General features: G+C 38.1%; 84 protein-coding genes, 3 pseudogenes and 1 riboswitch (2 of these 88 running past the window's edge). Of the genes and pseudogenes, 39 read left to right on the forward strand and 48 right to left on the reverse strand.

Annotation, left to right across the window (positions count from 1 at the left end; all coding sequences use genetic code 11):
* Both Q360_RS22040 and Q360_RS0102280 read right to left on the reverse strand, forming a co-directional pair.
* A protein-coding gene (locus tag Q360_RS22040) for a PAS domain-containing hybrid sensor histidine kinase/response regulator (RefSeq protein WP_051554525.1) crosses the window boundary here: on the reverse strand, positions 1-34 show its 5' portion. Its footprint begins 1,751 nt before the window's first position; 34 of the gene's 1,785 nt are visible here — the first part of the coding sequence; its start codon is at positions 32-34; its stop codon lies off the left edge, out of view.
* Positions 31-1,158, reverse strand: a complete 1,128-nt coding sequence (locus Q360_RS0102280) for an FIST signal transduction protein (RefSeq protein ID WP_027075646.1) — start codon at positions 1,156-1,158, stop codon at positions 31-33. Before Q360_RS0102280 ends, Q360_RS22040 begins: the two co-directional genes overlap by 4 nt.
* A 570-nt stretch (positions 1,159-1,728) precedes the next feature.
* On the opposite strand from Q360_RS0102280, the gene Q360_RS0102285 reads away from it, so the two are divergent.
* From Q360_RS0102285 to Q360_RS0102295, 3 genes are all read left to right on the forward strand, one after another.
* Positions 1,729-2,928 (forward strand): MFS transporter, encoded by a 1,200-nt coding sequence (locus Q360_RS0102285; RefSeq protein ID WP_027075647.1) that lies wholly within the window; start codon positions 1,729-1,731, stop codon positions 2,926-2,928.
* Positions 2,929-3,122: 194 nt separating this feature from the next.
* Positions 3,123-4,397: a serine hydrolase domain-containing protein gene (locus Q360_RS0102290; RefSeq protein ID WP_027075648.1), complete on the forward strand. Its 1,275-nt coding sequence runs from the start codon at positions 3,123-3,125 to the stop codon at positions 4,395-4,397.
* Positions 4,398-4,606: 209 nt separating this feature from the next.
* Complete coding sequence (locus Q360_RS0102295) at positions 4,607-5,278, forward strand: class I SAM-dependent methyltransferase (RefSeq protein ID WP_245603134.1); 672 nt, start codon at positions 4,607-4,609, stop codon at positions 5,276-5,278.
* Positions 5,279-5,425: 147 nt separating this feature from the next.
* Here Q360_RS0102295 and Q360_RS0102300 read toward each other — a convergent pair whose 3' ends face one another.
* Entirely contained in the window at positions 5,426-8,671 is a 3,246-nt protein-coding gene (locus Q360_RS0102300) for a WD40/YVTN/BNR-like repeat-containing protein (protein ID WP_027075650.1), read from the reverse strand.
* Between the two features lie 399 nt (positions 8,672-9,070).
* On the opposite strand from Q360_RS0102300, the gene Q360_RS0102305 reads away from it, so the two are divergent.
* Entirely contained in the window at positions 9,071-9,631 is a 561-nt protein-coding gene (locus Q360_RS0102305; protein WP_156949983.1) for a hypothetical protein, read from the forward strand.
* Positions 9,632-9,634: 3 nt separating this feature from the next.
* On the opposite strand, the gene Q360_RS0102310 is transcribed toward Q360_RS0102305, so the two are convergent.
* A complete protein-coding gene (locus Q360_RS0102310) occupies positions 9,635-10,234 on the reverse strand; it encodes a methyltransferase domain-containing protein (RefSeq protein WP_027075652.1) in 600 nt (199 codons plus the stop codon).
* A 291-nt stretch (positions 10,235-10,525) separates the two neighbouring features.
* On the opposite strand from Q360_RS0102310, the gene Q360_RS0102315 reads away from it, so the two are divergent.
* From Q360_RS0102315 to Q360_RS0102360, 9 genes and pseudogenes are all read left to right on the forward strand, one after another.
* On the forward strand, positions 10,526-13,765 hold the full coding sequence (locus Q360_RS0102315; protein ID WP_027075653.1) for a S41 family peptidase: 3,240 nt from the start codon (positions 10,526-10,528) through the stop codon (positions 13,763-13,765).
* Between the two features lie 186 nt (positions 13,766-13,951).
* Positions 13,952-14,515 carry a Crp/Fnr family transcriptional regulator gene (locus tag Q360_RS0102320; RefSeq protein ID WP_027075654.1) on the forward strand — a complete coding sequence of 188 codons (564 nt, stop codon included), beginning with the start codon at positions 13,952-13,954 and terminating at the stop codon, positions 14,513-14,515.
* 62 nt (positions 14,516-14,577) lie between these two features.
* The gene (locus tag Q360_RS0102325; protein ID WP_027075655.1) at positions 14,578-15,156 is read left to right on the forward strand and encodes an NAD(P)H-dependent oxidoreductase; all 579 of its coding nucleotides are present in this window, start codon (positions 14,578-14,580) and stop codon (positions 15,154-15,156) included.
* 566 nt (positions 15,157-15,722) lie between these two features.
* Positions 15,723-16,646: pseudogene (locus Q360_RS0102330) on the forward strand (serine hydrolase domain-containing protein); the annotation flags it as partial.
* 359 nt (positions 16,647-17,005) lie between these two features.
* Positions 17,006-17,878: a LytR/AlgR family response regulator transcription factor gene (locus Q360_RS0102340; RefSeq protein WP_027075657.1), complete on the forward strand. Its 873-nt coding sequence runs from the start codon at positions 17,006-17,008 to the stop codon at positions 17,876-17,878.
* 93 nt (positions 17,879-17,971) lie between these two features.
* Positions 17,972-19,126, forward strand: a complete 1,155-nt coding sequence (locus Q360_RS22045) for an acyltransferase family protein (RefSeq protein WP_051554526.1) — start codon at positions 17,972-17,974, stop codon at positions 19,124-19,126.
* 211 nt (positions 19,127-19,337) lie between these two features.
* Positions 19,338-19,976, forward strand: coding sequence for a DUF998 domain-containing protein (locus Q360_RS0102350; protein ID WP_027075658.1), 639 nt, complete (start codon positions 19,338-19,340; stop codon positions 19,974-19,976).
* 484 nt (positions 19,977-20,460) lie between these two features.
* A complete protein-coding gene (locus Q360_RS0102355; RefSeq protein ID WP_027075659.1) occupies positions 20,461-21,894 on the forward strand; it encodes an alpha/beta hydrolase in 1,434 nt (477 codons plus the stop codon).
* An 88-nt stretch (positions 21,895-21,982) separates the two neighbouring features.
* Positions 21,983-23,128 (forward strand): lycopene cyclase family protein, encoded by a 1,146-nt coding sequence (locus Q360_RS0102360; protein WP_027075660.1) that lies wholly within the window; start codon positions 21,983-21,985, stop codon positions 23,126-23,128.
* A gap of 500 nt (positions 23,129-23,628) precedes the next feature.
* Here the strand turns inward: Q360_RS0102360 and Q360_RS26430 are convergent.
* Positions 23,629-24,057: pseudogene (locus Q360_RS26430) on the reverse strand (IS110 family transposase); the annotation flags it as partial.
* Positions 24,058-24,445: 388 nt separating this feature from the next.
* Here Q360_RS26430 and Q360_RS0102370 point away from each other — a divergent pair.
* Entirely contained in the window at positions 24,446-25,300 is an 855-nt protein-coding gene (locus Q360_RS0102370) for a CPBP family intramembrane glutamic endopeptidase (protein ID WP_027075661.1), read from the forward strand.
* Positions 25,301-25,918: 618 nt separating this feature from the next.
* Here Q360_RS0102370 and Q360_RS0102375 read toward each other — a convergent pair.
* The 5 genes from Q360_RS0102375 to Q360_RS0102395 form a co-directional block, all read right to left on the reverse strand.
* Entirely contained in the window at positions 25,919-26,443 is a 525-nt protein-coding gene (locus Q360_RS0102375; RefSeq protein ID WP_027075662.1) for a YceI family protein, read from the reverse strand.
* Between the two features lie 68 nt (positions 26,444-26,511).
* Positions 26,512-27,099 carry an FMN-dependent NADH-azoreductase gene (locus Q360_RS0102380; RefSeq protein ID WP_027075663.1) on the reverse strand — a complete coding sequence of 196 codons (588 nt, stop codon included), beginning with the start codon at positions 27,097-27,099 and terminating at the stop codon, positions 26,512-26,514.
* Between the two features lie 17 nt (positions 27,100-27,116).
* On the reverse strand, positions 27,117-28,916 hold the full coding sequence (locus Q360_RS0102385) for an amidohydrolase (RefSeq protein ID WP_027075664.1): 1,800 nt from the start codon (positions 28,914-28,916) through the stop codon (positions 27,117-27,119).
* 61 nt (positions 28,917-28,977) lie between these two features.
* Positions 28,978-29,715, reverse strand: coding sequence for a hydrolase (locus tag Q360_RS22055; protein WP_051554528.1), 738 nt, complete (start codon positions 29,713-29,715; stop codon positions 28,978-28,980).
* A 69-nt stretch (positions 29,716-29,784) separates the two neighbouring features.
* The gene (locus Q360_RS0102395) at positions 29,785-30,501 is read right to left on the reverse strand and encodes a pirin family protein (RefSeq protein ID WP_027075665.1); all 717 of its coding nucleotides are present in this window, start codon (positions 30,499-30,501) and stop codon (positions 29,785-29,787) included.
* 324 nt (positions 30,502-30,825) lie between these two features.
* Between Q360_RS0102395 and Q360_RS24350 the strand changes: the two genes are divergently transcribed.
* The 7 genes from Q360_RS24350 (at position 30,826) to Q360_RS0102430 (ending at position 36,964) form a co-directional block, all read left to right on the forward strand.
* Positions 30,826-32,955 (forward strand): sigma 54-interacting transcriptional regulator, encoded by a 2,130-nt coding sequence (locus tag Q360_RS24350; RefSeq protein WP_051554529.1) that lies wholly within the window; start codon positions 30,826-30,828, stop codon positions 32,953-32,955.
* A 146-nt stretch (positions 32,956-33,101) separates the two neighbouring features.
* A complete protein-coding gene (locus tag Q360_RS0102405; RefSeq protein WP_027075666.1) occupies positions 33,102-33,686 on the forward strand; it encodes a Crp/Fnr family transcriptional regulator in 585 nt (194 codons plus the stop codon).
* Positions 33,687-33,782: 96 nt separating this feature from the next.
* Entirely contained in the window at positions 33,783-34,136 is a 354-nt protein-coding gene (locus Q360_RS0102410; protein WP_027075667.1) for a nuclear transport factor 2 family protein, read from the forward strand.
* 32 nt (positions 34,137-34,168) lie between these two features.
* On the forward strand, positions 34,169-34,747 hold the full coding sequence (locus Q360_RS0102415) for a YceI family protein (RefSeq protein WP_027075668.1): 579 nt from the start codon (positions 34,169-34,171) through the stop codon (positions 34,745-34,747).
* A gap of 305 nt (positions 34,748-35,052) precedes the next feature.
* Entirely contained in the window at positions 35,053-35,613 is a 561-nt protein-coding gene (locus tag Q360_RS0102420; protein WP_027075669.1) for a hypothetical protein, read from the forward strand.
* A gap of 38 nt (positions 35,614-35,651) precedes the next feature.
* On the forward strand, positions 35,652-36,185 hold the full coding sequence (locus Q360_RS0102425) for a helix-turn-helix domain-containing protein (RefSeq protein ID WP_169734618.1): 534 nt from the start codon (positions 35,652-35,654) through the stop codon (positions 36,183-36,185).
* Between the two features lie 119 nt (positions 36,186-36,304).
* Positions 36,305-36,964, forward strand: a complete 660-nt coding sequence (locus Q360_RS0102430) for a hypothetical protein (RefSeq protein WP_027075671.1) — start codon at positions 36,305-36,307, stop codon at positions 36,962-36,964.
* Positions 36,965-37,315: 351 nt separating this feature from the next.
* Here the strand turns inward: Q360_RS0102430 and Q360_RS0102435 are convergent, their stop codons facing one another.
* Both Q360_RS0102435 and Q360_RS0102440 read right to left on the reverse strand, forming a co-directional pair.
* Positions 37,316-37,897, reverse strand: a complete 582-nt coding sequence (locus Q360_RS0102435; protein ID WP_027075672.1) for a TetR/AcrR family transcriptional regulator — start codon at positions 37,895-37,897, stop codon at positions 37,316-37,318.
* A gap of 80 nt (positions 37,898-37,977) precedes the next feature.
* Positions 37,978-38,733 carry a glucose 1-dehydrogenase gene (locus Q360_RS0102440; RefSeq protein WP_027075673.1) on the reverse strand — a complete coding sequence of 252 codons (756 nt, stop codon included), beginning with the start codon at positions 38,731-38,733 and terminating at the stop codon, positions 37,978-37,980.
* 489 nt (positions 38,734-39,222) lie between these two features.
* Here Q360_RS0102440 and Q360_RS0102445 point away from each other — a divergent pair, with 489 nt between their 5' ends.
* From Q360_RS0102445 to ggt, 3 genes are all read left to right on the forward strand, one after another.
* A complete protein-coding gene (locus Q360_RS0102445; protein WP_027075674.1) occupies positions 39,223-40,242 on the forward strand; it encodes a saccharopine dehydrogenase NADP-binding domain-containing protein in 1,020 nt (339 codons plus the stop codon).
* Positions 40,243-40,585: 343 nt separating this feature from the next.
* Positions 40,586-40,879 (forward strand): hypothetical protein, encoded by a 294-nt coding sequence (locus tag Q360_RS24360; RefSeq protein ID WP_051554531.1) that lies wholly within the window; start codon positions 40,586-40,588, stop codon positions 40,877-40,879.
* A gap of 363 nt (positions 40,880-41,242) precedes the next feature.
* Entirely contained in the window at positions 41,243-42,955 is a 1,713-nt protein-coding gene (gene ggt, locus Q360_RS0102455) for a gamma-glutamyltransferase (protein ID WP_027075675.1), read from the forward strand.
* A gap of 133 nt (positions 42,956-43,088) precedes the next feature.
* On the opposite strand, the gene Q360_RS0102460 is transcribed toward ggt, so the two are convergent.
* The 3 genes from Q360_RS0102460 to Q360_RS0102470 form a co-directional block, all read right to left on the reverse strand.
* Positions 43,089-44,339, reverse strand: coding sequence for a metal-dependent hydrolase family protein (locus tag Q360_RS0102460; RefSeq protein WP_027075676.1), 1,251 nt, complete (start codon positions 44,337-44,339; stop codon positions 43,089-43,091).
* A gap of 8 nt (positions 44,340-44,347) precedes the next feature.
* The gene (locus tag Q360_RS0102465) at positions 44,348-45,748 is read right to left on the reverse strand and encodes an amidohydrolase family protein (RefSeq protein ID WP_245603142.1); all 1,401 of its coding nucleotides are present in this window, start codon (positions 45,746-45,748) and stop codon (positions 44,348-44,350) included.
* A gap of 68 nt (positions 45,749-45,816) precedes the next feature.
* Positions 45,817-46,584: a CDP-alcohol phosphatidyltransferase family protein gene (locus Q360_RS0102470; RefSeq protein WP_027075678.1), complete on the reverse strand. Its 768-nt coding sequence runs from the start codon at positions 46,582-46,584 to the stop codon at positions 45,817-45,819.
* Between the two features lie 264 nt (positions 46,585-46,848).
* On the opposite strand from Q360_RS0102470, the gene Q360_RS22070 reads away from it, so the two are divergent.
* The 6 genes from Q360_RS22070 (at position 46,849) to Q360_RS0102505 (ending at position 58,234) form a co-directional block, all read left to right on the forward strand.
* Positions 46,849-50,244, forward strand: coding sequence for a ThuA domain-containing protein (locus Q360_RS22070; protein ID WP_084273340.1), 3,396 nt, complete (start codon positions 46,849-46,851; stop codon positions 50,242-50,244).
* A 216-nt stretch (positions 50,245-50,460) separates the two neighbouring features.
* Positions 50,461-52,833, forward strand: a complete 2,373-nt coding sequence (locus Q360_RS0102485) for a PSD1 and planctomycete cytochrome C domain-containing protein (protein WP_051554532.1) — start codon at positions 50,461-50,463, stop codon at positions 52,831-52,833.
* Between the two features lie 2 nt (positions 52,834-52,835).
* A complete protein-coding gene (locus tag Q360_RS0102490) occupies positions 52,836-54,329 on the forward strand; it encodes a DUF1501 domain-containing protein (protein ID WP_027075680.1) in 1,494 nt (497 codons plus the stop codon).
* On the forward strand, positions 54,329-55,363 hold the full coding sequence (locus Q360_RS0102495; protein ID WP_027075681.1) for an NHL repeat-containing protein: 1,035 nt from the start codon (positions 54,329-54,331) through the stop codon (positions 55,361-55,363). The genes Q360_RS0102490 and Q360_RS0102495 overlap by 1 nt, the downstream gene beginning before the upstream one ends.
* Positions 55,363-56,172 (forward strand): chitobiase/beta-hexosaminidase C-terminal domain-containing protein, encoded by an 810-nt coding sequence (locus Q360_RS0102500; RefSeq protein ID WP_027075682.1) that lies wholly within the window; start codon positions 55,363-55,365, stop codon positions 56,170-56,172. Before Q360_RS0102495 ends, Q360_RS0102500 begins: the two co-directional genes overlap by 1 nt.
* Position 56,173: 1 nt before the next feature.
* Entirely contained in the window at positions 56,174-58,234 is a 2,061-nt protein-coding gene (locus tag Q360_RS0102505) for a chitobiase/beta-hexosaminidase C-terminal domain-containing protein (protein WP_027075683.1), read from the forward strand.
* 476 nt (positions 58,235-58,710) lie between these two features.
* Here the strand turns inward: Q360_RS0102505 and Q360_RS0102510 are convergent, their stop codons facing one another.
* The 6 genes from Q360_RS0102510 to Q360_RS0102535 all read right to left on the reverse strand — a co-directional run bounded on the left by Q360_RS0102510 (position 58,711) and on the right by Q360_RS0102535 (position 68,579).
* Positions 58,711-60,471 carry an arylsulfatase gene (locus Q360_RS0102510; RefSeq protein ID WP_027075684.1) on the reverse strand — a complete coding sequence of 587 codons (1,761 nt, stop codon included), beginning with the start codon at positions 60,469-60,471 and terminating at the stop codon, positions 58,711-58,713.
* Positions 60,472-60,574: 103 nt separating this feature from the next.
* Positions 60,575-62,212 (reverse strand): M1 family metallopeptidase, encoded by a 1,638-nt coding sequence (locus Q360_RS0102515; RefSeq protein ID WP_027075685.1) that lies wholly within the window; start codon positions 62,210-62,212, stop codon positions 60,575-60,577.
* Between the two features lie 58 nt (positions 62,213-62,270).
* Positions 62,271-63,602: a M28 family metallopeptidase gene (locus tag Q360_RS0102520; RefSeq protein WP_027075686.1), complete on the reverse strand. Its 1,332-nt coding sequence runs from the start codon at positions 63,600-63,602 to the stop codon at positions 62,271-62,273.
* Positions 63,603-63,635: 33 nt separating this feature from the next.
* Complete coding sequence (locus tag Q360_RS0102525) at positions 63,636-64,802, reverse strand: MFS transporter (protein WP_027075687.1); 1,167 nt, start codon at positions 64,800-64,802, stop codon at positions 63,636-63,638.
* A gap of 7 nt (positions 64,803-64,809) precedes the next feature.
* Positions 64,810-66,333 carry a nuclear transport factor 2 family protein gene (locus Q360_RS0102530; protein WP_027075688.1) on the reverse strand — a complete coding sequence of 508 codons (1,524 nt, stop codon included), beginning with the start codon at positions 66,331-66,333 and terminating at the stop codon, positions 64,810-64,812.
* 32 nt (positions 66,334-66,365) lie between these two features.
* Entirely contained in the window at positions 66,366-68,579 is a 2,214-nt protein-coding gene (locus Q360_RS0102535; protein ID WP_027075689.1) for a bifunctional alpha,alpha-trehalose-phosphate synthase (UDP-forming)/trehalose-phosphatase, read from the reverse strand.
* A 203-nt stretch (positions 68,580-68,782) separates the two neighbouring features.
* On the opposite strand from Q360_RS0102535, the gene Q360_RS0102540 reads away from it, so the two are divergent.
* The gene (locus Q360_RS0102540) at positions 68,783-70,579 is read left to right on the forward strand and encodes a glycoside hydrolase family 15 protein (RefSeq protein WP_027075690.1); all 1,797 of its coding nucleotides are present in this window, start codon (positions 68,783-68,785) and stop codon (positions 70,577-70,579) included.
* On the opposite strand, the gene Q360_RS0102545 is transcribed toward Q360_RS0102540, so the two are convergent.
* The 9 genes from Q360_RS0102545 to Q360_RS0102585 form a co-directional block, all read right to left on the reverse strand.
* A complete protein-coding gene (locus Q360_RS0102545) occupies positions 70,576-72,003 on the reverse strand; it encodes a pyridoxal phosphate-dependent decarboxylase family protein (RefSeq protein WP_027075691.1) in 1,428 nt (475 codons plus the stop codon). The genes Q360_RS0102540 and Q360_RS0102545 overlap by 4 nt on opposite strands.
* Before the next feature lie 81 nt (positions 72,004-72,084).
* Entirely contained in the window at positions 72,085-73,101 is a 1,017-nt protein-coding gene (locus Q360_RS0102550) for a DUF3829 domain-containing protein (protein ID WP_027075692.1), read from the reverse strand.
* 145 nt (positions 73,102-73,246) lie between these two features.
* Positions 73,247-75,058 (reverse strand): acyl-CoA dehydrogenase family protein, encoded by a 1,812-nt coding sequence (locus Q360_RS0102555; protein ID WP_027075693.1) that lies wholly within the window; start codon positions 75,056-75,058, stop codon positions 73,247-73,249.
* A 75-nt stretch (positions 75,059-75,133) separates the two neighbouring features.
* A complete protein-coding gene (locus Q360_RS0102560) occupies positions 75,134-76,324 on the reverse strand; it encodes an acetyl-CoA C-acyltransferase (protein ID WP_027075694.1) in 1,191 nt (396 codons plus the stop codon).
* A gap of 77 nt (positions 76,325-76,401) precedes the next feature.
* On the reverse strand, positions 76,402-78,807 hold the full coding sequence (locus Q360_RS0102565; RefSeq protein ID WP_027075695.1) for a 3-hydroxyacyl-CoA dehydrogenase/enoyl-CoA hydratase family protein: 2,406 nt from the start codon (positions 78,805-78,807) through the stop codon (positions 76,402-76,404).
* Positions 78,808-78,823: 16 nt separating this feature from the next.
* Positions 78,824-79,276, reverse strand: coding sequence for a MarR family winged helix-turn-helix transcriptional regulator (locus Q360_RS0102570; RefSeq protein ID WP_027075696.1), 453 nt, complete (start codon positions 79,274-79,276; stop codon positions 78,824-78,826).
* A 95-nt stretch (positions 79,277-79,371) separates the two neighbouring features.
* Positions 79,372-79,626, reverse strand: a complete 255-nt coding sequence (locus Q360_RS0102575; protein ID WP_027075697.1) for a hypothetical protein — start codon at positions 79,624-79,626, stop codon at positions 79,372-79,374.
* 9 nt (positions 79,627-79,635) lie between these two features.
* Positions 79,636-80,463, reverse strand: coding sequence for a metallophosphoesterase (locus Q360_RS0102580; protein ID WP_169734619.1), 828 nt, complete (start codon positions 80,461-80,463; stop codon positions 79,636-79,638).
* A 482-nt stretch (positions 80,464-80,945) separates the two neighbouring features.
* Entirely contained in the window at positions 80,946-82,727 is a 1,782-nt protein-coding gene (locus Q360_RS0102585; RefSeq protein ID WP_027075699.1) for an AMP-dependent synthetase/ligase, read from the reverse strand.
* Positions 82,728-82,997: 270 nt separating this feature from the next.
* Here Q360_RS0102585 and Q360_RS0102590 point away from each other — a divergent pair, with 270 nt between their 5' ends.
* Positions 82,998-84,128, forward strand: a complete 1,131-nt coding sequence (locus Q360_RS0102590; RefSeq protein WP_027075700.1) for a glycoside hydrolase family 10 protein — start codon at positions 82,998-83,000, stop codon at positions 84,126-84,128.
* 91 nt (positions 84,129-84,219) lie between these two features.
* Here the strand turns inward: Q360_RS0102590 and Q360_RS0102595 are convergent, their stop codons facing one another.
* The 8 genes from Q360_RS0102595 to Q360_RS24365 all read right to left on the reverse strand — a co-directional run bounded on the left by Q360_RS0102595 (position 84,220) and on the right by Q360_RS24365 (position 97,219).
* Complete coding sequence (locus Q360_RS0102595; RefSeq protein ID WP_036194778.1) at positions 84,220-86,697, reverse strand: TonB-dependent receptor plug domain-containing protein; 2,478 nt, start codon at positions 86,695-86,697, stop codon at positions 84,220-84,222.
* Between the two features lie 260 nt (positions 86,698-86,957).
* Positions 86,958-90,656: a phosphoribosylformylglycinamidine synthase gene (purL, locus tag Q360_RS0102600; protein WP_027075702.1), complete on the reverse strand. Its 3,699-nt coding sequence runs from the start codon at positions 90,654-90,656 to the stop codon at positions 86,958-86,960.
* Positions 90,657-90,874: 218 nt separating this feature from the next.
* Positions 90,875-91,642, reverse strand: coding sequence for an SOS response-associated peptidase (locus Q360_RS0102605; RefSeq protein ID WP_027075703.1), 768 nt, complete (start codon positions 91,640-91,642; stop codon positions 90,875-90,877).
* An 85-nt stretch (positions 91,643-91,727) separates the two neighbouring features.
* Positions 91,728-91,889 carry a hypothetical protein gene (locus Q360_RS25605; protein WP_156949984.1) on the reverse strand — a complete coding sequence of 54 codons (162 nt, stop codon included), beginning with the start codon at positions 91,887-91,889 and terminating at the stop codon, positions 91,728-91,730.
* Positions 91,890-92,414: 525 nt separating this feature from the next.
* On the reverse strand, positions 92,415-93,509 hold the full coding sequence (locus Q360_RS0102615; protein WP_027075704.1) for a DUF3644 domain-containing protein: 1,095 nt from the start codon (positions 93,507-93,509) through the stop codon (positions 92,415-92,417).
* A 4-nt stretch (positions 93,510-93,513) separates the two neighbouring features.
* Entirely contained in the window at positions 93,514-94,425 is a 912-nt protein-coding gene (locus Q360_RS0102620; RefSeq protein WP_027075705.1) for a DUF5655 domain-containing protein, read from the reverse strand.
* A 642-nt stretch (positions 94,426-95,067) separates the two neighbouring features.
* Positions 95,068-95,715 (reverse strand): hypothetical protein, encoded by a 648-nt coding sequence (locus tag Q360_RS0102625; RefSeq protein ID WP_027075706.1) that lies wholly within the window; start codon positions 95,713-95,715, stop codon positions 95,068-95,070.
* A 463-nt stretch (positions 95,716-96,178) separates the two neighbouring features.
* Entirely contained in the window at positions 96,179-97,219 is a 1,041-nt protein-coding gene (locus Q360_RS24365; RefSeq protein WP_051554533.1) for an alpha/beta hydrolase fold domain-containing protein, read from the reverse strand.
* Positions 97,220-97,608: 389 nt separating this feature from the next.
* Between Q360_RS24365 and Q360_RS27565 the strand changes: the two are divergent.
* A pseudogene (locus Q360_RS27565) lies at positions 97,609-97,869 on the forward strand (IS30 family transposase); the annotation flags it as partial.
* On the forward strand, positions 97,866-99,506 hold the full coding sequence (locus Q360_RS0102640) for an arylsulfatase (protein ID WP_211251562.1): 1,641 nt from the start codon (positions 97,866-97,868) through the stop codon (positions 99,504-99,506). The pseudogene Q360_RS27565 and the gene Q360_RS0102640, both read left to right, overlap by 4 nt.
* Positions 99,507-99,888: 382 nt before the next feature.
* On the opposite strand, the gene Q360_RS22080 is transcribed toward Q360_RS0102640, so the two are convergent.
* From Q360_RS22080 to lpxD, 3 genes are all read right to left on the reverse strand, one after another.
* Positions 99,889-101,544 carry a sialidase family protein gene (locus Q360_RS22080; protein ID WP_051554535.1) on the reverse strand — a complete coding sequence of 552 codons (1,656 nt, stop codon included), beginning with the start codon at positions 101,542-101,544 and terminating at the stop codon, positions 99,889-99,891.
* A 155-nt stretch (positions 101,545-101,699) separates the two neighbouring features.
* Positions 101,700-102,212, reverse strand: a complete 513-nt coding sequence (locus Q360_RS0102650; protein ID WP_027075708.1) for an SRPBCC family protein — start codon at positions 102,210-102,212, stop codon at positions 101,700-101,702.
* 245 nt (positions 102,213-102,457) lie between these two features.
* A complete protein-coding gene (gene lpxD / locus Q360_RS0102655; RefSeq protein WP_027075709.1) occupies positions 102,458-103,453 on the reverse strand; it encodes a UDP-3-O-(3-hydroxymyristoyl)glucosamine N-acyltransferase in 996 nt (331 codons plus the stop codon).
* A gap of 253 nt (positions 103,454-103,706) precedes the next feature.
* Here lpxD and Q360_RS0102660 point away from each other — a divergent pair, with 253 nt between their 5' ends.
* The gene (locus Q360_RS0102660; protein WP_027075710.1) at positions 103,707-103,949 is read left to right on the forward strand and encodes a hypothetical protein; all 243 of its coding nucleotides are present in this window, start codon (positions 103,707-103,709) and stop codon (positions 103,947-103,949) included.
* Between the two features lie 929 nt (positions 103,950-104,878).
* Here the strand turns inward: Q360_RS0102660 and gndA are convergent.
* Complete coding sequence (gene gndA / locus Q360_RS0102665; RefSeq protein WP_027075711.1) at positions 104,879-106,291, reverse strand: NADP-dependent phosphogluconate dehydrogenase; 1,413 nt, start codon at positions 106,289-106,291, stop codon at positions 104,879-104,881.
* A gap of 177 nt (positions 106,292-106,468) precedes the next feature.
* Between gndA and zwf the strand changes: the two genes are divergently transcribed.
* Both zwf and pgl read left to right on the forward strand, forming a co-directional pair.
* A complete protein-coding gene (zwf, locus tag Q360_RS0102670; protein ID WP_027075712.1) occupies positions 106,469-108,001 on the forward strand; it encodes a glucose-6-phosphate dehydrogenase in 1,533 nt (510 codons plus the stop codon).
* A 32-nt stretch (positions 108,002-108,033) separates the two neighbouring features.
* On the forward strand, positions 108,034-108,744 hold the full coding sequence (pgl, locus tag Q360_RS0102675; protein WP_027075713.1) for a 6-phosphogluconolactonase: 711 nt from the start codon (positions 108,034-108,036) through the stop codon (positions 108,742-108,744).
* Here the strand turns inward: pgl and Q360_RS0102680 are convergent.
* The 6 genes from Q360_RS0102680 to Q360_RS0102705 all read right to left on the reverse strand — a co-directional run bounded on the left by Q360_RS0102680 (position 108,736) and on the right by Q360_RS0102705 (position 114,347).
* Entirely contained in the window at positions 108,736-109,281 is a 546-nt protein-coding gene (locus Q360_RS0102680; RefSeq protein WP_027075714.1) for an acyl-CoA thioesterase, read from the reverse strand. The genes pgl and Q360_RS0102680 overlap by 9 nt on opposite strands.
* The gene (locus tag Q360_RS0102685; protein ID WP_027075715.1) at positions 109,281-109,646 is read right to left on the reverse strand and encodes a hypothetical protein; all 366 of its coding nucleotides are present in this window, start codon (positions 109,644-109,646) and stop codon (positions 109,281-109,283) included. The genes Q360_RS0102680 and Q360_RS0102685 overlap by 1 nt, the downstream gene beginning before the upstream one ends.
* Positions 109,647-109,675: 29 nt before the next feature.
* Complete coding sequence (rmuC, locus tag Q360_RS0102690; protein WP_027075716.1) at positions 109,676-110,992, reverse strand: DNA recombination protein RmuC; 1,317 nt, start codon at positions 110,990-110,992, stop codon at positions 109,676-109,678.
* Positions 110,993-111,320: 328 nt separating this feature from the next.
* Complete coding sequence (locus Q360_RS0102695) at positions 111,321-112,097, reverse strand: ABC transporter ATP-binding protein (protein ID WP_036194781.1); 777 nt, start codon at positions 112,095-112,097, stop codon at positions 111,321-111,323.
* A 1-nt stretch (position 112,098) separates the two neighbouring features.
* Positions 112,099-113,133 carry a FecCD family ABC transporter permease gene (locus Q360_RS0102700; protein ID WP_027075718.1) on the reverse strand — a complete coding sequence of 345 codons (1,035 nt, stop codon included), beginning with the start codon at positions 113,131-113,133 and terminating at the stop codon, positions 112,099-112,101.
* Complete coding sequence (locus tag Q360_RS0102705; protein WP_084273341.1) at positions 113,130-114,347, reverse strand: ABC transporter substrate-binding protein; 1,218 nt, start codon at positions 114,345-114,347, stop codon at positions 113,130-113,132. Before Q360_RS0102705 ends, Q360_RS0102700 begins: the two co-directional genes overlap by 4 nt.
* Positions 114,348-114,385: 38 nt before the next feature.
* Here Q360_RS0102705 and Q360_RS26920 point away from each other — a divergent pair, with 38 nt between their 5' ends.
* Together Q360_RS26920 and Q360_RS0102715 are read left to right on the forward strand one after the other, a co-directional pair.
* Positions 114,386-114,511 carry a hypothetical protein gene (locus Q360_RS26920; RefSeq protein WP_262493194.1) on the forward strand — a complete coding sequence of 42 codons (126 nt, stop codon included), beginning with the start codon at positions 114,386-114,388 and terminating at the stop codon, positions 114,509-114,511.
* Positions 114,512-114,514: 3 nt separating this feature from the next.
* Positions 114,515-114,810, forward strand: a riboswitch (cobalamin riboswitch).
* A 31-nt stretch (positions 114,811-114,841) separates the two neighbouring features.
* Positions 114,842-115,343, forward strand: the 5' portion of a protein-coding gene (locus tag Q360_RS0102715) for a TonB-dependent receptor plug domain-containing protein (RefSeq protein WP_027075720.1). The gene runs 1,328 nt beyond the window's last position; the window shows 502 of its 1,830 coding nt (coding positions 1-502); the start codon lies at positions 114,842-114,844; its stop codon lies off the right edge, out of view.

Here is a 115,343-nt window from a genome sequence, read left to right on the forward strand (position 1 = left end):
GTTGTCTATTTAGTAATCGATGGTATCGTTTCATTCTGCAAGGGTCGTAATAGTCATGGTTTGGTTGTGCAGTTCACAAGGTGAAAATTCATCGAAAGGGGCAATTTCACCATAGGAATAGAATCCTGTGGTGAAAATTCCCTCACCAAGCTGTTCGTTAACTGCCTCTATCTCTTCTTCCACAAGTTGTTTTAAGACTAACCTGCGACCTACACAGCTAATTAGAAAAGCTAATTGCTGTTCATCATCCATACTCTCTCTGCATGTTATGGCGGATTCCTCCGCCCCTTTTATGATGCGGTCTATGTTGGCTTTCATCAACCGAACATAAGAGCCTTCCGGAATGTTGCCCGCAAATGTTAAACTATTATTTTTTTCATCTATACCAAGGATGGTTCTAACCACAGGTGTACCTTGGTTTTTATCACGCATACTTAACGGAAACAGTAATCCTGAGCCTGGAAGGTCTTTGGCTTTATCACCTAGATAAGATTTATAAAGCTCCAGTGCTGGTTTGCCATCCAATTCATACAGCACATTTTTATTGGATTTTGTCACTAATCTTTCTATTCCAAAACTGTCCCAACCACCTTTGGATGCAAAACCAACTTTTAAACCCGCGCCATAAAGCCCTAAGGCTACTACTTTTCTAGATGCCATTTCGTTATTGTAGACAATAAACGTATTATTGAAATCGGCCCCATCCCCTGCTAAACCTCCTGTTATACTTACGTATTTATTCAGGTTGTCATATAATCCGCTAACTAATTCTGCCCCATTGACTTCCAGACCATCACTTAGGACAAAAATATGTCTAAGGTCTTTCTGATGAAGGGACTCACTAATGGTCTTTCCGGTTTTATAACTATCCATTTCATGATCTCCGAGATCTGTATGTACAAGCTTTAATTTGGTGCTCTCAAACTTTACTGCTGTTAACGCTACGGTACCGTCCAATACTTCGTTACCTAGTATTTCGCCAGCAGTAGAGCAACCAATAGCTAAAGTATTTGGAAATTGAAGATGAAGGTTTTTTATAAAATTCTTTGGATTGGTAAATTGTGGAGAGATAAAAATAAAGAATATATCTGGTATAAAATTCATAGCCAGATTATTTAGGTCTTCAACGCTGGTATACTGTTGTTGATGTATTTTCATAAAATTAATTAAATAAGATAACTCTTACATAACGTAAAATCACATGTATTTGGTATGAAAGCGAATTAAAAAAAGGTGTTGATTCCCTGCTTTTTAGCAACATTTAGCTACTAAACATTGTTATTATATACTGACTTTGCTTGTCTAGGAAGATTTTGCGGTTTGGAATTAGTTTCGTTTTATGACGGTTATATTGTTCTTATATCAAGAATACTGAAGCATTAAATCAATAAAATTATTACTGCTGTACCACTTCATGTTCTAAGGAAAAAGATTTAAATACGGAGATTATTCAGCAATTAATGCGGACGAAACGCTCCAATTTCGTGAGCACGGATTATATTTTATAATAACCATATACAAGACATTAAAAAGCATCGGAATAGTACTTCGATGTTTTTTAATATGGTATTTTATCTTAATTTTTTATAAAAAACGCATAATCTGTTAATTTAGAATATATATTGGATAATACTGTACCTAAGATTTAAATATCTCAACATAACTTTGTTCCGATAATTATAAGGTCAATTTATAAATAAACGGGTGGCCTTATATAACAAAACGGTTATGAAAACTAATCCATCAAATAAGAAAGCCTTGCTGGCATTGGCCATAGGAGGTTTTGGTATTGGCCTTACAGAGTTTGTAATTATGGGTATCCTAACAGAGGTATCTAGCTCATTGGATATCACAATTTCAGAAGCGGGTCACTTTATTGCTGCATATGCCTTAGGTGTGGTGGTAGGAGCTCCTATTTTGACAAGCTTAGGTTCAAAAGTTTCAGCTAAAAGAATGCTATTCATGTTAATGATTTGGTTCACGGTATTCAATACGCTATCGGGATTGGCAACTGGGTATAGTAGTTTATTATTTCTAAGGTTTTTATCTGGAATTCCACATGGTGCCTTTTTTGGTATTGGTGCTGTTGTTGCTACCAAACTATCAAAGCCAGGGAAGTCTGCACAAGCTATTTCTATTATGTTTTCGGGTCTTACTATAGCAAATGTTTTAGGAGTGCCTTTAGGGACATATCTTGGACAACAGTTTAGTTGGAGTGCTTCTTTTTTTCTTGTAGGTGCAGTAGGTCTTTTAGCACTTTCTAGTATCTTACTTTGGATGCCACATATAGAAACTCAGAATAAAGAAAAGAAAGTACCTAGTCAAAATGGATTTAAAAACATGGAGTTTTGGGCATTAATTGCCTTAACGACCATTGGAACGGGTGGCTTTTTTGCATGGTATAGTTATATTGCACCACTGATAACTAATATTGCCGGGTTATCTGATAATTTTGTAGGCTATGCCATGATGCTTGCCGGATTAGGAATGGTAGTAGGTAATTTTATTGGTGCTAAAATGGCAGAACTTTTTTCGCCGTTAAAAGCAGTTATTCTTAGTCTGTCCTTAATGGTTATTATTTTACTTATAAACATGGTTATTGCTACTAACCCTTATTTATTAATGGTGTTGACTTTTGTAATAGGTGTTGTTTCCTTTACAGTGGCAACGCCCATACAAGTGGCTATTATCAATACGTCTAAAGGTTCTGAAATGCTAGCTTCTTCCATGAATCAAAGTGCTTTTAACATGGGAAATGCTTCTGGAGCTTACTTGGCTGGACTACCCATCGCGTTTGGTTACGGAATTATATATTCTAGTTTGGTAGGTGCTATGTTAGCTTCTTTTGGAGTTCTTATAGCTTTAACTATTTTTATAATAAGAAAGCAAAAGGAGGTAAACTATCGCAAAATGGTAATGCACTTGTAATAAAAATATCAAATACTAAAATCGAAATTAAAAGAACTTATTTTATAGGTTCTTTTTTTGTATAACATTGTGTTCTTTAGTAATAAGCATTATTTTTAAAGAATTAACAATTTGTTCAACGCTATGAGTAATGCAGTTCATCGATACTTTAATATAAAATATTGCGTTTTAACGATACCTAAATCTTTTTAATTGTGCATCGGATTAAATTATTTATTGGCAGCGCTGCTATTGTACTTACAGTTTATATACTAACAGTTTCTTCAGTTGATTCAGGTAATAATAACATTAGTAATTCTGTTCAGTCTCCAAATAAATCTTTGGCAGATGTACAAGAATCACGGGTATATAATTTTCATAAAAAATTATTATTCAATGCTTTAAATTCTTATTTTGAACAAGCAATAAAAGCTGGAGATATCGTTGGCGCTGGTGTAAGCATCGTACAAGGAGATTCAATTTTGATTTCTAATGGATTTGGAAAACGGAGTGTCGATAAAAATACTGCTGTTGATGGTGAGACCGTATTTCGACTAGGGTCCTTGTCCAAGGGTTTTGGAGGTGTTTTGGCTGCTAGCTTACAGTCAGAAGGTAAATTAAGTTTCGATGATCAGATAGTGAAGTACTTACCTGATTTTAGCTTTGGCGATGAAAATAATACCAAAAGTGTAAAATTTGAACATATCCTTTCTCATACCTCGGGAACGCCTTATCACAGTTTCACCAATTTGGTAGAGGCGGGCATATCCATAGAAAAAATCGCCCATCGGTTCGATGAGGTCGCACCAATTAGTATCCCAGGTCAACTATACAGCTACCAGAACGCTATGTTTGCGATAGGGCAAGAAGTAATGCGGAAGGCTGCCTGTGCCGATGTTAGAACATTATTGACTGATAGGTTTTTTAAGCCTTTGGATATGTCGCACATCTCTATGGACCATACAGATTTGCTTAAAGAAAAAAATGTGGCCTTGCCGCATAGAAGAAATGGCAAAAGTTGGAGGACTACACCGTTAACCGACAAATACTACAACGCAGTATTGGCGGGGGGAATCAATGCAAGTTCAGTAGATATGGCCAAATGGATGCGGTTTTTACTTGGTCATAATCCCGATGTATTAGAATCGATTTCCATGAAGCAGGCTTTTGAGCCATTTATAACCTTTAAGAATAAAAATAAATATTACCAGCGTTGGGATGGCCACGTTAAATCCTCCTACGGTTTTGGATGGCGTATTCATGAATACCAAAAAGCAGATGCTGCTGACGTTGAAACCGTTTGGCACCATGGCGGTAGTGTAAATAACTACAGAAACGAGATTGCGGTATACCCAGCATCCGATTTAGGAATCTGTGTATTACTGAATGGTAATTCTAAATTAGCCAGAAACGTAATCCCAGATTTGCACGCTATCGTACAAAAAATTTATGAACAAAAAACAGGTGTCGCAGCAGCTAAAAAAGGATAGCTATTGGTCCCCATTTGTTTAATCTGACCATCCTTGTTGGTTACTTCTATAGAAGTACTAGGTAACTTCCATTGGCCAATAGAACCCTCTCCTCATAGTTTCAGCTATTGTGTTAAATAGATTCATTTACTTGTGTATGGGTACATTTAACCGTTTAAGCTTTGCGAGGGTAATGCTATATTTTGGATAACAGAAGTTTGTTGAGGAACATGGAAATGAAAAAAATTCGGAAATCAAAAAAACCGTGGCCAACCAAAGCAGCTATGGAACAGGTGTATGCTCTTAACCTATGGGGCAGTAATACAGCGGCGTTTTATTCGGGTGTGGGTTCCCATAATCCCGATCTTATAAATCCCTACTTAGAAGTACTCACTTCGTTTTTGAACTCTTTTAGAGCTCCTCTTGTCGTTTGTGATTTAGGCTGTGGGGATTTTAATATAGGTAAAGAATTGGTAAGGCATACCAAGAACTATATTGCGGTGGATATCGTTCCAGCACTGATCGTGCATAACAAAGAAAAATTCAACCAAGAACGTTTAGAATTCCAGTGTTTGGATATTGCAGGGGAAGATTTGCCTTCCGGAGATTGTGCGGTACTAAGGCAGGTGTTACAGCATTTGTCCAATACTGAAGTATTTGCAGTGCTGCGAAAGCTTACGGATTTTAAATATGTGGTTCTAACAGAACATTTGCCCGAAGGGGATTTTATACCAAATAAAGACATTATTTCAGGGCAGGGAATCAGGCTAAAAAAACAAAGTGGTATCAACCTAACTACGCCACCGTTTAACTTTAAGGTGCTATTTGAAAAACAACTAGTGTCAGTTCCTTTAAAGGACGAAAAAGGAGTAATTGTTACTACGCTTTATAACCTCTTTTAAATAGCTTGGTATTGCTAAATCCTATCACTCTTGGATTCTTTGTGAAACACCTATCTTATAGGTTGAATTTAACCGTAATAGCTGTTTCACAAAGTTTCTATCCAAAAGAAATATAATTACTTACGTTATGCCTACTGCTTCAAAGTTTTAATCAAACGAAAAGCTTTCGGTTTCTTTGAACGGGGAAACGTTTAATTTTTCTATAGTTCCCCTATATACTTTCCATTTGTCGCTAAAGAATGTATTGGTTTTCTCTAAAGCACTTTTTAGTTCAGTCTCCGCATACCGAATAAGGTCACGTTCAGTTTTCGTGATACCCGTTTTTCGGGTATTGGTATAATAGCTAGCGGTTCTAATGCGCTGCATTACCGTGATTTCAGGATTTCGGGTAATGCCTTGGCGTTTGTCTACGGTTCCTAAATAAAGGGCGACAACAGAATCTACCTCTTTTACAATAGCTTTTGATGCCCTTATCTGGTCTGTGTACTTTTTTTCGTCCAGTTCTTTAAGGTCTTTTCTATATTTTTCAGCCACTATTTTGCTTTCTACCAATTGCTTAACGGCATCCGCAGCCGTCTGGCTCATCTTTTCTATATTTTTTCCAGTAGTGTACACCTCATTAATAGCGGCAATATTTATAGGTAATCTAGGGTCAGATTTTACCGTAATCATTGCCTCCTCCGTTACATCCCCAAAACTCATTTTTATGATATAGGTTCCCGGTTTAACGTCCATTCCTCCAGCTTCTTTTTTGTTCTTGGAAATAGTACGTGAAGGTCGGTTTGGTCCTTTTTCGTCCATTTCCCAATAAATTCTATGGAACCCTGCTTTTTCAGGCGTTTTATATTTTAGAGTTCGTATTAATCGTGTTCCATCATAAATATCAAATTGTACGGAATCCTTTTTCTGTACTCCGGTCATTTTTTCTTTTGCTTCCTCCATTGATTCGGGAGTTGCCGTATCGGTATCTTTCTCTTCATTTTCGGTATCATCAGCTTTCTTGTCGGGCCCTTTCTTCTTCCCTTCCTTCAAAAAGTAGGTAATCATAGCACCTTCTTTTTTGTTTTCTGCGTTGTACATCGCATCTCCTCCAAACCGACTTCCAGTTGGTTGCTGATAAGCTGCCTGGTATGCCGTAGGCGGATTAAAAAGTTTTGCATCTGCTTGTAGGATTGATCTGTTAGAAGCAAGAGCCCTTAAGGGACGAATATCATCCATAACCCAAGCCGCGCGGCCAAAGGTGCCAATAACCAAGTCATGCTCTCTAGGGTGAATTACTAAATCCTTGGTAGATACCGTAGGGAAGCCTTCAGTCCATTTTTGCCAATTTGCAGCAGCATCAAAAGAGATGTAGAGTCCGTCATCGGTACCTAAGAACAATAAGTTAGGGTTTTCTAAATCTTCTACAATGCTTAGGGCGTAGCTTTGTACATCGCTCCCATCTACAATACGTTCCCATGTTTTTCCATAGTTTTTAGTACGGTAGGCATATGGCGTGTAATTGAACCTTCGGTAGTCGTTGGCAATTAAAAGCGCTTCCCCTTTGTTTTTATTAGATGCTTTTATCTGTGGAATCCAGCTTCCGGCGGGCAGTCCTTTTATATTCTGTGTAACCTCGATCCAGGTCGTGCCGCCATTCTGTGTATAATGTACTTTACCATCATCGGTTCCTACCCATAGCATATCCTTTTCTAGAGGAGAAGGTTCAATAACCAGAATGGTCGTATGGTTTTCAGCTCCCGTAGCATCCATACTTAATCCACCACTTTCGCTTTGTTTTTGCTTTTCTGGGTCGTTGGTGGTTAAATCCGGAGAAATAATGCTCCAAGTAAGACCTTTATCTGAAGTTTTGTGTACAAACTGACTCCCAAAATAGACACTGCTATTATCAAACGGGTCTTGCCCAATGGCGGAGTTCCAGTTAAAACGAAGCTTTGTATCTGCATCCGGTGGGGTAGGGCGTACCGTATAGTTGTTTCCTGTTATATGGTCATAACGCGATACACTTCCCTGTTGGCTCATGGTATAGCCAAACTGAGAGTCGTCCAAATCCGGTACCACATCAAAACCATCGCCAAAACTTATTTCTTGCCAGTAGCTATTGCGTATTCCCTGATCCCGCCACACATAGGCCGGACCTCTCCAAGAACCGTTATCTTGCATACCACCATACACATTGTATGGAAACTCATTATCTACATTAATGTGGTAAAACTGTGCAGCTGGAATATTACCTACAAAACGCCATGATTTTCCACCGTCTCTGGTAATATTCATTCCGCCATCATTCCCGTCCATCATAAACTGTCCGTTTTCTGGATGTATCCACCATGCGTGATGGTCTGGATGCACGCCATTATTAGCTCTGTAGGCCGGCATAAGCTCTTTAAAGTTCTTGCCGCCATCTTCGGATACGTTTATGTAGGTAAATACGGAATATACCCTATTTTCATTTTGTGGGTCTACGTATATTTCGGAGTAGTAAAATGGTCTGTTGCCAATGTCAGATTTGTTATTAATCATGTTCCATTTAAAACCGCCATCTTCTGATTTGTACAATGCATTTTTCTTTGCCTCTACCAAAGCATAAACAATATCAGGCTTTCCAGGAGCAATGGCAATTCCTATACGACCAAGATTTCCTTCCGGAAGGCCGTCCTCTTCCGTAATTTGTTTCCAGTTTTTTCCACCGTCATGGGTCATGTACATACCACTCCCTTTTCCGCCAGACTTAAAGAACCAAGGGTCTCTTTTATGTTCCCACATGGCGACAATCAGCTTGTTCGGATTCGTAGGATCCATTACCATATCTGCTACGCCAGTCTTATTGTTAACGAATAAAATTTGTTCCCACGTTTCGCCACCGTTCGTAGTTTTGTATACGCCACGCTCCTCATGCTCGCCCCAAGGGGAACCTATGGCGCCAACATAAACAGTGTTGGGGTCTGTTGGGTCAATTTTTATCCGATGAATATGTCGTGTTTTTTCCAAGCCCATGGATTTCCAAGATTTACCTCCGTCTAACGAACGATATACCCCATATCCACCATTAAGACTGTTCCTAGGATTTCCTTCTCCCGTGCCCACCCATATTACGGAGGGATTGGATTGTTGAATGGCCACAGCTCCTATAGATGCAGTTAGTTCCTTGTCAAAAATTGGGTCCCATTTGATACCGCCAGATGTAGATTTCCATAGTCCACCGGAGGCAGTCCCTACATACATGATTTCAGGATTGGAATGTACGGCATCTATGGCCGTAACACGACCACTCATACCGCCAGGTCCAATATTTCTAGGTTTTAGGTCTTGCATTAATTTCATATCAAAATTCTGTGCAAGTGCAGTACTAATGCAAAAAAGGAATAATAGGGAGTTTAAAACGTATTTCATTAATGTAATGTGTTAGTTGATTTTTAAGATTACCAAGTGTTAATTATCAGTTATGAATATTTTTTTTAATTCTGAGTGCTTTCCTAATTAACACCTATAGCAGCACAAGTAAAGCATATAATTGGACTGGAAAGGCCCATTTGTTACTCGTTGTTTAATTCTTTTGGACAGCCAGAAAAAAAAGAGCTGTAAGCGTATTTGCCGGTAGTAGTTTTTTGGTCATTTTTGGTACGTTAATTAGTCGCCTAAATATAGGAAAAAGCAAAGGTGTATTTCTTAAAAGGGTGTTAACTATGGTTTGATAAACTAGCTATTTTATCGAAAACAATAATTATCCAACGCCGCTATATTCTTAAGTATTCAATTTAAGCCGTAACAAAGAAGCAAAACCTGCGTCTTATGTATAGATCAATCAAATCAAAACCAATGAAAAATCAATTGTCTCAAAAACTCCAGCTTTTCATTACAGCTATAATAACCTTAACTATATTCGGTCATATTGCTTGGGATTATTTTCATGGTGGTATACCCACCCACTATATCTTACAAAGTAAAGATATGCCAGGTATTCCTAATTGGTGGGGTGCTATTGTTTTGCCCATCTTTACGTACTTCTTATTATTTCGTATTTCTAAACGCCTTGATCAGCCAGATAACAAGGAATCACTAAAGTTAATTAGTTTACGATTGTTAACTGGACTATTATTCGCCATAAGTATTTCGGTGACTTTTTTAAACGGAATTGAAGTTACGGATTACATAATGGGTCTAATTTTCATACTAGCCTTTATGTTCCCTTTATTCAAATCAGAATACCTTTTGGGTTGGGTGCTAGGTGCCGCATTTACTTTTGGAGCTATCATTCCTATTGTATTTGGTAGTATGCTATGTTTGGTATTTTTTATAATATATCAAGTGGTTGGTGGTATTAAAAAAGCACTGAGACCAAAAACCAACTAGAATTTACTTTTTAGTAAAAATCCCAAACAGTTCCTTCCCCTGTCTAGGGGGTATAGAGTTATAACAAGACTCGAAGGTTACCGTTTTAAAGTAGGGGTTCAGATAGCTAAGGTAAAGCGCTTTATTTCCTCCAAACGGACGCTTTTCCAGATTGTAAGTAATCGGAAAATCGAACCAAAGGCCAACTAATTTTCCTGTAGGTTTTAATAGTGATGCCATATGTTTTGCATACGCAGTTCTATTTTTATCACTCGGAATAAAGGAGCAAAAAAAGGTTTGTTCTATGATCAGGTCATACGATTCTTTATGCTCAAAGAAATTCCCATGCAGTAATTGATTTTCAGGGAAATTAGGATTTCGTTTTTTAAAGTTTTTTAAAGGGACTTCGGAAATATCAATAACAACAACATTTTTAAAACTCTGTTCCCATAAGTATTGTGCCTCATACGCGTTGCCAGCTCCAGGAACTAAAATTTTTATGGACTTGTCAGTTAATTGGTCTATATAGTTCTTTAAAGGGGTAGAAGGATACCCAATATCCCAACCTGTGTTTTGGTTTACATATCGTTCTGTCCAGTAGTCTTTTTCTTTTTGGGTATTCACATGCTATTTTATTAAAGAGACATAAAGATAGTTCTTCCTCTTAAGACATTTGGTTTTTACGTCAAAGGCTTGATTGGTCTGTTTAGATTTCTTCATCATTGTACCCACCCCATAATCCCCATCAGGGAGGGGATATTTTGATGCTTTAACACTTAAATCACGTCAACGGCAGCAAGGTTTATATATATATATAAGTTTGAGTTTGAGTTTGAGTTGAACTTGTTTTTACCTTTGTATTAATCAACCAATTCCCTATCTTCCTACCATTTAATTTATCAGCCAAAACGAGAAATGAAAAATTATTTACTAACGACGTTTTCCTTTTTATTTATAGCCCTATTAAGTGCCCAAGGGCATCCGCAATGGGCTAGATATCCAGCTATATCGCCAGATGGTGCCACTATTGCCTTTACGTATAAAGGGGATATTTATAGTGTTCCAGCTGATGGAGGTGTAGCGCGGCAGCTTACCTTTCATACGGCTCATGATTATGGAGTGGTTTGGAGTACTGACGGAAAGTCGTTGGCTTTCGCCTCAAATCGATTTGGAAATTTTGATGTTTTCACTATGGATGCGAAAGGTGGAACAGCGAAGCGATTGACCTTCCATAGTACAGATGAAATGCCTTATTCGTTTTCTGCAGATAATACAGGTGTTTTATTTGGAGCGGCTCGACAAGATGAAGTTACGCATAGACAATACCCTATTAGCAGGCAACCAGAATTGTATAGCGTTCCGCTAACAGGGGGTAGGGTAGACCAAATTCTCACGGTTCCTGCAGAAGATGTGCAGCTAAGTAAAAATGGTGCCGAAATGCTGTATCATGATAAAAAAGGTTTTGAGGATACGTTTAGAAAGCACCATGTTTCTGCCATTACTAGGGATGTTTGGAAATACAATATGGAAACTGGGAAACATACTATGCTTACCACTTTTAAAGGAGAGGATAGAAATCCAGTATACACTACTAACGAGAAAAGTGTTTTTTACCTGAGTGAATCTAGCGGGTCTTATAATATTCACAAACTCAATTTGGATATGCCTTCTCAAACGGAACAACTGACCACATTTAAAACGCATCCCATTCGTTTTCTGAGTATTGGTAACAGTACTATGGCCTTTAGCTATGACGGCGAATTGTATACCTACACGGAAGGAAGCGAACCACAAAAAGTGGACATTACTATACGCACGCAAAACGCTGAAAATACCGTGGAATATGTTTCTATTAACGGTGGGGTACGTGAGATGGATATTGCCCCTAATGGTAAGGAGATTGCATTTATAAGTCGGGGTGAGGTTTTCGTCACGTCTGTCGATGGGTCACTAACAAAACGCCTTACCAATACCCCAGAGCAGGAACGATTCGTAAAATTTATGCCAGATGGTAAGTCGGTGGCTTATGCAAGTGAGCGTGGTGGAAAATGGGCAATTTATAAGTCGTATAAAGTCAGAAAAGAAGAGCCTTATTTTTTTGCAGCTACTCTGATTAAAGAGGATACCCTACTGGCTAAAAGTGCAGATGTATACTTGCCAGAGTTTTCTCCAGATGGAGAATCTATGGCATACATAGAGGGGCGTAGAACTTTAAAAATTAAAAATTTAAAAACAAATAGTGAAACAACCTTATTAACACCAAACGAATTACATCACTTTTCCGACGGGGATAAATATTATCAATGGAGTCCTGACAGTAAGTGGTTGTTGGTAGACTGGGGCGTAAGCCTTAGTAATAACGAAATTTTATTGATTTCCGCCGATGGAAAAACGCGTATGAACCTAACCGAGAGCGGTTATGCAGACATTACTCCAAAATGGGTAAATGAAGGAAAGCAGTTGATTTGGTTTGCCAATCGTGAGGGATTAAAAAGCTATGCCACCAGTGGGAGAACTGAATATGATGTGTACAGTATGTTTTTAACGAAAGATGGTTGGGATAAATTTAATATGTCTAAAGAGGAGTATGACTTACTTAAATTGATTGAGGAAGGTGATAAAAAGGATGATGAAACCACCGATGAAATAGCTGATAAAAAGAAAAAGAAGAAAGAAGCAGAGGAGAAAGAGAAAAAAGTGGAACCTTTAAAATTTAATCTTGAAAATGTGTGGGAGCGTAAAGCCCGTCTCACTATTCACTCTTCTAAATTAGCTGATGCAGTCTTATCTAAAGATGGAGAAAAACTATATTATTTGACCCGTTTTGAGAAGGGCCTTAATTTATGGGAAACGGAGATAAGAACTAAAAGCACTAAAATGTTGATAGCGCTAGGTGCGAAAACGGGGAGCTTGTCTTGGGATAAGAAACAGGAGAACTTGTTTTTACTATCCGATGGTAAAATTTCTAAAATTGATACGAAAGCGGGGAAAAGTAAGCCGGTTAAGCTTAAGGCTGAAATGATATTGGATGCTGACGCGGAACGGCAATATATGTTTGATCATGTTTGGTTGCGTACCAATGGTATTTTCTATCGTTCCGATTTTCACGGTATTGATTGGAAAGCAATGCGAACCGAATATCAGAAGTATTTACCCCATATTGGAAATTCTTATGAGTTTGCCGAACTATTATCCGAGTTATTGGGCGAGCTAAATGTGTCCCACGCTGGAGGAAGGTTCAATGATGATATCCCGAACGGAGATGAAACCGCTTCTCTAGGAATTTTTATGGATTATGAATTTAAAAGTAATGGTATTAAGATTGCCGAAATTCTTAAAGACGGGCCATTAGATAAGGCAGGATTCAATTTAAAGCCCAGTATGATTATCGAAAAAATAAACGGGGAAACGATAGTTCCAACAAGAGATATTGCCAGTTATTTAAACCGAAAAAAAGGAGCATTTATGCTTTTAGATATAGTAGATGCCGCTGGCAAAAGAAAGCAGATTACGGTGAAGCCGATTAGCCTCGGCGACGAAGGTAGATTGTTATATAAACGTTGGGTGAAACAAAACGAAGACGAGGTAGCTAAAACCAGTAATGGAAAATTAGGCTATGTGCATATACCGGGAATGAGCGATGGTCCTTACCGAAACATATACGATCGTATGATGGGTAAGTTTATCGATAAAGAAGCAGTGATTGTTGATACGCGGTTTAACGGTGGTGGTGATTTGGTAGCAGATTTGGCTATGTTCTTTACAGGAATTCCCTTTTTGTCCTATGAAACCGAGGATAGGAAAGTAGGTGGCGAGCCAACGTCTAGATGGACAAAACCGACCTTGGCTATGTTCAACGAATCGATGTACAGCGATGGTTCTTGTTTTGCGAGTGGATATGTAGATTTAAAAATAGGAAAGACGGTAGGAATGCCGGTTCCAGGTACGTGTAGTTTTGCTGGTTGGGAACGTTTACCCAATGGAGGTCGTTGGGGCGTGGTGCCTGTAAGCGCCAAGAATAAGGCGGGGGAGTGGATGGAGAATAACGAGACCAATCCAGATATTCTAGTAAAAAACCAACCAGAAATTATTTCAAAAGGTCGGGACGAGCAGTTAGAGCGTTCTATTAAAGTGCTTTTAAAGGAGGTGGAATAATTTATGGTGTATGTTTGATTATTTAGATTTCTTCAACCTAGAATTCAATGTTTTTTTGAATTGCTACCCATGGGAGTTACAACGTAGTATTTGTAACATAGGAATGTAGCAAGCAGTTACTATATTATTTAATATGCGGATATTGGTACAAGTGCTTTTATCAAATTATTAGCTATGATTAAAAAAATGAGAAACTACCTGAAATCATTTAATATACTTTCGAATGAAGACATTGATGTATTCGAAAGTAACGTAATTCGTAAAACGTTAAAGAAAGGCGATTATTTTATCCAAGAGGGCAGAACTTCTAAAGAAGTAGCCTTTTTAGTTTCTGGGTTATTTAGGTCATTTTATTACTCCTCTTCGGAAGAGGAAGTAACCTATTGTTTTACTTTTTCCAATTCTTTTGTTAGTGCTTATTCTTCCTTTTTATCGCAAACCAAAACGGTAGAAAATATTCAAGCTTTGACAGATATTGAGTTGTTTACTATTTCAAGAGATGAAATTTTAAAATTAGAGGAATCAAGCACAAATTGGCTTCGATTTTTCAAATTCATTGCGGAACAAGAATATATAAAAATGGAGAAAAGAATCTTCATACTACAAAAAGAAAGCGCCGAGAAACGCCACGAAGATTCACTTACTAACCAACCTGAATATCTACAATTAATCCCTTTAAACTATTTATCCTCTTATTTAGGGATTACCCAGCGCCATTTAAGTCGCATTAGAAAGGCGATATCGAATTAGACAAATGTCCTTTCTAAGGAGTTGCATCCTGCCGTTCTTTGTGAAGAAATAAAGAACAAATTATGAAACAAGTTTTAATTATTAACGGACATCCCGACAAGCAGAGTTATAATTATGCACTATCAGAAGCGTATTTAAAAGGGGCTAGTAAGACGGATGCAATCTTGACTCAAATTAACATTGCAGACTTGGATTTTAATCCTAATCTGAAGTTTGGGTACAGAAAAAGAACAGAACTAGAACCCGATTTACTTGAGGCTATAGAAAAAATAAAAAAAGCAGACCATATTGTCTGGGTATTTCCAATGTGGTGGTATGGTTATCCCGCATTAATGAAAGGGTTTATTGACCGTACATTTTTACCAGGAATAACCTTTCAACCTATCGAAGGAAAGCCAATGCCAAAAAAATTATTGAAAGGAAAAACAGCAAGAATTATTATAACAGCTGATACCCCTAAATGGTATGATTCCTTATTTATGAAAAGCCCAGCGATCAATCAATTCAAAACAGGAACTTTAGAATTTTGTGGAATCAGCCCTGTTAAGGTGACCTATATTTCGCCTATTAAGGGTTCAAATGCTTATTATAAAGAGAATTGGTTAGGGAAAATTGCGCTGTTAGGTGAAAAATTAAAATAACCACTATCAACAGTGTTTAAAAAACATAGGGTAGTTTGTGCTTAATTCAAAGGTCCGAACTTCTTTATGATTCCACCAAATTTTAAGTGTGGCATTAAAACAAAAATTAAATCATCTAGAATAAAAAGGTTTACACTATGGAATAAAAAATGACATTAAAAATTGGTGGAGTCTCTGCCATTATAGCGGCTTTTATTTACATCTCCGCTTTCAGCGTCTATGGATTGGTATTTTTATGATTCGCAAACCATATATGGTGGTTAATGGGCAGAAATCAGACTATTGAAAAAAAAGATTTACCACCACCGTATAAATTAATTACTAGTTTTAACATACTTAAGAATCCCGAATCATCGGGACTTGTGGACTTTTTTAGTTTGTGTTTTATTTAGTAGCTTTAGAACTTACCCAGAGTAACTAATCTTGTACGACAGCCACAAGTGAACATCACACAAACTTTAAACAGTATGATGAAAATTAAAACAGCACTATTTTTACTGTTATTTGGAGTAAACCTGCAAGTCTGTATCTCTCAAGACATTGATTTTTAAACACTTGATAATTATTTTATTGAGCATGTTGATAACGGAAAAATAGCTGGTGCAATCACTTTGATTGCAAAGAAGGACGAAATTCTACATTTAAAATCTTACGGATACAGTGCTATTGAAAGCGCTGTTTCAATAAACACTGAAACACTAATTCCGATTGCTTCCATGACAAAGATTATGACTACAATCGCTATCCTACAACTTTATGAGAAAGGTGCGTTTTTGTTGGATGATTTAATTGAGAACTATATTCCGGAATTCAAGAAAGTAAAAGTTCTGACCAGGCCTGACTCTTCCTCTTCCGAAGCGTTGACAATAAAACCTACAATTCGTGACTTCTTACGTCATACTTCTGGGATAGTTTATAGTGATGGAGAGAGTTACACCGACAAACTATATCTAAAGGCAGGTTTTACACAATGGAATAAACCTCTTGAAGACTTTATATCCGCAATAACCGAAATTCCTCTTGCGTTCCAACCAAATAAAAAATGGAATTATGGGTACTCTCATGATGTTTTGGGCTTTTTAGTTGAAAAAGTGACTGGAACACCTTTGAACCAGTATTTCAAAAGCACTATTTTCAACCCTTTAAACATGAAAAACACAGATTTTTATGTTCCCAAAAACAAATCGAATAAGCTTTCAAACGTATACATATACGAAAAAGGTAAATTGATTATTGAAGACCATCGAGATTCTTCAATTTATAATACACTCCCAAACGCAATATCGGGAGGTGTCGGATGGAGGAGTCCTTACGGAGGAGTGGTTACATCAATCGATGATTTTTATATCTTGGCAAAGATGTTACGTAACTTTGGGAGTTATAATAATACTGTGATTTTTAAGCTCGAAACGATACGATTAATGATTGCAAATCAAATTGGAGATTTGGACGCTTATGGAAATAAATATGGATTAGGGGGTTGGTGTTGAAATAACGGACAACGGCAATACAAAAGAGATATTTTGGACTGGTGGTCCATATAATTCCTACTTTTGGATTGATTATGAAAAAGAAATAATTGGAATCATGTATACAAACACAGCTCCGCTCGGACATTTAGGAATGATGGATACCTATAAAAAATTAACAGAAGATGCATTAAATAACTAAACAGCGGCGGCTAACATGTTGTATAAGTAATGGCAGGAACGTGTTAACTTTTAAGTCTTATAGCCCATTCAAATTGAGGAGCAACTTGAGTCGGTAAATGCCACGAAATTTATCACTATTCTCTCAGCTTACCCTTACCTGCAAGCTAAAAAATCTAGCCTAATAGTTAAAATATTAAATGAAAATTAAGGTATATATAAAGCAGGCTTATCCGTTTTATTATGAAGACTTTAAAAAAGTTTTCATACTTCTTTGTGGTGTAGCCATCATAAGCTTTCTGTTTACCTATTTGTTTGAGCCATTTAATGTGAACCAAGCTGAGCACAAAATAAGTAGTTTGTGGATTCTAATAGTGCATGCATTTATCCCGATACCGACGGCTCTGGGCTATCTTTTTTTACTCAATAAAACCGTAAAGGATACGAGTCGTTGGACACTTGGTAAGGAATTTTTAAATCTAGCACTTCTGCTCTTTTTAATTGGTCTCACCAGTTTTTTCCTTCGGGATTTCATTTATACGAATCCCGATAACTGGTCATTTCGCTATTTCTGGGAGGAAATTCGGAACACTTTTTTGGTAGGTAGCTTAATTTTAATAATCATTTTACCTCTAAACCTTGAGCGATTATTGTACCGGCACTTTAACTTTTTGAAACAAATAGCGACTCCGTCATCAATCATAAAGAGTAGCAATTCCATTCAAATAAACACACCCATACTCGGAGAGCAATTTGAAATAAACATGGGGACATTTCTTTTTGCAAAAGTAGAGGGTAACTATATCGAAATTGTCTATAGCAGTGTGACCGGATTTGGAAAATTGTTAAAGCGAATGACTTTAAAAGAATTTGAAGAACAGTTAAACCCCTTTCCTTATGTGTTTAAAGTGCATCGCTCTTACTTGGTAAATCTGCAGAGTATCGAATCCATTTCGGGCAATGCTCAAGGATATGCGCTTCGCTTAAAAAACTTTTCTGAAGGTACTATTACAGTATCTCGATCCAATATTCAAGAATTTAATCGTGTGCTAACTAATTGCAATAAAAAGTAGGTTTGTATTTCGTCACTTTGGGTTGTCATTTGTCACTTAGCCTAATCCATCATTGACATTGTTTTTATATTTGCTATCAAAAAAATAATGTCAATGGATACTACAACAAGAAGATATGATTTAGATTGGTTACGTGTTATTGCCATTTTAGCCGTTTATTTCCATCACCTAGGTATGCCTTTTAATGGCGACGGTTTTCACATTATGAATTCTGAATCTAGTAAATTATTGGACGACATTATGGTCTACTTTGAACAATTTAGACTACCCTTACTCTTTTTAATATCTGGTACTGGAACCGTACTTGCTTTTTCTAAAAGGACTTGGAAGCAATTTTCTAAAGAGCGCACCGGCAGACTTCTAATTCCACTCATTTTTGGTATACTATTCATTGTACCACCACAAACATATTTTCAATACATCAATGAATATAGCTCTTACTGGCAGCTATACACGAGCGGTCGATTTGAAACAAACCACCTTTGGTTTATAGAAAATCTTTATGTTATTTCTTTACTTGTGATTCCGCTAATTATTTTTCTTAAATCCCAAAAGTCTAAAGGTTTTAAAACTTGGTTTGAAAGAATATCTTCTCATAAAATGGGGCTATTGTTAGGGGGATTACCCTTAATAATTTTAACAGTAGTACTTAAAAGGTATTACCCGACTGGCTCATCTTCTCTAACCAATTTTTCGGAAACGTTCTTCTATACCTACTTCTTTATTACAGGAATTTTATTTGCGAGCTCACAACTGTTTTGGGAAAACCTAAAAAAATACAGACGCTTTCACCTTGTTACTTTTATAATTAGTACACTATTGTTCTATAGTTATTACGTCGTACCTAACGATTTTATTGAACCCTATTTAAGCTCTTCTGTTCGTTGGGATATTTGGTATGGCTTATGTTGTTTGTTGGGATGGTGCTTTGTTTTGACCTTGTTGGGATATGGACAAGTTTACCTCAATAAACCTAGTCTTTGGCTCAAAAGGATGAACGAGGCTATTTATCCATTTTATATATTACATCAGACGGTTATAGTGATTTTTGGATACTATATTATTCAACTAAATGTAAATATTCCAGTTAAAATGACACTGCTTTTTTTGAGCTCATTTTTTGTCATTGTACTTTTATATCGTTTTTTAATTTATCCTTTTAAAGTTACTCGAGTGCTCTTTGGAATGAAAAAGAAGAATGAAAAATACAAAAACATCACAGATATTAGAACCGAAAAATTAGTCTAATCATAAAATTCATTGTCAATGGTTTGTACTATTGCAAATCACAATTAAAAAAGCCAGCAGGTAACACCGTGTAAAATTAATTGTTGGGTTTTATTAATTTACGAAAGTCCTTATGGATTTTCTTGGGTAGTTTTTATTTGCTAAATTATTCGCTTAAAACACCCAACTCACTTTATACAAACCCCTTACGTGTAATTTAAAAAAACAAGTATTGCATAGTAAAACAATCTTTTTAGCAGGCGTAATTGGTGTAATTTTATTCGTAAGTAGCTGTGTTATCGGTGGGCTTTTAATCGATAATTATAGCATAACTCGTCAATATATTAGCGAAACTTTTGCAATAGATACTGAATATGGAATAGTATTAAGAGTCTTTGGGCATATTCCAAGTGGAATTTTATTTATAATTTTTAGCATTCTTGGATACAAGTATTTTCCTTCTTCTAATTTAACTAAAATAGGGTTTTATGGACTTGGTCTATTCTATGGTGTCGGAACCATTGTGGTTTCAATATTCCCATGCGATAGTGGTTGTAATACCGAATTTATCGACCCAAGTATTTCACAAGTGATTCATAATTTAGCAGCTTTATTAATATATACTTTTGTACCTATCAGTATTATCCTAACTGGTATTGGATTAAAGAAATTCTCAAATTATAGAAGCCTTTCAATTATAGCTTTAGTTCTAGGAGTACTAAGTATGCTGTTTGTTTATGTCTTGATTTCTGAACTCAATCCAGAATTTGGAGGTCTTTATCAACGAATTATTGAATCTTTGATTTTAATTTGGATAATTGCTTGTGCTTTAAAAATAAAAAGAACAGCAGGTAACAAAGAACTGAGGTAAAAATAACTCTTTTCTACTTTAATTTGAAACACTTGCAGTCTAGGCGCTTGGATTCATAAAGCTGATTCTTACAGCTTTTTAAATTGATTTATCTCTATCTATTTAGGCAAAACAAAAACCTAACTTTCATCATAAGGCCTACCAGATTTTGCGATAGCAAAACACTGCTTGAGTAGCCTGTTCGAAACCGATTTCAAAAGCTATTAGGCCCACTGAATTTTTTAGTATCCAGAAATATAAGGTAGGAAAACCAACTAGAATATATTCAAAAAGTCCCTTTGTCGTGTAACTTCCTACTTAGGAATTACAAAGCGCCATTTACATCGTACAAAAAAGTCGATATCGAATGAGACAAATGTCCTTTCTAAGAAATTTCACTCTACCGTTCTTTGTGAAAAAATAAAAACATACTAAAAGTAAAAATAGTACTATTATAATAAAAATTTAAATAACTAATTTTAAGGAGTATTAAAAATAGGCGGCGATGAAATTAAAAATTAGTGTGTCACTTCTTATTTTAGGCACCCAAACTATTTTTTGGGGTCAAAACCTTGAGATTAAACCCTACGAATTTATTTCAAAAGCTCAGGATACCGTACAAGCAGAATTAGGGACTTATACCGTTATAGAAGACCGAGCAAATGGAGGAAAAGATTCTATCCAACTTTCTTTCGTTCGATTTAAAAGCACCAATCCAAATCCGAAAAGCCCCATCATATATCTGTCGGGTGGACCTGGCGGTTCAGGTACTGGAACTGCCAGAGGTGGAAGGTTTGAACTTTTTATGAAACTTCGCGAAGTAGCCGATGTAATTGCCTTTGACCAACGTGGTACTGGAAGGTCTGAAAAACTTCCAAATTGTCCTTACACCGCAGAATTTGAACTTTCTAAACCAACGTACAAAAAAGAATACATCGTCAAAACAACAGCTAACATTTCGAAATGCTTGGACTATTGGAACGCAAAAAATATAAACCTAAAGGCATACAATACTTCCGAAAGCGCAAAAGACTTGGATGCTTTGCGAAAAGCTTTACATACTGATAAAATTTCACTTTGGGGAATTAGCTATGGTTCACATCTCGCATTTGAATATATCAGGTTGTTCGAGAAAAACATAGACAAAATGGTACTTGCAAGTTTGGAAGGCTCAAATCAAACAATAAAATTACCAAAGGACACAGAAAATTTCGTTTTCCAAATTGCAGAAAACGCAGAAGATAATTATGGTTCTGAAATTAAATATAAAGACCTGAAATCAAAAATTATAGCTGTTCACAAAAGACTTAAAGAAAACCCTGTTACAAGTTCATATAAAAACAGGAGTGGCGTATATGACACCGTTGGTATTTCTAACTTCGAATTACAATCAGCAATTGCGACGTTCTATCTTAAAAATCCAACGGATAGTAAAAAATTACCAAAAATATATACCCAAATGTATACTGGTAACTTTTCAGAAATAGCGTCGGATGTTATGGTAATGAAAAAATATATTTTCAACCGGATTAGCCCAATGGCTTTTGCTATGGATATGCAAAGTGGTATTTCAGATGAACGCCGTAAAAAAGTTAGCGAACAAATCGATACATCCATTTTAGGAAGTTCGATAAACTTCTTACTCTTCGAATGGATGATGCATATTAATTTTCCACAACTGCCCAACGAATTTAGAGAAATGGCAGACAACCAAGTTGATGCCTTGCTTTTGAGCGGAACATTAGACGGTCGAACGTATGTAAATACGGGAATAGAAGTAGCGGAAAAATTTAAAAACGGGCAACATGTGATTATTGTAAATGCTGGACACGATTTGTATATGGAATCACCTCTGATAGGCGATTTAGTAGTAGACTTTTTAAAAGGTAAGGATTTAAACTTAAAAACAATAGTCTTAGCACCAACAGCATCAGAATAAAACGGTGCCTAATAACTAAGAAGCATATAGCGCTCGGATGGGCTAGCGGTATATACTTAATTACCTGTAAGTTAAAAAAATAATGCGAATGAAATACGATTACATTATTACGGGTTCAGGCTGTGCAGGATTACGTCTACTTTATAGCATTCTAAAAGACCCCGTTTTACAAACTAAAAAAGTCCTGGTACTAGATAAAGCAGAAAAAAAGACAAATGACAGGATTTGGTGTTATTGGGAAAAAGGTAAAGGACTGTTTGAGCCCATAGTACCTCATGAATGGAAAGAACTTCAATTTTTAACTTCAGATCTAACGAAGCGGTTCAAATTAGAACACTATAGTTACAAGATGATTAAAGGCATCGATTTCTATACTCTTGTTTTAAACTTTAGCAAAGCGTTTGAAAACGTAAGGTTTAAATATGAAAATGTGAAGCAAATTCAAATCGAAAATGATATTGCTTTTGTAGAAACTGAAGTAGGCAGATACGCCGGTGAGTATGTTTTTAATTCTACGAACCTTTTTAATCCTGAAATAAATACGCAGAATTCTCTCTTACAACATTTTGAAGGCTGGGTAATTAGAACAAAAAAACCATCTTTTAATACTGAAATAGGAACGCTAATGGACTTTAGACTACGCCAAGAGCATGGTGCAACATTCATGTACGTTCTTCCGACTACGGCAAGAGAAGCACTCGTAGAGTACACCTTGTTTAGCGAAAAAGTACTAGACAAGAAACACTATAAAGTAGCATTAGAAAACTATATAAAAGACCATCTGAAAATAGAGGCGTATGAAATTATACACAAAGAGCTTAGGGTTATACGAATGTCTTTGGCTAATTTTTCAAGAAGTTCGAATTCTGAAAAAAGGAGTATCAATATCGGAACCGCTGGCGGATTTACAAAAGCAAGTAGCGGTTATACGTTTCAGTTTATTCAAAAAAATACGAAGAAAATTATAAATAATTTACGAAAAGGCAACCCTCCAAATCCAACGATTACTTTTCGAGACAAAATGTTTCAATGGTACGACCGAACTTTATTAGAAGTACTTATTTCTGGAAAGATGACAGGAAAAGAAATATGCTCAATAATGTTTAAAAAGATTTCTCCAGAGAAAATTTTAGCCTTTTTGGGGAATGAAAGTAGTTTTAAAGACGATATTAAAATAATGAACAGCTTACCGAAAGCACCTTTTCTGGCAGCTGGACTTAAACAACTAAAGTAAGTTACAAGCCAAATAAGCCATTAGGCAACAAAGAACTGCGTTCAAAAAAAACGCGTTTCTTTATTGATTTAGGACACTACTATTTTAGGCTCATAGAATCACTTTGTTTGAGCAGCGGATGCGAGACGACTATCAATACCTGTTTGTAAGGCTTAACCCTATTTATGGTTCACTCATATAGACCTCTTTGAAAGCGCTCTTACATTTACGGGTATTGAATAAAAAAAAGACCAACAAGTTCTTTAGCGTTCTAAGACTAATAAGTAGCATCAAAAATAAATAACTGAGGTAAAATATAACTCTTTTCTTCATTAATTAAAGACACTAGTATTTTTGGCCCATAGATGTACTTTAATAATTCTTTGAGCTTTTCTATTGATAATTTTCAACTACTTTAATCGAAGTACAGACACGTAATTTTCATTATAAGGCCTGCTTGATTTGGCTATGGCAAAACATTGTTTGAGCAACTTGTTCGAGACTGCTATTAAGGAAAGTTTCTTGCTCTTGGTAGCCGTTTGTTTCTTTAAATAACAGTCTAATAATCTAAATAGCTGTAAACATTCGCTCTGTATTTCCGTAAATGCTTTGTAAAGAGAGACTTCGTTTATTTTGGCGTATCCACAAATGGCCTTGGCATCGCTCTTGTCCGTTTTCACCTTGGCCAATTTCATCTGTATAAAAAGCTTCTCAGATAGTGGGTTTACAACAGACACTATAACTTCGTTTTTGTAAAAAAACTGCGCCAGACGCCAATGATCATAACCGGTAGCTTCCATCAATACAAGACTATTGGCAGCGAATTGTTTCAATAGCTTCTTGAATCCCGTTTTATCATTCTTAAGTTATACATGACCACTTTTACTGCGAAAGCAATCAAAGACATCTTTACTTATATCGACTCTGAAAGTTTCATTATATTTCTTCAGAAGAACTGATTTATGAAAGAACCAGCTACTTGACTCACAACCACTTGAAAACGACATCTAAAGTCTCACAGAACTGAACGTGGTTTACGTAGTAAAAGAGCGCTAATTATCAATGTTGTCTAAGTCTAAATCTTCACCGTATATACTAACCTTATACTCTCTTTTGTTCTTTCTGATGTATATCCTAAAAATTAGGGGATCAAACTTAAGACGTGCTTAAGTAATAGCGATTTGAATTAAAACCCAAACCGCTATTTTTTTATTTTGCGAATTCCTATCGTAAAGTTACCGGTTCAAAATACGCAACTAATCTTATACAAGAACGGTAGGCACAATGTAACAAAGCCTCGTTTTTTTCGTCTTCATTATAAACCAATCTAAAAATTAAATGTTAAAAACAGCACCTATAATTAAAGAAGCGTGGAAAACAATAATTTTATTTTTAACCCTTCTCACTGCGTTAAGTTCAATAGCATATTATGCAATTTTAAAATTAAATCCAACTAGTATTTATGTTGGTGCATTGATGATATCGCCAGCTTTAGCAGCATTCATTACCATAAAAATAAAGAAACGACCTATTTCAAGTTTACCTTGGAGTCTAAAAGATTTGAAATATTTAAAACGCTCATACGTCACTCCTATATTGTATGTTTCAATTGCGTATGTGTTAATTTGGTTATTTGGTTTTGGAAATCTCATAAATACAGAAACAATTGCACAATGGAGTGATGAATTAGGTATTGCTGAGTCTAATCAAACACTCGTAATACCAGTAATGATTTTTCTACTACTAACTGTTGGTGTAATCAAAAACTTAGGTTCTACATTAGGTGAAGAAATCGGATGGCGTGGCTTTTTAATATTTGAATTGAGAAAAGTAATGTCTTTTAAGTCACTAGCCATTGTAAGTGGACTAATTTGGGCAATTTATCATTTTCCTATAATTAATTTAATGTACGGAAGCGGTGAAAATCTTTTGTTACATATTAGTGCTTTTACACTAATGATACTTGGTATGTCTGTAATTTTGGCTTATTTCACTTTTAAATCGAACAGTTTGTGGCCAGCAGCTGTCTACCATTCTGTTCACAATATTTACATTCAAAAAATATGCACTCCTTTAACCATTTCTAATAATAACAGTACATTCTGGATAGATGAATACGGATTTATGATTCCGATTGTAACAACTATTTTTGCTATTTACTTTTGGAGAAAAGCTAAAAAAGAAAATTTATAAAATAAAACACATTGCCCAACAAAGAACTCTTATGAAAAGGCTTAGTCCAGTTCTCTACAGTTAATTAATATGTTCTTTTTTGCTTGAAACCACCTTTTTTTATTTTAATATAACGTGCTCCCACCCCTATATATGATAGACCTTTTGGACTTCATAAGCATCTGTATAATTATCATAGGCCCGTTCACTAGCTGAGGTTTGTGAACGCTGTTTAAAAACGATCACCATATTTATTTTGTGATATAGGCTTTTCTGATTTCTAGTGAGCTTTGTTATTGTTAGGTGCAAATCAATATGTAGGATACAATTCCTAACTCTACTTTCTAACGCTCAACAAGCAGCACAAAGCGCATTAGCAAAAACTACGAAATAAGCACTAAATATAAAACCTAAACCGAGTGAATCTAGTATGTACTGTAAAGTCTCTTAAAAATGAAATGGTTTTAGTAAGCGGTGTGCTTTTATTAACGCGAATACAGCAAAAACATCTAAAACAAATACCTTATATTTTTAGTTATATTAAAGTCTAAGGATATCATTTTAAAAGTAGTTGAGCTAAGAAAATTAGGGCTAATGATTCTTTTCATCAGCCCTAATTAACATGACGAATCAACTCAACTATTCTTTAATGAATTGGAGGTCAATAATTAATTTGATTGTATCACTTACAACAATACTGCCCGCCTCTGTGATTGCATCCCAAGTAAGGTTGAAGTCTTTTCTATTGATGGCGCCTGTGACTTCAAAACCTGCCTTCGTCTGACCATAAGGATCTACCGCGGTGCCGTTAAAACCAATATCTAAAGAAACCTCCTTAGTGATGTCTCTAATCGTTAAATCTCCAACTAGCGTACTGCCATCGAATGACTTAGAGCTAAAGTTTAATTGTGGATAGGCTTCAGTATTAAAGAAATCGTCTGATTTTAAGTGGGCATCTCTATCACTGTTTTTTGTATTGATAGAATTTGTTTGTGCTGTAAAACTGATTTCTGAATCATTAAAGTTTTCAGTTTCAGTTTCAATGGTTGCATTGAAATCTTCAAAGTGACCTGTAACCGTTGAAATCATCATATGTTTTACTTTAAAGCCGATTACTGAATGCGTAGGGTCAATGTTCCATTTTGTTTTTACTAGTGTTTTCATTTTATGTATTATTTAAAAATTATTATTATTATTTGATTTACTTTTTTTATTGTCGAAACTATTGTAAACTATATTTCTATTTGCTCTATTTTGTGCGCTACCTGTTTAATGATTTCCTCCTGTTTAAACAGCAATTGATCTAGGGAAATAAGCGCTACATCTGTAATACCTAAAAAGGATAAAAAGTGAATAATGTATTTTGAAGAGAAATCTATAGCACTTCCAATGGCCGTTCCATCACTAGAGACGACCACAAACGCTTTCTTGCCTTTTAACAATCCTACGGGTCCATTTTCTGTAAACTTAAATGTCAGTCCAACTCTAGCAATCAAATCAAAGTAAGCTTTTAGAGCAGCAGGTATTGAAAAGTTATAGATGGGTGCACCGATTATAATGTAATCGGCTTTCATTAACTCATTAACCAACGTGTCAGAAAGACGCAACGTTTCTTGCTGTTCTAGAGTTCTTTCTTCCTTTGCGAAAAATGCATTTAGAAGACTTTCATCGAGAAAAGGTAATTCGGAATAGGCAACGTCTCTTTCTATGACTTCTAAATGCGAACTTTGAGATTGAATTTTGGCGCTAATTTCAGTAACGTATTTTCTGCTAATGGAATCCGTACGATTGCTGCTCGAGTTAATTTTTAATAGGTTCATCTTGTTTTATTTTAGATTTAATTATTTTGGTAACCACCATAATATTTTACGGGTGACCAACTAGGGATGACATCTGGCAGTTTAGGATTCATAGATTGATAGTCTTCGTCTCCGTATACAACCGTGCCGCCAACAACGGTAAGCACTGCTTTTAAATTGTTGATTTGTTTTTCTGGTATCGTGAAATAATCTTGTGACAGCACGGTGAAATCGGCATACATTCCTTTTTCTAAAGTTCCTTTTACGTCTTCCTCTTTTGATACCCAAGCACTCCCTTTTGTATAGAGATACAAGGCGTCTTCACGAGACAACAGGTTTGATGCTTCACTTAATTGTAAACCGCCCACTGTTTTACCAGAGATTAACCAATACAATGCTGGCCAAGGATTATAACTTGCCACACGCGTACCATCTGTACCCGCACCAAGAGGAATCCCCATTGCCATTATTTTCTTAACTGGTGGTGCGTGCTTCGCTTTATCTGCACCATAACGTTCTACGAAAAATTCACCGGCATATGCCATACGTGCTTGAATTGCAATACCACCATTCAGTGCTTTAATCCGTTTTAATTCTTTTTCTGTAACGGTTTCTGCATGGTCAAACATCCATCTTTCAGTGGCTAGTTTTCCATTGGTTTCTCTATTGACGTCTTCAATAACATCCAGCATATTGGCAATAGTTTCCCCATAGGTGGCGTGTATTCTGAAGGGCCAGTTGCTATCTACGTGAAGGCGAATGATTTTTTTAAAATCTTCTCTCCAAGTGGGTCTGTCTTCTAAAAAGGGTTGTGCTGCTAAAAAGTTTTCAAAATCTCCTGCACTCCAGGCTAAAAATTCACCTCCGCCTTCTAACTCATAACCGTGATCTAAATGAATTTCTCCATTGTGACCTACTTTATTCGTCGCCATCCAGTCTTGGAACTCCGCATATTCAGCCCCTTTATTTTGTGGAAATAAATAATAGGAGAGCCGTATTGGCATTTCGCCTGCATCGGCTAATAATTTAGTGCCCGTGTAATCTTTAGGAAATTTATGTCCGCCACCACCTGCGTCAATGCCACTAGTGATTCCTAGACTATTTAACTCCCTATAAAACTGTTTTGTAGAGTTTACTATTTCATCATCAGACAAAGCGGGTAACGCCCCAATGCGTGCGTACAAAATACTTGGGTTAGGTTCAGCTAATAAAACGCCTGTTAATTTTCCGTTTGCTTTCTTTTCAAAGGTGCTTCCCGTTGGTGCTTTCGTATTTTTATCGATTCCTAAAACAGCTAATCCTGCTTGATTTAACCAAGCTCTACTATATAAGTACAAAACATAAGTCGGGACATTTCCTGTAGCGTCGTTAATTTCTTGTGGTGTAGGGAAGCGTTTTTCTTCAAATTGAAATGGGCTCCATCCGCCTATGACTCTCACCCATTGTCCTTTCGGTGTTCTTGCTGCTTGCTCTTCTAGCATTTTTAGGGCACGTTTTAAAGTTTTAACACCATCCCAGCGTAGTTCGGCATTAAAGAACCGGCCGCCCCTAGTTAGGTGCAAATGAGAATCATTTAACCCAGGTATTACTGTTCTACTATTGGCATCAATGATTTTGGTGTTTTCATTTTTTAGTTTCAGAATTTCTTCTGTTGTTCCTGTTGCTAAAACTTTCCCATCCTTTACAGCGATGGCCTCTGTGATTGTATGGTCAAGATCCATAACGGCCACCTTTGCATTGGTAACAATTAGGTCTGCGCTCTCCAAATTGCTTTTAGTTTCTTGCTTACAAGACACGAATGCTAAAGCAAAAATAAAAAGTAGTATAAACTGTTTCATGTTCTCTGTTTTTTAAAAACGCTCTACCTCATTAGAAGTAGAGCGCTTTGCTATTAATTAATTAGTGTTTTTTATCTCCACTTTCTTTATCCCATGCTCTAATAGTTGAGATGTAATCGATACCTAAACCATAAGCACCACCATATCTTTTAGCTAAATTGGTAACGTCTACATATTTATCTGCTCTTGCCCAGTCTCTATGTAACTCTAATAAGTACTGCATAGACGTAATTGGTACAACACCAGCCTGAATCATACGCGCTATAGCCATGTCGTGTGCTTCTTTAGATACACCTCCACTAGCGTCTGTAATTACATACACTTCATAGCCGTCTTCTAAAGCAGATAAAGCAGGAAGTGTGACACATATTTCTGTCCAAAGACCGGCAAGTACAATACGCTTTTTACCTGTTTTTTTAACGGCTGCCACAATTCTTTTGTCCTCCCAAGAATTCATGGTCGTTCTGTCAATGTGTTGAGACGCATCACCATAATATTCAGTGATTTCTTGAAATAATGGGCCACTAAACGAGCGTTCTGCAACCGTAGTTATAATCGTTGGTACTTCAAATAATTTTGAAGTTGCAGCAACTAAACCTGTATTATTTCGAAGTGTTTGAATATCTATGGATTGCACTGCGAAAGCCATTTGACCTTCATGGTCAATTAAAATAAGCGCGTGGTCATCTGGGTCTAATAAAGAACTGGCCGCTAAATTTGGATCATTGTTTGGGTTTTGAGCAAAAACGTTCATTGTTAATGCTAGCATAAATACGAATGTTAATTTTACTGTGTTCATAATTTTAATGTTTAATGTTTAATTTGTGTCAATATTGACGGGTACTACTATTTATTTATAATTAAGCGTTTACTCATTCATTGGAACTTCCATTAAAAGGAGCTCTGCATCACTATCAGCTTTGATATCTAATTCTGTGACATCCCACACACCAAAACCATCTCTTTTATTTAAAGGTTGCTTATTGATGGTAGCGTTGCCTTTAAGCACAAAGACGTACACTCCATTTTTTTCTGGATGGTTTAATTGATACGTCAGTTCTTTTCCTTCAGAAAGGTTGGTCATAGTAAACCAAGCGTCTTGATGTACCCAAACGCCATCATCCTCTGGGCTTGGCGATAACACTTGTTGTAATTGATTATTTCTATCTTGAACATTAAGTGCGATTTGATCGTAGCGTGGTGCTACATTTTTCACTTTAGGAAGCACCCATATTTGTAGAAATTCAACTTCTTTTTCTAAATTTCTATTGTATTCAGAATGTGTCATGCCTTTACCGGCACTTAATACTTGAATATCTCCGGATTTTATAACGGCGACGTTACCCATACTGTCTTTATGTTCTAAATCGCCTTCCATTGGAATCGAAATAATTTCCATATTTTGATGCGCATGGGTTCCGAAGCCCCTACCTGCTGCAACGACATCATCATTTAATACGCGCAATACACCAAAGTTCATGCGTTCTGGATTGTGATAATTAGCAAAACTGAAGCTGTGTTTTGATTGCAACCAACCGTGGTTAGCATCACCTCTTGTGTCTGCTTTGTGAAGTACTGTGTTCATAGTTTTATATTCTTTATTAGGTAAATGATTATAACCGAGGTTTTCATTTTCAGTTTTAGACTGTGCTTCAGCTTTATTAGTATTGGCTAAAGTCCCTATCCCTAAAATTGATAGTGAAGTTCCTTCGATTGTCTTTTTTAAAAATTCTTTACGTTTCATTAGTATGTCATTTGGTTTACTATAAGCTAATCTTGTGCCAATCAATTAAAGTATTGAAAACCAGTATTTTATATTTTACATGCCAAAAAAAAACGTTCTCATAAAATAGAAATTTCTATTATATGAGAATTTTTTAGTTATTTTTACAGTGTAATACCAAAGGAAATGAATGAAGACAAGCAAGATGTGTTAGTGAAAGAATGGTTAGTTGAAACATTACCCTACGAAGTCATATGGATGACTGAAGACGGTAATATTGTGTATGCAAACACTAAATTCTGTGAGCGCTTAGGGTATAAGAAGTCAGAGCTTCTAAGGCTTTCTATATTCGATATTAATTCTACAGTAACCACAGAAAGCTGGAAAAATCATTGGGAAATCGTAAAAAAAGAGAACGTTCATAATTTTAAAGGAACTCATAAAAACAAGCAGGGTAAATTTTATGAAGTTGAAGTTAATGCGCAGTTTTTCTCAAATAATGGAAAAAATATCGTCTGTGCCATAGTTAATGACATTAGCCAGTCTAGTTTCTATGAAAATTTAATGGAAAGTACGCAAACCATTGCCCAAGTGGGTGGGTGGAAATTAAACCTACAAGACGGGTCACTCATAGCAACTACGGCCGCCTTAAAAATATTTAATACGCAAGACACAGATGATTTAACACCAGCCAACATCCTACATTATTTTAAGGATGCCGAAAAATTAAAAATATTATTAAGAGATGTTATGAGAAAAGCATCTTCGTATGATGAGATATTAGAAACTAAAGAAAATCCACCGCGCTATATTAGAGCTTTTGCCAAGCCCGTGTTAAAAGGGAAAAAGGTATATAAAATAATAGGAGTATACCAGGATGTTACATTGCAAAAGACCAAGGAAAACGCCTTGCAATTGTACAAAGAAATAATTGACAATGCTGAGGACATGATTTATGTCTACAACCGAAATGGAACTATTATACACTATAGTAATTCTGTAATAAAACAGTTAGGGTTTAGTAAAAAGAAATTAGATAGTTCTAGCATATTCAATTTAGATTCAGCTGTAACACCAGAATGGTGGGCTTCTCATTTTGACGAAATTGTAACAAAAGGCTCTTTGCGGTTTGAATGGTTAGGCATCCGCAAAGATGGCACAAAGTTTCCTGTAGATATTACAGCAAACCATTTGAGATACAACAATGAAGATTATAATTGTGCGATTGTTAGAGATGTCACAGAACGTAAAATTCGTGATTTAAAACTCTACGATGCCCTAGAAGAAATTAAATTATTGAAAGAACGTCTTGAAAATGAAAATGAATACCTACAAGAAGAAATAAGCAATAAATTGTATGCCGATAATATCATATGTGGTAGTGACGCTTATGCCAAGGTTTTAGAACAAGTCCATCAAGTCGCACCAACAGAAACTACGGTTTTAATTACAGGTGAATCTGGAACAGGTAAGGAGTTAATAGCAAGAGCCTTACACACCAATAGCTTAAGAAAAGATAGACCTCTAATAAAAATTAATTGTGCAACCTTACCTAAAGAGTTAATAGAGAGCGAATTATTCGGACATAAAAAAGGTGCTTTTACGGGAGCAGTAGCAGATAAGATTGGAAAATTTGCTTTAGCGGATGGCGGCACCATCTTTTTAGATGAAATAGGAGAGATGCCCATTGATTTGCAATCAAAACTTTTACGCGTATTACAAGAAGGAGAGTTTGATGAATTGGGAGGCTCGAAAACGATAAAAGTAGATGTTCGGGTTATAGCAGCTACCAATAGACGCCTTGAGGACATGATAAAAGAAGGAACTTTTAGAGAGGATTTGTATTATCGATTAAATGTTTTCCCAATATATAATATACCCTTACGCGCCAGAAAAGAAGATATCCCTTTGTTAGCGCAATTCTTTTTAGAAAAATATTCGGCTAAAGCTGGCAGAGCCTTTAAACGCTTATCAAAAAAAACCATCACCGCTTTAATGGCCTACAGTTTTCCGGGAAACATTAGAGAATTAGAAAATCTAATTGAACGTGCTGTTATTTTGGAAAGCGGCACAACACTGAACCCAGGACGTTGGATGCCAAAAACTGATGCTTTAACTCATACGGATGATTTTAAATCATTTGAAGCGTTGCAACGCGATTATATTATTGACGTTTTAAACTATACTAATTGGCGTGTTAGCGGACATAAAGGAGCCGCCACTATTCTTAATATGAAAGATAAAACGCTTTTTGCCAAAATGAAACGTTTAGGTATTGAGAAACAAATTTCACTAAAAAAAGTCGTCCACCGGTAACTAAATAATTTGGATTAATTGTGCATATAAACCATTGGGCAACACAGTATATAATTGGTTGCCTGTTCTGACCTACCTTCGAATACTAAGCTGGCATTTAATATGAATCTGCAACTATTATTTAAGGACGTAACATCAACATATAAATGAATCATAAACCTTTATTAGATTACATAAATAAATATATCAACTTAACTGTTGAAGAGGAAACAATTTTGATTTCTAAAGTAGTTCTTAGAAATTATCTTAAAGATCAATACATCTCACAACAAGGTGATATTTGTAAAAGTGCCAATTTTATTATTTCGGGATGTACAAAAACATTTCATGTAGATATGGCAGGTCAAGAACATATCGTGATGTTCTCCGTTGAAGATTGGTGGACATCTGATTTGGGAAGTTTTATATCTCAAACTCCCGCAGACTTTAACGTTCAATGCATAGAGAATACTCAACTTATTCAATTCACTTACGATAATCTTGAAGCGTTATACACAGCGCTTCCTAAGCTCGAGCGCCTTTTTAGAAAGATAATAGAACGTGCTTTTATAGCGTCACAAAAAAGAATTATTAGAAATTTTAGTCTTACAGCGAAAGAACGTTATCTAATTTTCAAGGAGGCATATTCAGAAATTGAACAACGCGTGCCTCAATATATGATTGCTTCGTATTTAGGTATTACCAAAGAGTTTTTAAGTAAGATTAAAAGTCAAATCATTCACAACCAATAAATGTTAATCTAGTTTAACATCATTTCATAATCTACTTCATTTTCTAAAGTTTTAATGTTTGGCACATTTGTACCATACTATTTAAAACAAAAAAAGATGAATACATTATTAGAAAAAATTAGCACAATTAACGACATGATTCTTCAGGGAAAAGCTTTAGAAGCTTTTGATCAATTCTATGATGATGCTATTGTAATGCAAGAAAATGACAATCCGGTTGTTGAAGGAAAAGCCGCAAATAGAAAACGGGAAGAAGATTTCTTTGAAGCCATTACAGAATTTAGAGGAGCTCAGCCTTTAAAAGTAACCATTGGAGAAAATACGACCATGGTAGAGTGGCATTTTGATTATACGCATAAAGATTGGGGGATTAAAAATTACACCCAAGTTGCTGTTCAAGACTGGAAAGACGGAAAAATAATAAAAGAGAAATTTTACTACGGAGCATAATTTAAAGTATAGACAATTTAAAAATAATAAAAATGAAAAATTCAATTAAAAACATAGTTAAATTAGTAATCGTAGCATTTATGATATTTTCTTTTACAACAGTAGAAGGTGAGAAAAAAGACATTAAAGTAGATAACAGTACGATTGTTTGGAAAGGTTATAAAGTAACTGGTTCTCATGCAGGTGTCATTTCAATTAAATCTGGACACCTTAATTTTACAAAAGAAAAATTGACTGGAGGACGTTTTGAAATAGATATGTCAACTATTTCAGTTACCGATTTAGAAGGTGAATACAAAGGACAATTAGAAGGTCATCTAAAATCTAATGATTTCTTTGGGGTTGAAAAGTTTCCGACCGCAACATTGCTCTTTACTCAAGTAAAATCACTTGGAAAAAATTCTTATGACGTAGCAGGAGACCTAACGATTAAAGGGAAAACAGAAAGGGTTTCATTTAATATTTCCGTTTACGGAAGCAAAGCCAGTGTGGCATTAAAAATAGATAGAACAAAATTCGATGTAAAATATGGCTCTACAAGTTTCTTTGATGGATTAAAAGATAAAGCGATTTATGATGAGTTTGACTTAGTTGCAGATTTAGAGTTTTAATAAAATTACTTAATCACAGCAAGACTTCAATTACATTAATGTTAGAAAAACTGCTGCCTAACAACATATATAAGTAGCAGTATCAGCGCAAGCCCTTTGGTTTGCGCTTTTTTCATTATTTTTCCTTTAGGAAATGTATAGCTATGTGAGCTATTTCTTCCCATATACAAACACGTTAAGCGCAAACATAAGCAACAGAAATTGAATGCATACATTTTTAATTTACTTCAAGAAATACCACAATATAGGATGACTCCATGTGTAGACGCTAGCGCAAAAACTATTAGAAAAAGAATTGCACTTAAATGAACTATGTCTATGCTGCTTCTAGTGGGCTAATTCTTATTTTTATTTTCCTGATTCTTAGAAGAGAACGTAAAAGTAATGCAGATTATCTGTTAATAGGAATCAATATTTTAATAGGGTGCTTTATGCTGGCTGATGTTTTCATTCAATGGAAACTAACTTCTGAAACTATTATATTTCAAAATGGCATTCCTCTACTCCTTTTTCCAACCTTTGTTTGGTATTTATTACAGTTTACCCATAACAATAGAAAAACTCGTCGCGTCTGGTATTTACTCTTTTCCCCTGCCCTTGTGTTCTTGGTTCTGAGTGTTATAGACCATTATGTGCTATTGAACTATGACAATCAACAATTAATATCGGACCATTTCAATGCTCCAACTATTTGGTATCAGCTCATTTTCAAAGCCTCTCAGCTTTTATTTATTGGAATACTCATCTGGCTGCTGAGTGTCTTAAATAAGTTTGATGAAAGACTCAAGGCCTCTTATTCTGCTATTGAGACTGTAAATTTACGCTGGCCAAAACATTTTACATGGTCTATTTATCTTTTCTTATAATCACCTTCGTCCTATTTCTCAGTCAAAACTTAGGCCTTTTGCCCATAGGAATCAATCAAATTTTCGGAATAGTATATGGCATTTTGGTCTGTTCCGTATTTTACTTGAACTATCAAGGAATCCAACACTACACCCAATCACCAGTATATCCTTCAAAAGAAAATGATGCTACAGCTCGCACTGCTGTAGCGGTTGCAAAGCAGCATGTAAATAATGACGCAACTAATACGCGTCTACTTAATAAAGAGGAAAAAGTGCTGGAGACTGAAATAATTTCTCTTATTGAAAGAGAAAATCTTTATTTAGAACCCACAAGTAATTTAGAGAATTTAGCCACACGACTAGGAAAGAGCAGGCATCAAATTTCAAAAATAATTAACGTAAAAGAAGATTGGTCTTTTTATGATTTAATTAATGGGTATCGCGTCAAGCATCTTCAAAAAATGCTGTATGACCCGAAAAATAGCCGGTTCACAATTCTTTCTTTAGGGCTTGAAAGCGGGTTTAACTCGAAGGCTACATTAAACCGTATTTTTAAAAACACCACAGGCTTAACCCTAGAGAATACCTAAACACGAAGTCTCAATCTATCGCATAGTGCTACAAATAAGTCTCATTGGATAGCATGAGTCGACCAGTTATAGTTTTCAAAATAAATTTGCATTAAATATTAATTTGAAAACTTATTTATATGAAAACCTTTAAACTTTTAGTATTCGTCTTTTTAATTGTATCCCAAACAACATCTTTAGCTCAAGAGTGGAAGACCGACAGAAAAATCAATGTTTTATTTGGCTTAACACAGCCCTTGCTTGTTGATGGATTCAATATTGAGGGAAATTACATCCACAATCGGCTAATTTTTGATTATTCTCATGGTGTATCATTAGATTTCTCTGGGAGTAGTACTACAACAGAATTGGAAATGCAAGGAGTCACAGTTCACATGCCTTGGACAACAGGATTTGGTGTAGGTTACCGACTAAACGAATGGCTTAATATTCGCGTTGAACCTAATTGGCATAGATTCGAATTCTATTATGAAGGAGAAAGTCAAACCAGTTTGAATGAAATAGACTCTTACAATACCTTTAGCTTAGGATTGGGACTATATGGTAATTTCCAGCCTTTTAAAAATAGTACTTCTTTTATAAAAGGTATTATGGTTACACCAAGTATACGCTTTTGGCCTACAGTTTCCTCATCATTAGACGGTGATTCCTTCACTTACAATAATAAAAACACGGGTGCTATGGAAACAATTGAAGTACTAGATTCTGATGTTGCATTCACCCCTTTTATTTTTAACGTAAGTATCGGATATTCTTTTGACCTTAAAAAGAAGAAATAATACCGGTAAGCATAATTGGGAATTAAGAATCAACAAACGTTTAAATTAGAGTCCTTAGTTGAGTATGCAATAAGGACTCTAATTGAGCGCTTCAAAAAGTACCCGAACCAAGGCATACATGCGTTAAGAAGAAAACCAATATTTTTTGGGATGTTTCACTTTGACCTTAGCTTTTAAAATATAAAAATGGCAACTAAAAATAAACGCCAGTGGCGAACATTATTTATCGTTGATGGCGCTTTATTTTGAAATGAAATAGTGTAACAATTAATACATAATTACTAAACGGAAAGTTAAGTATTACAAAATCTGCCACTAACCATACATCAAAGGTTAGGACGTGACATTTGGTCAATCTAACAATGACAATGCAATATTTATAGCATCGGTCGATTCTTTTTTATCAGGACGAATTTTAGAAACAACGCGAATACCATTGTATATGGTATAAAAAAGAGTTGCAAGGGATTTTAAATCTAGCGTTGTATTTAATTGACCACTTTCTTGACCTTTTCTAAGATAATTATAGAATACCTTTTCAAAATCTCGTTTGTTTTTTTCTAAAATTATTAAAAGACTTTTGTCGTTTGGAATAAGCTCTGTTGTACTATTTACAACAAAGCAACCTTTGTTATCTTCATCTAGTATGTCATTTTGAATAGACGTATGAAAAAGTTCTGAGAATCCAATCTTTACATCCGGTCGAGTTTCAAAAAAATGCATGACTCCTTCAAGATTTGTCTTCCGGTAAAGCGCAAACGACTTTTTAAAAAGTTGGTTTTTGTCTCCAAAAGTATCATAAAGACTTGCTCTATTAATACCCAAATGGCTAACTAAATCTTGGACAGAAGTTGCTGAATAGCCTTGTTTCCAAAACAAATTCATTGCTTTGGTCAAGACTTCATTTTCATCAAATAACTTTACTCTTGGCATACGAAAATATTTGTGGAAGCATTAAAGACTTCCACAAATATAATCTATTGGAACATTCATTCCAAATATTGCTAAAAAAATTAACTCAACAGTGGATTAATAATTATTCCACCATCTATATTGTACTCACTACCTGTAATGAAAGAAGCGTCATCAGATGCTAAAAACGAAACCAATTTAGCAATATCTTCAGGTTGACCAAATCTCTTCAGCGGAATACGATTTTGCAACGCTTCTGCAAATCCATTTAATTGTTCTTCTTCCATGCCTGTTTTACTATAAATTGGTGTTGAAACTGGGCCTGGATTTACAGAATTGACACGAATTTTTCTCGGTGCTAGTTCTGTTGCAGCAGTTCGAGTATAGGAATTTAAAGCGGCTTTAGAAGCGGCATAAACTGCCGTATTTGGCATTCCTGTATAAGCATTTATAGAACCTAGATTAATTATTGATGCACCGTCATTTAGTATTGGCAGAAACTTTTCAGTTGTAAAGAAGGCACCTTTAAAATTAATCCCCATTTGATGGTCAAACATTTCTTCAGTTATTTGTCCGATTGGAGCAGCTTGAAAAATACCAGCATTTACGAATAGAACGTCAACTTTTCCAAATTCTTTTTTTACTTGTTCAACCAAATCTTCGATTGCTAAAATGCTTTCTACGTCTGCAACAATTCCTTTTACACCTAGTTCTTGAGCTGCCTTTTCAACTTTTTCCGAATTTCTTCCTGTGATTACAACAGTTGCACCTTCACTTTTTAATTCTTTGGCAGAAGCATAACCAATTCCACTATTACCACCTGTAACAACGGCAATTTTTCCATTTAATTTACTCATCTTTTCTATTTTTAATTTGTTAATTATATTAGAACGTTCGTTCTGTTATACAAACATACGAATACTAGAATGATTATTCCAAATAAAATATTGAATTTTTTTAAAAAATATTAAAACATGTGCTCACAGAGAACTCCAGCAAAAAATGATAGAATTTATATGATAGTACTTTGAGTCTTCCTTTACCATTTTAATCCGTATTCCACATCAGCCAATACTTGTTGTAATAGTTTGTTTCAAACTGCCATTAATGCTCATTTTGCCCTCTTTCAATTTGCGACCAAACTACGGAGGTGAAAAGTAACTCCTTCCTACACTGGCATCGGATACCAAGTTTTTAGCCTCATAGATTTAAGTAACAGCAGGGTCCTTAATGTACTAAGACCAATTAGCCGCATTAGAAAGGAATTTACTTTTTGGACATTTGTCCTATAACAAGCGTCAATAGCGTCTTAATTTTGCTCATGTTAATTTAAGAAACAAAAAAAGATGAGTACTACTATTTTAATTATAGGCGGAACTGGTTTGATAGGAAAAACCATTCATAATATGCTTTCCAAAAGAGATTCACAGTTAAAAATACTAATTGGAACACGAAAAAAAGACTCAATACCAAATCACATCCAGTTAGATGTAAATGACTTTGAATCATTTGAATCATTGAAAAAACATGCTATAACTATAATTATCGTTTGCACAAAAGACGCAAATAATCATGTTATGAATTACGCTATAAAACATAAAATTGATTATACCGATATTACAAAACCTTCAAATGAGTTATTAAAGGCTCATGAGAGCATTAAAAATAATTTAATAGATAGTAAAATTGTGTTTAGTTCGGGTTGGATGGGAGGCATTGCACCATCATTACTCTATTCTACCGGTGTATTGGCAAAAGACATACAAAGTGTTAAAATGATGGTGTACTACTCTACTAAAGATAAAGCAGGCAGTAGTTCAGCAGATTTTATGGCTCATAATGTGAGTAAACCATTTTTCTTTTATCAAAATAATTTAGCTAAGAAAACAAAACATTTTTTAGATGGAGAGGATACTAAATTTGACTTTGATAATCAAAAAAGAACAGTATCTGACTTTGATATTCCAGATTTGTATATTTTTAATCAAATAGAACACATTCCAAATGTAAGAGCCAAAATGATATTTGATTCTAAAATAGTTACAGCCATATTGCCATTCATGCAAAAAATAGGATTTTTTAAAATGTTAAACTTTAGAGAAAAGAAATGGATTTTTGGTGGTAGTGGAAATGGTGATATTTCATCATTTGAAATTATATATACTGACAATGGGTCAAAAGAAAAGAAAATAGTTTTGAAATGTGAAGCGGGTCAATCAGAACTTACTGCTTTTTCAACAGTGCTTCATGTTGAAAAAATGCTAGAAAATTCAAGCCAAAAGGGTATTTATTTTAGTCACCAGTTGCATGAACCTAAGAAATTTATTGATGCACTAACTTCAAATAAATCAATAGTAGTTCACTAGTTTATGATGAGATATATTTTAATTATTTAAGGTTGTCTAAAAAAAGACAGGCGTAATTTTATATGTAAATAAAACCGAAACTTAGTGCTTTTCCCTTGCACTAAGTTCTTTAAATTAGCGTTTGGTAACCCTATAAAATGAACCATAGCTACTATTTAAAATCTAATAAAGAACATAACCATATTCAATTGAAAATTGGGGCTGCCGCTTTCGTTTTGAATTTGATGGTTTTAGTAGTATCATTTTGGAGGGGTTATTACTTTTTTATTTTTCTTTCAATACGTGTAACTGGTTCTATAATTGCCCCCTTTTTTGATATTCCAGCCCTTAAAAAAATGGTAAATTGATTTACTATTCTTCTCTTTTTATTACCGAAAAAGAGCAAAAAGGAATCATCAAAATTCATGGCGGTTCATTGTTTGATTATGTTTTTGTGTTAGACAAAACATTAAGTGGAAAGCAGAGAACCAATTTTATACTTCAAAAGTATTTAGAAGGACTTTTGAATTTAATAGATGTCTGTGAAAAAGATGGTAATACGCTAGTCAAAATTAAGGGAACGACCTATATTTTAAATGAACGAACGGCTAATAAAATTGGATTCAATAGCATCAAAACTGACATTATTCAAAACTAATCTTGACATACAATTATGTAAATGTCTTGATCTCAAATTCTATTGCGAAAAGAAAAATATCATTCCCAAAAATGAATACTATTAAAACGTTTGAAAGTACCATAGTGGCAGTAATTAAACGAAGAGCATTCATGGAAGGATAGAATGATAAATTAAAAAAGACTATTGCTAAAAAGGAATAACAATAATAAGGGTGAAGTACCTTACCGAAAAGTCACTCTATGTTAACAAAGCCCGCCAAACATAAAATTTGGCGGTTTGAATAAAATCAACCTTAAAATTGTAAGTTTGACTAAGGGCTAAACCGAAAAGCAAGAGCGGTTCAGTCCCCTACTTTTCATATACGAACCGTTATCTAGAATTATGAAATACACCTATCTATTTAGTATCGCCTTATTATTAGTTTCTCTTAACGCTACTGATGTTAGTGGTCAAACGTATGCCCGAAATGGTCTTGTTGCTTCAAGCAGTAAAATAGCATCAGAAGTAGGAATCGATATCTTAAAAAAAGGAGGTAATGCTATTGATGCTTCTGTTGCAACTGCCTTTGTATTAGCTGTAACACATCCATCGGCTGGAAATATTGGCGGAGGTGGATTTCTAGTGTTTATGGATGCTACAGGAAGTGCAACCACCATCGATTTTCGGGAAAAAGCACCTCTAAAAGCATCTCCAGAGATGTTTCTTGATAAAGCCGGAAACCTTGCAAAGGGGCTTAATCATACTGGAAGAGAAACAACAATCAATCACATTGGGGCAAAGTCCATAGGGGTTCCTGGTACCGTAGCGGGTCTGTATCTTGCTCATCAAAAATATGGCAGTCTACCTTGGGCAGATTTGGTTCAGCCGGCCATTGAAATAGCAGAAGACGGTTTTCTTCTAACTTGGAGTTTATTTGAACGAGAAACTAATTTTGAGGCCAATTCACCTATTCCATTTTTAAAAGCGTACTTCAGAAAGGACGGTGGTGAGCTCACACAGTTTGGAGAACTTTGGAAACAACCTGAGTTGGCTAATACGCTATCAGAAATTAGAGATCATGGTAAGGATGGTTTTTACAAAGGGGTGGTCGCAAAAGAAATAGTAAAATTCATGAAGGAGAATGGTGGTATCATAAGCCTTAAAGACCTTAAGCGTTATACAGCCGTAGAAAGGAAACCTCTAAAAGGAACTTATAAAGACTACGACATCTACTCCATGGCACCACCAAGCTCAGGAGGTGTTGCCCTTATTGAAATGATGAATCTCATGGAATTAGCAGACCTAGATGCCATCGAATTCAACTCTACCGCCTATGTTCATCTGCTAGCCGAAGTCATGCGGAGAGCTTTTGCAGATAGAGCAGAACATTTGGGGGATGCAGATTTTAATGAAGATATTCCCTTAGATAAGCTTACTTCTAAAGCATTTGCTAAAATGAGATTTGAAAATATTGATATGGCTAAGGCATCTGTGAGCGACGCTACTAAATTTGGACAGCTATATGATGGGAGTAGTACCACGCATTTTTCTGTGGCTGATGCATACGGCAATGCGGTATCATTAACCTACACTCTAGAAAATAGCTATGGCTCAGGCATGGGTTCAGATAAGCTGGGTTTTATATTTAACAATGAAATGGGTGATTTTAATCCCGTGCCTGGCAACACTTCTACCACGGGCCAAATTGGAACAAATCCGAACCTCATCCAACCTGAAAAAAGGATGCTTTCAAGCATGACACCTACTATCGTGGCGAAAGATGGCAAGCCGTATCTTATCATTGGTAGTCCAGGAGGACGAACCATTATTAACACCGTTTTCCAAACTGTGTTAAATGTTATAGACTATGATATGCAAGTTGATAAGGCTATTGAAGCCATGAAAATTCATCATTCTTGGTTGCCGGATAGCATAATGTATGAAAGAGATTTATTATCTCCTGATACTAGAAAAGCACTAGAAGCTATGAATCATAAGTTAATCCCTGTAAATAGATTGGGTGCGTTGATGGGAATTCAAATCGATGTAAAAAACAATATCATGATAGGAGCTTCCGATTCTTCAAGTCCGGACGGGGCTGCGATAGGATATTAACTATTTCTAACCACCCCAGACTGCATTCAAACGTAATTTAGCGCAACGTTTTACTTCATTGCAAAGAACTAAGATTCTTTAGAAAAATACGATAGTATGTGTTGCCCCAGAATACCTCTGGTTAATGGTATCGTTAGGGTCTTTTGTAAATAACCCCATCTTTCATAACAAAAGGAACTTCTTTCATAGCGGAAATATCTTTTAATGGGTTGCCCTTTACGGCGATAATATCAGCCAGGTATCCTTTCTCTAGTTTTCCTAATTGGTTAAGATGGAAGGTTTTTGCATTTCCAGCCGTTGCCGATTTAAGCACTTCCAAGGGCTGCATACCATAGGCTACCATAAGTTCCATTTCTCGGTAGTTTTCTCCGTGTGGAAAAACACCTACATCACCTCCAAAAACAACGTTCACACCAGAATCTAAGGCTAGTTGAAAAGACTTTTTTTTATTCTTGATGCGTTCAGGATCAGAGTCAATTCCCTTTTTCCAACCACCATATCGGGTAATGGCATCGCCTGCCGCCAAAGTAGGGCAGTAGCCTATGCCTTTTTCTTTCATTAATTTAAAAATCTCTAACGTACCTCCATCGCCATGTTCAATAGTCTCTACGCCAGCGGCTATAGCTCTTTTCATGCCTTCTGGGGTACTCGCGTGGGCCACTACATATTTGCCTGCACTACTAGCGGTTGCTACCATAGCATCCAGCTCTTGTTGTAAAAAGGTTGGTTGGGAGTCGGCACCTGGTGTCCATCGATAGTCAGCGTATACCTTAATCAAATCTACACCATTGCCCATTTGTCTTCGAACGGTTTCAATAAGAGGTGCTTCTCCGCTGGCCGGTTCTGCACCCAAAGGAACAGTTACCGCGTCATGAAAACCCTTTGGGCCGTAGGCGCCCGTAGCCACGATTGCTGGCCCAGCCACTAATAATCTAGGACCAGGGATGATACCATTATCTATGGTTTTCTTTAAATATACATCGGTGTAACCCGCTCCTTCAGCACCTAAGTCACGCATGGTAGTGATTCCCGCTTGTAAGGATTTTTGGGCATGTACCGTTCCTCTAATGGCACGCTCTACGGGTGATTCTTTAAGCACTTGATCGTTCCATGAGGTTTCGTTGTACGGGTGTAGTAACAAATGGGAGTGCCCTTCGATAATACCAGGCATCAACGTTGTCCCGTCAAGGCGAAGGGTCTTGGTATTCTTAGGTACTTTTAAACCCGATAAAGGGCCAGCATATGTAATGCTGTTATGCTCTACAAGAACTACCCAATTTGTATGTAGCTCGCTACCGTCGAACACGTGTTCTGGTTGCAGTACCGTTTGGGCATTACTAAGTTGGAAAACCAAAAATGCCCCTACTAAAAGTAATTTGTTCATGTGCTGCTTTAATTGTTATCGTTGGCTAAAGATTCTAGTTGTTTGTTCAGGTTGTTGATTTCCCAAACGGCACCTTCTTTAATGACCATGCGTATGTTCTGAGTCTGAGAAATATCATCAAGAGGATTTCCGTTTAAAATAACGATGTCTGCTATATTGTTCGCTTTCAACTGTCCATAATCAGTATCCTTTTTTAGGAATCGGGCGCCATTATAGGCTGAGGTTTTTAGCGCTTCCAAAGGAGATATTCCTGTTTTGACCAACTGCTCCAGTTCTTTATGTAATGAAATGCCGGGATAGGTATACGAATTAAAAGCACCACTGTCAGAACCTGCTAAAAGTCCAACACCGGAATCATGAAGAGATTTTGTGAGTACACCAAAAAACTGTTGTAGCGCCTTGCGGTCCCTTGTTTGTTCTTCACTCGCATTTAATGCACGTTGTATCCTTCCTGCGTAGGTTTTTACAATATCAGTATCCATGTATTTTAAATAGGCATCGTTTTGGTGGTTTGTTTCGTCCAGATAGCTCAACGTTTCCCCAATGTGTAGCGTGGGTACAACATAAACATCATGATTCTTTAGATTTGCAAAGGTTTTTTGAGCTACACTATCCGTATAACCAGCCATCAGTAAAGGCATGGCATCCCAAAAACCGATTTCTTTGCGGACTAACTGTGATGTAATAGCTGCTTCATTGGCAGCGCAGCCCTTCATGATGTAATATAAATGCTCAACCGCATCTACTCCCGCAGAAATAGTTGCATCCAAGGTAACGGTAAAGGGCATGTGTCCAGACGTAATTAAACCACGTTCCTCGGCTGCTTTAATGGTATTCAGATAGTTTTCTCCCGTAATACGGCTATCGTACAATTTCACAAAATCAACTTGTAAACTTTGAAGTGAATCCAAGGCTATAGCGATATCACTCTTGTTAGTGACCTCCAAAGAACCAGCCCACGTGCCATTTGGTCCGTCTATCTTTGGTCCAGATGTGAATATGGTGGGTCCAATGAGGTCACCAGATGCTATACTGTCCCGCCATGCCATTACAGCAGCAGTTAAATCTCCGCCTGCGTCCCGTACCGTAGTTATACCATTGGTAATATATAATTTAAGAAAATCCCTATTGGCTTTTAGTAGTGAATCTCCACCTCTAAAATGAACATGATTATCCCAAAAACCAGGTAAGATATACTGGTCGGTTACATCGATTACTTTGGTCGCAGCTATATGTTCAGCATCGTTTGGAATCACGAGTTTTTCAATTATTCCATCCTTTATAAAAATATCTTTAACACTAACAATGCCGGTTTCAAGGTCAATAACATTTCCGTTTTTTAAAATGACATCATAAGCGATAGCGTGGTCCTCTTTGCAGCTAAAAAAAGACATTATCACGAAAAGCATACTCATACAAAAAAAAGAAAAACGACCCATAAATTCAGCTAAAAGTTAGACCGGAAAGGTAAAAAAAATTACCGATTTATAATTCTTCTAATGCCTATAAAAATTAGAATAAATGCGGAATAACCTATAAAGAAAGGGATAATATACTGATCAAGGCCTAGCACCAGCATAACACCAATAATCAGTAACTGGAAACCTAGTCCAAAGGTAGATACTGCTGTCATTAACCATCCTGGAAGATGACTACCATCCGCTGCTTTGCCGTCCAAAGAATAAATGATACGGTCAAATACCCCGTATAGAACCGTGTATAGCGAAAATAAGATATTCACATTACGTTGACTTTCACCCTTAAGTGCCTTTGGTGTCATCGTCTCAAATACTCTACTCGTAGTATCGCCTTGGTGTTTATTTCTTAGGATTACATAGTAATAGTTATACAAGGTGCCTTGGAGTTGTATGCCAAAAAATGCCAGTAAAGTTAACCATATAGAGCCTTCAGTTACGTACCAGATGGTTATTAATATCAGTAGGTTTAGAATGATGTCGGAAACTGAATCTAGGTATCTACCGGTATGTGATGGGGTGTTTTTTACCCGTGCCAATTCGCCATCGGCAGCATCCAGAACAGATTTTAATACTAAGAAGAACAAGGTAGACCAATAATATTGGTTCAAAAGACACGCAATAGCTATTAACCCGGCTATTACAAACATAATAGTTACGTGGATAGGTGTAAAAGAGGTGTGTTTAAGGGTTTTTGCAATAACTTTTGCAATAGGTCTACCGTAATCCGATAAATCCAAGAATTGATGTTCCTTGGGTAATTTTGACATGCGATTTGTACCTGACCGGAAAACCAATAACGGAAACACGCTAGCTTGGTACACCTTTCAAATACGCGGCAAAAATAAGACTAATTTTACAACTTGCTAACATTGAAATCCGAATGATTTTTGGTCATATGTTCGGAAGTTTGGACTCGGTTGGTTTTTATTGTTTTACACAAAATTTAAGTTGTAAGGTATAAACTGTTGCTAATTGTATTTCCAATGTGTAGTTTTAAACCTTGTTTACTAATTATTATGAAGTTGCCTCGCATGAAAAAGAGTTTTTCTTTTGTTATCCTATGTATCGTATTTATGGTTTTTTCCTGCACCAGCAAGAGAGAAGGAACTCCCAAGGTTTTGGTATTTTCTAAAACAATGGGTTTTAAGCATGCATCTATTCCATTAGGAATTGAAGCTATACATCAGCTCGGAACCGAACATGGATTTGTTGTTGATACGACCAAGAATGCAAACCTATTTACGGAAGAAAATTTAAAACAGTATTCGGCCATTATTTTTATGAGTACCACGGGTAACGTTTTAAACCATTATCAAGAGGCCGCTTTCGAAAGGTATATTCAAGCTGGTGGTGGCTTTGTTGGCGTCCATGCCGCTGCAGATACCGAGTATGATTGGGGTTGGTATACGAAACTGGTAGGAGCACAATTTTTGAGCCACCCAAATGGAACACCCGAGGCTGATTTTCTTATTCAGGACAATAGCTTTATTGCTACGAAACATTTTACCGAAAAGGTTTGGCACAGACCAGATGAAATTTACAACTACAAAAACATCAATCCAGACCTAAACGTTTTAATGACCGTGGATGAGTCTACCTATGAAGGTGGTGAAAATGGGGAAAATCATCCGTTTGCATGGTACCATCAGTTTGATGGTGGACGGGCGTTTTATACTGGCGCAGGTCATACGGATGAAAGTTATACCGAAACTATTTTCTTGAATCATCTACTAGGTGGAATTCAATATGCCATAGGTGAAAATGAAAAGCTCGACTATGCTAAGGCTTCCTCTCAAATACCACCGGAAATAGACCGTTTTTCAAAAATCACCTTATCTGAAGGAGAATTATTTGAGCCCACAGAAATGACTATTCTTCCGAATAGCGATGTGCTTATCGCACAGCGTAGGGGAGAGGTTGTGCTTTATAACGACGCTACTAAGCAGATTATCGAGGTGGCTAAATTAGACGTGTATCACAAAACATTGAATACGCCGGGCGTTAATGCAGAAGAGGGGCTCATGGGCATACAGAAAGACCCTAATTACGCAACAAACAATTGGGTTTATCTATATTATGCGCCCACTGGAGAAGCTGAGATAAACCGTTTATCCCGTTTTACATTTACCGAAGGTGTTTTCGATATGGCATCAGAACAGGTGATTTTAGATGTTGAAAGTCAGCGCGAAATCTGTTGTCATACGGGTGGTTCTATTGCATTTGGACCAGATAATATGTTGTATTTATCGACAGGTGATAATTCAACTCCGTTTAACGAAAAAGGGGCTAAGTATGTACATAGTGGCTATGCGCCTTTGAACGATTTACCGGGTCATCAGCAGTATGATGCGAGAAGATCTTCTGGAAACACGAATGATCTTAGGGGTAAAATTCTGAGGATAAAAGTAAATGAAGATGGCGGTTATGATATACCAGAAGGAAATTTATTCGCTGTAGGTACGGACAAGACAAGGCCGGAAATTTATACCATGGGACATCGTAATCCATACCGTATATCCGTTGATAGCAAGCGAGGGTATGTGTATTGGGGAGATGTTGGACCAGACGCAAGGGCAGATAGTTTAGCTACAAGAGGTCCTAGAGGGTATGACGAAATGAATCAGGCGCGGGAAGCGGGTAACTTTGGATGGCCATTATTTATTGGTGATAATAAGCCATACCGTGCTTATAATTACGAGACAGGCGAGTCTGGGGATGCTTTTGACCCTGAAAAACCGATAAACAATTCCAAGTACAATACGGGTTTAACAGCGTTACCAAAGGCGATGCCTGCATATGCGTTCTATCCTTACGCAGCGTCTCAGGATTACCCCCAGCTAGGGACAGGTGGTAGAAACGCAATGGCGGGTCCTACCTACTATTCCGATTTGTACCAAGGTGACGAAAAGCTACCGAGCTACTATGATGGGAAAGTTATTATCTACGATTGGATGCGTGGCTGGATGAAGGCAATTCATTTAAACGAAGATGGTAGCTATACTAAAATGGAGCCCTTTGCGTCGGATATCGATTTAAATAGTTTAATAGATATAGAAGTAGGCCCTAACGGTAAAATTTACTTGCTTGAATATGGGAGTGGTTGGTTTGCTAAAAATGCTGATTCTGGTTTAGGTTTTATTCAATATAATGGTGGTAATAGACCTCCGTTGATAGATAATTTAATCGTAGACACTACCTCTGGCCAACTACCACTAGCTGTAACCGCTACTGTTACGGCAAGGGATCGTGAAAAAGATGCTTTGACTTATACATGGAATTTAGGTGACGGGGACACCAAAGAAACCACAATACCAGAAATTTCGTATACCTATACCAATGCGGGGGACTATAAGATTAGCGTGGAAATTAAGGATACTGCGGGCGAGTCTGCAAAAAGTAATGTGGTCACTGTTGTTGCTGGTAATTCTAGGCCGGAAGTAACTATTGATATTACGGGTGTAAATTCTTCTTTCTTTATTCCTGGGCAAGACGTTCAATATGCAGTAAGCGTTACGGACATAGATGGTGACGGCGTTGTTAATGAAGATAATATTTTTGTGAGTGTAGATTATTTGGAAGGAATGGACAAAGTGGCCATGTCATTAGGACATCAACAAGTGTCTGCTGCAGTAACGGGAAAAGCGCTTACGCAGTCCATGGATTGTAAAACCTGTCATAAAGAATTAGAAGCTTCAATAGGACCAAATTATATGGACATCGCTAAGAAATATATGGAGCAAAAAGATGCCATAACCTACTTAAAAAAGAAAATTGTTGCTGGTGGTACTGGGGTTTGGGGTGAGATTATGATGCCTGCACATCCTGATGTTACTTCGGATGAATCCAGACAAATAGCCATGTATATTCAATCCTTGGTTGCTGATAAGACAAAGAAACTATCATTGCCGGTAAAGGGGAGGCTACGACCCGAGACTAAAAATCCTGGAGAAATGATGGTAATTACAGCTAGCTATACAGATGAAGGTGCCGAAGGTGTAATACCGCTAACAGGTGTTAAATCGGTAGCATTGTCTAGTAACACTATTGGATTTTCAGAAGCTACTAAAACCATGGATATGGCGGCCGTTACCTATGGTGGACAAGATTTACTATTGCTTGCAGGTGAAAAAGGATGGTTTGAAATTGAATCCGTAGACCTTACAGGAGTTAATATGATTGTACTGGGTGCCGGATGGCAAGAAGCACCAAAAGTGGTGTACAACTTTGATGTCCGTTTGGATACCCCTGATGGTGAAATTATTGGAAAGGGGTCATTAGCGGTTCAATCTCCGGATACCCAAGGTGGGGCAATAGTTATGCCTTTAACTGCAAAATCAAATGGGAAGCACAAACTATATGTAACAGGAGCTGTAGAAGCGGGTGGCAAACCGTCTATGCTAGCTATTGTAAATGCAACATTTAATTAATCTATTTCTTTTTTTAGATAGTAAAGCCCGTTTTCAAACGGGCTTTTTATATTCTTAAGTTTTTTGGATAGGTGCTGTTTTAACATACTAATTCTTGATTATGCTAAATCGTGCTGAATATTTTAATGACTTCAAAATTGTTATTAGTCGAATTTTATTTATGTTCATTGTATTTTGTTGTTATTTTAAATGGCATAATTCAGGTTCACTATAGCTATGAAACTTAATATATATATAAGAAAGAAGGATTTTTTAAGGGGAGTTATCGTATTTCTTTTTATCACTCTACTAAGCAGTACTTATTATTCTTGCAAGGAAAATCCTTCCGTTTCGGAAAAAGTGATCGCACAAGCAGATCTAACCGGTATTCCCGATATTATTGATTTTACTTTTGATGTAAAACCAATACTGTCCGACCGTTGTTTTATATGTCACGGTCCTGATAAAAATGCGATTGAGGCAGGACTTTCGTTACATAAGGCTGAAGATGCTTATGCCGCTTTGGGAGAGTTGAAAGACCGATTTGCCATTGTCCCGAACAAACCTGAAGAAAGTGAGCTAGTTCATCGTTTATATTCAGAAGATCCCAATATCCTAATGCCTCCTCCAGAGTCTAATTTAGTACTGACCTCAAAAGAAAAAGCTATTTTAGAAAAATGGATTGCACAAGGAGCTGAATATAAGGAGCATTGGGCGTTCATTCCTCCAGTAAAGTCTGCTGTGCTACATACAAAGGTTACAGACTGGGGTATCAATGAAATAGACAATTTTGTATTGGATAAATTGCAATTGAACGCACTTACTCCATCACCTGTAGCTTCTAAGGAAAAGTTGATGCGCAGGGCTTCTTTCGATTTAACTGGACTTCCTCCCACACCAGAACAGGTTCAGGAATTTGTGAACGATACTTCGGAAGATGCTTATGAGCGTATGATTGATACCTTATTAGGCACCAAGGACTATGCAGAACACATGGCTACGGAATGGATGGATATTTCGCGCTATGCGGATACCCATGGCTATCAAGATGATTTTGAACGTACCATGTGGCCTTGGAGAGATTGGGTAATCCATGCATTTGATAAAAATATGCCCTATAATGAATTTGTGACCTATCAATTGGCCGGTGACCTTATGCCAGACGTAGATTTAGAAAAAATAGTAGCTACAGGCTTTAATCGCAACCATAAAATAACATTTGAAGGCGGGACTATACCAGAGGAGTACCATATAGAATATGTTGAAGATCGGCTACAAACTTTTGGAACCACTTTTTTAGGACTTACCGTGGAATGTGCTAGGTGCCATGATCATAAATACGATCCCGTTAGTCAAAAAGAACATTTTGAGCTCTTTAGTTTTTTCAACAATAATAAAGAAAAATTAACAATTCCTTTACCGGGAACTACTCCGGAACCTTATGTTACCATTACGGAAAAGGATACGGAAGGTGTCTTAAGTTTTGTGAACATGCAAAATTCACGCAAAAAAGAACTGGATTTAATGGTGATGTACGAAAGGGAAGAAATGAAGCCAGCCTTTATTTTAAACCGAGGTGCTTACGATCAACCTACCGATGCCGTATTTCCAGATACCCCAAATTCTGTATTGTCATTTCCTGAGAGTTACCCAAGAAATAGATTGGGCCTTTCTAAATGGTTGTTTAATGAAGAGAATCCTTTAACGGCCAGAGTCACTGTAAATAGGCTATGGCAGCGTATGTTTGGTACCGGTTTGGTAAGTTCTTCCTATGATTTTGGAAACCAAGGAGCATTACCTACACATCCTGCGTTATTGGACTTTTTGGCTATCAAACTGAGAGATGAAGGATGGAATACTAAAGCAATGTTGAAGTATATGGCGCTGTCCGAAACGTATAAACAAAGTACTGTCACGACACCTGAACTTTTGGAACAGGATCCTGAAAATAAATTATTGGCACGCGCTTCACGACTACGACTAACCGCTGAAATGATACGGGATCAGGCATTGGCCATTAGTGGGCTGCTGGTAAAAGAAGTAGGCGGACCAAGTGTAAAGCCATATCAGCCAGCGGGTATCTGGGAGGAGACCACGGGCGGTGGCGGTGGTAGCACTTCAAGCTATGTGCAAGGTACAGGAGCCGATTTATACCGAAAAAGTTTATATACGTTTTGGAAAAGAACAGTACCACCGCCTAGCATGATGACTTTTGATTCAGCCTCTAGGGACTTATGTTCTGTAAAGCGCCAGGAAACGAATACCCCGTTGCAGGCCTTGGTATTGTTGAATGACCCACAAATGGTAGAGGCTGCAAGGGCGCTAGCGACCACCACGGTTAAGAAGTATCCCGAAAATATTGAAAAACAATTAGGGTATGTATTTCAGAAAGCGACCTCCAGATTACCGGATGCGGAGGAAGCGACTATGCTTTTGGAGCATTACAAGGATATGCGTACCAAAATGGATAATGGTGTATTTACCGCGTCAGAATATATGGGCATAGGAGAATTTAAGTCGGACACAGGCGTTCCTGAAAAGGACTTAGCATCCTTGGCATTGGTTGCACACACCGTACTTAATTTGGATGAAACAATTACAAGAGGATAGCTATGAGTGAAAAGAAAATTTTAGAAGATCGTTCACTTTTTTTAAATAGAAGATCTTTTTTGGGAAAAGCGGCCTTAGGTGCCGGCTCTGTTGCATTGGCTTCCTTATTGGGGAACCAGTTTTTTAGTAAGGATAAAAACGGTATCCTTACTAAGGATAATGACTTCGGCGGTAACAATGGTGTTATGAATGCGCTGCATCACGCCTCAAAAGCCAAAAGGGTTATTTATCTGTTTCAAAGTGGTGGCCCTTCACAATTGGAATTATTTGACTATAAACCTACATTGATTAAACGTAGAGGAGAGGAATTACCCGACTCTATTAGGCAGGGACAACGGCTAACGGGAATGACTGCGGATCAGTCTAGTTTTCCCTTAGCAGGTTCTGTCTTCGATTTTAAACAGTACGGACAGAACGGAACGTATATAAGTGATTTACTGCCCTATACGGCAAAAATGGTAGATGATTTATGTATTGTGAAATCGATGTATACGGAAGCGATTAATCATGACCCAGCGGTAACCTTCTTTCAGACAGGTTCACAGCAACCAGGTCGCCCAAGTATGGGGTCTTGGTTGAGTTACGGATTAGGTAGCGAGAATAAAAACTTGCCTGCCTTTAGTGTGCTTTTATCGAGAGGATCTGGAAGACCAAGTGGTCAGCCTTTATATACAAGATTGTGGGGTAATGGATTTTTACATTCGTTGCATCAAGGGGTTCAATTTAGGGCAGCAAAAGATCCGGTGCTGTATTTGAACGATCCCAAAGGAGTCACAAAAGAGGGAAAAAGAGCTATTTTGGATAAACTGGCCGAAATGAATGATAAGCAATTCCAAGATTTCGGAAACCCAGAGATACAGAGTAGAATAGCCCAGTACGAAATGGCCTATAAAATGCAAACTTCGGTTCCCGATGTAATGAAAACAGACGACGAGCCCGATTATATTTATAAAATGTATGGGGCCGATGCTAAAATCCCAGGCACGTATGCTGCGAATTGCCTTTTGGCAAGAAGGTTGGCAGAGCAGGATGTGCGATTTATACAATTATACCATATGGGTTGGGATCAGCACGATAACCTTCCGGGAGCGATAGAAAAACAGGCTAAGGATGTAGATCAAGCATCCGCAGCCTTGGTCGCTGATTTAAAGCAACGGGGTCTTTTGGAAGATACACTCGTTATTTGGGGTGGGGAGTTTGGTAGAACTAATTATTCTCAGGGTATTCTAACGGATACCTCTTATGGGCGTGACCACCACCCAAGATGTTTTACGATGTGGATGGCCGGCGGTGGCATAAAACCGGGAGTCGTTTATGGGGAGACCGATGAATTTGGATACAATGTTGTAAAAGACCCTGTGCATGTGCATGATTTTCAAGCCACAATGCTTCATTTACTGGGTATAGACCATGAAAAATTGACCTATAAACACCAAGGTAGAAGGTTCCGATTGACGGATGTGGAAGGTCACGTACTTAACGATATATTAACCTAATGGAAAGAAGAAAATTTGTTAGGAACAGCAGTATCCTTTCAGCAGGGATAGTTTGTGGAATTGCTCATCCCAATGTTTTTAGCAACTATAAAGATGCTATTATTGGACATAATTCTCATCAATATAAAATCGATTTACAATGGGGTGCTTTAAATTCTAATTTTTACCCCGTCAACGATTGTCATGAAATGGTTCAGGATTCTAAGGGTAGAATATTACTACTTACCAACCATACGAAAAACAATGTTATTGTATATGATCGTTCTGGAAAGCTTTTAGAGGTTTGGGGAACCGACTATCCCGGTGCACACGGACTTACCTTAAACGTAGAGAATGGGGAAGACGTGCTTTATATTGCAGATAATAATCGGCATGAAGTGATTAAAACCAATATCAAAGGACAGGTACTTCAGGTATTTCCCTATCCAAAGGAATCCGGAAAATATAAAACCAAGGAAAGCTATGTTCCTACAGAAACTGCAATCGCTCCTAATGGAGATGTCTATATTACCGATGGTTACGGGGAGCAACACATAATGCATTACAATGCCAACGGAGAACTTTTAAATATATTTGGAGGGCGGGGAGAAGAAGACCATCAGTTTAACAATGCACACGGTATTTGTTTAGATACTAGGGATGCTGCAAATCCAACATTATTGATTACCGCTAGGCAGCAGAATAAATTAAAACGCTTCAGTCTTTCTGGAGAATATTTAAGTACTATTGATTTGCCGGGAGCCTTTATTTGTAGGCCCGTAATACATGGAAAAGATATTTATTTGGCGACGATTTGGTCGGGAGATGGATCGGAAGGAACTGGTTTTATTAGTATCCTTAACGAACAAAATGAACTGATATCGGCACCCGGTGGATGCAATCCTGTGTATGAAGACGGCAAACTAAATCCCATGCACCAGAGTTTAAAGGTATTTCATCATCCGCATGATGTTTGTGTTGATGGCGATGAAAATTTATACGTTGCACAGTGGAATTCAGGAAAAACCTATCCTATTAAATTATACCGTGTATAATGCGTAGTACATTCTTTCTTATTTTAGGTTGCTGTGTCATTTTTACATCTTGTAAGGAAAAAGAAATTGTTGTCTATGCTGCCGCTGAGATCTTTGAGCTTGCCGATCCTAAAATTGAGGTAGACTCGCTCCTGTTCAATACTTCAGCTAAGGTAGCTGCCGTTTTTAATATGGAGGGAACAGAGATTAGATACACCATAGATGGAAGTGAAGTAACAGCTAATGCACTTTTATATCAAAGCCCCTTAACCGTAAACGAACCAACCGAGATTAGCTTTCGTGCTTTTCATTCAGACTATGTACCAAGCAAAGTGGTTCGTATGCGTTTATTGAAGGTGAAAAAAGACGTGTCTACAGCAAAAGTAAGCCTTACGCCCCAAGCTGATTCTAATTATCGTGGTCCTGGAGCCAAGGGCTTGGTTGATTTACAAAAAGGAACAACACAATTTAGAGCTGGTACCCATTGGATGGGTTTTCAAGGTGATCAAATTAGAATCTTGTTAGACTTTGAAAACGAAACTTCTATTTCTAAACTGATTGTAAGCTCCTTAAACGACCATGGCTCTTGGGTTTTTCTTCCAAAGAGCATTCGTGTATTTACAGACAGAAAAGAGCAAATAGGAAGGATGTCGATACCACTGCCAACAGCAGTTGAACCAAAAAGTATATCCCTATTGGATGTTCCTGTGATTGCCGGGTCGTATAAAAGCATAGAAGTACATATTGATTTATTGGAAACGATTCCACAATGGCACCAAGGAAAAGGCACCGCCCCCTTCTTTTTTATCGATGAAATTTTAGTAGAATAATATGACGTATTTATTTATAAATATTGGTAATTTTCATCCTGTTTTGGTTCACATGCCCATCGGGATTTTGATGTTTGCCTTTGTTCTTGAAATATACCAACGTGTAAAACCAGCTGAAAATTTAGGGAACAGTATTAAATTGGCCCTTGGTTTTGGTGTGCTAAGTGCCCTAGCGGCTATAGGAACAGGACTTTTATTGGAGGAAAGCGGCGCCTATGATGAAGAGTTACTCTTTCGGCATAAATGGATGGCAATCTCACTTACGCTAGTATCCATAGTTATTTTCTTTGCCAAAGAAGCTAAAAAACCACTTCTAGCCAAATTGTATTTTCCATTATTCATCGCAGTAAATATCATGTTGGTTTTGGCTGGGCATTGGGGTGGAAGTATGACGCACGGGGAAGATTTTTTAACCAAAGCTAGCTCCTCAGATAAAAAGAGTATCGAGAATGTAGACGAGGCTATCGTATACCGGGATATTGTGCGGCCCATTCTGGATGCTAAATGTGTGAGTTGCCATAATGCTAAGAAGGCAGAAGGGAACTTGTTAATGACATCTCAGATGGCACTTCTTGCCGGAGGGGACACTGGAAATCCTTTGGATTCGGTTTTGGATTTAGGGAAGCCCTTAATGGCACACCGTGTGGCTTTGCCTTTGGAAGATGAGGAACATATGCCACCTAAGGGAAAAGTACAATTAACACCCAACGAAATTGCATTATTGAATTGGTGGATGGAAAATAAAAACTGTTTTGAGTGCAAAACGACAGATTTGGACCGAAATAAAAAAATACAAGCCTATTTAAACGACTTGGAAGCCGATACTTCTACCAGATCCTTGTTGGCTAAATCCTTAGAGCCCCCTTCCGCCAAGTGGTTGGCTGAAGTCGCTGCCACTGGAACTTCTATCTACCCGCTAAAGGAGGGTAGCCCATTGTATATCGTTTATTTGGCAAATAAAACAGCATTGAGCGAAGCATTCTTTGACGTGCTGGGTACCTATTCCGAAAATATTGTGGAACTAAATTTAGGAAATTCGAATTTTAACGATACATTGGTTTCAAGCCTTGGGGCGTTTGAAAACCTTACCAAATTACAACTACAGAATACTGCCATAACAGATAAGGGATTCCAAGCAGTAGCAAAATTAGATAATTTAGAATCCTTAAACCTGTATGGAACTTCAATTACTGACGCAGCTTTGGAAGATATTAAAGCCCTGTCAAAACTGACCGACCTATACCTATGGCGGACCGAAATTACCGATGAAGCAATGCGTGCTTATGCGGTTTTAAACCCTAGCACCACCATTCATAGTATAGATATGGATATGTTCAGTGCTACGGAGTTATTACCACCTACCATTGTGGCGGCCAATTACTTTATAAAAGATACTGTTACCGTCGAAATAAGCTACCCTTTTGATGATACGGCTATTTATTATACCTTGGATGGTAGCGAGCCAGATACCACTTCAGTCAGGTACTCCACACCAATTATAGTTTCCAATACCGCCAACCTTAAAGCGGTAACGGCGAAAGAAGGCTGGGGCATAAGTGAAACTGCCTTGGCGTATTTTAAGAAAAGTACTATTGATTATAATGGTATAGTACTAAATAAACGGCCGGCTGAAAAGTTTACTGGTGCCGGTGGAGGTATGCTAGGCGATTTACAACGAGGTTCCACTAATTTTGTAGACGGAAAGTGGCTTGGGTATGAAGGGTCACATTTTAATGCTACGTTTGAACTGGACAAAGTACAAGAAATAAGCTCCGTTTCCGTTGGGGCTTTATCCGCACCTGGGAGTTGGATATTTTTCCCTACCGGTTTCATTATATCCGTTTCGCAAGATGGTAAGCGATTTACGAGATTGCATAAAGAAAGCCTTCGACCACAAAAACCTGATTCAAGTATTTCGCTCAAATTTTTTGATATCGAGTTTGTTAAAACAACGGCAAAATACGTTCGCGTAGAAGTGAAGAGTATCCTTAAGAATCCTACTTGGCATCAAGACCCTGGAGGTAATAGTTGGTTGTTTGTAGATGAGATTGTGATTAATTAAGCGTGTTTCACATAAAAGAGTACCAGTCTTCCAGCTCCATAGAAGACGGGGTGCTAGCTATGTCCGAGATACTGCGGGTAGTTTTACTAATAAAATCTTTAGAATAAGCGTTTTCTTCCTAACAAGGAGGGATTAAGGGAAGCGTTAATTTTTGTTGTCTGTTTGAATTAAGGCACGAGTTTCACACAGCCCTTAGTCCCCTTTTTCTAGAGTTGAAACTAGGCTGTTTTATTTTTGTTTAAAGCGTATATATTTCCCATATTATAGCAGGCGTTGAGATAACATTAGGCAGCCTCATACACTGTAAAGGGAGCTGTAGATTTGAGTTGTCTACTTAAAGTATGCTAGCATCTATTTGTAATAAAGCGGTTATGATGCAGATGAGATGGTATTTAATTGGGTGTGTTATTGCGCTTCTGTTCGCACTATTTTTTTTCTAATAGTTACTTTTTCTTTCTTGTAGTAACCTCAGAGTGTTAATCAAGCTTTTTCATTTCAACCCAAAAAGGAAATATGTTTTTTGAATCTATGGCGTAGAACGGAATTAAATCACAATCCATTTGAGAAAAATATACGTTTTTCATCTCAATAGTATCCACCCCCTCTTTTTTATTTACCATTTGCTTAACCAAGGTATTCGCCTCTAAATACATTTTACCATTTGCCTTTACTGGTTTTATAAATTTAAATAGTATATCATAGTGCCCTTCGGCAATACTAACGTTCCACTTGCCATAAACTTCTTCTTGGGCCCAAATTCCGCGTTGGCCTCCTGCATCATTTCTGTTCAAAATAACAGGGTTTTCGGCTGCACTTCCAATACCAATCCGAGGCTGGTTAATGAGGTTTTCAGAAGCTATTAAATCATGGTAAGTTTCATCTAGTTCTTCTTTGAGATTGGTGGCGATAATTTCGTTCTCTACTATTATATTTTTTTGCTCGTAAGGGTCTTTGTCAAGATTAAATAGTTCAAAATCCTTAATAGGTGCATTATAATTTGTGTTACCTACTAGTTTATAACTTCCTTTTAATAAGGTCATGTTATAATAAAGTTCGGGGTAACGCCTTGTCCAATAGAAAAATAATGATCTGTTAGTCCACTCCTCTTTTTTACCCATAATAAGGGGCACCAAACTTTTACCATCAATGAGCGTTTCCTTAGGCAATTCAACATTACAAATTTGCGCTACTGTTGGTAAGATATCAATATGAGCAGCTCTTGTTTCCACATCGGTATTTTTTTCAAACTCCGAAGGATATCTTATATAAAAGGGTACCCGAACCCCTCCTTGGTGCACGTCACCTTTACGGCCTCGCATACCTCCTACGTATCTGGTTTGCTGCGGGCCATTATCTGTCATGAAAATAATCAAGGTGTTATCAGCAATCGCTAAATCATCCAATTTTTTAAGGAGTTTCCCAACATTGTCATCTATGTTAGTTACCATGGCATACACTTTTCTGGCATCTTCCTTATCCTTTTCCGTCATCGGTTTATGGGGTCTGGGGTCATTCTCAAAGCCAGTAGCTGGATCAATATCCTTGTAGTATTCATAGTACTTTTCAGGAACCTGTAGCGGCGTATGTGGCGCGTTAAAAGAGAGGTAACACAAAAAGGGTGCATCTTTATTCTTGTCTATAAAATTCAAAGCCTGCTCCGTAAAAATATCTGAGCAATACCCTGTGTAGGCCTCTTTTTTATTGTTGTGCCAAAGAACAGGGTCAAAATAACTTTTATCGCCTTTAAAATAGGTGGTAATATCACCAACCTGGCCCATTCCTCCAGAAAGATGTATCACCGATTCATCAAATCCCTGATCAGTTGGTCTGCTGGGGTAATTATCGCCTAAATGCCATTTACCAAAAATCCCACTTTTATAATCTGCTTGTTTAAGCATTTCGGCAATGGTAACTTCATTTGATGCCATTATGGCGCCACCGTTATACGTATCTCTTATACCTGTGCGCAACGAATAGCGACCAGTCATTAGGCTTGCGCGGGTTGGGGCACAGACAGGGGATACGAAAAAGTTGTTGAAACGAGTACTCTCTGTCGCAAATCCATCAATATTTGGTGTGCGTACATGTGGATTTCCTGTGATACCAAGATCTCCGTAACCCTGGTCATCGGTCATGATTATAATCACATTCGGCCGGGGTTTTTGCTGTGCAAAACTTACCACAGAATAGCATAAGAAACACGATAATGTTATTAAAAATAGCGATTTTATTTTCATGTTTTGATTTAATTTATCTTGTTTTTACCCCGTGTGTAAAGTAACTAATTGGTGTGTCTATTTTTTCTAGTAGCATCATAAACTTCTAAAAGTTTACATGCAACTATATCTCTTTCACATCAATATAAAAATTAGAATCTACTTCAAAAGTTGCATCCCTTTGGTACTTGGCTGCTCTTTTCCATGCTGTCGTAGGGTTAATCCAGACTGCCTTGTCATTCATGAATACGCGTATGGGCATATGTAAGCCATCAACTACATTGGTATACCTGTACTTTAGTTTTTTTCCATCGATGGTGTATTCTAAAATGGGTATCATAGTAGTTCTTAAATACTGGTCAAAGAATTTATCTAGTTTCAAATTTGTCTTTTTGGCAATATAATTTTCTATCTGTGCCGTGGTGACCGTTTGGTGGTAAAAATCTTTGTTTAATCCTCGTAGGACTTGACGCCATTTTTCATCATCATTTACCAACTGTCGGATGGTATGCAATAGGTTGGAACCTTTGTAGTACATATCTCCAGAGCCTTCAGAATTCACATTATACGTACCAATAACAGGTCTGTCATTTTTTATATTTTGCCGTAATCCTTGAACGTAGGCTTCGGAAGCTTCTTTACCATAATGGTAATCTAGGAATAGGTTTTCCGAATAGGAGGTAAAGCCTTCGTGTACCCACATATCTGCAATATCGGTATACGTGATGTTATTCGCGAACCATTCGTGTCCGGATTCGTGAATCAGCAGAAAATCGAACTTCAGTCCCCATCCGGTGCCGGACAAATCCTTGCCCAAATAGCCTTTTTTCCATTGATTACCGTAGGTTATGGAACTTTGATGTTCCATACCCAAATAAGGGACTTGTACCAGTTTAAAACTGTCTTCGTAAAAGGGGTAAGGACCAAACCAGTGTTCAAAAGCAGCCATCATTTTAGGTGCGTCCTTAAAGTGTTCTTTTGCTTTTTCTAGGTCGTCCCGAAGCACCCAATAATCCATATCGAGGATTCCTTTTTCTCCATTGTATTTTTCTCCAAAATGGACATAATCCGCTATGTTTACGTTTACGCCATAATTATTTATAGGGTTGGATACAAACCAATGCGAGGTGTTTGTTACCGTGTCTAGTTTACGCAGCCTACCGTTTGCTACATTGGTTAGCCCTCTAGGTACTTTTACGCTAATAAGCATACTATCTACTTCGTCGTACATGTGATCCTTGTTGGGCCACCAGACACTGGCGCCCAAACCTTGGCATGATGTGGCAACAAAGTGTTTGCCGTTGTCATCCCTTTTCCAGGAAAAGCCGCCGTCCCAAGGGGCACGTATCGCTTCCTTTGGATTTCCTGAATAATGCACCACAACTTCATTAAAATCTCCGGCCTTCTGTTGCTTGATCAGTGTTACAAAATGTGCATTGCCGTTGGACTTGACCGATAAAGGCAGACCATCCTGAGTTACTTTTTCAATTTTCAGGGGTGGTTGCAAGTCTACTTGTAATACTTGTTGACTTTCCAACACCCGATAGCGAATGGTGTTTTTACCGGCAATATACTTTTCATCTGGTTGTATCTCAATATCTAAATGATAGTAATTTAGGTCCCACCAAGCGCGTTCTGGAGTAATACTGCCTCTAAGCGTATCTTGTTCCGTGAACGCTCTTTTTTCTTGTTGTAACTGGGCGTTTATGCTACTGGATAAAAACAGTAGGGGTAAGAGAATAAATAGTATTGATTTGTTCATAGTATCGATGCTCATGTTGATATACTACCTGGCTTATAATTACGTAGTTAATTAGGTGTTATCTAAATATAGCATTTGGAAACACAACCTGACTCTCAAACCCATCCGCTCCAACAGAAGAAACGCCAAAGAAGTAGTTATCTATGACAATTCCTTTTAAGGTAAAATCGGTCACATCGCCTACATATCTGCTGTTGTCCCAAGTAGGGGAAGTGGTGTCTCGCCAATAAATTTTATAACCCGTTGCACCAGCTACTTTACTCCATTTAAATTTGGCTGAGGGTTCTACAATACCACCAATTTCTACTTTTTTGGGCGCCGGTGGTGCCCATGCCAAGGATGCCATATTAATAGCATTGACGGCTGTTAATTTGGCTGCATAGTCAAAATCTACATGCTCCAGTACATCGCCATAGGCAATACCATCTTCCATTCGAATATCTTGGTGTTGTTGTGTGTAATTTTCGTGCGCTTCCATAATACGAATACCTGCAAAGCCGGCATCGTTAAATGGCCTGTGGTGTCCTCCACGCCCAAAGCGGTCCAAACGGTAAATCATCATGGGATTCATGTCCGGCATGTAGGTTTTAGTCGTTTTGTGCACGTATCGGGCTAATTGTCTAGAAATACCATCCACTTCACCACCATAAAAGCGTCTGGCATTGCGTTCTTTTTCAGTTTCTGTTGGAGGTACGGGCTCGGAAAAAATCCTAAAATCCGTGCTGCTGGTAATGCCGTCCACCCCGGTTATATTTCCAATCATATCATTATTAAAAATCCCAATGATTTCCCAGCCTTGTTCTTTGGCATAGGCAGCAACACCACCACCACCAAAAAGACCTTGCTCTTCTCCGGAAAGTCCCATGTAGATAATACTATTCTCAAACGTGTATTTGGATAAGACTCGCGCGGCCTCTATCGCCCCCGCCATGCCACTAGCATTGTCGTTAGCACCAGGTGAATCGTCCGTATAATTCGTAGGGTCGCTCACACGAGAATCAATATCCCCACTCATAATGATAAAGCGATTGGGGTATGTACTGCCGCGCTGAATCGCCAAAACATTCACGACTTCCACATCTTTTACAATACGTGGATTTACTCCTTTTTTGACCAAATCTTTTTGGTATATAACGTCCAAACAATTGTTACAGGTTGCAGCTATTTTTTCAAATTCAGATTTTATCCACCGCCTTGCTGCCCCTATGCCACGAGTTTGGGACACCGTGTCGCTAAGCGTATGTCTAGTTCCAAAATTAGCTAATTTGGTAATATCATTTTCTATGCGTTCCGAAGAGACCGCGTCGATAATATCATACATACGTTGGTCAGTTTGCCCAGTCATGGGAAAGACAGAAAGTACTAAAACAACTAGTAGTATTTTTTTCATTTTCTTTTTATTTGATAATACAATATATTAAAATTAATCATTTTTATGACCGGATAACTGCCATAATCCGAATAGTGGACCTAGGGCCAAAACAAGGAAGGTATATTGCGGTGCTATCGCCTGACTAAAGGTAGCCAATAGTTGAATACTCCCAATCGTAATGGCAAATCCTATACAGTTGACCAAGGTTAATCCAGTCCCTTTTAATTGGGCCGGTGCTGCCGTGGCTACAAGCTTAGAAAATTGCGGGGAATCTGCCGTTACCGCCATACCCCACAAACACCATCCGCCTAAGAAAAGAAGGGAGTTTGATTGAAAAAAAAGAGGAGAAGCAAGACAGCATATCCCTGAAACGAAGAGGGCTACAAACGCTACTGTCTTACTGCCGTATTTTTGAGAAAGTACTCCGCCAAGGGCACAAGAAATGGCTCCTAAAGTAATTATGATTCCTGTCCATAACGGAACGGAAATCTCTGCGCCCGATAGGCTGTTATAACTCTGAATTGCAAAAGGGGTAAAAGCCCAAAAAGCATAGAGTTCCCACATATGTCCAAAATACCCAAATGCTGCTTTTCTAAAATTTGGTATCTTAAACAGTCCAAAGCCTGCCGATAGCCGTAAGTGCGAACTCTTTTTTCTAAAGGGCCCATTGGGAACTAAAAAGAATAGAAAAGCTCCACCCAGTAGTGTTAGTATGGAAGTGGTACCAATAATAATATTTGGATTTTCGTTCAAATGTGACCCTTTTAACACAAAAGGGAATGCGGTGCCTAGCACAAGTGCACCTACCAAAAGTCCCAACGCTTTCCCTAAACCTTTTTCGTAATAGTCTGCGGCAATTTTCATGCCTACCGGATAAATTCCCGCTAGGAAGAATCCTGTGCCAAATCGCGCGAGTATTAAGCCCTTAGTGGTCATAACATCGGATAACAGATACAGGTTACACGATGCCGCTAGTAGTGCACAAATAAAAAATACGTTAGAAGGGGAGACTCGGTCAGCTACCATCAATAGTGCAAAAACTAAAGTCCCGGTTATGAACCCAAACTGCACCGAGGAAATGACATAACCTACGAGTTCAACACCTAAACCTGTTTTAAGCAGGAGTTTATCAATTATAGCATTCCCAGCAAACCATGGAGATGTGCAGGCAAACTGTGCTAGGATAATCGTGGGAAGGATGTATTTTTTTTGTGCCAAATGCGTATTATCGAACGAAGGTTACGTTGGAGATTTTCTCGTTTTCAACCTCATAAATAGCTACGGCGCTAAACGTATTGCCATTTGCTGTCACAAACTCCTCATCAATTACGATATTGCCAATAACAATTCTATTTTTTATGTCTGCATGGAGGTCTGGTGTATTCTTAAAATAATTCCCGTATCCTTTCCGCATATCCTTTTGACCTTGTGTCCTTATATCTTCCGGAAAATTGTATACCCCTATGTCCTCGGAATACGTTTTTAAGAACCCGTCTATATCCCTAGCATTATAGGCATCCAATTGTTGTTGCACAATGGTTTCTGGGTTCGAAACGTTGGTATCTTTAAAAATAAAGGTCATGCTTGAGATAGTACCATTAATCACCTCATAAAGCGCCACTTGCATCTTAATTTTACCATTTCCGGTTACCCTTTCTTGGTCTATAACCTTGTTGCCTATCGTAATACGTTTCACTACTTCTACAGTGTATCCCTTTTTGTCAGGCGAAAGGTTACTGTACTTCTTCCGCATTTTTTCGTGGCCTACATAAAGTGTATCGGCTGGAAAATTACGAACGACCACAGCTTCCGAATAGCAGTTAACGAAAGCGTCTAAATCTCTCTCGTTATACGACTCTACTTGTTTTTGAACAATTTTAGCAGGTGCTGGTTCTGCTACTAAAGCTAATTTTTTCTGGTCAGGACTTACCGCAATACGGGTCATGTTATGCAGTTCCAAGGGTCCAAATTGATGAAATAAATCCCAAATTCCTGTGGTATCCGCTTTTACCTGAGCAATAATTCTATCTGTACTTGAAATTATAGTGTTTTGCGATAGCCAAGCCATATCCTCCCTACCGTTCCAGATATAGTTGATTGTTTTTGTTGCTCCGGAAACAGGGTTGAGCGATTTTATTTCCAATGTTTTGTTTTGCTTACTTATATAACTTATCAAATTTGTTCCCGGAATGGTATGCAGTGATCGACCCACATTTTTTTGTACCGTATTCGTTGTACCTTCTTGTAAATTGGCTACCACCAAATCCATCCGGTTTTCTACTAGAACGGTACACACTATAATATGGTCATTGTACCACACATGATAGCCTACTTTCAAATCTTTTAGAAGCTCTTTTGATATTCCAGTTTGTACATCATACTGATACAGTCTTTGTAAGCCATTTGAGTCCAATCGAATAGCTGATACGGCTTCTTTTTTAGGGATTTTTAAAGGAGAGTATTCACTTCCTTGGGTTGTATTAGAAATCCAAGTTGTGGTACCCTTAGCTATATCATACAGCGCAATATCCGTTTGATTGTTTCTAGTGGAGGAAAACAAAATAGTTTCGTTGTCGAAAAAGGAGGGTTGATTATCATACCCTTCATTGTTTGAAATATTCAAAGGTGCAGAAAGGCGAATAGTATCGGCATTCTTTGTTACATCTATCAAATAAATCTCTGTGGACTGTTGTGAAACAGCTTGCAAGGAGAAAATAAATAATCCAACCCAAAAAGGAAAATATTTCATCGTTCAATATATATGTGCTCAGTAACCGTGTTCTAGCGTTTTTCCGCAAAGCGTGCTAGAATATCTCGGACGTTTTTGATATTGTCTACAAAATATTTAGCCTGTGTTTTTTGTCTACCCACTTTTACTGTGACAGAATCGTCTGGTAATTCTTGAAACATAAACTCGTCTGTCCAATCATCACCTATAGCAAACACAAAATCATAGTCTTGTTCTGCATACACCCGCATAGCAGCTCTGCCTTTGTTTACGTTGCTGCTCTTTATTTCCATAACCTTGTTACCGTTCAAAACACTGAGGTCATCATTTGCTATCAAACTTGTCAATACTGTATTTAGTTCTACAGCACGTTTCTGACCAAAGTCCGGGTCGGTATTCCGGTAATGCCACGCTAGAGAGTAGTTTTTTTCTTCTATAAAACTACCTGGCGTGCGGTCTACAAAAGATTCCAATACAGGCATTATTTTAGCCATCCAATCTTTTTTAACATTTTCCAACATATGAAAATCTTCTCCATTTTGGGAAAGCCATACCCCATGCTCCACAATCATATTGTATTTTTTAGGAAGGAACCATTTGGTAAATGTCTCTTTATCCCTGCCGCTTATGAGATACATATCGGTGTTAGGTTGGGATGATATATCATCTAGTAATTGGTACAATGCCGTATCCGGACTCGCTTTTTGGGGATCGTTATGAAAGCCTGCTAGCGTACCGTCATAGTCCAAGAATACCAGTCGCCTTTTTGCTTTTATATAGTCCTGCATTACGGTATTCATAAGGTCAACAGACAGCCTACATGACACATACACATCCTCTTTTACTTTCTGGTTGACCAGGGAGGTCATAAAGTCGTTTGCCCATCTTTCTACATTATAGCGCTCCAATCTTTTTTGCAGTATGCCATTACGTTCCTGCTGTTCTTCTTTAGGCATGTTTATAGCCTGGAATAGGGTATCTGCTATTTGCTCAAAATTATTTGGATTAATAAGGAGTGATTCATTCATTTCGTTGGCAGAACCGGCCATTTCACTCAATATAAGCACGCCTGTTTTGTCCGTTCGGGTAGCTATGTATTCTTTGGCAACTAAGTTCATCCCGTCGCGTATGGGCGTTAACCAAGCAATATCACAGGACGTGTAGAGATCTATTAGATTTTCAAAAGGCATAGACCTGTAGAAATACCAAATAGGTGTCCAGCTTACCGTAGACAATTCTCCATTTATGCGACCTACCAATTCATCTATTTCTTTTTTAAGGAGCTTATATTGGGGAACGTTGGAGCGGGAGGGAACCGCTAGAATAATCAAACGTACTTTTTCTTTGTATTCTGGATACTTATTTAAAAAGTACTCATAAGCTTTTAATCGTTTGGCAATTCCTTTTGAATAGTCCAATCGATCTATAGATAAAAAGAACTTGGCATCGGGAGCCGATTCTTTATGGGTATCCAGTCGTTTTTGAAGCTCCGATTTCTCGGATTCATTCCGTTGTGAATGTTCTTTTGCCGCCTCACTGAATTTTTTATAATCGATTCCCATGGGAAAAGAATCTACTTTAATCACTCTATCCTCTAGGTAGATATCATTAAAACTGACTTCTAAGCCCAGTAATCTTCGTACCGAACTTAAGAAATGCCGTTCATAGTCATACGTATGAAATCCTATAAGGTCCGATCCTAATAAGCCTTGTAATATTTCACGCCGCCACGGAAGTGTTCTAAATATTTCATAGGATGGGAAGGGAATATGTAAAAAGAAGCCGATGGAAATATTAGGTCGTTTCTCGCGTACCAGTTGCGGCACTAACATTAATTGATAATCATGCACCCAAATAGTATCATTTTCATCCGCCTTTTCTAAGATGGCATCTGCAAATTTTTGATTTACTGCCTTGTAGGTTTCCCAATAGGAGAGTTCAAACTCTGAGTATTCTAAAAAGTAATGAAACAAAGGCCAAATGGTTCTGTTGCTAAAACCGAAATAAAATCCGTCTACTTCATCTTTCGTCAATTTTACTTTAGAGGAACCATGCTCCGCTAGCGCCTTGTCAATTTTTGGAGCTAATTCCTCAGGGATTTCCTCATCTGTGAGTCCGCTCCACCCGATCCATAAGCTGTCTCCACCAGAGTGAACAGATTTCATTCCCGTTGCCAAACCACCTACACTTGGTATCGCGGTGATGTCTCCATTACTAATTTGCAATTGTACGGGCAGTCTATTTGAGATTATGATAGTTTTAGCCATAAATAGCGGATTTTGTTTTGTTTTAAACTTAATTTCTCTCAATTTCGGGAAAAAGAAGGGCAATAGCAATTGAAAGACTGTATGAATCAAGATTTTTACGGAAACCGCATTTTGATCTCTATTTTTTGCTATCAGCCTAATTGCGATTATAAAATGGCTGCCAATAGTGAAATAGCAACCCCGAAACGAAATAGAAAAAATACATGGATAATTTAGATTACGGAATTATAGGAAATTGTAGAAGTGCGGCCTTGGTGTCCAAAACTGGCTCCATAGATTGGTGCTGTTTACCAGAGTTTGACTCTTCCTCAGTTTTTGCAAAATTGTTAGATGATACCAAAGGTGGCAGCTTTGAGGTTCAGGTAGATGATTCCTATGTCATTAAACAAAGCTATAAGAAACATACCGCAATTTTAGTTACACGATTTACTTCTGATGATGCTATTTTTGAAATACGGGATTTTATGCCTAGATATCGTAAAGAAGATGGGTATAATTCGCCTCCAGAGCTGGTTCGGTTTTTTAAGCATATTTCAGGAAAACCTGTTTTTAAGGTGCACTATAATCCTAAGTTGGAATACGCCAAGGGTAAAACGGACACCTATGTAAAGAAGAATTTTATAGTAAGCCTTACGCATGGCGAAAAGTTTGACACTTGTTTTTTATACACTTCTTTTAATAAGAATGCTGTTATGGAAGGAAAGGAGATAGCATTAGAAAAGGATGGTTACTTTTTAATGGGCTATAATGAGAAGATGTTTCAGCCCTCTGTGCGAAAAATGTATACCGAGTTAGAACGTACTAAGGTATATTGGCTTAATTGGAGTAATAAAACACCTAACTACAAAAAATACAATGCGGAAATAAGTAGAAGCGCCATAACCCTTAAGCTCTTAAGTTACGACAAGACAGGTGCTGTATTAGCCGCCGCCACTACATCCTTGCCCGAGACTATTGGTGAAGTGCGCAACTGGGATTATCGCTTTTGTTGGATTCGGGATGCTTCCATGGCTATTAAAGTTATCGGTGATCTTGGTCATAGGAATGTGGCCAAACGTTACCTACAATTTATTGTGGATTTAATTCCGGATAAGGATGAAAAACTGCAAATTATGTATGGTATCAATAAAGAAAAGAAATTAACCGAAGTTACCTTAGAACACCTCGCTGGGTATAAAGGTTCGGCTCCTGTTCGCGTAGGAAATGCAGCGTACAAACAAAAGCAGAATGATATTTATGGTATTCTAATGGATGTTATCTATGAACAGTTGTCCAAATATCATAACGATACTGAAAATGGGGAAGAACTCTGGGGGATTACAAAAGGTATCGTTTGGATTGTTTCCAACCACTGGAAAGAAGCGGATAAAGGTATTTGGGAATTTAGGGCTGAAAACAGACACTTTACCTTTTCTAAGGTACTTTGCTGGGTTGCTATTGAAAGGGCTATTAAGATAGCACGGATATTCAAGAAAACTGCAAAAATTGAAAAGTGGACGGCTTTGGAACAGGAAATAAAAAGGGATATTCATGAAAATGCATGGAACCCAGATGTAAACGCGTTTACCCAATCTTATGGCAGTCCAGATATGGATGCTTCTGTCTTATTGATGGAGTCTTACGGATTTATCCACGCCAAAGACCCGAAATTTGTAAGTACTGTAAAAGCCATTGAGAAGGAGCTAAGCAATGACGGTTTGCTATATAGATATAAAAACGAAGATGATTTTGGGTTGCCTTCCTCTTCGTTTACTATTTGTACATTTTGGTTTATTAATAGCCTGTTTAAAATAGGGGAAGAGGAAAAAGCGATGAAGCAATTCGACAAACTTTTATCGTATAGTAATCATTTAGGTCTCTTTAGTGAAGATATTGATTTTAAGACAAAAAGATTACTAGGAAATTTTCCACAAGCCTATTCGCATTTGGCGCTAATAGAGTGTGCGGTGCTCTTTTCTACTAAGGAAATTGAGGAGCAAGTTTTGGAGTCCATTAGCTAAACGGTAATCGCTAAACGACAGATTTTAGCAAGGAGATTTTCAAAATGAGTCTCCTTGGTAAACGGATTCATAACCGTAACCCTAAGGTAGTGTACGCCTCTTAATTTAGTCTGTACGATATAAAATTCGCCATCTTCTAACAAGGCTTGTCGAATAGCTTGATTTTGTCCGTTTTGGGCTTCACTAGATAAGGTAGTGTCTACATATTTGAAACACACAATGTTGGACATTGGGGCTACCGCGAGTTCAAATTGTGGATGTTGTTGTATGATTTGAGCAAACTGTTCTCCCATATCAAAGAGATGCGTTACATAGGCATTAAAAACGTCTTCGCCATAAAGTTTTAACATCGTAAACCAATGAATACTCATCATTGTCTTGGTACATTCAAAGGTTTTTTTGCCAGAATTACACCAATCTTCTAGTTCAGATTCCGTTAATAGGTAATCTGCCTTTTGACTGAACGTTAGGTTTGTGTGTGCACTTTTTTTATAAAGTAATGCCGTTGTAAGAGCTGGCATCATCATCATTTTATGTCCATCTATCACTACAGAATCCGCTTGATCAATACCTTTTAAAAGGGTCTTATATTTAGGAGAAAAAATAGCGGCCCCTCCATGGGCACCATCTACATGAAACCAGAGTTGTTTGCTTTTTGCGAAATCAGCGATTTCCTGTAAGTTATCGAACATTCCTGTAGACGTACTTGGGGCACTCCCTATAATTGCAAAGATATAGATACCTGAATCTTGAGCTTGTTTGTATTTTTCTTCTAAAAGTGAGGTGTCCATCCTGAAATCCTTCGTGGCAGGAATTTTTATAATACCCTGTTCCCCAAGTCCCATAATTTTTGCAGCACGGTCCACACAGTAATGTGCTTCTTCACTTACGATGATACCTAGTCGTTGTTGGGTGCCTTCGTTCCAAATATCGGTTTTTACGTTTACTTTCCGGGCAGTAAGTAGTGCGGTTAGATTTGCTAAAGTACCTCCAGAGGTAAGAACCCCCCCAGAAGTCATATCAAAACCGATTTTCTTACAGAGTACATCGGTAACTACGCGCTCTATGGCAGAAGGGGACATGCCCATTTCGTAAACAGCCATGCCATTGTTCAATAGGGAACTTATCATGCCTGTCAGCGCAGTCATTGGAGCTGTGGGCGTAACTTGATGTCCTATGTAATGTGGATGATGTATGTAGGTAGTCCTTTTGGTGATTTCTGAGAATAATTGATTTTCATCCCCTTTCTCGAGAAAGGCTTTCCAAAAGGCTAGCTCTTTATCAGGTTCGTTCCAGTGAATTGCATTGCCAGAATTCTGTTGTAGTTTATCTTCAAGATGGTCTGCGAGTTGGTCTATGAGTTCATGACCTTTCTTTCTGAAAATTTCAGTATCGTAAACGGTATGCAATAGGGATTTATCCATTCGCTAAAATTAAGTGCTTACAGCAATATGAACAAATAAAAACCACTTATAAATAGCAGCGGTGGGAATAATTATGTGCTACTATCGATTTAAGGCATTGGAGCTGCTAATTACTTTCTCCCCAGCAGCGGTAACTTTTAAATGACTAGCGGCGGCATACTGTATGCCCATACGCTCGACCTTGGACTTCATAGCGGCATGTTTCTTCGCCTCTAGAATCGTATTTTTTAGGTTTTGAGCTTCTTTGAGGTAGGTGTCAATAGCTAGATAATAGATAGTGAAAGGTGCTGGACGACTAATATTCATTTCCTTTTTAAGTCTTTCCTTATCTTTTGCTAGCGCCTTAAAGTCAGTATAATATTGAATTATATCATTTAAAGTTTGGTCATAGTCTTGTAAATTTAAATTTTTATACTCCTGAAAGCTTATACCGTACAACGGAGCTGAGTGTTTTTTAATACTGTGAACGAGCATTCCTTTATTATAGAGTAATAACTTATCTTTTTCTTTGTACTCTGCCAGCGCTTTTATTAAAAGTCTAGCATCAATTTCTTGTAATCGGGGGCCAAGGATATCGCTAGATGCTATAAACTTCTTAATAGGTTCCCTAGCTTTAAAGTAAAGCTCCGCTCCTTTTTCAAAATCATCATCGGTGTAAGATTGCAACTTATAGTATTCGGACAGCTGTTTTAGGGGCGCTAGTAGTTCTTTATAGGATGAAATCAAGCTTGGCGCCAAAGCATCTAGCTCTTCAATAGCAGGCTCCTGATTAACAATGTCCGTAAGCATCACAATGGCCCGACTTTCAATAAGTGATGGGATAAAATAGCTGTCTTGGTATTCTAAAGGTCTACCCGTTTTATCATTGATGAGATCAAAAAGGGTAGCGTAGGTGCCTTTTACGCGTGGTGTAACATCATTCCAAACAGCAATATAGGCATTGTACTTATAAATATAGGCTTGGTTTTTGTCTGCTACAGCGATAGCATTTGTATTCGTTGAAGCTTTTTTATTGGAACTTGTATTTGCTTCATCTTTACAAGATTGAAAGGTTGTGGTAACTAGGATTAGTAATAATAAAGTATGTAAACGCTTCATGATAATAGGTTAGATTTTCTTTTTTTAAATAGTAGTTGAAGTAGAACCCAAATACCGCGATTTCTGTTACGCTTGAGATAAAAATAAAAACCGCTCTTTTTGGGAGCGGTTTTTCTTCTGTTTAAAAACAAAAGTATCATTTGAGTTAGTCAAATGTGTATCCATTATCCGCAGCTACTTTATCCGCAATTTGAATACGTAATGCAATAACATTGGGGTTGTTTGTATATTTCGTAAAACGTTTTAAGCCCATAAGCATCATGCGCTGCTCATCACCCTCTGTAAAAGAAACGATAGCCTCTTTTCCTTTTTGGATTACGATTTCTGTGGCTCTATATAAATAAAGCTTGGACATCGCAATTTGTGTGTCCTGTGCTTTTTCACCAAATCTTTTTGCGTTCTTTTCAGTTCTTAAAATTGCTGATTCTGCTAAGTACGCCTGTATCAAAATATCGGATGCAGCCATCATCAACTGTTGGTGCTCCTCTAATTTAGCGCCAAATTTTTGTACGGCACTACCAGCAACCATTAGGAATACTTTTTTCACCCTTTTTAATAGGTCTTTTTCTTCTGCAAAAAGTTCTGAGAAATCTGGTGTGTCAAAAGAAGGTATTCCCATTAATTCCTCGCCTACAGCCGTTGCAGGTCCTAAAAGGTCTACATGGCCTTTCATGGCTTTTTTAACCAACATTCCTACCGCCAACATACGGTTGATTTCATTTGTTCCTTCATATATTCTTGCGATTCTAGCATCTCTCCAAGCAGATTCCATTGGCGTATCGGCACTAAAGCCCATACCACCAAATATCTGAACGCCTTCATCTGTAGTTTGCTGCACATGTTCAGAAACAGCAACTTTTAAGATGGAACATTCAATGGCGTATTCTTCAACACCTTTCAATTCTGCTTCTTGGTGCGTGTTGCCATCTGCTAAACGCATGGCAATACGATCTTCTATATTTTTGGCTGCACGATATGAGGCCGACTCATCCACATAAACATTGGTTGTCATATCGGCAATCTTTGCTTTAATGGCGCCAAAATTCATGATTGGGGTTTTGAACTGTATACGCTCATTCGCATACTTAGTCGCTTCGTCTACAATTCTGCGTTGTGCGTCCAAACAAGCAGCAGCCAATTTAATACGACCTACGTTTAACGCATTCATGGCAATTTTAAAACCACTTCCACGCTCGGAAAGCATATTCTCCACGGGTACTTTTGTTTCACTAAAAAATACCTGACGCGTAGAGGAGGAGTGTATTCCTAATTTCTTTTCTTCATCTCCTAACGAGATACCATTACTTGCATCGTTTTCTACGATAAATCCGGTAATATTCTTATCATCTTCAATTCGTGCAAAAACAATAAATACACTACAGAAACCAGCGTTAGAAATCCACATTTTTTGCCCCGAAATATTATAATGTTTGCCATCTTCCGACAATACGGCTTTCGTCTTGCCCGAATTTGCATCGGAGCCTGCTCCTGGCTCTGTTAAGCAATAGGCTCCAAACCATTCGCCAGATGCCAATTTAGGCACGTATTTTTGTTTTTGTTCTTCTGTACCATATAGCGTTATTGGCATGGTGCCAATGCCTGTATGTGCCCCAAAAGCTGTGCTAAACGATCCTGTGGCTCCCGAGATATAATCACACACCAGCATGGTAGATACGAAACCCATACCCATACCACCATAAGATTCTGGCACGGCTACACTTAGTAAACCTAGTTCCCCTGCTTTTCGCATGGTTTCTTCGGTAAACGCATAGTCTTTTTGTTCAAAACGTTCCCAATGCGCCCATAGCTCTCTATCCACGAACTCCTTCGTGCTCTCCCGCATCATTTTTTGTTCTTCGCTTAAATCTTCTAAGGTAAAAACGTCTTCGCATTTGGTTTCCTTAACCAGGAACTGTCCGCCGCGTAATATTTCTTTTTTTAGTGTCTCTGTACTCATATTATAGTGGTATTAAGTAAAACATATTAAGTACAAAGCGATTCCTTAGAAAGCTCAGTACGTAAGCTTTAGTGTTTAATTTAAAAATTCAAATATTCCAGCAGCACCCTGCCCTGTTCCAACGCACATGGTTACCATTCCGTATTGGCCCTGCATATCTCTTTTACGCATCTCATCAAAAAGTTGAACTGATAATTTTGCTCCAGTACATCCTAATGGATGGCCAAGGGCAATGGCCCCGCCGTTTACATTTACGATATCTTGGTTAAGACCTAGTTCACGAACAACGGCTAATGACTGAGAAGCAAAAGCTTCATTCAATTCAATTAAATTAATGTCTTCTTGCTTTAAGCTAGCCTGCTTAAGCACTTTTGGTATTGCGGCAATGGGTCCTATGCCCATAATTCTTGGAGGAACACCAGCAGCAGCATAATTCACGAGTCGCGCAATAGGCTCAAGATTAAGCTCTTTTACCATGTCTTCGCTCATGATCAAAACAAAAGCAGCACCATCACTCATTTGGGATGAGTTACCGGCAGTAACACTTCCGCCTGCGGCAAATACAGGTCTTAGTTTGTTTAGTATTTGAGTAGAAGTTCCTTTTCTAGGACCTTCATCTTTCGTTACTGTATATTTTTTAGTAGCCTTCTTTCCATCTGCACCAATATAGGTTTGTTCCACTTCAATAGGCACTATCTGATCTTGAAAACGGTCTTCAGCCTGAGCACGTAAGGCTTTCATATGAGAATTATAGGCAAATTCGTCTTGATCTTCACGAGAGACATTGTACTCATTAGCAACAGCCTCAGCTGTGTTTCCCATGCCCCAATAATAATCTTCATGGCCAGCTTTAACCACATCATAATTTAATTCTGTTTTATAGCCTGTCATTGGTACAGAACTCATACTTTCTGCTCCACCCGCTATAATACAGTCGGCCATTCCAGATTGAATTTTAGCGGTAGCCATGCCAATAGTTTCAATACCTGATGAGCAAAAACGGTTTACCGTTACACCAGGAACATCTACAATATCTAATCCCATTAAGGAGATAAGACGTGCCATATTCAACCCCTGTGAACCTTCTGGCATTGCATTACCTACCATAACATCATCAATTCGTTTTTTATCGAAATCAGGCAGTTCTTTCATCATATATTCGATGGTTTCTGCTGCTAACTCATCTGTCCGTTTAAAACGGAAGACACCTTTGGGAGCTTTACCTACTGCCGTTCTGTATGCTTTAACTATATATGCTGTTTTCATGTTTACTTATGCTTTTCGCTATCCGCTTTTGGCTTTTAGCATTTGTATCTATATTTTTTGATAGGCTAAAAGCTCCTTTAATTTCTAAGGGGTTTTCCAGTTTTCAACATATGCTGAATTCTTTCCAAGGTTTTTCTTTCTGTACAAAGTGACAGAAATGCTTCTCTTTCAATATCCAACAGGTACTGCTCAGAAACTAGTGTTGGTTCAGATAAATCACCACCTGCCATTACGTACGCTAACTTGTTAGCAATCTTCTTATCGTGCTCGCTAATGTAATGACTAGCTTCCATAGCGTCTGTTCCTACTAAGAACATTCCTAAAGCCTGCTTACCAAGAACTTTCACATCATTTCTTGCAGTTGGTTGCGTGTAGCCCGATTCCGCCATCAATTTTGCGTGCGCCTTAGCGGTAGCTATTTGGCGGTCTTTATTCACAACAACACTATCTTTTCCTTTCTGTAAAATACCCATATCAAAAGCTTCATAGGCCGATGTAGATACTTTTGCCATACCTATCGTTAGAAAGTACTCTTGCAAAATATTTAATTCTACATCACCTTTTCTAAATGTGTCCGATGCCCTTAGTGCTAGTTCTTTAGAACCACCACCACCAGGAATAACACCTACACCAAATTCTACAAGTCCCATATAGGTTTCTGCAGCAGCAACTACCTTGTCCGCATGAAGCGATAGTTCACAACCACCACCTAATGCCATTCCGTGTGGTGCAGCAATTGTTGGGATAGAGGAATAGCGCATCCGCATCATGGTGTCTTGGAACATTTTAATAGCCATATTCAGCTCATCATACTCTTGCTCAACGGCCATCATGAATATCATGCCAATATTAGCGCCTACAGAGAAGTTAGCAGCTTGGTTACCAACAACCAGTCCTTGGAAATCTTTTTCGGCTAAATCAATCGCTTTGTTCAAACCTGCTAAAACATCACCACCAATGGTGTTCATTTTAGATTGGAATTCTACGTTTATAATGCCATCACCTATATCTTCAACAACAACCCCTGCGTTTTTAAATACTTCCTTGGATTTTCTGATGTTGTCCAAAATAATAAACGCATCCTGACCTGGTATTTTTATCATTTCTTTGGACGGAATATCATAAAAATAGCTTGCACCATCTTTAATAGTATAGAAAGCGGTAACCCCTGCCGTTTTCATTTCAGACACCCATTTGGCAGCTTCTTGATTCTCTGAACCGATGAACTCTAAACCTGCATCAAGACCTATGGCATCCCATATTTGAAAAGGCCCGTGTTCCCAGCCAAAACCGGCTTTCATGGCATCATCAATCTTATATAATTCGTCTGTTATTTCAGGAATTCGGTGAGATACATAGGCGAACAGTTGTCCGAAACTCTTTCTGTAAAAATCACCAGCCTTATCTTTTCCTCCCGCTAAAACGGAGAACCTATCGACTACGTTGTCTATGGTCTTGGTCAACTCTAGTGTGGCGAACTTGGCGCTTTTTTTGGCCCTGTAGTCCATGGTATCCAAATCCAAGGTTAGAATTTCAGTTTTACCTTTAGCGTCTTTCGATTTTTTATAAAATCCTTGTCCTGTTTTGCTTCCCAACCATTTGTTTTCCATCATGGTGCCAATAAAATCGGGTAGTGCAAATAATCCGTGACGCTCATCATCCTTGCAGTTATCTGAAATACCGGTTGCAACATGCACGAGCGTATCCAAACCAACAACATCAACGGTTCTAAAAGTGGCCGATTTAGGTCTGCCGATTACCGGCCCGGTTAGTTTGTCCACTTCTTCTACGGTCATTCCCATTTCCTTTACGGCATGGAAAAGACTTTGGATGCTGAAAATACCGATACGGTTACCTATAAAGGCAGGTGTATCTTTAGCAACAACAGATGTTTTTCCTAAGAACTGTTCACCGTATCCGTTCAAGAAATCTAAAACTTCAGGTGAAGTTTTTGGTCCAGGGATTATTTCAAAAAGTTTTAAATATCTAGCGGGGTTAAAAAAGTGTGTCCCACAGAAGTGCTTCTGGAAATCATCGCTTCTTCCTTCACTCATGAACTTAATGGGGATACCTGAGGTATTGGACGTAATTAAGGTGCCTGGAGTCCTATATTTTTCAAGGTTTTCGAAAACCATTTTTTTGATATCCAAACGCTCAACGACAACCTCAATAATCCAGTCTACCGTGCTCACCTTTGCAATATCATCTTCCAAATTGCCTGTCGTAATTCTACTGGCAAACTTTTGATGGTAAATAGGAGCGGGTTTCGATTTTAAGGAAGCTGTCAAGGAATCGTTAACCATTCGGTTTCTGACCATCTTATCTTCTAACGTAAGCCCTTTAGCCTTTTCCTTATCGTTTAATTCTCTGGGTACAATGTCTAATAATAAAACGTCTACCCCTATATTGGCAAAGTGGCAAGCGATACCGCTTCCCATGATTCCAGAGCCAATTACTGCTACTTTTTTAATGTGCTTGTTCATGTAATTTACCCAAATATTAATGATTAGTTGTATTCTTTATATATATATTTTTATCTGTAATGAGCTTGTTTATGGTTTCCGTAACTTCAAAAAAATGATTTAGTTTTTCTTCGTCTACTTGTTGTTTTACCACTTCGTTAAACCGCATTACTACATCTTTAGAATCTTTTCTTTTATCCAATCCAAAATCGGTCAAATGAATTAGGACACCGCGCCCGTCGGCAGGATTAGGTTTGCGCTCTATGAGACCTTTATCCTCCATACTTTTTAATATTCTAGAGAGACTTGTGGCTTCCATTCCCATTTTTGGCCCTAAGGCTGTAGAAGGGGTACCCGTCTTAGGATCAATACTCAACATTGTAAACCCTATAGCCATTGTGGTTCCAAAGCTTTTTGCCTCTTCATTATACATTTTTGCTACTGCTTGCCAGGTTGCACGAAGTGCATAGTCAATGGTGGTTTCCTTCATAGAATTATAAGTTGGTTGTCAAATATAATAAAAATTTATTATGCATGCATAATAAATTAGTTGAAATACGAGTAAAAACGTATGGAATAAGCATGTTATAAATTGACGTTTTTTCTTTTTTTAAGTTCTTGGCTGATAGCGGAAGAAAATAATAGCGGTATAATTGTTAACGGTCCTAAGATAGCCGGTACTAATAGTGGTAGCCAATTGCTTTCTTCTTCTTCTGAAATTTGAAATAATGACATGCCAATGGCAACTATCATGAGCACGAGAATAGCTATCGCTGCACCCAACGAAAGTTTATTCCATTTTTTAAGTTGGGCTTCTGTCTTGGTTTGTAAAAAACTCATCCGTATTACTTAGTCATCATTACCTATATTCAATACCATTTGTTTTTGATTTCCATAGCCATTCAAAACTAAACTATCTTGATAAATCTCAAGAATGCCATAGGAACTAATCATAGTGTCTACCATTCCAAATAGGGTGATGTAATGTACACCGTTTTTAAAAATATAGTCCCCAGAATGATTATGTCCATTTATAAAAGCTACTACATTTGAGCTATTTTCTATCAGGCTAATAATCTCGTAATCATTCCATAAGTTATGTATATCTCCTTTAGGCCTTACGGGCAAATGTGAAAAGAGTATGACTTTTTGATCTAATGTTTTAGCACTATCCAATTGCTTTTCAAGCCACTTTTGTTGTTCCATGCCTATTGCACTGTTCCAACGATACTGATTGGATTTCTCCATGGTGTTTTCATAATATGAATCTATCTGATTGGTATCGTAATTATGTAATGAATTTGAAAAATAGGAATAATCAGTAGCATCTAACACAATAAATCTCCAGCCGTTTTTCACATATGAATAATAATAATTAGGCATTGATAACTTTTCAAGTAAATTTTTCATTCGAGTTGTGTCAATAGAAAAATCATGGTTTCCTAGTAATTGATAATTTTCGATACCTGGTTTAAGTTTTTGGTAAATGGGCATTATAGCGTCATAACTCGCCCATTCAACGTCGATAATATCTCCGAGGTTTTGAACAAAATCTATATTTTCATAATTAAAGGTGTCAATTGCTTCTTCCAGTTTCAATAAGGATTCGCTATAGTATCTGTTCCCTTTGGTTGGTTTATCGGCATATTGTGGGTCTGCCACTAGTCCAATTTTCAAAATAGGCTCTGTTTTGGAGCAAGAACTAAGAGCTATTAGTATTGTTATCAGAACGAGCCAGTACTTCATTTTACGGTTATTGGGTTGATTGTGTTCTTGGATAAACGTGTTACCATTAAAAAGCAGTTTTGTTTCGAAAGGAGATAAGTCACGCTAAGGCCCAATGCTTATACTTGACCTGACACTTTATTCTCTAATACGTCATCAAACTTTAAAAATTTTGTGCACTACTAAAAATGCAAAAAATTTTTATGTTAATTTATAAATTTATCGGGAAAACTATAACTCTTTTTTTTGTTTTCGGTAGCCAATGTAGTTTTAAGTCCAATAAAGAATGGGGGTACCAGCAATGAAATGTTAACTCTTTTGGTTCTTTAAGACCTAAAATAATTACTTGTCGTCACTAACGAACAAAAATACAATAGCATCAAAAAATGGTTCTGCTTTGGAATAGCTCATTTGCTTGGTACTGCCTCTTAAAATTAATACCCTTTATCACGGGCATAAATCTCATTGTACAAGGGCATATACTTTTCCTTTACAATCTTACGCCGTAATTTCATAGTAGGCGTAAGGTGTCCGTCATCAATGGTCCACACATCTGGTGTTAGTTTAAACTGCTTTACTTTTTCCCATTTTGCAAAATCGGTATTTGCCAGTGCTACTTCTTCCTGAAAACGCGCCAATACTTTTTCATTAAGTACGATATCTGAATTTTCACTTACGGTAATATTATGACGTTCTGCCCAAGCATATAAAAACTCAAAATTTGGTTGTATCAAAGCTGCTGGCATTTTCTCCCCTTCGCCTACGACCATAATCTGTTCTATAAATCTGGATTGCTTAAAGCGATTTTCTAATAATTGAGGAGCCACATATTTACCCCCCGATGTCTTGAACATCTCTTTTTTACGATCTGTGATCTTTAAGAACCCGTCAGCGTCTATTATTCCTATGTCGCCTGTATGAAAATAACCGTCTTTTAATACCTCTGCTGTTTTTACGGGTTCTTTGTAATAGCCTAGCATTATATTGGGGCCTTTACAAAGAATTTCGCCGTCACTGGCAATTTTTATTTCTACATCATTTAGCACCCTACCAACACATCCAATACGCCATCCGCCACCTTTTACTTGATTTACGGAGATTACAGGAGACGTTTCCGTAAGGCCGTACCCTTCCATAACTGGAATATTTGCAGCACCAAAAATACGACCCAATCGTTGCTGCAAGGCTGCACTTCCACAAACCATGGTATCCAAATTCCCACCTAAGCCTTCTTTCCACTTGCTAAAAATCAACTTACGTGCCAGGGCCAATTTCTTTTCATACCACCATCCGTTCTGCCCGTAAGGTTCAAACTTTAGACCCAGGTCCACAGCCCAGAAAAAGAGATTTTTCTTGATACCGGTTAGTGCACTGCCTTTTGTAATAATAGAGTCGTACACTTTTTCTAAAAGCCTTGGTACAACGGTCATCACATTGGGCTTCACTTCTTTTAGGTTCTCACTAATTTTTTCTAAGCTCTCTGCAAAATAAATATTGATACCGCAATATTGGTATAGATACAGAATCATGCGTTCAAAGATATGGCAAACAGGGAGGAAGCTTAATGCGCTTGCTCCGGCTTCAAAAGGGACTCGTTCTTTACTTGCAATTACGTTAGACACAATATTATCATGAGAAAGCATTACGCCTTTTGGTCGTCCGGTTGTTCCTGAGGTATAAATCAAGGTGGCTAAATCTCCAGGTAGTACGGCTGCTTTTCTAGCTTCCAGTTCGGGTTGATTACTTTCATCTGCTCCTTTATCCAAAACGGTGGTCCAGCTCTTGCAGCTGTCTAAGTCATCAAAAGAGAACACCTCTTTTATATTTTTTAATTTTGAATTTATCGATAGTACTTTCTCTAGTACTTCAGAACAGGATACAAAGCAATAGGTAGCCTCAGAATGGTTTAAAACATATTCATAATCATCTTCCGATATGGTGGGATATATAGGTACGTTTTGCGCACCTGTTTGTAAAATACCAATATCGCAAATATTCCATTCCGTTCTGTTGTTCATGGAGATAATGGCAATTTTATCATTTGGTTGAACCCCTAATCGCAAAAGTCCACGACTTAGTGCATTGGCTTTATCTAAGTATTCCCGCGTAGAAGTGGCTATCCATTCACCATTTTTTTTGCTCACCAGAGCGTTGTCTAAGTTGAAATTTTCCAACTGATAATACGGAAAATCGAAAAGGCGGGTAACTTTTTGCATAATGAGTTTCTTTTAAATCTTTGCAAAATAGGGAAAGAACAGCAATATTTAAAACGAGATTCATAATTAAATGCGTAATATTTTTAAAAATCCTAATGGGAGGTATAAATCGTGCTAATGGATAACCATATAAATACGGTATGAATTCCGCTTCCTCTAATTTTGAAAGGCAAATGTTATTGATGTCAATAGCCATGTCATACAGCTAAGAAGCGATAGCCTCTTTTAATTTTTCTGTAATTTTAGAGTCCAAGACGAAAATAGATACAAATGAAAAAAGTCATAGTACTGTGTTTGGTGTTAGTAGCCTTTATTTCCTGCGGTGAGCAGAAATCTAAGAATGAAAAAACAGTTAAAATTCCTGTGTATGCCTGGACAGGTGGTCCTGGGGACGCAAGCGACCAAGAGTTGTCTGAGCGATTTCTGGCGTATAAGGAAAAGGGTATAGACGGACTCCTATATAATGGCGGGCACGACCCGGAGACCTACAAAAGAGTAGGGGCTTTAGTCAAAACGGCAGGTATGGAGTTCCATGCTTGGATACCTACTATGGTGCAAGGGGAAAACCCAAAAATTTCCAAGGACTTGTATGCGCATAACCGCAATGGGGACTCTGCTTTTGATAAACCTGCTTATGTAGACTATTACAAGTTTCTTTGCCCCAATAAGGAGGGAACCTACGATTTTCTGTCTAATTTATACGGTTCGGTTGCTGCTGTAGCGGAAATAGATGGTATCCATTTGGATTATATCCGGTTTCCCGATGTCATCTTAGCAGAGGGTTTGTGGGATAAATATGGATTAGTAATGGATCAAGAGTATCCAGAATATGATTATTGCTATTGTGATAAATGTACATCTGATTTTGAGGAGCAAACTGGGATTGATATTAATAATGTAGCGGATGCTTCAGCGGTTCAAGAATGGAAACAGTTTCGGTATGATTTGATTACCAATATGGTAGGGCGTTTGGCTAAAGTGGTCCGTGAGAAGGAAAAAGTAATAAATGCTGCTGTATTTCCAGGACCTACTATAGCTAAAGCGAAAGTGCGACAAGAATGGAATACATGGGATTTGGATGCAGTGTTCCCTATGAATTATAACGATTTCTATCTAAAAGGACCAGAGTGGATAGGTGAAGTGGTTAAGGAAGAGGTGGCCTCCGTAAATGGACTTAAACCTATATATAGCGGATTGTTTATTTGCCCCAACCCAGAAAATAAGTCGAAAGAAAACGACCCTGAGAATCATGGCCTGTTACCATCAGAAATTGAAACGGCTATCCGAGCTTCCATGGAAAACGGAGCAACTGGGATTTGTCTTTTTACCCCGGAACGAATGAAGCCTGAGCACTGGGACGCATTTGAGAAGGCTATTTATACGGATTATACCAAGGAATAGCATCGCATTATAGCAGGGTAAGGCAGTTTTTTCTTATTAGGAAGTAACTGACTATCTAAAGTTCAAAAAAGCGTTACACGGATTGTTTCCCCTATTCTACACTAAAAGTGGTCGTGCTTTTTACTGGAACACCTTCACGTGTAATACCTTCCAAGGTTATTTTATAGTCTCCTAGGATATCTCCTGTATAAAAGGAGATAGCGGCCTTTCGTTCATTATTTAGTTGAATATAGGGTTGCCAATGCAATGTTGTTCTACTGTCTACCTCTTTGTTTTCTGGTGTGCCAGTTCCATATTTAGGTTCGTAAAATTTTCTAGCGTACGCATACCCGGGGTGTTCAAAATTGAGTGAACCACCTATTCTTTTTGCTTTTCCTGAGGATTCTGTACCATTTTTAGTATACACCGCAATGACTCCATTAGCTCCTCTAGAACCGTAGATGGCCGCTCTTGGGCCTTTTAGTACATCAATAAAAGCTACATTGTAGGGTAACATTTGTACCAAAATATCGCTTCCCACTTGCGCCCCATTTAATAGAACCAAGGCAGAACCAGCACCTTCTGTACTACTAAATGCATCACCTAGACTTGAAGATGCTCTTAGGTAGACAGAAGAACCTCTTACGGTAAGTCCAGGTACTCTTCCCCTTAAAGCGTCTAAAAGATTTGTAAACCCCATCTCTGTAAAACCTTCAAAATCGACAGTTTGCGAAGGTGTTTTATAGAGAACTACCTTTCTTTTAATTGCATACTTATCTAGCTTCTTCTCTTTTTTAACGGCTATAAAAGCTTCATCTAGTTGTATCATTTTATCGGCATATAAAAATGAACGCGTGGTTTGCTGCGCTTTTTCATACCCAGTTGTGAATCTTGCCATCGTTTTGGATGCACTACTTACAGGAGGCGAGGGTATTGAATCGAATATGATTTTGTAATTCAGCGTTGGGTTTCTTTTCTTTTTTGGATAATACACAGTAGCACTTAGCAAGACGGTGGTCGTATCAGTAAAATTTAAATTATTAAAACTAAAAGCACCATCCTCAGTTGTTTTTGCTCTGTCTTGTATCATTTCCGTGGTGCTATTCGCTGTTAACGAAACGCTGCCTGTAAGGGGTTCAGTAGTATTTATAGCATCGACTACTTTTCCTGAAAGGGTAATTCCTGTTTCTGGAAGGAAGTAGTTGGCTGATTGCACCAATTCATCTTCCAACGCATATTGCCGCCATCCTTGTGTCCGCATTAGAATATCTAGATGTTGTCGTCTGTTCGCATCATTAGAATAGAAATAGTACCCAGGTTGTTCTATTTCACCCTGTAGCGCTGAGCTTAACAATACGTAGGTTTTAATATCAATAGTATGATGGGGTTCTGGCAGTACTACGGTATTCGTGACTGATAAAGACATGTCTATCAATTCTTCCTTAAGGGCTATGGCGTCCATTGTAATTTCCATCGATACCAATTCTTTTTTATCATAAACAGATTTCGAGTTTCTAATGTTGATTATTGGCTCAATAGCATCATTTTCATGAAATAGAAGTCGCGCTGCAAGAGGTTGGTTCTCTGGGTTCAGCAAGGTCAACTCTAAAACGCCTTCGTCCAAGATATCCTTGGCTAGTTTTACAACGGTTGTATGTTCTTGTTTATTTGCATTGACCGCTAGCTTAAAACGTGTTTTAACACCTTGTTTACCAATTAGTTGATACGACTTAAGTTTGATATCTGAAGTTGCCCTTAGCTCTATTTTGTAAAATTCAGGTTGATTGGAAACGGTCATTAATACACCACTGTTCATGGTTTTTGGTAGTATAAAGCGTTCGTCAGCACCCATATATCGTATAACTGCGCTATAGGATCTGTCTGGCTTAGGAATAAAATGGAACAACCCCATCCCTAAATGCATCGATTTAAATGTAGTGATAGTATTTCCTAGATCATCTGTTATTTTGCCTGATATAGTACTACCATACCCATTGGAATCTATTGCCTTGAAGGAAACGGGGTTTAAAAATCCGGCTATCAAATGCCCACCTTCGGGAAAGAATTGAACATCTATGTTGGTGCTGTCTTTTGTTTGTTCCGTATCCGTTCCATTCGCTGCAGCGGACAACGCATTGACGAAAATCGCTTTTGAAAAATAATTAGACTCCCCAGAATTACGCATGTAATTGGTGTAGGCTCTAATGGTATATTGACCGTTTACTGAGGTTTGAAGAAGTTTAAAATCTCCCGCAACGGAACCATTTGAAGTTTTAAGTGTTCTTTTGGCTATACGTTGTCCGTTTGGTCCAATTAAGTCCACATATACTATTTCACTCGGAGCGGTAGACGCATTGGTCATGCCATTCATTAAATAAGCCTTGAACCAAATATCTTCACCAGCGGCGTAGTAACTCTTGTCTAAATGGAGGTATATTTTTTCGGTCGCTACTGCTGTGGGTTGCTGCGAACCGTTTTCTTGTCCAACTAAACCCGTTGACATTGGAAATAACAAGAAAAGGAGTAGGCGTAATATAGTACTGCCTTTTGCCTTTTGTGATGGCTCAGATGTCGCTGTAGTTTGTTCCATTTCTCTTAAAAATATGGAAGAATAGGGTAGGAATACGAGCGAAAAATTAAGCTTAACAAAAATTTAGCAGTAGGTAAAACAAGGGTAGCTTTGAATTTATAGCGCAAGCTACGGTTAGGACAGCCTTGTTTTTATACAGGTGAATTGCCCGTTATGACGGGACTCCTGTTCGTAAACACATCCCTTATTTTTAAAAAAAATAGCGGCACCACGAGTGTACATAGCGCGTAAAGACACATAAACCCATACCCCAGCAACACTTAACGATGCTTCAAAACCCATTCTTTCGCATTTATAAAAGCGGCTAACCAAGGCGAAACGGCATCCGTCCTATCTGTAGGGTAGTGCGCCCAGTTCCATGGGAAGGTAGAACGCTCTATATGTGGCATGGTAACTAAATGCCTTCCTGTCGCATCACAAAGCATAGCGGTATTAAAGTCGCTCCCATTAGGATTTGCCGGATAGGTCTCATAACCATACTTAGCAACGATATCATACTTATCTTCCGTATTTGGAAGGTTAAACTTCCCTTCGCCATGGGATACCCATACCCCTAAGGTAGTGCCAGCTAAACTGGATAACATGACCGAATTATTCTCTTGAATTTTTACCGATGTAAAGATACTCTCATGCTTTTGAGAATCGTTATAGGTCAGCTTTCCATGGGTTTCATGGGTTGGATTGATGAGGTCTAACTCCATAAACAACTGGCAACCATTACAAATACCTACAGATAATGTATCCGGTCGCGCAAAGAAATCAGTAATCACTTTATTCGCTTTTTCGTTGTATTTGATAGCGCCTGCCCATCCTTTGGCACTTCCTAAAACATCGGAGTTCGAGAAGCCTCCTACGGCACCTAAGAACTGAATATCCTCCAAGGTTTCACGGCCTGATATGATATCTGTCATGTGTACGTCCTTTACATCAAAACCAGCGAGGTACATGGCGTTTGCCATTTCACGTTCGGAGTTGCTTCCTTTTTCACGAAGGATGGCTGCTTTGGGTTTGGCTGCGCCGTTCGAAGTATTATTTGGTAGGGTTCCATTAAAATCGGTCGGGAATACATATTTTAAAGGCTGCACCTTGTAGTTATCAAAGCGGTCTTTTGCAAGACCGTTTGCGGTTTGTTTGGTATCCAATAGAAACGAAGTTTTAAACCAAGTATCCCGAAGCGATGCGACATTCAGTCCCATTTCCATACCAGCATTCTTAATACGCAATGTAGGTTCTGAGCTTACGCTTCCAATTTTTTTGACATCTATTTTAGCATCAACCAGTAGTTGTTCGATTACATTATCTTTCAACTGAAATACAATACCGATATTTTCTGAAAACAGCAGTTTGATGGTATCCGATTCCCCTAAACTTGTCAGATCTAAATCAGCGCCTAAATCGGTATCGGCAAAACATAATTCTAAGAGGGTAGTAATCAATCCCCCTGAGGCAACATCATGTCCTGCAAGTACTTGCCCTTCTTTTATTAAGCGTTGCATCAAATCGAAGACCGACTTAAAATAGGCATCATTTTTAATTGTTGGGGCTTCGGTACCAATCGCATTTCGTACTTGTGCAAAAGAAGAACCGCCTAGCTTATAGGCATCTCTTGATAGATTGATATAGTAAATGTCTCCACCGTCTTTTTGTAATACCGGTTCTACAACTTTCGTGATGTCGTTACAATTTCCGGCAGCAGAAATAACTACGGTACCGGGCGCAATAACATCCCCGTCTTTATATTTTTGTTTCATGGAAAGGGAATCCTTTCCTGTAGGCACGTTGATGCCTAGCGCGATAGAAAAATCCGATATCGCTTGCACGGCTTGGTATAGTCTGGCATCTTCCCCTTCGTTCTTGCACGGCCACATCCAGTTGGCAGATAGCGAGACCGATTTTAATCCGTCTTTCATGGGTGCCCAGATGATATTCGTTAAGGCCTCTGCGATACTATTTTTACTCCCCGCGGCTGGGTCAATAAGTCCGGAAATAGGGGAGTGGCCAATACTCGTGGCAATCCCTTCCTTTCCTTTAAAATCTAGCGCCATAACGCCCACATTATTCAAAGGCAACTGCAAGGGGCCTGCACATTGTTGTTTGGCGACCTTACCACCCACACATCTATCTACTTTATTGGTGAGCCAATCCTTACAACCAACTGCCTCTAGTTGCAGTACCTGTTCCAAATAGTCATGGAAAAATTCCAATTCGTACTCTGGTGCCTTATACGTTCTTTTGATGGTGGTGTCTGTCAATATCGTTTTTGGAGAGCTTCCAAAGATATCTGTAAGGTGCACATCCATCGGTTTTTCTCCTGTGGTGGCCGATGCAAAGGTAAAACGGTCATCACCGGTAACGGCACCTACTTCGTACATTGGGGAGCGCTCCCGATCTGCAATTCGCTTAAGTAGGGCAACATCGTCTTTACCGATCACCAAGCCCATACGCTCTTGGGATTCATTTCCAATAATCTCTTTGGCCGATAGGGTTGGATCGCCCACGGGGAGTTTATCCAAGTCTATGTTACCGCCTGTTTCTTCTACCAGTTCCGAGAGGCAGTTGAGGTGTCCGCCTGCCCCATGATCGTGAATGGAGACAATCGTATTGATCTCGCTTTCTACCATACCACGAATGGCATTTGCGGCTCGTTTTTGCATTTCGGGGTTGGAGCGTTGAATAGCGTTTAGCTCAATAGACGCACTAAATTCGCCTGTATCTGCACTAGATACTGCTGCACCACCCATGCCAATGCGGTAGTTGTCCCCGCCAAGAATCACAATTTTATCGCCTGTTTCTGGTGTGTCTTTTAGGGCCTGCTCTGCTTTTCCGTAGCCAATACCACCCGCTTGCATGATTACTTTATCGTAACCAAGTCTTCTTGTGCTTCCGGTATCGTCTGGACTAGCATCGTTTGCCTCATCGTGCTCAAAGGTCAATACCGAACCGGTAATTAAAGGCTGACCGAATTTATTTCCAAAATCCGATGCGCCGTTGGAGGCCTTTATTAAAATATCCATGGGGGTTTGGTAGCGCCAGGGTCGCTCTGCCATGCCATTCTCCCAAGGCCTGTCTTTTTCTAATCTAGAAAGTGCGGTCATATACACCGCTGTTCCTGCAGAAGGTAAGGAGCCCTTACCACCCGCCAAACGATCACGTATTTCGCCACCAGCACCCGTTGCTGCCCCATTAAAAGGTTCTACGGTAGTTGGGAAGTTGTGTGTTTCTGCTTTGATGGAAATAACCGAATTAAACTCCGATTCTTGATAAAAATCCGGTTTATCTGCTGTTTTTGGCGCGAATTGCACCACTTTAGGTCCTTTTACAAAAGCAACGTTGTCCTTGTAAGCCGATACAATAGCGTTGTGGTTTTCTAAAGAGGTCTTTTTTATAAGTTTAAATAAGGAAGACGGCATTTCTTTTCCATCTATGATAAAGGTACCGTTGAATATTTTGTGTCTGCAGTGCTCCGAGTTGACCTGACTAAAACCAAAGACTTCAGAATCGGTTAGTGGTCTGCCCATTTTTTCGGATAGCTTGTTTAGGTAGTCCACCTCCTCATCGCTTAGTGCCAATCCCTCTTGTTGGTTGTAGGCGGCAATATCATCAATGTTTAGAATCGCTTCTGGCTGCACCGCTACTTTAAAAATGTCTTGGTGCAGTTGCTCATACTTCTGAAAAAGCATGGGGTCAAAGGTGGTGTCTTCTGCTGAGGTGGCCTTAAACTCCTCTATGCGGATAATCCCAGTAATCCCCATGTTCTGGGTGATTTCCGTAGCATTCGTACTCCAAGGGGTCACCATAGCGGCACGGGGGCCAATAAAAAAAGCGTCTACTGACGCCGCTGCTATTTTAAGGTTGTTGCCAAACAACCAGCTTAGTTTGTCTATGTCTGTTGGGTTGATTTCTTGAGCAGTTTGGACGGCAAAAACTTTGGTTGCGATATCCCCGAAGAAATGAATCATATATGCTTAGGTATTGAGCGGGTTAGGAAAACGCAAATTTACGATTTAATGTGTGATTTTTTTACTGTGCGAAGAACAGTTTTCAACCACCTGTGTTGATAGTGTATGCGGTAATCGCTATTTAAATGCGCAGAGGCTTGCCTTTACATTTTAAGATGGTGCTTTTACGAAGGTCTTATGGGTTTGCCCTACACTAGTTTCCTGTACTAAAAAGGGGGCTAGGAAGCGCTAAGGGCTGCGTAGTGTACTTCTTCTGAAACACCTGCTACATTCCCTTGGTATTCCTTTCCGCGCAGTCGCGCTACGGGGTAGGCGGTGAGTTCCCCATCTGGCAATGGCGCTATTAGGTCTTGAATACCTTTCTTAGCTGTGGCATCTGCAATGGGGTGCAGCCATGCAGCTTCCAAACCGTTCTGTAGTACACATGGCATCCGTGGTGCTTTTAGCTTCGGGTTGTTATGAATGTGCTGCATTAGGGTATTTGCGGTGGTAGTCACGATTGAAAAGCTACGCAATAGCCCCTTGGTCTCCGGATTTCGCCATTCGCTCCACAGCCCCGCTAGTGCTAAGGGACGGCGTTCGCTGCGATGCACAAAATAGGGAAATGTTTTCCCCGCTTTGTGGTGATGCTCGTAGAACCCATCTACATAAATAATACACCTGTGGTCTTGGGCGGCAGCTCTAAACGCAGGTTTCTCAAAAATCGTCTCTCCTCGGGCATTCAGTGTCGCGTTCCATAGTTTTTTTTGCTGTGCGGTGTCTTTGGTCCAATGCGGCACAAGGCCCCAGGTAGCGACTTCTGGAAAATAGGGCGAACGGTCGGTATAGATGAATAGTTCTGGATGGGTAAAACCGGACGCATGGTGCAGGGGCAAATCGGTTAGCGGTGCCAGGCGTTCGCGGATATCTTCCATGGCCTGTAGGTCTTGATTTTTCTCCGCTCTTTTAAGCTGTGTTTCTAAACTTGTTTTGATGTCGTAGCACATGGGTTTTTGCTTGGGGTAGCTGCTGCTACGTTATAAAGTGAGAAGATACGACATCTTGGGTTTTGGGCAACGTGTAAGCAAAATTCTAAAGATTTTGGGAGGTTATACGCCTGCCCAAAGCATTGAATTTGGCGTAAAATAAGCCTGAGGTACCGGTTTTGTGGTAAGGTATTTTTACTCCCTTTCCGTTTGCTATTTTTACGATTCTAAAGGCCACCTGCGCACTACGTTGCAGTGCTAATGCCATAACGTAGTGTCCGTTTAATTTACATACATTATTACAGGTTGCGAGATTTTAATTCTTTCTCTAATACCACAGTTTTTTTTTCCATTTTTAATAAAAGGATAGGTCAAGAGTACTGGGAAAAACGTAAAAAATTCAAAACCATTTTTTACTGCGCTAAAAATAGTAATTCCTATACATAGCCCAATAATAGTTGCATTTACGGTCTTGTTGTATTGTATTTTCTTTTTTCTTCCAATAATTGCTCGTTATTTAAAGCTGCGAATACAGTATGTTCGATTGTCTAAAGTTAGTTAACGATGAATTTATGATTTTTTTTCAAAATGTTTTAAAACGTCTCGGCTATGGTTAGTACGGGATTTCAGAGAACTGAACTTTCGGACTTGCACTTAGCCAAATTTTTAATTTTTTCTTTATTTCAGTAAACACGCAAAATTCAAAATTTTGCGGACTTAATTCAAGGCACTTCACTTTGGGTTAAGCACCAAAACCCTTATTAAATATAGCCATTGTTGGCATTTCGTTATTTTATTCAGCTTCTTCAAACTCAATTATATTAAAACTTTCTTTATTGTCAAATTTTGTCTTCCAAGTTTGTTTGGTTAGTCTTCCATCATTAATCCCTTTAATTATCATTTCAGCCCAAGCATCTTGATATAGGTAATCCTTATGAGCTTCATCATAATGACAATAATTGATATTCGTATCAAATGGGTCGTCAATATCATTTCCGCTTGCTGGTCTAATTTTAAAGCAGCAATACAGGCATTTATGGTCAAAATGATTAATTGTAAAATCTATTTCTGAATTAATTTTGACAAGTACATCTCCTGGTTTTATTTTTCCTGGATTTATTGCTTCCTTTTTCACTACTTTATCTTTAATAATAGCAGTAACTTTTTCATAGTTGGCTCTATCCGCTTCTGAAAGGGAATTCCAGTTTACAAATTCGACAGCTAAATCACTTCTATTAGTGTTAGATATTTTTGGAACTTGTATTAGTTTAATACTGTATTCCTGAGTGTTAAATATTTCATCAGTCAATGAAGTCCTATAATTATCAATAAATGCCTTCAATTCCTTAACCTCTTTTGATAGTAATTTCTTACTTGCTTCAATTTGTGATTTTTTCCTTAATCTCGAAAACTGAATTGAAAAAGACAAACTTTCATTCAAGGCATAATCTTCACCAAAAAAATCAATTAAAGTGTTTTCATAATTATATAGAAATGCTTGGCATTCACCAAAAATCATTACTCCAATTTCATCTCTATCAATATGTCTGTGTTCAATTTTATTCCGAAGCTTAATAAAAAAACTTAAGTTTGATTTTATAGGATTATCAAGACTTCCATATTTCGTGATACAAGTTTTAAGTTCCCAAGACTTTTTCTCTCCATCAATTGTTTGATATCGACCATTTGAGTTTTTGTGAAAATACCTCTCTCCAATTGTATGATTAAAATGTGCGTGAAATAGGCGAGTCCAAGCAATTATCATTTGTGTAATAAATCCTTCAACTCGAAAAGGTGTTCTCGGTTTATTGTAAATTTCAACCGCTAATAAAGCAGCTTCAATTGAGCTTTCAAGCGTGGACTTAGTTTTGCCTTTTCTTAAACTCATTCAGTTATTTTTTATTCTTTTTAATAGACTGTTTTACAAGGCTTAATATGTATTCCAAATTTTCATCATCTTTGATTTGTATTTCAAAATCTCCATTTCCCCAATGTCCAGTTGTTGAAACATCTCTTGTAATTCCTTTTGTGTCGTCAAGTTCTCCTTTACTTATATTAATCCACATTTTCAATGCTTTTTTCTGTGGTAAAATGTCAATTACATTTCTACCAGCAACAAAGGCGATATATTTCTTTTTTGGCTTGATTTCAAGATTGTCTAAATTCTGAATTGCACTTTTAAATTTCTCGTAGAGTTCTTTTATTTCTTCACTTACATTTTTTAAATGCTCTTGTTCTGAATAGACTTTTATTTCTTTAGCAACATTGTCAATCGTTTTATCTGCTTTGGAAATTATTTTAATACTTTCTTGTGCCCCAGCCTTTTGAATTTGTTCGTAAGAGACTGTTGTATTTTCAAATCTTTTAACTTCCCATAATTCAATTGGTAAATCTTTGAAATTTATTGCTTCTCTTTGGTAGTTAGTAAATGCAGGTGAAACAAATAACACTCTCGATTGCGACCAATCTACGTCAGTCCGTTTTAATGTTTTGTCGAGATTTTCATTAAATTCTAAAATGAAGTCCGCTTTATTATTTAGCATTAAAGACAAGTAAGCGTAACCTTGGTCAATTACACTAAAATTTTTATCCCGTTTGTATTCGATAATCACGAAGGCGTTTGCTTCTTTATCAAAAGCAAGAGTGTCAATTCGAAAATTATTTAGGGCAAATTCAGATTTTACAAATTCAAGTCCGAAAATTGTTTTCAAATTATTTTCCGTTAATTCTTGGATTTCCTTTTCAAGTCGAAATGGCTTTTCTTTTATGTACTCTAATTTCTTTTCTATTTTGTATAATGCCATTTAGTTCTCGTTTTTTTTAATGAATGCCAACAAAGGGCTAACAGTACCTTTTCATTCAATTCATCAAAAATGAGTACTATTTATTATACGACTAAAATAAAAAATAAAAAGATTACATGTTACAGATATCCGTAATGGGCACAAAAAAATAAAGGGTGACGCTTAGCAGCGGTCATTCTACGCAAAACAAAAGAGCTAGGTCAATACCCTATCGGTCTCACAAGACCCGAAGGTAATGCGCTTCAAAATACGCATAGGAGCACTAGGGGGTAGCCTAAGCCTACACTAGTAGCTACTGCCGAGGGTGAATAGCGCTTTGGTCTGCTGATTTACGCACCGCTGTATATAGACTCTTATGTTGTTTAGTGTGAGAGGCGCATCGTCAGCTTTGCAACTTACCGGCGTCTAATTGATTATCTTCTGTGATTATTTCACTTTCAGTTCATCAATTTCCTTTGAAACTTCAGCTAATTTTTCTCTTATCGGTTTGATATATGTAAGTTTTTCACATTTAAGAACTCTCAGTAAATTTTCTTAAATTTTATTTATCGGATTTTGAGAATCACTAATCTTGTCCTTTAATTTTTTAATATCACTCTTAAACGAGTTATTTGAATAAGTTAGATTTTGAATTTTATCAATTTACTTTTTTAAAGCGTCATATGCTTTTAAAATATCTTCGAAATATTCCTTACCAGCAATTCTTGCATTTGGATGATATGCATCAATATAAATTCTATCTGCTTTTGCTATTGCATGACAAGTGCCAAAAATGTTCATTTGGTTTAAACCTAAGTCATTTTTAAAAAAACGATAAGTATTTCCAAAAATTACTACATCTGGATTAAACTCGACAATTTGATTGATTAATAATTCTTTAGATTTTAAGAAATGTTCATTTAACTCTGATTCAACAGATTTTGAGCCGCCACCAACTTTTTTAATGTTTATGTAAGCGATTTGCTTTAATACGTTAATAATACTCGGCTCATCTTTTGGATAAGGCATGTTTTCCCATTCTGTTTGATTTAAAATCCCATTTGTGACATAAATGATATTGCTAAAGGTTTTTTCCCAACCTTTTCGGATACCATATTCTGTTTTTAAATTATTTATGGCATCTCTTAAATCATATGATTCCTCTTCTCCTGTGCTATTTGCATCTTTTAAAATCCATAATATTTTAGGTTCAGCTTTTTCATAATCCTTTTCGCTTACAATACCGTCAAAAATTGGTGGTTTTCCAAAATGCTCTCCAATCCTTTCAATTTCTTTATCAAAGTTTTTCATTAGTAGTTAAGTTTTTTAAAATTACTTACAACGACAGGCTAACAGTACCTTTTCATTCGCTTTATCGAAAATGGGCACTATGTTATTGTCAACTAAAATAAAAAAACAAAAGAACTACCTGTTACGGATATCCGTAATGGGCACAAAAAAATTAGGGGTGACGCTTAGCAGCGGTCATCGTACGTACAAGAAATGAGCTAGGGTAATACGCTAGCGGTCATACGAGTACGGAAGGCAATGCGCTTCAAAATACGCATAGGAGCACTACGGGGAGCCTACGTCTACATTAGAAGCTAGTGCATAAGGTGAATAGCACGCTGGTCTGCTGCTTTAGGAACTGCCGTATATGCTGGTGCGCTTGTAAAGGTGAAAGCACCAAGCGAAGCGCTCATAGGTAGGGTAGTGCGAGCGGCGCACCGTGGGTTTTAACGCTCACGGCCGTCTGCTCGATTAGCGGCTGGCTTTAGTGCTCTTCCGTTTTTCTAATCATAAAATCTACAAAACGTTCTCCGCTCGGGTCTTGGTCATAGCCATGATAAACTTTGTTTGGTATGCCTATACTATCGCCCCATTTCTTTAATATTCGGGCGTGAAAGGAATGGTGGTTTAAGATATTGGACTGGGTAGGTTCTACCACTGGTGTTTGGGGGTTGGAAACCCAAAATTCAGGGTCGTCCGCACTCATCATAGCCAACATATCTACTTTTTGTCTATATGCTTCTACTCGGTCTGAATAAAACTCGTTCAATGAATCCATACCGTAAAATGAATTAAATCTTGGAATCATATCAGGATCTTGTTGAAAATACCATTGCCAAGTAAAATTATAATCTTTAAAAATATCCGTGACATAACGTTCCAAATCATAAGAAGCCTGGGTCGCTTTAACGGCAATGCCCTTTACGCGGGTAGATTCCTTAAAAACGGGATCAGGATTTGAGGGGTCGTTCATATCATCTGAAAATGCCAACCATGCTGCAGTGCCACCTCCCGCAGAACTTCCGCAAAGTACAATATTGTTTTTGTCTATATTTAGAGCGTTGCTCATATACCTAATGTATTGTAGACAACGTTTGCTGTCGTTTAGGGGTTTAAGCACCCCGTCTGTATCTCCCTCAAAGGTTAAAAGCCGGTAATTAATGGATGCGAAGGCTATTTTATTGGTTAGCAAAGTTCTTATTTCGGTGGGAAAATCCCAACTTCCGTTCCACATAACAGCATATGGATTTTCTTTTTTCCCACCCAAAAATCCTCCTCCGTGTATATATATGACCAACGGTGTTGGTACGGCAGAATTAGGAATGAAAATGTCAAAAGTATTTTTTGGATATGATCCATAAGAAATATCTTTTGAAAATTTAACATCCATTCCATTCAATTCAATTGGAGAGGGACTGTACTCCAAGGTGGTATTTTCAATCTCTTGCCCGTTAATAGCGTCATTTGTATTGCAGGAGTGCAACAACAATAAAGGAATTAAAATAGTTAATAATTTATAGTTCATTTGTGTTAGTTTATCATTTTAGACAATTTGATTGCTAAATAGTTTAACGCCTTTTATATTTAGTTTTATAAACTACGTTTGCCTTTTGATATTTTTTGTAGTACCAATTTTTATTTTCTATGTTTAGTTTTTAATAGTGCTTCCTTATTCAGCTTGCCGTTAACGGGCGTTTTTGCAGCAACGCCATTTGGATTAAAAATAATGAATCGATTGGGATTTAGGGCGTAGCTAAAGTGCTTTTCTCCGTTTTATCTGAATGGGGATGCGGCATCTGGAATAAAAGGAAGTCTGGCTTAGGGGCCAATATTTCCTGTAACAGGGACACCCCTTTTTAGCCTGTCTTTCAATACTTTTATGTCAAGAATGGACACAAGTCTTTTGAGATTGTAGCATACCATTATAAAATAGCTAAAGACTTTAATGTAAAAACTTACGTTACAAGACCTTATACTTCTTAAGACAAAGGAACTGTAGAAAATAGCATAGGTGCCATAAGAAGGTTTTTTCCAAAGAAAACAGACCTGAGAGAAACCGCAGACCAAAGAATATAAGAAGTAGAAAAATTGCTAGATTAGAAACCCATTAGAAAATTTAATTATAGTAACCCTATTGAAGTCCTAAAAGATAAGTGTGTTACCCTTATGGGTTGAACTCTGCAAATTTTAAAACAATGAAAAAAAAATTATTAGGTAGTGGCTTCATCAAACTATTGTATCTGGGATTCATAGGGCTTATCTTATATTTTATAGGGTCTCAGGCTTTCTCATGGGATAGTCAAAAAGACGAATTACAGGGGCATACGATTGACATCCCGCAGCAAAAAGATAAGCGCATGAACGTGTTGTTTTTGATGGCCGATCAATTTCGGGGTGACTACATGGGTGTTGCGGGAGCAGATTTTGTTATAACGCCTCATATTGATAAGCTGGCAACTGAGGGGGTTTCGTTCAATAATGGCTATGTTTCCGTTCCATCTTGCTTACCGGCAAGAGCGAGTATTTTGACAGGAATGAGCCCTTGGGGCCATGGACAGCTAGGATATACAGAGATTCCTGAATATCCTTATGAACTACCAAAAATATTTAACAAGGCAGGCTATTTTACTAAAGCTATAGGTAAAAACCATTTCCATCCTATGCGAAATACACATGGTTATCAATCCGTCGAGTTGGAAGAAGGATGGTACACTGAAACAAAACCCAATGAAGAACAAAGTGATTATGTCAATTGGTTTAGAAGTGAATTGCCAGAAAAGGATATAAACGCCACAGGGCTTGGATATGTTGATCATAGAGGAGAAAAAACCTTTCCCTTTGAAGAGAAATATCATCCTACCCATTGGACAGCGCAGAGAGCAATAGAATTTCTAAAAACACAAGATACAAATCAGCCGTGGTTATTAAAGGTGTCTTTTCAAAGACCACACCCTCCCTTTGATCCGCCCGAACGCTGGATGAAAGCGTATAAAAACGTTAACATTCCGCTTCCAAAAGTGGGCAAATGGTCAACTAAAAAATATGGCAACATGATTGGTTCATTGACAGAAACGCCCAATGCCACGTCAGGGAATTTTCCGATGGAAGAAATCATTGCTGCCAAACGTACGTACTGTGCCGCTATTTCATTTGTTGATGAACAAATAGGAAGAGTATTGGAAACCTTACGCGCAAGAGGTGAACTTGAAAACACCATTATTCTTTTTACCTCAGATCATGGAGATATGATGGGTGATCAACATATGTGGCGCAAATGCAGGCCTTATGAAGGGTCTTCACGAATACCTATGATTGTTCGCTGGCCTGAAAATGGCTCTATGGACTTTGCTAGAGGGCAATTGCGCGATGAGCTAGTAGAATTGAGAGACGTATTACCAACTTTTCTGGACGCCACAGGAATAAATAAACCAAACGTAATGGATGGAATGAGTATGTTGAATATCTTACGCGAAGACGCTTGGAGAAGATATTTAGATTTGGAACATGCGCAAATTTACGAGAAAGATAATGCCTGGACAGCTCTTACGGACGGTCGGTATAAATATATTTATTATACCTTAACAGGGCAACAACAATTATTTGATTTGAAGAATGATCCCAGCGAGTTATATGACTTAGCCTCTACTAAAATCCGCAATCATAACGGTGAATTATTAAATAAGTGGAGGAAAAGAATGATTGACCATCTTAAGGTTAGAGGAGACGAATGGGTTCGTAACGGGGACTTGGTTGTCCAGGATCAATCCATATATTATGGTAAAAATCATCCAAATCCAGGTTATCCAAGATGATATCAGTAGTATGATTGTACTTTTTTCTTAATCCAACGAAAAATGTGTTTTTTATTCAGCTTGCTGTTAACGGGCGTTTTTGCAGCCACGCCATTTGGATTAAAAATAATGAATCGATTGGGATTTAGGGCGTAGCTAAAGTACTTTTCTCCGTTTTATCTGAATGGGGATGTGGCATCTAGAATAAAAGGAAGTCTGGCTTAAGGGTCAATATTTCCTCTAACAGGGACACCCCTTTTTAGCCTGTCTTTCAATACTTTTATGTCAAGAATGGACACAAGTCTTTTGAGATTGTAGCATACCATTAACATTGAAGCGCGGTACAGTCCTTACATTCTCTGCGGTCTTGGCTATTATTTTTATACCGTATTAACCGCTTTATTTAGTTTGTTTTTATTGATTCAATAAGGATACTGTTGCTTCTTTCATTTTTTAGAGGTAAGGCAAAATGGATATAACTAATTCCGTTAATCGTCTTGTTTTTAAGGGGTATTTTAGTATCTAATTTTTTATTATTGATGAATATCGTACAATAGCCAGTGTTAGAATTATTAACATTTGCCCATTCCAGTTTTACGTCATACCAAGTACCTATGGGTAGAAAATCTTGGGGAATTTCTATATTGAACATGGCATACTGATTTGCAACGGTATCTATTGGGTTAAACCATCTATCGTTCAAGCTAATTTGCATCCCTTTAAAGTCTTTATTTAATTTTATTTTTACCTGAACCGCTCCGCGTTGCTTAGCTGGAAAATTAAATAAAGCACCACTATTTTGGGCTACTAGTGTGGTATCCCTTTCCGCTTTTAAAAGCATGGTATTACCGAAAGGTTGATCAGGATGAGGGATTAAAAAAGCACCTGGTTTTCTGTTATAGGTGCAGTGCCCTTTTATCCCTTTAATGTACTTGTGATAAGACCATTTAGTAAGACCATTAGAAAAATCGTCATGGTATTCGGTCTCATACAACCAATTGATATCCAATTTAATTAGTGTCCTAAAATTTGGATGTTGCCCAAGGGATACGATAACCTTATTATTCCCAATATCAATAATTTCACTTTGTTGGACACTTCTATCATTACTTCCACGTTTCCCATATCGCGTAGCCATTAAACTATCGTTTCGCAAAGGATTTAAATACACTTCCCGGAAACCTTTCCATGTTTTACCATCATCATCAGAAACGGCTGCATGTAGTGCATCTCTATTGGTAAAGACATCTTCCCAATAGTCACTTTCGTGTTCAAGTTCTGGTAAGGGAGTGGTATTAGACCAAATTAACAAAATGCTTCCATTTCTGAGCCTTTGCAGCGTTGGCATTGTGATGGTTCCATAGAACCTTGAAGGAGTAGCCTTTGACCATGATTCACCGCCATCTGATGAATAGGACTCATAATGAGTATCTTGGGCAGTACGTATTAGCATCCATAACCGACCATCCTTCAATTCAATTATGGAAGGTTCTACTGCGCCATGATTCCATCTTTGTCCTTTGTGAAATCCTTTTGCTTGATGTTGTGGTACATTAACCTGATTTGATTTTTTCCAACTGAAGCCATGATCATCTGAATAATATGTTCCGCAACCATTCCTGTATTTTGTATGAAACCCAACTACTGCTCGATCACCGTTTTTAATAAATACAACAGGCTTTAACATAATAGCCCCGTTGGTATCGATTAAATTTTGTTCCCATTTACCATCAATTCCACCACTGGAACGCGCCGAATACACGCTGTCAATTCCTTTAAAAAAAAGCCGAATATACTCTCCTGTTTTGGGGCTTCTTTTTCCGTAAAGGTTTCCGTTTGCCACAGTTACGGTATCCCAACGCTGTCCGTTATCTTTGCTTGAAATGTACATGTTTTTGCCATAGTGCCTTATTTCTCCATCTTCAAGTAAGACAAGACCAGTGTAGGCATTTTGTGGTGGTGTGCCGATACTCAATGGAGGTTCAATTCCAGCACGCTGCTGAACGCAAGATGAAAGTGAACATATGGAACTTATTATAATGAAAAAGATATTTTTCATAGGGTAGCTAAGGCCCAATCTACGTTTTCGTAGGGCGATTTAAAAGTATATAATTTCGTTTAACTAAATAGCCAAAGCTTTGGCGGCGTTTATGGACTGCTTTGCTGTTTCAAAATAGCTACCAAGTGACGTATGACATATAGATGATGTTGTGTTTAGTTCTTTTCCATTGCTTTTATCTTTCTAGGGTGCGGGGTGCCATTCTCTGCATAAAATTGTAACTCCTCCATAATATCTCCTACAAACTTCCCAAACCCTATTCTAAGAAGGGGCCATAAGAGCAGTCCAAGAGGTTTGATATTTGAACGGAATTTCCAAGTCATTTCAGATTGATCATCACCGATTTCACGTAACGAAAAATCCAGCGTGTTGAATTTAACAGGGAAAAAGAAAGGAGTATTGACAAAATCAATCTGAACGGTAGCAGTTTTATTATTTTCATCATACGCCAAGAACTTTTCCGAAGCTTTCATACCTTTTTGGTTAGGACTTAGTTCACATACCCGTCCATCTGAATGGGCACCATCAAATGCCGCACCATTAGCCTGAGCATAGGAATGCGGCACTGAAGCCATCCATTTGTGCCCATCGTTAAATCCATGTGCGAATATGCCCCAGACCTTATCTGTACTTGCCTTCACTTTTTTGGTTTTTGTAAATTGTATCATAATTATTTGCGTTTATATTTTCTTCTTTCGATTAAATACAGCAAAAAATGATGTGTGAAAGCGTTAAGATAAAAGTATTTTTTTAGAATATTAATTAAACACAACAAAGGGTAAACAGTACTTTTTCACTCGCTTTATTGAAAATAAGTACTACGTACGATGCTATTAGAATAAAAAAACAAAAGAACGACACGTTACAGCTATCCGTAAGGGGTATAGATACAGGGTAACGTTTAGCAGTATATCTATTTTGTTTTTACCAATCGCCGCATAGCGACCCATTGCCGTAGCATATCTTTCGCATCTTGGGCAGGGTAGCCTAAAACACTTTTTCCTGCTGCTATATCACCAATAACCCCAGAGCCGGCACCAACCACTGCACCAGAATGTATGGTGGTATGGTCTTTTATAGAGGCACTGCCACCAATAATAACACCGTCCCCCAAAGTAACAGATCCTGCGAGACCGCTATGCCCTGCCATAATACAAGAACGGCCCATCACACTGTTGTGGGCAACTTGTACCAGGTTATCGATTTTGCAACCATCACCAACAATGGTGGAACCAAATTTAGCCCTGTCTACACAAGAGTTGGCACCGATTTCAACATAATGACCAATAATCACATTCCCGATCTGAGGAATCTTAGTCAGTCCACGACCATCCTCACTTGGTCTGTATCCGAAGCCATCTGCACCAATACTTACATTGGTATGAAAAATACAGTGGCTACCAATGATACAGCGCTCGCGTATTACGGTCCCTGACCAAACAATAGTATTGTCACCGATACGGGTTTCATCGAACACACAAACATTGGGGTACAATCTAACGCCATTTCCTAATTCAACATGGTTACCTACATAACAATTTGGACCGATTTTACAGCCTTCTCCAATTGTTGCACTTTCGTGTATGACGGCAGTAGGATGGATATCTGTTTCAAATACTGGTGGTGGCGGACTAAAAAGCTCCAATATTTTGGCCATCGCTAAATCAACATTTTTGACTTTGATAAACGCACGATTTTCGCCAAGGGCGACAGTAGGGGTAGCGCTTACCAATGCAGCACATGCTTTTGAAGCTTCCCAATACTTTGCGTATTTAGGGCTCCCAATAAAGGTGATCTGCGTATCATTCGCTTTTTGAATTTCACCAGCTCCTTCGATTTTTTGGTTGGTGGACCCTATTAATTCTCCTTTTAGAATGGTATTGATTTCGGTAATCGTGTACGATGCCATGTAATAGTTTTAGTTGTTTCGTAATTTGTTTGTAGTAAAAAAGTGCAAGCTATCTTCTTCTTTGCAATTTAATATGTTATCAGGTGGAATGCAATGGCTATTTAAAAATTATTAGTCCAGATTTTAGTCATGCCGCATATAAAAATGGTAGCACCTATTACTTGTTTCCTGTGGCTATTTGTATTCGTAGCCAAATCCTGTATTGGGAATCTTTATATGCATACTATTAGTAAATAACAGGGCAGAATGTCTTTTGAGTGACGTTGGTGCGGCTTCTGTGTATGATGTCAATTCAGCATTTGCCGGTACTATTGAGCGTGTTGAAGTGAGGGCGTTTGGATGTTTGTTAGAAGATGTTTTAGGTCTAGTTGACGAAACTGAAGTCACGAAGTACCACCGTTATACATGGCAAAAATTAATTAATGATTGTACCATTTCTGAGGTTAAATATTGCCCTAGTTTTTCTGATATTTTAGCTGAATTAAATATAGCTTAAAACGTACACTTCTGACTATATAACTGTTTATAGCGGTGCTGTTTAAATGGAGCAACCGTGGTAAAAAAGGCAGTGTAATCACTTATCCACCAATCTTTGATTGCAAAGGGTAAGGGTACTCTTTCGTAGAACTGCCCATGAAATAAATTCGTGAGCAGCAACAGCCAATATAATATTGATTATAAATCACATCATTTATTTTTAAGAATGCCTCTCCTTTTTTTAAATTGATTTGTACAAATTTGGTTACGCTTTTCCTTTATAAAAGTGATGTCTTTCAAAATTTATAGTTTGGAGGCTTCGATATTCCGTTAATTACGAGGTATATTAGGACTATGATTGCGTTGTGGAATCTTTATTAGGATTTTACAGCCTTGAGATGAAGCCGCATAAAAACAGGAATTTTCAAGCACGTAGTAGGGGAGTTATGATGTATACATGTTGTGATTATTTTTTTGATAAAGACGGTGTAAAAGCTAGCGTTCTGCTTGTGTTTAAATTGTGTAGAGAAAACTATTGGGTATAGTTCCAAAGTGCCCCACGTGTAGCTAAAATTTATCTACGCAGGACTTAGAAGTCCAAATTCCATAGGAATTTTACCGGACGGCATTACGAATTGGCTTTAAATGTAAAACGGGTATAAAATGATTGTTAAGGCATACATACATTGAGCCGCTATTCTATTGGTCAGTGCACAAAGAAAAGAGTTTGAAGAATTGCCAAATAAAACCTCTTTAGCTCCCTCTTGAAGAAAACTAATTGCATTTTGTTGCGTAGGATTTGTTGTTTGGAGATTTCCTGCGTACGCTCATAATTATAAACCCCAATGGAAAGAGAGGAATTCAAACTTAATTCATCTGGTAAGGTAATTGTCTTCATTGCGTTTTAATTCTTAGCGGGATATAGGCACTGGAACGGCCATTTATATTTTATGACTTCTCCCATTCTGTATGAAAAATACCTTCACGATCCAATCGCTCATAGGTATGAGAACCAAAGTAATCTCGTTGTGCTTGTATAAGATTCAACGGTAATCTAGCCGAAGTATACGCATCAAAATACGTAAGTGAATTGGACAGTCCAGGCAAGGGAATACCATTCGTTGCTCCATAGGCGACGACTATTCTTGCAGCCTGCACCGTGCGCTGTACTTTTTCTACAAAAGTTGGCGAGAGTAGGAGGTTGGGCAAGTCTTTATCCGCTTTAAAGGCTTCTGTAATATCCGCCAAGAGTCCTGCTCGTATGATACATCCTGCACGCCAGATTTTAGCAATGACGGCGATGTCTAGCTCGTAACCGTATTCCTTGGAGGCATCCGCTAATTGATGTAGTCCTTGCGCATAGGTAATAATAAAGGAAAAGTAAAGGGCTTGCTCCGTTAGTTTTTCTAGCTGCTCCTTGTCCATATGAGTTACCTTGGGTCGATTATAGAGTTCGTCAGCAGTAATACGTTCCTTTTTTAGCGCAGAAATCTCTCGCATACTTACCGCAATATCGATAGAGGGTATGGGAATACCCAAATCCATCGCATTCTGACTCGTCCATTTTCCAGTACCCTTTTGTTTGGCCTTATCCAGAATTTGATCTACTAATCTGCCATCCGTCAGGTCGTCTTCCTGTTCAAATATTTCAGAAGTTATCTCTACCAAAAAGGATTGTAGACGTCCTTGGTTCCATTTGGCATAGGCAGTATGTAGCTCGTCATTGGAAAAATCACCTCCTTTTTTGAGTACGTCATAGATTTCGGATGTCAGCTGCATTAATCCGTATTCAATGCCATTATGTACCATTTTCACATAGTTGCCGGCCGATTTAGGCCCCAAATACGCTACACAGGGATCTCCGTTGTATTTGGCTGAAACAGCCTCAAAAATTGGTTTTACATGTTGATACGCTTCTTTATTGCCACCAGGCATAATACTGGGGCCACGCCTAGCTCCTTTGGCTCCCCCTGAAACTCCAGCTCCAAAGAAATTAATCCCCTTGTCTTTTAAGTAAGCATCGCGCCTATCGGTATCAGTATAAAAGGAATTACCACCATCTATAATGATATCACCATCCTCCAAATGGGGCAGCAGGTTTTCGATAACGATATCCACAACCTTACCAGAAGGGACTAAAAGCATAATTTTTCTAGGTGTTGAAAGGGCTGTGGTAAAATCTTTTATATCTGTTGAAGCATTAACCTTAGCCGTATCTCCTCCTTCTGTTATCAGTGCGTTTACCTTTTCAGTATCAATGTCGTTCCCAAAAGCGGTGAATCCATTATCGGCTACATTTAGAATAAAGTTACGTCCCATAACTCCTAATCCTACTAATCCAAAATCGTATTTATTCTCCATATCTAGTTTGTTCCATGACAATGGAAATTTCTGTATTTTACAGAAAAGTTCCATTAGTTTAGATTCTTATCAATCAAAAATAAACGAAAATATCCATTTGCATCCGTAACTTGCCCTAAACTCGTTGTGAAAGCCTTTTCTTTTCAATACTTTTATATATTAATCTTTAAATACCTTATGAATAAAACAGAAAATCAAATGCTTGTTATTTTTGGAGCATCTGGAGATTTAACGGCAAGAAAACTAGTGCCTGCCCTTTTTAATCTTTACGTGGCCAAACAATTACCGGAGCATTTTATAGTGCTAGGCGCGAGCAGAAGCAACATGACTGATGCTGAATTTCGGAGTAAGGTGGTGCTGGAAAGCACCTATTTAAAGGATAGGCTTAAAGATCTGAAGCCAGAATATATAGATGCTTTTGCCAGTAAATTCTTCTATGAAGATTTAGGAGGTGCATACGATTTGGATTACGCTCCCTTGCGCAAACGTGTTGGAGATCTTAACGATTCTAATGGCACAGAAGGAAATATCATGTATTATCTTTCTACGCCGCCTACTTTGTACGAGACCATCGCAAAAAATTTAGCCGAAGCAGGGTTAAGCACTCAGAACAACGGTTGGAAACGAATGATTGTGGAAAAACCTTTTGGCTACGACTTGGAAACTGCAAAAGCGCTGAATAAGGGCTTGCAAACCCATTTTAAGGAGCATCAGATATATCGAATAGATCATTATTTAGGTAAGGAAACCGTACAGAACCTTCTGGTAACCCGTTTTGCCAACAGTATTTTTGAACCGTTGTGGAATAGGAACTACATTCATCATGTAGAAATTACGAATGCAGAAAGCGTAGGGGTCGAAAAAAGAGGAGGCTACTACGATAGCTCTGGTGCTTTGCGCGATATGTTCCAGAACCATTTGTTACAGATTGTTTCCTTGATTGTGATGGAACCACCCATTGGTGACCAACCAGAGGAAATACGTAATGAAAAGGTAAAGGCTTTAAAATCGCTTCGGATTATGAAAGATTATAAAACCTTGCATGACCATACCATACGAGCTCAATACGTGGGAGCAGAAATTAATGGAGAAACCATGAAAGGGTATCGGGAAGAGGACGGAGTAGCAAAAGATTCCCTAACCGAAACCTATGCCGCCATTAAATTCTTTGTAGATAATTGGCGCTGGAAAGATGTTCCTTTTTACGTGAGAACGGCGAAAAGGATGCCAACCAAAGTTACCGAGGTTGTGATTCACTTTAAATCGCCGCACCATCAGATATTTCAAGACACCGGAATGCACAATAAGGACAATAAGTTGATTATTCGTATTCAGCCCGATGAGGGGATTTTGGTGAAGTTTGGGGTAAAAGTACCTGGGCAGGGCTTTAAGGTAGAGCGGGCAAATCTTGATTTCTACTATTCTAGCTTGACAGAGACCCATGTAATGCAAGCCTATGAGCGCTTATTATTGGATGCTATGCAAGGTGATGCCACGTTATATGCCCGTGCAGACGAAGTAGAGGCGGCTTGGGAGTTTGTAAATCCTATTTTGGACTATTGGAAAAACGGAAAGGATGTATGCATGTACGGGTATGCATCTGGAGTTTGGGGCCCCGAAAATGCGGATGAGTTAATCGATGGAATTGGTTTTTGGAGAAATCCTGGACCTAACTTGACCGACGATCCTGGTTTTTGTGTGCTTACTTAACGCGTTAGAATGTACATTACAATTAAAAAACTATGAAAACTAAGATATATAAAGATAAACAAGAAGTTGCTCAACGCTTTGCTTCCTATTTTGCCAATCTGGTAAACGATTATGGGACATTTCATGTAGCGCTGTCTGGCGGTAGTACCCCTAAACTTATTTTTGATGTGCTGGCCGACCAGTATGGCGATACAATTGATTGGTCTCAAATCCATTTTTATTGGGGAGACGAGCGTTGTGTTTTGCCAACGGACGAGCAGAGCAATTTTAAAATGACCCAAGACCATTTATTCTCAAAAATAAAGGTGCAGAAAGAAAATATACACCGCGTGCTTGGTGAAAACCAGCCTACGGGCGAAGCGATGCGCTATGCAAATCTGTTAGAAATTAATTTGGATAGGGTAGCTAATATTCCTCAATTCGATTTAGTGCTTCTAGGTATGGGTGATGACGGACATACCGCTTCTATCTTTCCGCATGAGATGGAATTATGGAATTCGGAAGACCACTGTGTGGTCGCCACCCATCCAGATTCTGGTCAAAAACGGGTATCGATTAACGGCAAGGTCATAAACAGGGCAAAAGAGGTCATCTTTTTGGTAACCGGCGATACCAAGGCAGAAAAGGTTAAAGAAATACACCAACAAGAAAGCGACTATAAAAAATACCCTGCTTCTTTGGTGCAACCGGAGACAGGAAAGCTCACTTGGTTTTTGGATGCATCTGCAGCGGCATTACTTTAGGTCTAGCTGTATGTTTTCATCCTTGAGGAAGTCGGAATATTCCTTAATCTTAAAGTTTTTAGCGTCGTATTTAGAATCTCGATGAAACGCAGATAGCTTGCGTTCTTTGCTTCGGGCAAAGCGGCGCATTCCTTCGTTGTCTTTAATAATGAGTCCAGGTATTTTTAGGTTTTTTCCTTTTTCATCTTTTGCCACCATAGTAAAATAGGAGGAGTTACAATGCCTTTTTTCCCCGGTAATTATATTTTCCGCTTCTACGCGTACTCCAACGACCATGGATGTTCTTCCAGTGTAGTTAATGGAAGCTTTTAGCGTAAGTAAATCGCCCACATCTACCGGATTAAGAAAATCTACACGATTTACAGATGCGGTAACACAGTAGCTTTGTGAGTGCTTGCTAGAACAGGCAAATGCAATTTGATCCATTAAGTTTAGAATGTATCCACCATGTACTTTTCCTCCAAAGTTGGAGTGTGTGGGTCGCATAAGTTCCGTTATGGAGACTTTAGAATCGTTTGCGTTTTTATATTTTACCATTAGTTTCTAAAATGTGGGGACCGCTCCTGTTTAACATCGGTTACAAAGTACTTCGTATCCCCAAGCCAAATGAAGGTAGCGTAGCGCTCCGTGTAACTCACTTTTACATACTGCCCTTGGTATTCTTGTAGTTTTTCAATGACCTTAGCGTCTTTATCCAAAACGGAGAAAGAAAAAATTTGTGCTCCAGATATTCCCTGGCTAATTTCTCCCTCCCAAGTTTTTATAAGAACCCCTTTGTGGCTTACCTTAATAAGTTCACCAGAGCGTACGCCCTCGCTATACGGTACAAAATAGATAAATGCGTAGTAAAGTGCCATTAACGCCAATACACTGGCTATGAATAGGAATAGTATTTTTTTCATGTTTTATTTTTAATTGAGAAGTTTCAAAATTAATCTTCTTTTGCTTTCTTCAGTAGTTTTTGAGGTATCGATTTTTTAGCCTTGGCCCCCATTTGTTTTAGTTTTTCTATGCGAGTAACAATATTTCCTTGCCCATGGGTTAGTTTATTCATAGCACCGCTATATTCTGATTTTGCTTCATCTAATTTTTTTCCCACCTTGTCAAGGTCGGTTACAAAGCCTTCAAATTTATCGTACAGGGCACCGGCTTGTCTTGCAATTTCAATGGCGTTGCGTTGTTGTTTTTCATTATTCCACATACTATCGATGGTACGTAGGGTAGCGAGTAGGGTAGCAGGGGTCACAATAACAATATTCTGCTCAAAAGCTTTGTTGTACAAGGAATTATCTTGATTGATGGCCACGGCAAAAGCAGGTTCTATGGGTATAAAGAGTAGCACAAAGTCCGGACTTTCCATAGCATACAAATCTTCATATTTTTTTGCAGATAACTGTTCTACATGCCTTCGAAGCGAATTAATATGATCCTTTAGATGTTTTGGTTTGAATTCCTCCTCGCTATTTACATAACGCTCATAATCTGTGAGTGAAACTTTGGAATCTACTACCATTTTTTTACCGTCTGGTAGGTTGATGATGACATCGGGTAACACGCGAGAACCGTCTTCCCGTTGAAAGCTTTGTTGAACGGAATATTCTCGGTCTTTCTCTAAGCCCGATTTTTCAAGAACCCGTTCCAATACCAGTTCGCCCCAATTTCCCTGCATTTTGCTATCGCCCTTCAACGCCTTGGTTAGGTTTTTAGCTTCTTGTGTAATTTTAATATTCTGATTTTGAAGATGTAATAGCTGTTCCTTTAAAGCGGAATGTATGCTGATGTTTTCCTTTTGGCCATCCTCTACTCTTTTCTCGAATAATTGTATTTTTTCCTGTAGGGGACTCAATATCTGCTTGATATTCCTTTGATTTTGTTCCGTAAACTTAGCGCTGTTTTGGTCTAGTATTTTATTGGCGAGGTTTTCAAACTCTTTTGTGAATTTTTCTTGTAGCTGGGTAGTTTCCTGTTTTTGTTCGGTATTTAAGCGGTTTAAATTATCGTTGATGCCTTCCAAGCGCACAATTTTTTGACCTAATAATTCTTTTTCTAACTGTGCTTGTTTGAGTTCCGCACCGGTTGTTGCTAGTCGGTTTTTGAAGTCTTGTGTTGCTGTATTCCATTGCTGCTCGCGCTCCTTCCAAATAGCCTTAATGGAACTGGTCTTTAGCTTTTGCAGGTATGTCCCTAACAGTACGCCTAAACCAATGGAAAGTAATGCGATGATTAAATAAATAAATTCAGTATTCATGAAATATATTGATAGGATAAAGATAGGGGTTTTGCATTTTGTGGGGTCTAAGTTATGTAATGGGTAGTGTGTTTTATATTTCCCTCTTCATAAGGAGGGACTGTGGGAGGTATTGGTCTGGCTATTGGCGTGGTTTCAACAATGGTATGAGTTTCATACACCCCTTAATCCCCTCTTTAAAGAGGGGGAACGCTCCATTATACTATGAGTTTCAAATTTAAACTACAATACCTTTCCATATCCTAGGGTAGGAGCTACTGTTATGAAATAAACGGAACATAATTCGAAGCTATGGCAATAAGGATTGAGGTAACGGCAACGAACTAAGTTATTTCTTCACCTTAAAAGAACCTGTTAAAGCGTCAAATATAATCATATCTGCAGGGAAAAGCTGTTCAAAAGAACCGCTTTCGATAAGTTCGCAAGGCTGTCCGAAGGGATTTTCAATGCCATCCAAAATTAATATCTTATCACACAGCTGAATGGCTAAATCTATTTCGTGTGTGGTAAATAGCACTGTTTTTTGATAGGTTTTAGCCAGTTGCTTTAGGAGCTTTAAAATCTGTACTTTGTGATAGAGGTCTAGATGCGTGGTAGGTTCATCCAATAGAATTAAAGGGGTGTCCTGAGCCATAGCACGAGCTATAAGTACACGTTGTAACTGACCGTCACTCAACTCATGACATTTTTTATGTTGTAGGTCTTTTAAATCCAGTTGCTGTAAACAGTTTTCAATCTGTCTTTTGTCTTGTTGCGTAAGGGTTCCCAACCAATTTGTATACGGTAAGCGCCCTAAGGCAATCAACTCTAGCACTGTTAGGTTCTTTGAAGCGATAGGTTCAGTAAGTACGACACTAATTTGGGAAGCTAATGCTAGCGTTTTGTAAGATGATAGCTCTTTACCGTTAATTTTAATCGTTCCCGATAGTTTTGGCTGCACTTTCCCCAGTGTGCGCAATAACGTAGATTTCCCTATACCGTTTACACCAACAATAGCACAAAGTCCTCCAGCGTTTAAATCAAAATTAATATGCGCTGCTATTACTGCAGATTTATATCCAATGGCTAGTTCCTTTACAGCGATGGTAGGTGGGGTTTTTTTCATATCAAAAAATCATTTTTCGTTTTCTGATTAAGAGCCAAATCACTACCGGCGCACCTACGATGGAGGTAATTGCATTAATGGGAAGTACGCTTGCCGAGTTGGGTAATTGCGCGATGGTATCGCAGAGTAGCATTAAAATGGCACCATAAAGAAAAACAGCAGGTAATAAAATACGGTGCTCCATAGTTTTAAATAATTGCCGGGTTAAATGGGGAACAGCAAGCCCTACAAAAGCAATGGGGCCGGCAAAAGCGGTGATGCCACCTGCCAAGAGTCCAGTTGCTATAATAATCATTAATCGAGATTTTTTTAAGGCTACCCCCAAACTTTTGGCGTAATTCTCACCCAATAAAAAGGCATTCAAGTTTTTTAGTGATAAGGTACTAATCAGAAGTCCGATAAAAACGATGCTCGTTAATAAGAGCACTTGTGACCATGATAAACTACCCACTGATCCATAAGACCAAAATATAAAGCGTTGTAATTGTTCCGCATCGGAAAAATAGGCCAATACGCTCACGATTGCTGCGGTGATACTGCCGAACATAAGTCCGATAATCAGTAGCGCCATGGTGTCCTTTATTCGGTTGGCGACTAACATCACAACCGCCAACACCAAAAAGCTTCCTAAGCTTGAGGCAATAGCCAAGGAGACGTCGTTTATCAACTCAAACGCTGCGAAACCTGATAATACCGAACCGCCCATAAGTAGCAGTGCCGCGCCAAGACTTGCACCTGAACTTATCCCCAAGACAAACGGACCAGCCAATGGATTTCGGAACAAGGTTTGCATCAAAAGTCCACTTACCGCTAAGCCACCGCCTACTAACATAGCCGTAATAGCTTTAGGCAAGCGATACTCCAAAATAATGTACTTCCAAGAAGGGGTGCCAATTTCTCCTCCAAACAAAGCCTTTAAGGTAGCTTGGAACGGGATAGCTACACTTCCTGAACTTATATTCAATAGTATCGCCAACAGCAGCGCAACAAAAAGTGCTATGAACCAAATGCTATATGACGTGCTGCGGTTGTTCATTTTAGGGGTTTAAAAAAGAAGGGGGTGTATTCTGGCAACAATTCCGGATGGAAAATGCGCACTAAATCCTTAAGAATCATATCAGGTCTTTGAGGCCCTAATTCGTAAAAAAGCAGCCCTCCTGTAGGTCCGGTTGTGGCGGAAAAGGTGTATATATTTTGATTTTTAAACGCTATAAATTCTTTGTAGTGTGTATTTGATGTCGACATTTCTTCATACCCTTTAAACTGGGAGGGAGAAATCCAAAATTGGGCTGCTTGGCCTTTTTCCAAGACCGATTCCAAACTAAGGGAGAGGCTTCCTGTTCCTTTGGTGTCGGACCAAAGGTAGTGTGCATTGGCATCTGTTATAAATTGAGCAGCCCAACTTTCTCCGGCGGGTAGGTACCAAATATCTTTGTATAAAGCGCCACTAAGTACCGTTGGTTTTTTACTTGCTTGCACCGCTAATTTTTTTATCTTTTTGTAATCGGCTTCAATTTCATTGAATAGCTGTTCGGCTCGTTTTTGCTTGTTTAAAAGCACACCAAAAAACTTTATCCATTCTGCTTTTCCTAAAGGGGTTTTCTCCGTCCAATCTCCATTAAATAAAACGGGTATGCCTGATTTTTGTAGTAGCTCATACGCGGCATTGTTACTGTCCATCGCAAAACCGACGATAGCATCAGGCTGCATTTCGAGAACCATTTCGGTATTTAAGATTTCATTATTCCCCAACTCCTTAATTTTACCCTCTGAAATCAATTGCCTAGCGGGCATGGAAGAAATGTACTGGGTATCTGGAAACCCTGTCAACCTATCCAACCCACCTAAGGCTTCCAAAGCTGGAATATGGGTTGTGGAAGTAACTACGAGGTTTTCTACCGGAGTGCCTATTATGGCATCATAGTTTCCTTTAGGAGGAGGGTTTGCTTCCAAATCTTTCTTGGGAACAAAAGCATAGGTAAAACTTTGGTTTGCATTGGGCCAAGGGTTGGTAACGGTAACTATGGGGAAATCTCCGTCATTATCAATTGCAAAGCCTAGTGCATGTGATACAATGGTGGTCTGCTGTTCCCCTGTATTTCTAACTAGAGGCTTTTTATCACTTTTACACGAAACGGAGACGAGCAGATAACTGAAGCAAATAACAAGGGTAAAACGTTTCAATTGGGTCGTATTAGGGCAAGGAAAATCCTCAAGTTCAATTGCAAAGTAACAAAAGTCATTTTTCATGGATTGTGCATACGGTAATTTTGTTTAAAATAAATAATATGCGAAGCGATTCTACGGCTCTTATGTTTAGTATCGATAACGTTATTTTGTTGCAGTTTGTAGTAGGGTTTAACTATTTAGCCTTTAAAATGAGTAAGAAAAAGGAAGATAGCGTAGTGAATTAGGTTACTTTTGTATTGGATTTAGGTTCGCATAAGATGGTTTTATGTGATTAAAAGGGAATCCGGTAAATCAAATCACGAGATACGACTTTAGAAGTATACATTTTTACTTCAATTTAAAATCAGAACTCGTAATAGGATAATTCCGGAGCTGTTCCCGCAACTGTAAGTATATACTGATATTTATTGGTATCCCATTCTCAGAATGGGTTGTCCTTTCTTCATGCCACTGTCCCGAAAGGGATGGGAAGGTTAGGGAACAAAATACAAGCCAGGAGACCTGCCAGATTCATAATAAAAAACGATAAACCTTCGGGATAAAGGTTTACGGGTATGAAAAAACGCAGGTACACCATATTGTTACTATTGTCCGTAGTGTGGCAAGCAGCCGCCCAAGATTTGCCTATGCAAAAATTGGACGAGGTTGTTGTGTCCGATATGCGTCTAAAACGATATGCGGACGGGCATAAGCTTACCGTGCTTCAAGACAGTATAATTAAACGCAATGGGCTTTTTCTTACCGCTTTGCTCAGTTTTAATTCCAATATCTACTTTAAGGAAAATGGTTTGGGCATGGTAGCGTCCCCAGCGTTTCGCGGAACCAATGCTTCACATACCGCCGTAGTTTGGAACGGCATCAATATCAATTCCCAATTGAACGGGCAGGTAGATTTTAATACGGTAAATCCTTTTAATTATAGTTCTGTAGCTATTCGAAGCGGTGGTGGTAGCGTGCAGTTTGGTACCGGGGCCATTGGCGGGTCGGTGCATTTGAACAACGATTTAAGCTTTGAAAAGCATCTAGACCACCAAGTGTTTATAGGGTATGGAAGTT

The organism is Maribacter antarcticus DSM 21422 (assembly GCF_000621125.1).
Taxonomy (GTDB): Bacteria; Bacteroidota; Bacteroidia; order Flavobacteriales; family Flavobacteriaceae; genus Maribacter; species Maribacter antarcticus.

Excerpts from the sequence above, each read along its gene's own strand:
- Q360_RS0102495 (WP_027075681.1), top strand. The coding sequence starts at position 54,329 with ATGGAAAGAAGAAAATTTGTTAGGAACAGCAGTATCCTTTCAGCAGGG.
- Q360_RS0102410 (WP_027075667.1), top strand. The coding sequence starts at position 33,783 with ATGAATACATTATTAGAAAAAATTAGCACAATTAACGACATGATTCTT.
- Q360_RS0102490 (WP_027075680.1), top strand. The coding sequence starts at position 52,836 with ATGAGTGAAAAGAAAATTTTAGAAGATCGTTCACTTTTTTTAAATAGA.
- Q360_RS0102540 (WP_027075690.1), top strand. The coding sequence starts at position 68,783 with ATGGATAATTTAGATTACGGAATTATAGGAAATTGTAGAAGTGCGGCC.
- Q360_RS0102420 (WP_027075669.1), top strand. The coding sequence starts at position 35,053 with ATGAACTATGTCTATGCTGCTTCTAGTGGGCTAATTCTTATTTTTATT.
- Q360_RS0102430 (WP_027075671.1), top strand. The coding sequence starts at position 36,305 with ATGAAAACCTTTAAACTTTTAGTATTCGTCTTTTTAATTGTATCCCAA.
- Q360_RS0102520 (WP_027075686.1), bottom strand. The coding sequence starts at position 63,602 with ATGAAAAAAATACTACTAGTTGTTTTAGTACTTTCTGTCTTTCCCATG.
- Q360_RS0102385 (WP_027075664.1), bottom strand. The coding sequence starts at position 28,916 with ATGAAACAGTTTATACTACTTTTTATTTTTGCTTTAGCATTCGTGTCT.
- Q360_RS0102295 (WP_245603134.1), top strand. The coding sequence starts at position 4,607 with ATGGAAATGAAAAAAATTCGGAAATCAAAAAAACCGTGGCCAACCAAA.
- Q360_RS0102500 (WP_027075682.1), top strand. The coding sequence starts at position 55,363 with ATGCGTAGTACATTCTTTCTTATTTTAGGTTGCTGTGTCATTTTTACA.
- ggt (WP_027075675.1), top strand. The coding sequence starts at position 41,243 with ATGAAATACACCTATCTATTTAGTATCGCCTTATTATTAGTTTCTCTT.
- Q360_RS22055 (WP_051554528.1), bottom strand. The coding sequence starts at position 29,715 with ATGAACACAGTAAAATTAACATTCGTATTTATGCTAGCATTAACAATG.
- zwf (WP_027075712.1), top strand. The coding sequence starts at position 106,469 with ATGAATAAAACAGAAAATCAAATGCTTGTTATTTTTGGAGCATCTGGA.
- Q360_RS0102405 (WP_027075666.1), top strand. The coding sequence starts at position 33,102 with ATGAATCATAAACCTTTATTAGATTACATAAATAAATATATCAACTTA.
- lpxD (WP_027075709.1), bottom strand. The coding sequence starts at position 103,453 with ATGGCATCGTACACGATTACCGAAATCAATACCATTCTAAAAGGAGAA.
- Q360_RS0102435 (WP_027075672.1), bottom strand. The coding sequence starts at position 37,897 with ATGCCAAGAGTAAAGTTATTTGATGAAAATGAAGTCTTGACCAAAGCA.
- Q360_RS0102570 (WP_027075696.1), bottom strand. The coding sequence starts at position 79,276 with ATGAAGGAAACCACCATTGACTATGCACTTCGTGCAACCTGGCAAGCA.
- Q360_RS25605 (WP_156949984.1), bottom strand. The coding sequence starts at position 91,889 with ATGGCATTAGCACTGCAACGTAGTGCGCAGGTGGCCTTTAGAATCGTA.
- pgl (WP_027075713.1), top strand. The coding sequence starts at position 108,034 with ATGAAAACTAAGATATATAAAGATAAACAAGAAGTTGCTCAACGCTTT.
- Q360_RS0102625 (WP_027075706.1), bottom strand. The coding sequence starts at position 95,715 with ATGAAAAACTTTGATAAAGAAATTGAAAGGATTGGAGAGCATTTTGGA.
- Q360_RS0102465 (WP_245603142.1), bottom strand. The coding sequence starts at position 45,748 with ATGCTTTTCGTGATAATGTCTTTTTTTAGCTGCAAAGAGGACCACGCT.
- Q360_RS0102575 (WP_027075697.1), bottom strand. The coding sequence starts at position 79,626 with ATGAGTTTTTTACAAACCAAGACAGAAGCCCAACTTAAAAAATGGAAT.
- Q360_RS0102535 (WP_027075689.1), bottom strand. The coding sequence starts at position 68,579 with ATGGCTAAAACTATCATAATCTCAAATAGACTGCCCGTACAATTGCAA.
- Q360_RS0102695 (WP_036194781.1), bottom strand. The coding sequence starts at position 112,097 with ATGAAAAAAACCCCACCTACCATCGCTGTAAAGGAACTAGCCATTGGA.
- Q360_RS0102510 (WP_027075684.1), bottom strand. The coding sequence starts at position 60,471 with ATGAAAATAAAATCGCTATTTTTAATAACATTATCGTGTTTCTTATGC.
- Q360_RS0102680 (WP_027075714.1), bottom strand. The coding sequence starts at position 109,281 with ATGGTAAAATATAAAAACGCAAACGATTCTAAAGTCTCCATAACGGAA.
- Q360_RS0102285 (WP_027075647.1), top strand. The coding sequence starts at position 1,729 with ATGAAAACTAATCCATCAAATAAGAAAGCCTTGCTGGCATTGGCCATA.
- Q360_RS0102305 (WP_156949983.1), top strand. The coding sequence starts at position 9,071 with ATGTATAGATCAATCAAATCAAAACCAATGAAAAATCAATTGTCTCAA.
- Q360_RS0102325 (WP_027075655.1), top strand. The coding sequence starts at position 14,578 with ATGAAACAAGTTTTAATTATTAACGGACATCCCGACAAGCAGAGTTAT.
- Q360_RS24365 (WP_051554533.1), bottom strand. The coding sequence starts at position 97,219 with ATGAACTATAAATTATTAACTATTTTAATTCCTTTATTGTTGTTGCAC.
- Q360_RS0102470 (WP_027075678.1), bottom strand. The coding sequence starts at position 46,584 with ATGTCAAAATTACCCAAGGAACATCAATTCTTGGATTTATCGGATTAC.
- Q360_RS0102380 (WP_027075663.1), bottom strand. The coding sequence starts at position 27,099 with ATGAACCTATTAAAAATTAACTCGAGCAGCAATCGTACGGATTCCATT.
- Q360_RS0102370 (WP_027075661.1), top strand. The coding sequence starts at position 24,446 with ATGTTAAAAACAGCACCTATAATTAAAGAAGCGTGGAAAACAATAATT.
- Q360_RS0102485 (WP_051554532.1), top strand. The coding sequence starts at position 50,461 with ATGAAACTTAATATATATATAAGAAAGAAGGATTTTTTAAGGGGAGTT.
- Q360_RS22080 (WP_051554535.1), bottom strand. The coding sequence starts at position 101,544 with ATGAAAAATATCTTTTTCATTATAATAAGTTCCATATGTTCACTTTCA.
- Q360_RS0102445 (WP_027075674.1), top strand. The coding sequence starts at position 39,223 with ATGAGTACTACTATTTTAATTATAGGCGGAACTGGTTTGATAGGAAAA.
- Q360_RS26920 (WP_262493194.1), top strand. The coding sequence starts at position 114,386 with ATGCGAAGCGATTCTACGGCTCTTATGTTTAGTATCGATAACGTTATT.
- Q360_RS0102650 (WP_027075708.1), bottom strand. The coding sequence starts at position 102,212 with ATGATACAATTTACAAAAACCAAAAAAGTGAAGGCAAGTACAGATAAG.
- Q360_RS0102415 (WP_027075668.1), top strand. The coding sequence starts at position 34,169 with ATGAAAAATTCAATTAAAAACATAGTTAAATTAGTAATCGTAGCATTT.
- Q360_RS0102300 (WP_027075650.1), bottom strand. The coding sequence starts at position 8,671 with ATGAAATACGTTTTAAACTCCCTATTATTCCTTTTTTGCATTAGTACT.
- Q360_RS0102395 (WP_027075665.1), bottom strand. The coding sequence starts at position 30,501 with ATGAACACAGTACTTCACAAAGCAGACACAAGAGGTGATGCTAACCAC.
- Q360_RS0102355 (WP_027075659.1), top strand. The coding sequence starts at position 20,461 with ATGAAATTAAAAATTAGTGTGTCACTTCTTATTTTAGGCACCCAAACT.
- Q360_RS0102320 (WP_027075654.1), top strand. The coding sequence starts at position 13,952 with ATGAGAAACTACCTGAAATCATTTAATATACTTTCGAATGAAGACATT.
- Q360_RS24350 (WP_051554529.1), top strand. The coding sequence starts at position 30,826 with ATGAATGAAGACAAGCAAGATGTGTTAGTGAAAGAATGGTTAGTTGAA.
- Q360_RS0102530 (WP_027075688.1), bottom strand. The coding sequence starts at position 66,333 with ATGAAATATTTTCCTTTTTGGGTTGGATTATTTATTTTCTCCTTGCAA.
- Q360_RS0102515 (WP_027075685.1), bottom strand. The coding sequence starts at position 62,212 with ATGAACAAATCAATACTATTTATTCTCTTACCCCTACTGTTTTTATCC.
- Q360_RS22045 (WP_051554526.1), top strand. The coding sequence starts at position 17,972 with ATGGATACTACAACAAGAAGATATGATTTAGATTGGTTACGTGTTATT.
- Q360_RS0102340 (WP_027075657.1), top strand. The coding sequence starts at position 17,006 with ATGAAAATTAAGGTATATATAAAGCAGGCTTATCCGTTTTATTATGAA.
- Q360_RS0102700 (WP_027075718.1), bottom strand. The coding sequence starts at position 113,133 with ATGAACAACCGCAGCACGTCATATAGCATTTGGTTCATAGCACTTTTT.
- rmuC (WP_027075716.1), bottom strand. The coding sequence starts at position 110,992 with ATGAATACTGAATTTATTTATTTAATCATCGCATTACTTTCCATTGGT.
- Q360_RS0102440 (WP_027075673.1), bottom strand. The coding sequence starts at position 38,733 with ATGAGTAAATTAAATGGAAAAATTGCCGTTGTTACAGGTGGTAATAGT.
- Q360_RS22070 (WP_084273340.1), top strand. The coding sequence starts at position 46,849 with ATGAAAAAGAGTTTTTCTTTTGTTATCCTATGTATCGTATTTATGGTT.
- Q360_RS0102565 (WP_027075695.1), bottom strand. The coding sequence starts at position 78,807 with ATGAACAAGCACATTAAAAAAGTAGCAGTAATTGGCTCTGGAATCATG.
- Q360_RS0102595 (WP_036194778.1), bottom strand. The coding sequence starts at position 86,697 with ATGGAACAAACTACAGCGACATCTGAGCCATCACAAAAGGCAAAAGGC.
- Q360_RS0102280 (WP_027075646.1), bottom strand. The coding sequence starts at position 1,158 with ATGAAAATACATCAACAACAGTATACCAGCGTTGAAGACCTAAATAAT.
- Q360_RS0102550 (WP_027075692.1), bottom strand. The coding sequence starts at position 73,101 with ATGAAGCGTTTACATACTTTATTATTACTAATCCTAGTTACCACAACC.
- Q360_RS0102460 (WP_027075676.1), bottom strand. The coding sequence starts at position 44,339 with ATGAACAAATTACTTTTAGTAGGGGCATTTTTGGTTTTCCAACTTAGT.
- Q360_RS0102375 (WP_027075662.1), bottom strand. The coding sequence starts at position 26,443 with ATGAAAACACTAGTAAAAACAAAATGGAACATTGACCCTACGCATTCA.
- Q360_RS0102620 (WP_027075705.1), bottom strand. The coding sequence starts at position 94,425 with ATGGCATTATACAAAATAGAAAAGAAATTAGAGTACATAAAAGAAAAG.
- Q360_RS0102685 (WP_027075715.1), bottom strand. The coding sequence starts at position 109,646 with ATGAAAAAAATACTATTCCTATTCATAGCCAGTGTATTGGCGTTAATG.
- Q360_RS0102615 (WP_027075704.1), bottom strand. The coding sequence starts at position 93,509 with ATGAGTTTAAGAAAAGGCAAAACTAAGTCCACGCTTGAAAGCTCAATT.
- Q360_RS0102360 (WP_027075660.1), top strand. The coding sequence starts at position 21,983 with ATGAAATACGATTACATTATTACGGGTTCAGGCTGTGCAGGATTACGT.
- gndA (WP_027075711.1), bottom strand. The coding sequence starts at position 106,291 with ATGGAGAATAAATACGATTTTGGATTAGTAGGATTAGGAGTTATGGGA.
- Q360_RS0102605 (WP_027075703.1), bottom strand. The coding sequence starts at position 91,642 with ATGTGCTACGACATCAAAACAAGTTTAGAAACACAGCTTAAAAGAGCG.
- Q360_RS0102545 (WP_027075691.1), bottom strand. The coding sequence starts at position 72,003 with ATGGATAAATCCCTATTGCATACCGTTTACGATACTGAAATTTTCAGA.
- purL (WP_027075702.1), bottom strand. The coding sequence starts at position 90,656 with ATGATTCATTTCTTCGGGGATATCGCAACCAAAGTTTTTGCCGTCCAA.
- Q360_RS0102590 (WP_027075700.1), top strand. The coding sequence starts at position 82,998 with ATGAAAAAAGTCATAGTACTGTGTTTGGTGTTAGTAGCCTTTATTTCC.
- Q360_RS0102315 (WP_027075653.1), top strand. The coding sequence starts at position 10,526 with ATGAAAAATTATTTACTAACGACGTTTTCCTTTTTATTTATAGCCCTA.
- Q360_RS0102505 (WP_027075683.1), top strand. The coding sequence starts at position 56,174 with ATGACGTATTTATTTATAAATATTGGTAATTTTCATCCTGTTTTGGTT.
- Q360_RS0102555 (WP_027075693.1), bottom strand. The coding sequence starts at position 75,058 with ATGAGTACAGAGACACTAAAAAAAGAAATATTACGCGGCGGACAGTTC.
- Q360_RS0102560 (WP_027075694.1), bottom strand. The coding sequence starts at position 76,324 with ATGAAAACAGCATATATAGTTAAAGCATACAGAACGGCAGTAGGTAAA.
- Q360_RS0102705 (WP_084273341.1), bottom strand. The coding sequence starts at position 114,347 with ATGAAAAATGACTTTTGTTACTTTGCAATTGAACTTGAGGATTTTCCT.
- Q360_RS0102585 (WP_027075699.1), bottom strand. The coding sequence starts at position 82,727 with ATGCAAAAAGTTACCCGCCTTTTCGATTTTCCGTATTATCAGTTGGAA.